The sequence below is a fragment of the Pelodictyon clathratiforme genome (assembly GCF_982375515.1).
In genome coordinates, this window is sequence record NZ_OZ455102.1 from 2725610 (window position 1) to 2840952 (window position 115343).

Genomic DNA, 115343 nt, shown 5'->3' on the forward strand with positions numbered 1-115343 from the left:
TGTCGGCGCTGGTGCTCATCGTGCTAGTGGCCAGGGCAATGCTGCCGAAGAAACATTAATCCTGCCATCACGGTTCGATACCACACCTCTCTCGATGGTTCGTATGCAGATATTCAGGTGCATAGGCAAACCATTTGTTAGTGGATGAACGAAAAACTGTTATGATATTATAAAATAATAGTTTATATTGTTATTTCATGGTCAAAGATATTTGACGGACCCTGAGCTAAAGCGTAATAATACCCCATTAGAAGCATTTTTGATAGAGAAAAGGTGTTGCAGGGTGCCCTCAAAGAGAAACAGACTCCAAACTTCGTTTTTTGAAATCCACTATGCGTAGCGTCATCAACCACCAAATGATGTTCGGTCGTACCGATATTTCTGCCATTGTTTTCGATCCGAAATCACGAGATGATATCCCAAAAATCTTGAGGGGCCTTCAGGGCATCTACACCGACGAGGAGTTGCGCAAGCGTGTTTTTGCCATCCTCGAAGAGGTTCGTCCTGAACGGAAAAAAGGAGAAGGAAAAGCTGACCCAAACACAGGGCGTCCCGGTATGGAGCAATGGGCAATTTTGGTACTGGGTGTCGTTCGACTGGGAATCAACGCTGATTACGATCGGCTTCATGAATTGGTCAATCACCACGATACGCTTCGCCAGATGCTTGGTCACAACGATTGGACTGATAAAACATCTTATGAACTCCAGACCATCAAAGATAATGTCCGACTGTTTACCCCCGAATTGCTTGATCGAATCAACCAGGAAATTGTCCGTGCAGGTCATACGTTAGTAAAAAAAAAGAGGAAGAAAATTTCCCTTTAATGGCCCGAGGTGATTCGTTTGTGGTGGAAACCAACGTTCACTTTCCTGCTGATACAAGCCAGTTGTTCGATGCCATTCGCAAAGCCATTGAGGTCTGTGCGAAATGGTCTTTTGATGAAGGATTAAGTCAATGGCGCCAATACGATCATAACATCCGGCATATCAAAAGAATGCGTCGTATTGTGCAACAGCTCAAGCACTCGACATCAAAAAAGCCGGAAAAGAAAGCTCTCAAAGATCAACAAATAAAGCAAGCACTCCTCGATTACCTTGCGGCAGTCGATTATCAGTTACAACGGGCAGTGCGTACCGGCGCAGAACTGGGTGGCTTAAATCCGTTGCGGCTCAGCCAGCTTAACGGCTATATTGCTCATGCTGAGGTACAAATGGGGCAAATTCGTCGTCGGATAAATGACGAGGTTATTCCGCATGCGGAGAAAGTCTTTTCAATTTTTCAGCCACACACCGAGTGGATCAGTAAAGGCAAGGCGGGAGTGCCGGTTGAGTTGGGATTACGGGTCTGTATTATCGAAGATCAGTATCGTTTTATCCTGCATCATCAGGTCATGGAAAAAGTTGTCGATAGCGACATCGCAGTGTCCATTATCGAAGAGACCAAGCAACGTTTTCCAAACTTGCGATCGATCAGCTACGACAAAGGCTTTCATAGCCCGGATAACCAACGCGACCTGAAAGCGCTTCTTGAAAAAGTTGTTATGCCGAAAAAAGGCAAGCTCTCAAAAATCGACAAAGCTCATGAATCCGAGCCGGAATTCAGGAGACTGCGACGGCAGCATTCGGCAGTTGAATCAGCAATCAACGCACTTGAGGTTCACGGCTTGGATATATGCCCTGATGATGGCATCAAAGGATTCAATCGCTATGTTGCCCTTGCAGTGCTGGCTCGCAACATTCATCGTTATGGAGCACTCTTGTACAAGCAGGATGCGAAGCGACATCGAGGGCCCTACAAAAAAGCTGCCTGAGTTCTCTCCCCAAAAAAAGAGTTTTTTACCAATTCGCAGGGAGAGATCCGTTCGTTATGACGCTTCCTGGAGCAAAATTCGGTAGTTTACCCATGGCGTGTCACGATCAGCACAAAAACGCCTTTTGTTGATCATTAAAAATGGTTTTTAATCCGGCGGGAGGTTGTCAAATTTTCAAAAAACAGGGGTTTTCTTTCTGGCACTTGTTAGCAATTTTTTCTATAATCGATAGTTGAAACGATTTGAGAAAATGCTCAAAAAGTCATGATGAACAGAGCTTTATCTTTGCCTGACGGCTACAAATCAAAAAATGGGTCGTTTTGAACTGCTGCCAAACACTGTTCAAGCGACAAGTCTTGATACAATTCTACCCAATCGCCAGTATAGCGCATGAACGCCATATTGAACTGATTATCCCGGATATATTCCAGCCGAACCAACTTGGCTTCAAAGAAAGGTATTTGAGCGTTGGGTCCAGGGACATTATATTTTGCACAAATGTAAAAATAGTGTCGATACCACTTTGTATACATATCGGCGATGTAATTGCGCTGAAATTCATCAGGAGCGGGTGGAGGTTGAATGTGCTTTGGTTTCAGAACCTTTTCCACAAATTCATCCGCCTTTTGCTTGACAATTTCTTTTGTCTTCGTTGGCACTTTTGGTGCCGGTGGTTTAGATGGACTATAGACCCACATTCCCTGACTTTTAGCCATAATGCCTGCTTTATGTTATGAAAAGAAAAGGCCTAACGACAAGACAAGCGGCTCTGTCCGCTTCATCCTCTCATATATTCCCTGATGTCAGAACCTGCTACTGAAAACTAACGTGTGGCTTGACTCCCAAAACAGCTCTGACACGGCGCAGAAAGGCCAGACTGACGTTTCTGTACGTGCCTGATTCCAGGCGGGAAATCGCAGCCTGTGACGTATGTGCCTGACGCGCAAGCTCTTTTTGAGTCATACCGGCAGTTAAGAGGAGAGGAACAATTTTTTTCATTTTTTTGGTTATCTTTTTAACGGGTACACTGCATTTTTTTGCAGAGGTGTAATCTGCACATTAAAGAAACCAACCCACCTAAATAACATGAATTCGACATCCAGGCAGATTACTTTATAATCCTGAAACTGTAACTATCAATGCAATTAACAATTACATTACCTGATATTCTGCCGGATCAACTATCACCGGTTATTAATAAATTGAAAGCTCTCTTTACCAAGGAAGGTATTGCTGTAGAAATAAAGCCAGAGGCGCTGTCATATGATTCCTGGGATAACCTCAATATTGATAAAATTGCAGTTGATACCGGCAGGGACGATTTTGCCGAAAATCACGATCATTACCTCTATGGAATTGCGAAGCGATGACGGAGCATATTTTCGTTGATACATCAGCATTGATTGCCCTGGGTAATAAACGAGATGCTTTTCATTTTCAGGCCATTGGCATCAATGATAAATTGAGCAGGTCAAACATTACATTTGTAACAACAAGTGCAATTTTGCTTGAATTTGGAAATGCTTTCAGTACGGTTACTCTGAAACCTTTTGCAATCAAGTTGATTGATGCAATAAGACAATCAAAAAAATGGACAAGCATCCTTGTTGATGAAAATATTATCAGCAGAAGTTTTGAACTGTATAGACAAATGATGGATAAAGAATGGGGTTTGGTTGATTGTGCAAGTATTCATGTGGCGAAGAATATGGGAATAAAGGATATTTTCAGTACTGATCATCATTTTGAACAGGCAGGGTTCCAGATTTTGTTAAAACGGCCTGCATAGCGACCATACTACTAAAAAAATTTCAGAATACGGAACAGCGTCAACGAGCCTCCATTTTTTCACCTGCCTCTCAGCGACTCACAAGCGTAAAGCGCAGTACAGGTCGTCATGCTCAAAAGCACTCTCCATCCGTTTTATTTCTGCCGGTCGTGCACCAACAGTTTTTGCCCCCTCGCCCCAGGTCTGCGTAACATGGGCAACCTCAAAATCATTCGATCAGCATCAGCCTTCTGCAATCCAAAATAATGGGCGACATCACGAACCAGTCCGGAACTCTTCAAAGCAACAAGGAACCCAAGGGGATGCTCACAACGATGTAAACTTATAGCTCAAGGCGCTTCACAATCCCGTTCACCGCTGCAGTCAAGATCCCGAGCTGACGCGCCGCTCCGGCATAGGTCATCCGAACTCCAGCACATATTTCAAAGTTAGCATTTTCCGTAGCTCCGAACAATCCCGCTTTCGGCTTCCCCCTCTATTGCTTGAACGTTTTGAGCTGTACAGAACGGATAACAGAATAGGGTTTGATTTGGTTTGCACCTTCAAACGATGAGCAATGGGTGTTTTTTTACGCTAACCCTGGGTGATTCTTATTTTCCGATCACACCAGTGTTCCGTTAATGAACTTGTGAATAATACTTGCTACATAAGTCTGGTACGGCAAGCCTTCTTTGATGCCCTTTCTTTGTAACTCAGTGAGCTCTCTTTCAGAAATCCGAATATTCAGCCTCTTATCCTTTTTCAAAGAATTACCAGCGTACTCTGCCAACTCATTTCTTCTTTTTGAAGTGGTAAACTATTACGGAAAGCTGTAAACTACCTTTTTTGAATTCACCGGGTCAAGTGCCCCCTCATCCAACTCAGCACACGCTTAAAAGCAGAAAATTGCATGACCTTGTTCAACAAAGTCTTCGGAAAAAAATCATCCTCAGAGCCACTTGTCAAGATAGGCTCTCAATATGGTGGTGGCATTGTCTTTTATGTTGATCATACCGGACGGCATGGTTTGATTGCCGCCAAATCGGACATGGAGGGCTCCTCTCCGGGCATAGCCGCCATGAAAGGGTTGTCTGAAGGTTTGTTTAACTGGCCTGATGCCATTGCGGCGTGCAGAAATTCTGAAAATGGCGGTTTCCGCGACTGGTTTTTGCCTGACAAGGAACAGTTAAACCACCTTTTTATGCATAAACGGGAAGTCGGCGGTTTTGTGCATGATTCAGCCAACTACTGGAGCTCCTCGGAAAATCCTGATGGAGGGGGCTGGATAAAAGCCGGAATCTGGATAAAGGATTTCAACTCTTTCGGCTGCCAGAGCGCCGAACCCAAAGAGGCCTACAACCGTGTGCGCACCATCCGGGCATTTTGACAGCAACATGCAGAGTTCAGTGAAATTTTGTTTTTGTGGGGTAACAACAACTTGTCGAACAACCGAAATCGTACTCTTATGAAACGCAAGATTCATCTCTCCTATCTCCACGTTGCGTTATTGCTTTCACTCTGGCTGCCAATGTATGGTTGCAGTACGCCTCATGCAGCAACTGAAGACACATCGCAGCAACCAACTGCCGGCATAAGCGGAATGGCGCAGATTGACGGCAACTCCTGGCTCGTCGTTCACGATGCGTTATCGTTTGAAAACGGCCCAAGAATGTCAATCATAACGCTATCGGCATATGCGGCACCGGCTCTCCATCCTGTCACGGTTGACTCCTGGCCGGACGCCGACGGGCGGGCGAGCGATCTTGAGTCACTGTGCCCGCTTCCCTCTCATCCGAACGAATATCTCATGGCTGAATCAGGAACATGGAAGGAAAAAGGCGGACGATTATTTCATCTTCGCCTCAACGCTTCAACAAAACAGGCTGTAATTCTTGGCGTCATGAAACTGCCGGTACTGGCGGATAACAACCCTCAACAGGTTGGCGATCAGTATGAGGCTCTTGCATGCGTACGAGGAGCAGACGGCAGATTGTTGCTCCTGCTTGGCGAAAGAGGGGGATCACAACGATTTCCGGAGGGGGTTATTCGATGGGGCGTTCTTGATATCGAGCGCCATGAGCTTCAGTTCACCGAAAAGGGGCTTGAAGGAGTGAAGGTCAATGCTCCCGGCAAATGGAAAAACGAGCTGACAAACCGGGATATCAGCGATATGTACATCTCTCCCGAAGGTGAAATCTGGGTATCTGCCGCAGAAGACAACGGAGATAACGGAGCGTTCAATTCAGTGATCTACTCTCCGGGCAGAATTTCCGGTAATTTCAGTTTACCTGTTCTTGCCAATCGGCATTCCGGGGTCTGGCGGACTATCGGCTCTCTCAAGATTGAGGCATTAAGCGGAGCTGCCGAATCTGTCGCAGGAAGCCGTATGAGCATCGGCAGCGACGACGAAAATTATGGCGGCATCTGGAGGCCTGTGGAATAATCCGCCTGAAACAGCCTGAATTTCGACGATACGAAAAAGCCTCTCCCTGGCGTGCAATGTCAACATCAGGGTAAAGCAGGGCGGACATCTGAAGGATGAAATCCGTACCGCATTGAAATTTCGTCAGTTGCTCGAACAGTGAATCAATGGAATGCAACAGCTGTTGATCATCTGACATACCCGCCGAAGCTATTTTTTGCATTATACTCGCCTTTTATCCATTCACCATTTTTCATCTTCTCGATACGAACATCCCTGAATCTTACGGATTCCGGATCCTTTGCGATATTTATTACCGCTGTTTTTGCCTCGATAATCGCTTTAGGCTCAACAGCGCCATGCAGGAATAACGGATACATCATCATTATCATTAAAATGATAAAAGATCTTATTTTCATACATGTATGTAGTTTTTTTATAAACATTTCACATCCTGCGTCACGACAGCGCCATTTCTATTTTATCTACTCAACCATTTTCCAATACCGCTCCAATCTCCTGTAATCGCGCCATACAATAAAGCCAAAGCCAGAATCACCAGAATACAGCCGGTTACAACTGAATCATGAGACGAACGCTCCTCTGGTGTCATGGCCGAGTAGTTTCTCTCAAATTCTCTTCTTCTCGCTTGACGCGTTGGAACTCCAACATGAAGATGACAGTAGCCATTTGCTGTCGCTTGATTACGGCATGGCTTGCCTGACTTTGTGAATCCCTGACACTGCATCTATGAAGTCAAAATTTCTTTTATTCTTGAAAAGAATCAACTAGCTAACAAGTCCAGAGCATCACGATTCTGCATCTTGAAGATATTGTTAATATATATTATAAGTTACCAAAAGAAGTACCATTAACTCTATAAACCAACGCCGCAGCCTACCACACCTTGCCATGTCGGTATGGGTGATGTTGCTTTCCCTCTCATCCTACGAGGTCAGCCTGAAAATTGTGGTGATTTCGGAGCTCAATAGGACTCCTGTGTTTTCCCCTGTCAACGCTTCCCCATTCCATTGCTGGCTATCGAGGCATGACTCGGGGTCATGATGGTTGGCTATACCTTTCATGTGAGTAACTTGCATACTCCACTTTCTACCGGTTTTTATCGGCGCTTACTGGATGTCCCCAAGTATTCCATTCTACAGAACACCCAGTGTAGGGTAACAAAACATACGACCTTCGAAATGATGTCCTTCATCATTATTCACTATTTTTCCTGTTTTTTCCCAAGTAAAATAGTCGATTTCATTCCCTTCATCGTCTGATGTTTTAGTAATTATGCACCTCCGATCACGCGGGTTTTCTACAAACGCAATGTGATCAACCCTTACAATCTCTCTATCGACGCGCTGACATAGTCTACCCATATAAACTTCATTTTCTACATGATCACACTCAGAAAATAGGGCATTACATATAGAACATTTGCCTATCGTTTCAACAAAGCTAGGGCTGTTATATTTTTTCCATCCTGGAAAAAGGGATTCTTCGGCGCATTTTAGACGGGCCTCGAGATTTCGAACCCCTTCATAATCACTGACTTTTAAAGCGATAGACGTATATTCCTGTGCATCCACCAAATGGGTCCATGAATTTTCAAAATCATTCTTCTTTAGATCTATCCACATAAAGAGAGATGATTTTAGAGCGTTGATCATGCATTGCATGTGGAAAAACTGATTGGCCGCATACTCGTTGTTTTTTTCAATTACTTGAAGCTTATATTGCTTAATAATCCCAAGATATTTTTCACACTCCGACACCTTCTGATGCTGCATTTCTGTGGATCTAGTATAGAAACTGAATTTCCCACAAGAATCTATAAAATCACAGAACTCTTCGTGAATTTTCTCATATGAAACTCTGTTCTCATTCATTGTCAATGCTCTTGCTTGCAATTTTATTTATTGATTCTTGGAGCTTATATAGACCCTCTATACCACCTTCATAGGATATTTCTGTTAATTTTGATGTTTTCGTTTCCTTGTGGATAACCTTAAGGCGAATATTTGGCCTTTCTTTGCCCTTGAAGAAATCAGTTACGTAATTTGCAATAACGCCACAAGTGATAGAGATTAGCTCAGGGTTGTGTGATAACGCTGAAGACGAGATAAACAAGAGTGGGCCAAACCAATCGCCAGAGCGTTGCTCTACAAGCAATTCAGGTTCAGTTAAATATTTAATATCAAGCTTATACCTAGAGTATTTATAGAATGATATTATTGTCGAATGATACACATGCTTTTCATCTGCTTGGTAATTATGTGGCAGAATAACAATACCTTCAGAGCTCGGATCAAATTGTGGAACATCTATTTCTTTAATCGTAACTTCCATATTACCTCCTTAGGATTGTGCATGGTTTAGCCATAACAATAATTAGATGGATCCGTCTATACCGCAGATTTTTGAGTTACAGTAGATATAAGACGTCATTTCCAAACCATCAAAAATATCACTAACCTATTTTTTATAAATCGCTTAAATCAACTATTTGTTTTTATTTCTGCATCTTAGACGGATCGGCATAACAACATTGACTATAAGTCGAGAACGAGGCTGTAAACCCCTGATGGTGAACGAGTTAGTATCAATAAATAACAGAAGGTCAGACAGTGTTCTACTGCTCTGCTTTACCAACAACCTGCCATTGCGCCTCAATTGTGTCCGCTGACAAATCCACACCACACGCCCATTCGACGAAGTATCCTCCGTTGATAACCTTTATGAATTCACCATGGTCACGAAGCTCTTCAAACGCTTCGTATTCCAGATAAGGAGTGACATCAAAACGACCAACACGGCCATCTTCCGAAACAACTGACAACACCCAATCAGGTTGTGGATGTAGTTCTGCAATTCTCATTGATCAAGTCCCTTTATCGGAAATGGTTTCTTTCCATTTACTGCCAAATTCCAGTCAGCCAATAAATCTTCGTGATGAATCTCGATCCAGGCAACTACCAGCTTGTGTTTGTTCGGTGGCAGTAAACCTGCCAATAACGTTCCTTCAGGGATAGAGAACACTGCAACGTTTCCCTGATAATCTGCATGTATGTGCGGAACATGATGTTTCTCGGCATCCCGAAATAACATCCGAATAAGAACACCGTAAAACATTTAAATCGTAGGCATTATGCTCTAAACTTTCTCTTGTTGAGTTTATGATATACCTAACGGCCGAGCTAAAGCGGCGCGCACGCTTTTGAGCTAAAGGTTAGGCCATTTTCTGGTTTCATAATTGAGCCTACTCCCTTTACCATGTCTGGTAACGATCCCAATCAGCCTTGCGAAATACGAGATCATCCTGAGGAAGGCACAGAGGACTGTGAGTATTTACTATACTATCTACTTTATCCTCGACCAGAAAATAATCACCACCATCATTGTTATCCCAGTATGTAGCACCGCTTACATCATATCTGATGGCAAACTGTAAAGACCTAGCTCCGGTTGTCCAAGCAAGACCAGACCACAACTCAAAATTCGATTCCAATGATCTTATAAATAAGCAGGGACTGATATGCCAATACGAAGAATCGTTAGATCGGCAAGGCCAAATAGTAACGTTCTTTTCGAACGCGAGATTCTTGACAATCACATTACACTTTACTGTCCAATAGCCAAATTTGGCAGGGTTCGCGGACATGTAAGCGTCGTATAAAAAGACTCTTTGTGTTTGGTTGACCATAAGCCATTCCTTAGAAAAAGATTTTACCGCCTGCTGTATAGCGCTGTTGCCTTCCAGTCACTGGTGACTTCGTAGTACATACGGGTCATGGCATCTTCGGATCAAATATTTGTTCTTTGCGTAGCAAGATAAAAAAGTACTGGACACAGCGCGTTACGCATTCTTACTTTTTTAAGCCTAACGCAGAAAATAACCCACCAGCCTCTGTGAAACAGTTTTTTCACAGACCGATATTCAGATGGGGTTGATTGATTTGTTGTGCGCTTTTATTGGTGGTTGTCCTTATTTCCGAATATTGATTCATTATGTATTCTACCGTATCAATAATGTTTTGTTTAAAATATTAGAATTTGAATGTCTCCACTTCGCAACGCATACGATCTGTTTCGATAAATATACTCAATGGAAGTTCCCGTAGACGATAAAATCTTTTTTAGTTCAGGTATTTTTTTTTCTCCTTTGGGTGTATAAATAATCCAAGCTTTATTTGGTTTAAATTGTCGAGCTGCTTCTTTCAATTCGCTTGGAGTTGCTGATGATTTGAAGCCAAGTGACAAAAGCATATTAGATAGCTTAACGGATATATCCCTTTGATATGGTTTATAGAAAACCAAAATGGAATATTCGGAATTGTTCGCGAATAATTTTTCCTTTTGTTCTCTCTCTAAAGTTTTATCTCGAGAGAAAGTGACGCCTGGAACTGCTCGCTTGAGAGTGAGTACGTCTTGGGTTAAATTACTTAATTTAAGCTTTAGCTGTTCAATGCTACCGTTAACCTCTGCTGCTTTAACGCCTATTTCCTCTTTGGTTTCTTGATTATATTTTGCCTTAATGGTTCCATCAGAATTGACTGAAATCTCAAAAGAAGTCCAAATTGAAAGACCAATTAAAAACGAACCAAAGACGATCAGCACAATTCCGCCTACACCGAATATCTGCCGTTTCACATAGACAAAAACTGCGCTCAACAACAAACCGGAACCGAGCAGAAGACCAACAATAAATGCAATAATGTTGATTATTTTCATAAAGTCGACCTTTCTTTAATGAATTGCATAACGACACCGTTCAGCCGCCCGTGCGGGTGAAACCAGACTGAACACGCCAAACGCTGACGCGGGTCGGCTGGAACGGCGGGTTAGGCGGGTGGGCAGAGAGACAATGCCAGGGTTCATGAATTTTGCTCTTTTTATCCATTCGGCGCAATACGCGGAGTACCGTTATTGCGGCTTTAGGCACTGCTTTCATTTCCGTGTTGCCTTAATCATGGCTTTCAGGTTTGATGAAATTATTGATCTTAAATGTTCGCTTGATGAGTAGTATTGAACTCGAAGTGATGCTATATCGAAGTGAAGGGTGCTTCCTTCTTTTGCAATAAGCAATATATCATTTGCTTCATTTCCGACCCCATGAGCATACCCTAATTCGTAATAAACATTAGGGCGCTCATTAGTGAGATCACAAATTATAAATTCACAACGCTCAATTAGGTCGGTGATTTCTCGAATAATAAGGCCAGAACCCGTATTTTCGTCAACACGCTTGACCCGCAATTTAAGTTTTCGGCATTCATCTTTAATTGCCGTATATGCATCTGCCATTTCTTGACCCCGAAAAGGCATGATGACAAAAACTAATCCTAGCTCAAAATTTCCTTGGTCATCGGGATCGTAATCTGGCCTACCGAACTCTTGATCCATAAACGTGTGGTCTCGCCCCATTGATAGCCCTCTTTATTTGTTCCGCCTAACGACAAAGTTCAGGGGCGGAGCGATAGCGGAGTCCCCATTCCTGAATGGTTCGAATATCATATCTGCTTCACAATGAGTGAGCAGCGACCAGCATGTTTACTCGCATCGCAACAACAGCTTACTGAAAGTATAGCAAAATAATGTCCAGCCATCAAAATAATACGGCATAAAACCATCAGCAACTACACTGCAAACCACTGACATTCTGCCTGTGCCCGATGCCTGCCATTCGGTTATCTTCCCTGCTCCCGTTTTTGAAGGTTCCTGAAACAACACTATCTTGATGTTTTGCAATGCGATGTTGTTGTTCAACAGTCGAGCGGGATTGTCATGGGAGATGGCCACAATAAACGGCTCCATGACAGTTCTGCGGAATGGCTTGTCGATACCGCCTGTTGCGTAGGGCTAACCGTTAACCTCCCTGATATGAGCGAGCTTCTCCTTATCAATATTACCGGTCTGGATAAACCGGGTCTGACGTCGAAAATAACGGCGATTCTTGCTGATGCGAGGATACCGGTGCTTGATATCGGGCAGGCGGTGATCCATAACCATCTGAGCCTTGGCATGCTGGTTGAGGTGCCCAAGGAGTCGGCTTCGTCGCCTGTTCTCAAAGATCTGCTCTTCTGCGCTCATACGCTCGGGATACAGATCTCCTTTACACCGGTGCCTGATGAAGAGTACGGCCGTTGGGTCGGAGAACAGGGAAAGCCCCGATACCTGCTGTCGCTGCTGTCGAGGAAAATTTCTGCTGAACAGCTTAAGCGGGTATCGTCGATCATTGCCGAGCATAATCTCAATATTGATACCATCAATCGCCTTTCCGGGCGAATACCGCTCGATAACGGCGACAACCACACCCGCGCATGCGTAGAGTTCTCGCTGAGGGGAACCCTCTCCGATGAAAACCTTTTTCGCGAACAGCTTCTGGCCATTACTGACAGCCTTGGTATTGATATCGCCTTCCAGGAGGATAATATTTTCCGGCGGAACCGGCGGATGGTGGTGTTCGATATGGATTCGACCCTGATCACCTCGGAGGTGATCGACGAGCTTGCAAAGGAGGCCGGGGTCGGCGAGGAGGTTTCAGCCATCACCGAACAGGCTATGCGGGGGGAGCTGGATTTCAACGAGAGCCTGCAGCGGCGGGTGGCGCAGCTCAAGGGGCTTGACGAACATGTGATGGAGAGCATCGCCGCACGGTTGCAGCTTACCGAAGGCGCTGAACGGTTGTTCAGCAACCTGAAACGGCTCGGTTATAAAACCGCGATTCTTTCGGGAGGATTCACCTATTTCGGTCATTATCTGCAGAAAAAGCTCTCGATCGACTATGTCTATGCCAACACCCTTGAAATCGAGAACGGCTGCCTGACGGGAAGGGTGCTCGGCAGGGTTGTGGATGGAGCGAGGAAGGCCGAACTGCTCGAACTGCTTGCCGAAAAGGAGAACATCAGCCTTGAGCAGACCGTTGCCGTAGGTGACGGAGCAAACGACCTGCCGATGCTCGGCAAGGCGGGACTCGGCATCGCTTTCAGGGCGAAGCCTATCGTGCGGGAGCGGGCGAAACAGGCAATTTCAACGCTTGGCCTTGATGGAATCCTCTACCTGATGGGCTTCAGGGATCGGGATGAGTTGCCGGAATAGGGAGCTATACCAATGTTGATTCTGAGCTTGTATGCGTTTGACAATGAAATGACGTGCAGATTTATCGGTAAAACTGCACGGTCACTCTTTCGGATTCGTCAATCGACATATTCGACGAACCGCTCGAAATCCTCTTTACGCGGCAGGGTAATGGCTCCGGAGGGGCAGACGGGCTCGCAGCGGGTGCAGAGCACGATGCAGTTCCAGGGGTTGGCAACGGTCATTTTGGCCCGTTTGACCCCTTCTGGTTCGCCAAGGGCAAATACCCCCGGTTTGCAGAAGCCCTCACAGTCACCGCAACCGTTGCAGGCATCGGTATCAATGACGGGAAACCAGGCGATCTCCTCTCTTGGGGCGAGAAGCCTCTTTTTTTTCTTTGCCGATGAGGCTGAACCGCTCATGATACGCTCCGTTTTATGTTTTCCTTTCGATATTCTCCGGCTGGCTTGCTGTCAGTCCAGATATTCCACGAAGCGCTCGAACTCCTCTTTCGGAGGGAGAGTAATTGCTCCTGAAGTGCAGATGGGCACGCACCTGGTGCAGAGAACCAGGCATTTGTAGGGATGCGCAACAATAAGTTTCGGTCGGCAGATACCCGCAGGATCTGGCGCTCCCAACTCGAAGACACCGGGTTTGCAGAGCACCTTGCAGTCGCCGCAGCCGTTGCAGAGTTCCGGCTTGATCACAGGGTACCAGGCGATCTCCTCTCTCGGAGCGGTCAGCCGCTTCCGTTTTTTTGTGGCATCCTGTTTGTGCGATGTCGTTTTAGCCGGCAGCGTCACCTGTTCGGGCATCTGCGGTGAACAGGCCGTATCGACTTCGAACTCCTCCTCTTTCTGCATCGCGCGCGATTTGAGCGCAAGGCGCAGAGAGCGGACAAGTTTCAGGGCGCATCCTTCGCAGGATGGCTTTTTGCATCGGCCAAAAAAGCAGTCAAGAAGCAGCATAATCGATCAATAGTCGTTCCTTTTTCCCGGCACAGACGGCACAGAGAGCCTTCGCCTGAGCGGCAACATGCTCAGGCGGCATTGCTCTTTTCCCTGCCGGGTATTTCATCTCTTATCGAGAGCTTCGTAGTTTTTTGGCCACCGCCTCGGCCGCCTTGATGAGGGGATAGCCCGTTGGTGGACCGGTGAGCAACGGATGGGTACCGACCTGAAGGGTGAGCACCTCATGGATGGTCATCTTGTTTTCGATAATGAGCCCGATAACATTGATCAGCTCTCCCGCACTGACCCCTCCGACCACCGCTCCGCCAAGCACAAGCCCGGAATCGCGGTTGACGATGAGCTTGACAAACTGGCTGCAGGTATCTGGCAGGGACTTCGGATGCTTGTCGATGCCTTCTGCCGATGCGGATATGACGTCAAACCCTCGATCAAGGGCAAGGTGCTCGGTAACACCGGCCGCAGCGAAAGTTGTACCTCCGATTGCGGTTGAAAATATTGATATGGTGCCGCTGAAGGTTCTCAGCCGCGACAGCCCGTAGAGGTTCATACCGGCAATTCGGGCCTCGGAACAAGCGGTAGAGGCAAGCATCAATCCTTTTACGATACGGGTGATGAAGGAAAACTTTTCGGCACAGTCGCCGACTGCAAAGATATCCTTGTCTTCGGTACGCATGTACTCGTCTACCCTGATGGCTCCGAGCTCATTGATTTTTATGCCGGCTTTTCGGGCAAGCTCCACATTGGGAGCATATCCGGTTGCAAGAATGACCGCGTCGGCGGCAAGGCGCTCTCCGTTTTCAAGAAGCACTTCCGAAACCACACCCTCGCCGATGAGTTCGCTGACTTTCTCACCCGTTCTGAGTATGACGCCATTATCTGTCAGGATTTTTTCGACCTTAACGGAAAGATCGTCATCAAATGCAGCATTCAATACATGGGGCATGACCTCAACCACCGTAATCTTCTTGCCTTTCTTGCGCAGTTCATCGGCAATTTCAACGCCGATAAATCCTCCTCCGATAATGACAATCGTGGTGCACTGTTCCAGTTTAATACGAAGATTCTCCAGATAGTCACGATCCTTGGGAATGGTAAAGACATTGCCAAGAGCTGTACCTTTCAGCCAGGAGGGGACTTTCGGCATGGAACCGGTTGCAAAGACAAGCTTGTCGAAGGTTATTTGTGTACCATCGGCTGTGGTTGCAACTTTGGCTGTGCGGTCAACAGCAACAACTTCATCAATAAAAAGCTCTACTCCGGCCTGTTCGATATGCGCATTGGGAATAATGTTCTGGCTGATACTCTCCAGTGTTCCATAAATGTAGGGTATTCCGCAGGGGACAACGGCTTCGCGCTCCCGACGGACCACAAGAAAACTTTTGGCCGGGTAAAACGCTTTTCCGGTTGAGGCGGCAACAATACCTGCCGCACTTCCACCTATAACAAGGACATCAATATTTTTCTTCATCTGTAGTATTTCTGCATTAATTAGTTATATCGTGCCCGTTTTTTCCCGGATTGCGGCAAGAAAGGTGTCAAATGCCTTCTGTATACCTTCCGGATTTTTACCTCCGGCTGTTGCGAACTCGGGTTTGCCACCGCCGCCGCCATGCACGCATTGTGCAGCCTCGCGGATCAGTTTGCCGGCATCAATACCAAACTCCCGGACAGCTTTGTCGGAAGCAAAACTGACCAGCGCTATTTTTCCATCTTCCACACTGCAAAGCAGCCCTGCAACTGAGGTGGCCTGATCGCGGAGGGCAAGCGCTGCCTGACGAAGGGTGTCGCCGTCTACCTCTTCGAGCACTTTGGTCATGACCCGGCAGCCACTGATATCGGGAGATGCGTCAAGCTCGGCAGTCAAGCTGGTGACAAGCGAGCCTACCCTGCTGCCGCTCAGCTCTTTTTCCAGCTCTTTTTTTGCATCCATCAGGGCGACAATTTTTTCGAGTACGGGTTCATCCCCTTTTGCTTTAAGGAGATGACGCACTTGCTGAAGTTCATGGTACTCTTTCCACAAGAGTTTTTCTGCCGCTTTTCCGGTGAGCGCTTCTATACGTCGAACGCCTGATGCTACCGATGATTCACTGACTATCTTGAAGAGCCCGATACGTCCGATATTGTCTGCATGGGTGCCGCCACAGAGTTCGACGGAGATTCCCGGAATTTCAATAACCCGTACCCGGTCGGCATATTTGTCGCCAAAAAAGGCAAGCGCTCCCATGGCAATGGCGTCATCGTAGAGAACATCGGCATGTTTCTGCACGGGTTCTGCTCGGCGGATATGGTCGTTCACGTCGGCTTCAACGGCCTCAATCTCTGCTTCGGTCATGCGGGAAAAATGGCTGAAATCGAAACGAAGGCGTTCGGCATTGACATATGAGCCCTTCTGCTGGACATGCTGCCCCAGAATCCTGCGGAGCGCACTGTGCATGAGGTGTGTAGCGGTATGGTTGCACTCGGTATCCTGGCGCAAATGACGGTCTACTGAGGCTTCAGCAGAAAGCTCCTTCTCATCGAGCTGGAGATCATCAACACTGATTGGCGTATCCAAAATCTTGTCGAAGGCTTCGGTAACAAGATGAACAATGGCATCGCCATCCTTGATGGTATCGGATACCTGAAGACGATAGGTGGCGCTCTCTATCCAGCCCCGGTCTCCAACCTGGCCGCCACTTTCAGCATAGAAGGGGGTACGGTCGAGTACCAGAAGCAGCTTTCCCTGGAGATGCTTGATGCCGGTAATAAGCACGGGCATCTCAAGCTGGTCGTAGCCTGCAAACTCCGAGCGATGCACGTCGCTGAACCAGAGCCATTGCGATCCGTCATCCTGTACCTGATGTTTTTCCTTGCGGTCGGTTCTTGCTCGGGTTTTCTGCTGCTGCATGCAGTGTTCAAAACCTTCACCGTCAACAGAAAAGCCAACATCGGAGGCCATCAGGCGGGTCAAATCGAAGGGGAAGCCATAGGTGTCGTAGAGTTTGAAGGCATCTTCACCGGTAATGGTTGTGCTGTTGGCTGAGCGGACTTGCTCAATAACTTCGTTGAATATCTCTATACCCCGGTCGAGGGTAACGATGAAACTTTCCTCTTCGGCCCTGATGATTTTACTGACAGTCTCCTGCTGTTTGCGCAGCTCGGGAAAGACATCTCCCATTGAGGCAGCTAATGTACCGACAAGCTGATGCAGAATGGGTTCGTTATAGCCGAGATTTTTGGAGTAGCGGAGTGCCCGGCGGAGTATGCGGCGAAGCACGTAGCCGCGACCTTCGTTGGAGGGCATGGCTCCGTCGGAAAGGGCAAAGGTGAGGGTACGGGCATGGTCGGCTATAACCCTCATGGCTATGTCGAGGGGATCGTCCATGGATGCGCCGTAGCGGACACCGGTAATTTCGGTGATGCGGTCGAAGAGTGGCTGAAAAACGTCGGAGTCGTAGTTTGACCCTTTTCCCTGCAATACGGCGGCAACGCGCTCGAAGCCCATGCCGGTATCGACATGTTTCATGGGAAGCGGTTCAAGGGAGCCGTCACTCTGCCTGTTATATTGGATAAAGACAAGATTCCAGAGTTCGATGACCCGGTAATCGCCGACATTGACAAGGCTGTGGCCGGAACCATCTTCGGTCAGATCGATATGAATCTCGGAACAGGGGCCACAGGGGCCGGTTTCACCCATCTCCCAGAAATTGTCTTTTTCACCGAAACGGATAATGTGATCAGGATTTATATCTGTTGCTGTTTTCCATATCTGAAAGCTTTCATCATCATCCTGATAGACGGTTGCGTAGAGACGCTCTTTCGGCAGCTTCCATACATCGGTCAGCAGTTCCCATGCCCAGGTTATGGCCTCTTGTTTGTAGTAATCTCCAAATGACCAGTTACCGAGCATTTCAAAAAAGGTGTGGTGGTAGGTATCCCTGCCAACATCTTCGAGGTCGTTATGCTTGCCTGATGCCCTGATGCATTTCTGGGTATCGGCTGCCCGTACATAGGGCCTTGATCCTTTTCCCAAAAAAACATCCTTGAACTGGTTCATTCCGGCATTGGTGAAGAGAAGGGTGGGATCATCGGCAGGAATAACCGGAGCTGAACGAACGATGGTGTGAGCTTTTTGAGCGAAATAATCCAAAAAAGATTGTCTGATTTCCCAGGATTTCATAGAGACTTTGGTCTGTGTTACAATGCCTTGCGCGACGCCGCTTCACCAGAAACAGCTTCACGAACGTACTTAAAGTTACTCTTTTTTAGCGCTTGTTGCCAACTTAAAATTTCTTGCTCTCAGGCAAGACTTTCCCTGCGCTGAAAAAGATGCATGGATGCCACAGGTGAAATATTTTCTTTTTTTACAAAAATTATATTGAGTAAGTTAAATGCGGTCTTTTTGGTAGCCGATTTTTTTCATGGTTATAATCAACAGGAGTACACCTATGAGTTGGGGAGTAGAAGATCAGCAACGGCGAAAGGATATCCTTGAACTGATGGATATCTCTGCAAAAATCATGAAGGCGAATCCCAATCATGTCAATGAGGTTTCCAAAAGTGCCACCGGGTGTTGGATGGAGCAGGTTTATGGCATACAACGCTGTGATTTTTGTGATTTATCTCCTGATTGCCCTATTCTGGAAGAACAGGAGTGGCAGGATTACCTGAAGAAGAATAATATCGTCATCGAAAAAAATTCTTAGCTAAAACGACCGAAGATTTGTTTTAACCCATAAAAACCTTTATATTTGCCTCCTGCAGAAGACCGGGGTGTTTTTTTTCTGTCTTCTCTTTACCCACCAATAGTACATTTCACCAGATAGCAACTCAATGACCTCCGTGCGGCGATGATCATTGACACGGGGATTTTTTTGCTGTTTACTAACCTTGAAAAGTAATTAACAGGGACAATGACTGATACAAAAAAGACAACCAGACAGGTCAATGTGACGTCGAAAACCAGTGTCTCCGTGCTTTTTGCTGGAGATTCGGGTGATGGTATGCAGTTGACTGGTACTCAGTTTGCCAATACGGTGGCAACTCATGGGACAGAGCTGAATACATTCCCGAATTTTCCATCCGAAATACGGGCTCCAGCAGGGACTATTGCCGGCGTATCCGGTTTTCAGCTCCAGTTCAGCAGTAAACCGGTCTATACACCGGGCGCCCGGTTCGATGTCATGGTGGCGATGAACTCTGCTGCATTGAAGGCAAATCTGAAAGACCTCCACCGTGGCGGTATTATTATTGCAGGTACTGAAGGGTTCGATGAGAAAAATCTGAGACTCGCAGGCTATCCCGAAGGGGCTGATCCCCTGCATGATGGTTCTCTCGATAACTATATCGTTTTTCCTGTACCGGTACTACAGCTTACCCGTGAAGCGCTGAAAGAGAGTGGACTGAGCAGCAAGGAGGTTGACCGCTGCAAGAATATGTTTGTTTTAGGGTTACTCTACTGGCTCTACACGCTTCCGCTTGAAGGAACGATGGAGACGCTTCAGACGAAGTTTCAGAAAAATGTCTGGATGGCCGAAGCCAATATCAAGGCGATGAAGGCTGGTTATTTCTTTGGCGATGAAACCGAGCTTTTTGCAAACCTTGGCCGTTTCGATATTTCACCGCAAAAACAGCATGGCATCTATCGCAGGGTTACCGGAAATGAGGCCTGTGCTATCGCTCTGACCGCTGCTTCCAAAAAAGCGGGACTTGAGCTCTTTCTTGGTTCGTATCCGATCACTCCGGCCACCGAGATCTTGCAGACTCTGGCCAAAAAGAAAAAGTATGGCGTAAAAACCTTCCAGGCTGAAGATGAAATTGCCGGTATTGTGAGCAGCATCGGTGCCGCCTACGGTGGTGCGCTTGCCGCTACAAATACCTCTGGCCCCGGACTTGCACTGAAAACTGAAGCTCTCGGCCTGGCAGTCATTCTTGAGGTACCTTTGGTTATCATCAATGTTCAGCGGGGCGGCCCGTCAACCGGTCTGCCGACGAAACCGGAACAGTCTGATCTGTTCATGGCTCTTTACGGTCGCCATGGCGAGGCGCCACTTCCGGTGCTTGCTGCACGCTCTCCTGTTGACTGTTTCTATACCACCTATGAAGCTGCTCGAATTGCCGTTGAGCATATGACGCCGGTTATTTGTCTCTCGGACGGTTATCTTGCGCTGAGTTCAGAACCCTGGAAGGTCGAAAGTCCGGAGAATCTTGCTGAAATCACTCCCCGTTTTCAACCGGCAAGAGAGCCGGAAGATGCTCCTTATCTGCCCTACAAACGGGATGATCGTCAGGTTCGCTCCTGGGCTATCCCCGGAACCAGGGGGCTGGAACATCGTATCGGCGGACTTGAAAAGCAGAATGAAACCGGCAACGTCTCCCATGACCCCGAGAATCATGAGCTGATGACAAAAATTCGTGCCGAAAAAATTGCACGGATTGCCGACAGTATTCCGCTTCAGAGCATTGATAATGGTGCGTTGAGTGGTGATTTGCTTGTGCTTGGATGGGGATCGTCATACGGCGCAATCAAAACCGCTGTTGAACAGGCTATCGAAAAGGGGTACAACGTTGCTCATGCACACCTTCGCTATATCTTTCCCTTCCCGAAAAACCTTGGCGAAATTCTCGGAAACTATAAAAAGGTGTTGATTCCCGAACTGAATAACGGACAGCTTATCCATATTATCCGTGATACCTTCCTGATCGCCCCTGAAGGTTTTACCAAGGTGCAGGGAGTACCGTTTAATGAGATGGAAATACTGAATAAAATCACCGACCTTCTAAAGGAGCTTCAATCATGACCGATAACGATACCATAATGAAAGCCTTACCGGTTCTTACCGCAAAGAATTTTGCTTCCGATCAGGAGCCTAAATGGTGTCCTGGTTGCGGTGATCATGCTATACTGCAACAGATAAAAAATGTTTTGCCGGAACTGGGTGTTGCGCCGGAAAACATCGTCTTTGTTTCTGGTATCGGATGCTCCTCGCGTCTCCCCTATTACCTTGCCACATATGGCGTTCACGGCATTCATGGCAGAGCGCTGCCCATGGCAACCGGACTGAAAGTGGCTCGTCCTGATTTGAGTGTATGGGTTGGAACGGGTGATGGTGATGCGCTTTCTATCGGCGGCAACCATTTCATTCATACCCTGAGACGAAATCCTGACCTTAATGTTCTTCTCTTCAACAATGAAATTTATGGTCTGACGAAAGGTCAGTATTCGCCAACATCAAAAATAGGGTTGCGTACCGTTACCTCTCCATCCGGCGTTATTGATCACCCGTTTAATACGGCTGCTTTGACGATTGGTTCCGGCGGCTCTTTCTTTGCGAGAGCTTTTGACCGTGACGGCAAGTTTCTCCGCTCGATTCTTCAGCGCGCTGCACTGCACAGGGGGACTTCGCTGGTTGAGATTTACCAGAATTGTCCCATTTTCAACAATGCTGCGTTCGAAGCATTTGCCACTCCTGAGAATAAGGCCAGTAATACTATCTACGTTGAACAGGACAAGCCTTTTGTTTTCGGAAAGGATAAAAATCGCGGAATCATGCTTGACGGATTCAAGCCTGTTGTTGTTGATCTCGATAAAGATGAGTTCTCCACCAGCGACCTCTGGATTCACGATGAAAAAGATATCAACAAGGCATCTATTCTTGCCCGCTTTGCAGACGATGAGGCTCTTCCAAGACCTTTCGGCGTCTTCTATGCTGAGGAGAGGGTAACCTATGAAGATGCTCTTTCCCAACAGATCAGGGATGCACAGAAGAATGCGTGCGGAACGCTTGAGGAACTGCTCAAGGGAGAAAACTCTTACGAAATCAAGTAGAAATACTACTCGTTCAAATGAAAAAAGCCGGCACTGATGCCGGCTTTTTTCATTTGTTATTCTTCTTCATTCCAGACACCCATGGATGAAAATTTTTCTATCCTCTCATGGACAAGCGTTGCCGGATCTTTCGGCAGCAGCGCTTTCAGCTCTTCAATCAGTATCTCTTTCAATGTGGCAGCCATTACGTCAGGGTCGGTATGGGCTCCCCCTACAGGTTCAGGAATAATCCTGTCAATAATACCTTGCGAAAGAAGATCAACAGCGGTGAGCTGCAAGGCTTCGGCTGCCTGCTCTTTATACTTCCAGCTTCTCCAGAGAATGGAGGAACAGCTTTCAGGTGAAATAACCGAATACCAACTGTTTTCAGCCATAAGAATACGATCACCAACACCGATCCCGATAGCGCCTCCGCTTGCACCTTCACCGATAATCACACAGATGACAGGGACAGTCAGTTTTGCCATTTCATAGAGGTTCCGGGCAATCGCCTCCGCAGTCCCCCGCTCCTCAGCTTCTATTCCAGGAAATGCTCCGGGTGTATCGATGAGTGTAATGACTGGTTTGCGGAATTTTTCGGCAAGTTGCATCAAACGAAGCGCCTTGCGATATCCTTCAGGCTGAGCCATGCCAAAATTGCGGTAGAGATTGGACTTGGTATCGCGGCCTTTCTGATGACCGATGATCATGACTGGCTGCGAAAAACCTGTCGCGCTCTCTTCAATGCGGGCAAAACCGCCAATAATGGCTTTGTCATCGCTGTAACGACGATCTCCCGCGAGTTCAAGAAAATCACGGGTCATCAGGTGAATGTAGTCGAGAGTATAGGGTCTTGCCGGATGACGGGCAAGTTGTACCTTCTGCCAGCGAGTAAGATTTTTATAGATCGAACGTCGCAGGGCGTCAACTTTCAACTCGAGTGTCTCTATATCATGATTGAGCATCTCCGTTTCAGACGGGGATTGCTCCCTCGTGCTGTTCCTGAGACACTGACGCATTTCGTCAAGTTTGGCTTCAAGCTCAAACAGTGGTTTTTCAAAATCAAGGACAACTTTCGTGGCCATAGTGCTGCAACATTAGTGATAAAAAAAGCCCATCAAGCAAAAAGGCTTCTGATGGGCTAAAAGCAGGCAACAATGCGGAATATCGAGGTTCAACCGCAGATTCCGTCCCTCAACGCTTTGCCGGGTTTAAACTTGACAACATTTTTTGCGGCAATGGTAATAGCTTCACCAGTCTGTGGATTCCGCCCCAACCTTTCAGCTCTCTTTCCTACAGCAAATGTTCCGAAGCCGACAAGAGTGACATCATCACCGTCTTTCAATGAATCTATCACAACATTGATAAAGGCATTCACCGCACGCTCCGCGTCAACTTTGGTCAGTTTTGCCTGGTCGGCAATTTTCTCGACTAACTCAGCTTTTGACATATGACATGTTTATTATTGTTATTAAAGTAAAAGAAGCTCTCTGGGCCATCGCCCAACTTTCTCTGAATTTAAACAGTAGGTGACAAACATGCAATCGCTTTTTACCATTATCATTGTTTGGTTTCACGGCACTTTGTATTCGTCCGGCACTGTGTTATATTTAGGTTCGTTTAACGGGGAAAAACCCTGTGATTTGTACAAGACAATTTTTTATCCGGCTTATGATTTCAATCAGTAACGTATCAAAAGGTGCAATTATTCGCTTCAAGGGTGAGCCTCACAGTATCGAAAGCCTTATGCACCGGACTCCGGGTAACCTGCGTGCCTTTTACCAGGCTAACATGAGAAACCTGAAATCAGGCAGAAATGTTGAATACCGTTTCAGCGCTACAGAGTCCGTTGATGTGATCATCACCGAACGGAAACAGTATCAGTATCTTTACCGGGATGGCAGTGATTTTGTCATGATGGACAGTGAAACCTTTGACCAGATTAACGTGCCGGAAATCGCAATCGGATCTGCGTCCCGTTTTGTCAAGGATGGAATCACGGTAACTATTGTGTTCTCGGACGATGCATCGATTCTTGGCGTTGAACTCCCCACTTTTGTTGAAGTTGAGGTAACTGAAACCAGTCCTGCATCCAAGGATGACAGGGCAACCAGCGGAACAAAACCGGCGATGGTTGAAACCGGTACGGAAGTCAGCGTCCCTATGTTCATCCAGACCGGGAGTATTATTCGTGTCGATACCCGAACTGGTGAGTATATTGAAAGAGTCAAAAAGTAATTTTCTGCAGGATTTTTCATGACGAACGTTCACAAACCAAGTTACTATTATCATGGACTTTAACGAAATCAGGCAGCTCATTGACATCATCAATGGCTCAGATCTTCAGGAAGTAATTATCGAAGAGAGTGAATTTAAAATAATCCTGAGGCGTTCTTCCGCCACAGGGACACTTCAACAGGTTCCCGTAACTGCACCGCCTGCCTTGCAAGCCCTTCCCCTGGCTTCGTATGCCCCACCTCCGGCAGTCAAGTCTGAACCCGTCACCGACCTTATCGAGTCCCGCTCGCCAATCGTTGGAACATTCTACCAGTCATCGTCCCCTGATTCTCCTCCCTTTGTTGCCATCAATGACACGGTTAAAAAAGGAGATGTTCTCTGTATTATCGAAGCCATGAAACTGATGAACGAAATTGAAGCTGAGGTTTCTGGAACTATTGTTGAAATTCTTGTTGAAAACGGACAGGCCATCGAGTACGATCAGCCGCTGTTCCGTATTAAACCATAAACATTCATCCAGAAAAAGCCTTGTTCAAGAAAATCCTTGTTGCAAATCGCGGTGAAATTGCCTTGCGTATTATGCAGACCTGCCGCGAAATGGGGATCAGTACCGTTGCTGTATATTCTACAGTTGATGCTGAATCTATCCATGTCAAATACGCCGATGAAGCTGTCTGTATTGGACCAGCTTTGTCAAGAGAGAGTTATCTGAATATTCCCCGCATTATTGCTGCTGCAGAGGTAACCAATGCTGATGCGATTCATCCAGGATATGGATTTCTGGCTGAGAATGCTGATTTCGCTGAAGTGTGCGAATCGGCAAACATCAAGTTTATCGGCCCTACGGCAAAAATGATCAAACAGATGGGTGATAAAAACACCGCGAAAGCAACGATGATTGCTGCCAGTGTTCCCGTGGTCCCCGGAAGTCCCGGACTGGTGACCGATCTGAAGCAGGCCATTGAAACGGCAAAAAAAACGGGTTACCCGGTTATCATCAAACCAACTGCTGGTGGCGGCGGAAAGGGTATGCGGGTAGTCACCGAGGAGAGCCAACTGGATAAGGCTCTGAACACGGCACGCAGCGAAGCCGAGCAGGCTTTTGGCAATAGCGGTGTTTATATTGAGAAATATCTTGAAAACCCTCGCCACGTTGAAATCCAGATCCTCTCCGACCAGCACGGGAACACCATTCATCTGGGGGAACGCGACTGTACGGTGCAGAGAAGACACCAGAAACTTATTGAGGAGACACCTTCCCCTGTTGTTGATGAGGCTCTGAGAAAAAAAATGGGCGATGCAGCAGTAGCCGCCGCCCGTGCGATCAACTATGAAGGAGCTGGCACTATCGAGTTTCTGCTCGACAGGCACCGGGATTTCTACTTCATGGAGATGAATACACGCATCCAGGTTGAGCATCCGGTTACTGAAGAGCGCTACAATGTAGATATCGTCAAGGAGCAGATTCTTGTTGCTGCCGGTGAATCACTCGAGGGCCGCTCCTTTACGCCAAGGGGCCACTCCATTGAGTGTCGCATCAATGCCGAGGATCCGGAACACCTGTTCCGCCCCTCACCAGGACAACTGACCGTTTTCCATACTCCGGGTGGTCATGGTGTCAGGGTTGACTCACATGCCTATGCAAGCTATGTGGTACCATCAAACTACGACTCGATGATAGCAAAGCTTATTGTTACCGCGCACACACGCGACGAAGCCATTGCAAGGATGTCACGCGCACTGGATGAGTTCATTGTTGTGGGGGTAAAAACCACGATCCCGTTCCATAAACAGGTCATGCACTCTCCTGTTTTTCAAAGCGGTGATTTTGATACCGGGTTTCTTGAAACCTTCCGGTTTGAAAAGAAGTAACAAAAAAAAGGGAGACCGCCGAGTCTCCCTTTTTTTTTGCTTCATCTCTCCTGACAGAAAGGGTTATCGCTCATTGGCGAAACCTTCCCTGGTTGCAGGCTCTTCAACCACCCGTTCGGTTGCGTTACTCTCCTGACCTTCACCCGTCAGTTTTATAGCTTTATACCTCTTCAGTCCCGTACCGGCAGGGATCAGCTTGCCGACAATGACGTTTTCTTTCAGTCCTGCCAGATAGTCAACCTTTCCTGCAACAGCCGCGTCGGTCAAGACCTTGGTGGTCTCCTGGAACGATGCTGCGGAAATGACACTCTCTGTCTGAAGAGCTGCGCTTGTTATGCCAAGGAGTACCGGATGCGATGTTGCCTGAAGGGCTGGTTCAAACGCAATCATGTTTTTGCTGTTCTTGCGAAGCTCGCGATTCAGTTTGGTGATGTCACGCACCTTATGGAGCTGACTATCCTGAATCCTTGCAGGAGCATCGCCTTTTTCAGTGATGCGTACCTTTTCGGCTACACTCTGGTTTGACTCAACAAAAGCGCTCCGGTCAATCAGGTCTCCAGGCAGCAGATCGGTATCTCCAGGCTCTTCAACCCGTACTTTCTGAAGCATCTGGCGCACAATAACCTCAAGATGCTTGTCGTTGATCTCCACACCCGCATTGATCTGGTACACTTTCTGAATCTCGTTCACAAGGTACTGCTGGACTGCATTGGGGCCCTGAATACGGAGGATATCCTGTGGTGATACGGCGCCATCCGTCAGCGGATCGCCTGCCTTGACCTCATCACCTTCGTTGGCAAGCACATGCTTTCCAACCTGGACATAGTAGACCTTCTCTTCACCAAAGTCGTTTTTAACCTTGATCTCCTTACTGCTTCTGCGCTGTGAACCGAAACTGACATAGCCGTCAATTTCTGTAACGATTGCAGGATCTGTAGGAATTCGGGCTTCGAACAGCTCGGTAACTTTTGGCAGACCGGCGGTAATATCGCCTCCGACACGGTCGAGGTTTCTTGGTACCTTGGCCATGATGTCGCCAGGCTCAACTTTCTGCCCGTCTTCGACATAAAGATTTGACTTGATTGGAACGGGGTAGGTCTTTCTTACCTCTCCGCTTGCATCAATAATCATCAACCTTGGCTCCCTTGTTTCAGTAGCTCTCAGCTTTGAACGCCAGTTGATGATGGTGTGCTGCGAAAATCCGGTCTGGGGATCAACCTCTTCCTTGTAGGTGATACCTTTTTCAATATCAGCAAACTTGATGATACCCGGAATTTCTGCAATGATCTGTGTGCTGTTGGGCTCACTGCTGAACATCACCTGGTCTTTTTTGACAAGTGAGCCGTTTTTACAGTGCAGATGCGCGCCATGAGGCACAAGATAACGTTTCAGTATCTTTCCGGATTCAGGATCGGCAATATTGATCTTGCCGTTTTTCTGGATAACAATGATCCTCAGATCTGCAACGCCATCCTCATTAATGGCAGTATGCTCAACAGTCTTGATATCCTCAAACTGAATTTGGCCATCATAGAAGGCTTTGGTCTCGGTTTCCGAAATACCACCCTGTGCCGTACCACCCTGGTGGAAGGTACGAAGTGTCAACTGTGTTCCAGGCTCTCCGATCGACTGTGCAGCAATAACACCAACCGCTTCTCCAATTTCAACAAGTTCATGGACCGAAAGGTTTGTTCCATAACATTTTGAACAGATGCCGATTTTGGATTCACAGGTCAGCACTGAACGGATCTCCGCCTCTTCAACACCGGCAGTCTCCTGAATAAGCTCGGCAAGCTCTTCAGTGATAATTTCACCGGAATTTACGATAACATTATTGTTCAGGGTATCGATGATATCGCGGGCAGCGACACGACCCTTGATTTTTTCCCGGAACTTGATCTGGCCGCTGGTCTCTTCCTCAATATTGCGGTGTACATAGAGTCCACGAGTTGTTCCGCAGTCATCAATAGTTACAATGACGTCCTGCGCCACATCATGAAGTCGTCTGGTCAGGTAACCTGCATCAGCCGTCTTCAGTGACGTATCGGAAAGACCTTTCCGCGCACCGTGTGTTGAAATGAAGTACTCAAGAACGGTCAGTCCCTCCTTGAGGTTCGAGATAATCGGGTTTTCAATAATTTCACCCGGCTGTCCCGACATGGATTTCTGAGGACGAGCAATAAGACCTCGCATACCGGTCAACTGACGAACCTGCTCCCTGGAGCCACGGGCTCCGGAATCAAGCATCATATAGAGCGGATTGAAACCATCACGATCTTTTTTCAGCTTCTGGTATGACTCTTCTGCAACGATATTGGAGGTTTTCTGCCAGACGTCAACAATCTGGTTGTAACGTTCATTGTCTGTCAGTGTTCCGCGATTGTACTCCTTGACAACTTTTGTGCTGTCCCGCTGCGCACTCTTGATATGGCGTGCCTTGGTTTCAGGCACAATGGCATCGGACAGACCAACTGAAAGTCCGCCTTTCATCGCATAGTGGAAACCGACCTCCTTGATATTGTCAAGGAATTTGGCTGTTTCAACATTACCAACCTCACTGCTCAGTCGCCCGATCAGCTCCTTTGCAACCTTTTTGTCAATAACACGGTTGATAAAGCCTATTTCTTTTGGCACATTCTGGTTGAAAATCACCCGGCCAACCGTCGTCAGCAAAATGCATTTCTTCTCTATCTGCGCTTTGAGCCAGGCAGACTTTTCTGCCGTCAGATCCGTCATTGTATCAAGGACACGCAGCGAATCGAATTTCTGATCAATCTCGCCATCATACTGGACGAAAATCTGGGCATGAAGACCCACACGCTCTTCGTTATATGCTATAAGAACATCCTGAGGGCTGTAGAATATCTGCCCCTCGCCAAGATCTCTGGAGCGTGACTTTGTCAGGTAGTACATACCGAGTACCATGTCCTGTGAAGGAACCGTAACTGGCTTGCCAGACTGCGGCAAAATCAGATTATGAGACGACAGCATGAGGAGTGATGCTTCAAGCTGCGCTTCCTGCGACAATGGGATGTGTACAGCCATCTGGTCACCATCAAAGTCAGCGTTGAACGCTGTACAGACCAGAGGGTGAATCTGAATGGCCTTGCCTTCAATCAGCAGGGGCTGGAATGCCTGGATACCGAGTCGATGAAGAGTCGGCGCCCTGTTCAGCAGAACCGGCCTGCCGTCAATAACCTTTTCAAGGACGTCCCAGACAATCGGATCTTTTTTATCAATAAGCTTCTTGGCCGATTTGACCGATTTTGCAATACCGCGATCAACAAGACGACGAATCACAAAGGGCTGAAAAAGCTCAATAGCCATACTTTTCGGCAGACCGCACTCATGCAGTTTTAATTCCGGTCCGACAACGATAACCGAACGGCCTGAATAATCGACCCTTTTACCAAGAAGGTTCTGGCGGAATCGACCCTGCTTGCCCTTCAGGGCATCTGAAAGTGATTTCAGCGGCCTGTTTGACTCTCCGGTCTTGACTGCATTGGCTTTGCGAGAGTTATCAAACAGGGCATCAACCGCTTCCTGGAGCATTCTCTTCTCGTTTCGAAGAATAACCTCAGGAGCACGGATATCGATCAGTTTTTTCAGCCGGTTGTTGCGAATAATTACCCGGCGATACAGATCATTCAGATCTGAGGTAGCGAACCGGCCACCTTCAAGGGGAACAAGTGGACGCAGTTCCGGAGGAATGACCGGAACGACTTCCATCACCATATATTCCGGCTTGTTGCCTTCATAGACGTAGGGCTCGGGAAGCTCATCTTCAGGGAAAAGACCCTGAGGCTTTTTCCTGGTTTTTTTGTGCGGCTCATAACTCTTTCTGAAGGCCTCAACAACTTTCAGCCGTTTCAGCGCATCGGCTCTTTTCTGCTCTGAATTGCTCTCTTTGAGCACTTTACGCAGATGTATCGCTGATGCGTCAAGGTCTATGTTCTTGAGAAGCATATGAATGGCTTCGCCACCCATTTTCGCCACAAACTTGTCAGGGTCTGAATCCTCAAGATCCTGATTATCCTCATACTCGGTGATAATCTGGAAATATTGCTCTTCAGTCAGACGATCGAGTTTCTTGATCCCCTGCTTTTCACCAGGTTCACCGGGATTGATGACAACATAGACTTCATAATAGATGATCCTTTCAAGCTCTTTGGTCGAAAGGTCAAGCAGTGCACCGATCTTGCTTGGAACCGAACGGAAAAACCAGGTATGCACCACAGGAACAGCGAGGGCGATATGGCCCATACGCTCCCTGCGGACACTCTTGGTCGTAACCTCTACGCCGCAACGGTCGCAGATAATCCCTTTATAGCGTACACGCTTGTATTTACCGCAATAACACTCCCAATCCTTTGTCGGGCCAAATATTTTTTCGCACATCAAACCGTCACGTTCCGGTTTGAACGTACGGTAGTTTATCGTCTCCGGCTTCAGTACCTCTCCCCGTGAATGAGCAAGAATGCTTTCAGGTGATGCAATACTAAACTTTATTCGTGAAAATTCACCTTTTAAGGGCGATGCTCCCTGTGAAAAAATCATAGTCAATATCCCTTTTTAAACGACTCTTTTGAACGTCCGTTAATGATGTACACGCCAATTAACACATTACTAAGGAACCTTGTCGTCAATACGTATCTCAAGACCTAATCCTTGCAGCTCCCTGACAAGAACATTGAAGGATTCAGGTATTCCTGGCTCTGGCAGGTTCTGTCCTTTAACAATGGCCTCATAGGTTTTGTTCCGCCCTATCACATCATCTGATTTGACCGTCAGCATCTCCCGAAGGATATTGGCCGCGCCATAAGCTTCAAGTGCCCAAACCTCCATTTCACCAAACCTCTGACCACCAAACTGCGCTTTACCACCAAGCGGCTGCTGGGTTATGAGCGAGTATGGGCCAGTGGAACGGGCATGAATCTTGTCATCGACAAGGTGACTGAGTTTGAGCATGTAAATATACCCAATTGTCACTTCGTCATCAAAGCGCTCGCCGGTACGACCATCGAAAAGACTTACTTTTCCATGAGCCGGAAGACCAGCTCTTTCAAGTTCAGCCTGTACTTCCTCATAGGTAGCGCCATTGAAAATCGGTGTCTTGAACTTGACACCAAGCTTCTTTGCTGCCCAGCCGAGCGATGTTTCATAGAGCTGGCCAATATTCATACGGCTCGGCACACCAAGCGGGTTGAGAACAATGTCAACCGGGGTACCATCAGCCATGAAAGGCATATCCTCAATCGAGAGAATTTTACCGACAACACCCTTGTTTCCGTGCCGACCGGCCATCTTGTCGCCGACCTGAATCTTTCTTTTCTGGGCAATGTAGACTTTGGCCAGCTCCTCGATTCCTGGAGGAAGTTCATCGCCAACATTGATTTTATATTTTTCGTTGTCACGCTCATCAGCCAGATCCTTGAGCATGAAACGGAACTCTTTGACAAGGCGTATGACATTGTCATTTACTTTTTTGGAATCGGTCAACCCTTTTGTAAAGTCGATGGACTCGAGGAAAGGCATTGCGCTGAACTTCGCAAGAAGGATTTCATCGTACACCGAACCCTCGGCAATGAGCTGTTTGCCTTTATCATTGTATACACCAACCGAGCTTTTGCCTCCAAGAAGCTGTTTGATCCATTTTGCAAACCGCTTTCGCAAATCATACTCTTTGGAATCAAATCTCTTGTCGACAACCTCAAGCTTTTCCTTTACATCCATACCAACCTTTTTCTTGCGGCTGAAGAGCTTTGTCTTGATAACAATACCCTTCATTCCGGCTGGCACATGCATTGAAGCATCCTTGACATCACTCGATTTATCACCGAAAATCGCCCTGAGCAGCTTCTCTTCCGGTGTTGGATCGCTCTCTCCTTTTGGCGTTATTTTTCCGACAAGAATATCCCGCTCCTTGACTTCCGCACCGATGCGCACAATACCATTCTCGTCAAGGTTTCTGAGCGCTTCATCACTGACATTGTAGATGTCACGGGTAAACTGCTCTTCGCCACGCTTGGTATCCCGGACATTGGCCTCGAATTCATGAATATGGATTGAGGTAAAGACATCGTCATAGACCAGCCTTTCACTGAGAATGATAGCATCTTCAAAATTATAGCCACGCCAGGGCATGAAGGCGACCAGAACGTTTTTTCCAAGTGCCAGTTCACCATTATCGGTCGATGAGCTATCTGCAAGAACGGTTCCTTTTTCGACACGCTGACCAATGTGAACAAGAGGTTTCTGTGAAATACAGGTGTCCTGGTTGGATCGCTTGAACTTGATTAATTTATAGGTTTTCAGCCCTTCATCAGGATCAAGCATCGAGAGGCGAACATCATTGTCAGGATTGAGATCATAACGCACCTGGATATATTCTGCCGTAACATCTTCGAGCACTCCGGCCCCTTCGGCAACAATGACTGAACGGGAATCCCGAGCCACCTTTGCTTCCATACCGGTACCGACAACAGGAGCTTCCGAGGTTAAGAGCGGAACCGCCTGGCGTTGCATGTTTGCACCCATCAGTGCGCGGTTACCGTCATCGTGCTCAAGGAAGGGAATCAGCGCTGCTGCAGCACTAACAATCTGTACGGGAGAGACATCCATATAGTTGACATCCTCAGCCGCAACAACCGGATAATCTCCTTTTGTCCTGGCCTGAACCGTCTCCATGGCAATCTTTCGGTTTTCGTCAAGGGGAACACTGACTGGTACCGTTATCTTGTTTTCTTCATCTTCAGCCGAAAGCATCAGAACGGTATCCGTCACCTGACCTTTATCAACCACACGATAAGGTGTCTGGATAAAACCTTTATCGTTAATCTCGGCATAGACTGAAAGCGAGGAGATCAGACCGATATTGGGACCTTCAGGTGTTTCAATCGGACAGAGCCTGCCATAGTGTGTATAGTGAACGTCACGAACCTCAAAACCTGCCCGCTCTCTGGTAAGACCACCTGGTCCAAGGGCAGAAACCCTTCTCTTGTTGGTCATTTCAGCCAGAGGATTGGTCTGGTCCATGAACTGTGACAACTGGCTTGTTGCAAAGAAACTTGATACAACGCTCGATACGGTACGTGCGTTGATCAGGTCTGCAGGAGCTATTTTATCCGAGTCTCTGGAGTTGAGCTTCTCGCGAACATTTTTTCCCATCCTGGCCAGTCCAATAACAAACTGGGCTGCAAGCTGTTCTCCGACCGAACGCACGCGGCGGTTTGCCAGATGATCGACATCGTCAACATCGGCAAGACCGTTGACCAGCTTGATGAGATAATAGATGACTGAAATGATATCATAATGCGTCAGCACCAGAATATCCTCACCTGTCGGCTCATCAGAGAACGATTGTATCGTCTGGAGAATTTTCTCGTAAATGGTATCCGACAACTGCTTCAACTCAGGCTTTTCAGCGAGATAGGCAGTCAGATCATCAAATTCTTTAGCGAGCTTTTTCTTGATCCTGTAACGGCCAACCTCTCCGAGATCATATTTTTTCTGATTAAAGAAAGTTCTCTCCAGAAAACTCCTTGCAGCATCAATATCGGGAGCTTCATTGGCCCTCAACTCTTCATAGACAATCTCAAGCGCCTCTTCTTCGGTCGCTGAATTGTCATTGAGAATGGTATTGATGATGATCGATTTGTCTACGCCCTTGTCGCCGCCTGCAAAGGTCTTCATCACCTTGACACTTTTATAGCCGGCAGCAAGAATCTGCTCAAAAATATCCTCCGTTATCGCTGTCCTCGCACTCACCACCTCTCCGGTCTGCATGTCAACAATGTCGGAAGCAAGATACTGCCCGACAAGCTGCTCTTTTTTGCTTGACTTCAGAGGAAGCTCTTCAACAAGATCAAAGAGTCCGAGAATATCTTCGTCTCTGGCAAAACCTATGGCACGCAAAAGCGCACTGACGAGAAAGTTTTTTTTCTGGTCGATATAGACAAATATCTGATTATTGATATCGGTCTGAAACTCAATCCATGAACCTCTGGTCGGTACAATTTTTGCCGAATACATTTTCTTGCCATTCGGATGGACTGCCTCACTGAAAACAACACCGGGCGAGCGGTGAAGCTGAGCGACCACAACACGTTCAGCGCCGTTGACAATAAAGGTGCCGCGGTTGGTCATGTAAGGAATCCTGCCAAGGTAAACCTCCTGCTGTATGGTCTCCTTCCAGTCTGTCTCATCAGCCTCATCTTTATAGGAGAGTTTTAGCTTGACTTTAAGGGAGACATCGTAGGTCAGGCCGCGCTCAATACAATCCTCTATGGTATACTTTGGTTTATCAAAGCTGTATGAAATATACTCAAGCAGGTAGAGACCCCGGGTATCAGTAATGGGGAATGCTCCGCGAAGCACCCTCTCAAGACCCTGATCTTTTCTTTTGGCGAGAGGTACGCTATCCTGTATAAAATTATGGAATGAATCTAACTGGACTTTTAAGAGGTCGGGGGGCTCTATAATACTTTGGATTTTTGAAAAGTCAATACAGGGTGTTGTTGTTGCATCAGCCACTTTCACATGCACCTCACTTTTATCAATTGCATGAATTACTAACAGATTAAGTCATCACAAATATCCATAAAAACATAACCGGACTACAGATAACAATCGGCTTAACCTTAATCGTATCATCACGGGAACTACCTCACAATACTGTTCTTATACAAACAGACAAAGCTCCGTCTCATATCGAAACGGAGCTTGGCTTTAGTAATGACTCTTTTCAAAGATCATTTAACCTCTACTGATGCACCTGCGTCCTTCAGCTCTTTGGCAATCTTTTCTGCTTCATCCTTGGAAATTGCTTCTTTAACCGTCTTCGGAGCGCCATCGACAAGATCCTTTGCCTCTTTCAGACCAAGACCTGTAATAGCACGAACTGCCTTGATCACATTGATTTTGCTTTCGCCTGCGGCTGTCAGCACAACGTCAAACTCGGTCTGTTCTTCCACAACTGGCGCATCACCTGCGGCTGCGGCTGCCACTCCGGCAACTGCAACAGGGGCAGCACTGACGCCAAACTTCTCTTCAAGAGCCTTCACCAACTCTGAAGCTTCTGTAAGAGTCAACTTACCAATTTCCTCTACAAGTGTTTCGATAGACATTATTCCCCTCTCTTGTTTAATTTAAAATGTATAATAATTTCTTGAGTGCGTAATAGTATTGTGTAATTTATTGCTTCTGCTTGGCGATCTGATCGAGAGCACAGACCAGGTTTCTCATAACCGCATTGACCACCATCGGAACAGAACTGACCACACCGTTGATCAGACCAGCAGCACGACCAATATTTTCCGTCTTGGTAAGCATCTCGGAAAGAAGCGGGAGCTGATCAGGACCAAAAACAACACCATCAATCGACGCCATCTTGAACTTCAGCGCATCATTGGTTTTGCTGAACTTCCTGATAACCTTTGCCGGAGCAACGGGATCATCAAATCCAAATGCAACTGCTGTTGTACTTTTGAGACCCGGAGCCAGCTTGTCTGCACCAGCAAGGTCTTTCAATGCCTGTTTGATCAGGGTGTTTTTAACAACGCGATACTCAACGCCGACCTTGCGGAACTCACGGCGAAGCTCAGACATTTTTGCGACGCTCAACCCCTGAAATTCCGTCAGATATATACCCTGTGACCTGTTGATCTTTTCAGCTACTTCCTGAACGATCTCCTCTTTTCTATCTCGCTTCATCGTATAAACCGTTTTTATTAGGCGACAAATTTTTCCATTTTAACCTTCACGCTCGGGGACATCGTGCTTGAAAGCGCAATTCCCTGCACATACTGACCCTTGGCTGCTGATGGCTTGAGACGAACAACCTCCTTGAGGAAGCTGGTAATATTGGCAACCAACTGATCAGGCTGAAACGAAACCTTGCCGACAGGGGCATGTACATTTCCGGCTTTATCTACTCTGAACTCGATTTTACCGGCCTTGACCTCTTTGACAGCCTTGGCCACATCCATCGTCACGGTTCCCGACTTCGGGTTTGGCATTAAACCGCGAGGTCCAAGAATCTTGGCAACTTTACCAAGTTGTCCCATAACATCAGGAGTCGCTATAATAACATCAACACCGGTCCATCCTTCCTGAATCTTCTCGATATACTCCTCAAAACCTACCATGTCTGCTCCTGCAGCACGAGCTTCTTCAGCTTTTGCCTCTTTGCAGACGACCAGCACAGAAACCGTTTTACCGGTACCATGCGGCAACATCACCGTGCCACGAACTACCTGATCAGCATGTCGAGGATCAACACCAAGCTTTACGGCAATATCAACTGTCGCATCAAATTTAACTTCGGTAATTTCCCTCACCTTCACCACAGCATCCACCAGATCGTACTCATGAAAGCGTTCGATCTTCGATGCGGCATCTCTGTATTTTTTTCCAGCCATTGTTACAATCTTATATAAGTGGTAAAAAAAAGCGGCTTTTCAGCCTCCCACAGCCCAAAACAGAAGAGAACTGTTCTCAGCCCTCAACAACAATTCCCATACTTCTCGCCGTACCCATGATCATCTCTTCAGCCCCTTCGCTGTTGACTGCATTGAGATCCGGCATTTTCAGTTCAGCAATCTTGCGAACCTGGTCACGGGTAACCGTCCCGACCTTATTGCGATTTGGTTCACCTGAACCTTTCTTCAAACTCGCCTCTTTGAGGAGAAGAACGGCTGCAGGAGGGGTCTTGGTAATAAACGTAAAGGACTTGTCAGAGTATACCGTAATAACTACAGGGATAATCATCCCCGCTTCAGACTGGGTTTTCGCATTGAACTGCTTGCAAAACTCCATGATATTGACACCCTTCTGTCCAAGGGCGGGACCGACAGGAGGAGCAGGGTTCGCTGCACCAGCCGGGATCTGAAGCTTGATAAAACCGAGTACCTTTTTTGCCATAAACTATCTCTATTCAGAAGCTTAAATTACTTAAGCAACTATTATTGGGAAACTGACTTAACCTGTGAAAAATCAAGCTCTGTCGGCGTACTGCGACCAAAAAAGCTTATCATGACCTTGACCTTCATCCTTTCGGTGCACACCTCATGAACAACACCGGTCAGTGAACTGAACGGGCCGTCAATCACCTTTACCGAATCACCAATCCTGAAGGGAGCCTCAACAACAGAGCGATGTTCAATAGTGCTCTCCGGCTCAAGTATCTTCTCTACCTCTTCCGGTCTCAACGGGGTAGGGACATCATCTACACCAAGAAAACCCATAACAGAGGGTATATCAAGGATCAAATTCCTCGTCTGCTTGTCAAGTACTGCCTCAATAAGGACATAACCAGGAAAAGCATTTTTTGTCAAACTTCTTTTTTTGCCGTTTTTTACCTCGACAAAACGCTCATAAGGGACATAAATCTGTAATATCTTGTCGGCAAGGCCACAGCGAATCACATCCGCATCAATAGCCTCCTTAACCTTGCGCTCATGGCCTGAATAAATCCTGAGCGCATACCAGCGGGCAACCGGAACACCCTGATCTTCAACGTCCTTTTTTCTTGCGCTCATCAATTCAACCTTAACACTTTTTCTTACAATAACTTTCCCATAACGAAATTTATAACCCAATCGACAAGAAATGTAAACAATGCAAGAATACCCGAAACCGTCAACACTACTATCGTCAAATCCTTGATCTCTTCCTTGCTCGGCCAGATAACCTTCCGCATCTCACTGATTACATCACGATAATACTGACCTGCCTTGCCGATATATTTATTCATGAATACAAGTGCAAAATAAACTACAGTGAAAATTTTTTCTGCGTGCACGTCAGGAGGGAATCGAACCCCCAACCTGCGGTTTTGGAGACCGCTGCTCTACCAATTAAGCTACTGACGTATACTATCAATACCCCAAAAACCGGAGCTGATGATCGGATTCGAACCGATGACCTCTTCCTTACCAAGGAAGTGCTCTACCGACTGAGCTACATCAGCCTGACAAGATAAACTGTGGGTAGGGGAGGATTCGAACCTCCGAAGACAGAGTCGACAGATTTACAGTCTGTTGCGTTTAACCACTTCGCTACCTACCCATTTCATTCAGAGCTGGTGATGGGACTCGAACCCGCAACCTGCTGATTACAAATCAGCTGCTCTACCAATTGAGCTACACCAGCAGCTCTCTCACTCAAAAAACAGGGCTGGTAATATAGTGACTGATTATGGATATACAAAGAAAAAAGAAATAATTTATCAACAATCCTTTACTGCTGCAATAAAACCGGCAATGCGTATAACAATTTTCCTCGAAACCGCTCTTTGTGAAAAGACCAGAACCGTATCAATCAGGGTGGGAAATACCCGTACCCTGTTTTTTTTCAGACCTTTGATTGCTGCTTTAACAACCACGCCAGTCCCATACACCGGAAGACGGAGGTTTGCTCTGTTATGACCTGCATGTTCAAAAAAGTCTGTGTTGATGAAACCGGGACAGACCGCAACCACTTTTACCCCCGTTCCTTTCAGCTCTCCGTGAAGCGCTTCGCTGAGCGTTAAAACAAATGCTTTTGTGGCCGAATAGAGACCAAGGCCAGGAACTCCCTGAAGAGCACCAAGAGAGGCGACATTAATAATGCTCCCGACTCTTTTTGTGACCATATCCGGCAAAAAAAGACGCGTAAGACGGGCCATTGCCATCATATTGACCATCATCATCTCTTCGAGCTTTCCAAACGGAATCTCCTGAAAATCGCCAGCATACGATAACCCTGCGCAATTAACAAGAAGATCAACCCCGATATGCTGCCTCCGACAGCATGCATAAATCCGGGCCGGGCTTTCGGCATCACTCAGATCTTCAACACAAACCGTCACTGCAACCCCACTTTCCCGCCGAAGCTCCTCTGCCAGAGTCTGCAAGAGAGCATGCGAGCGGGCAACCAGTACAAGATTATGACCTTGACGGGCATACTCCCGGGCAAAGGCTGCACCAATACCCATGGATGCTCCTGTTATCAAGGCATGCTGCATGGCGGATCAACCCATTTCCCACGCTCTCTGATAAGATCGATGAGCCGGTCAACGGCATCAAGTTCCGAAATATTTTCCTCAACACACTCCTTTCCAACATAGAGGCTGATGCGATTTTTTCCGGCGCCAACATAACCAAAATCGGCATCGGCCATCTCACCAGGACCGTTGACGATACAGCCCATGATGCCAATCTTCAGCCCTTTGAGATGAACCGTTCTCTGTTTAATGGCTGCTGTAGCCTTTTCCAGTTCGAAATAGGTTCTGCCACAGCCTGGACAGGAGATAAATTCCGTTTTTGACATTCTGACTCTTGCGCCCTGAAGTATGTTGAATGCCAGTTGCACCTCATCATCCCAGGAGAGGCTGGTATGAAACGCGAGCATGTCTCCAATACCATCACAAAATAGAGTTCCTGCCTGTACTGAACTGTCGATCAACGTTTCAAGTCGGTCAGAAGACTCTTTTTTGAAGCGAACGATGAGAGGATAATCGAGAGCGTAACGGTTAAATACCTCCACAAGACGACGATACACAAAAACAGAATCGGTTGAGAGAATCGAAAAAATGAGTCGCTGCACACCCTGGCTGCGAATCTTTTTTGCGAAATGGGCAAGCACCTCTGCAGGCGCTCTGTTCCCTGCCGTTTCATGGATAAAGCAGAGTTCAACGACTGCCTGGCACTCATGATCAAAAAGATGTAAAAAATCTTCTCCAAGCCGCTCCCCTTCAACGATATCAAACCTGACTTTTGAGACTTTATCGAGCAATTGGGCAAAAATGGCCAGATCATTTGTCGAGGCAACCAAAAAGGGGGCATAATCGCCAAGCTTGCCGATCAGTCGATCAAGTGACTCAAGATCAGCCTTGTCGTTGACGCGAACAGAAACAAACTCGGAGCGAATAGCATCCTGAGGCTTTTCTGGTGCAAGCCTTTGCATGACCTCTTCAAAAACGGCCTGACTCTCTGAAAGTGGAGCCACTGCTTCCGTTTCAACTCTCGGCAGATTGTCACCACCTATGGCCATGCCACCCAGCAGAGTCTGACGAGACTCCCGGCGCTGATAGCTGAATGGATTGAAAGGAAGAGGTTCCTGAGAATCGAGCGCTGGCTGGTATGCCTTCCTGTTTTGACTTTCAAGAACATGTTTCAGAGGAAGAGAGCCTTTATCCCCTTTTACCAGATGGAAGTCGTTATACTTTTTGACCAGAGCAAAACCAACAGGAACCTCGTTGACAGGATCCTCAGTCAAAGAGACCCTTATGGTATCACCAAGACCATCCTCAAGAAGCGCTCCGATGCCCATCGCCGATTTAACACGTCCCTCATCGCCATCGCCAGCCTCGGTTACCCCAAGATGGAGCGGATAGGCATAGCGAAGCTCGGCATCTGCTTTTTCGACAAGCAGGCGATAAGCCTGGATCATGACGCGGACATTGGACGATTTCATGGAAAAAAGGATATCGAAATAGCCCATCTCTTCACTGATACGGGCAAATTCAAGAGCAGCTTCAACCATACCTTCCGCCGAATTGCCGTAGCGACTGACTACGCGGTCGGACAAAGAACCATGATTGGTGCCAATTCTCATGGAAACACCGAGTTGACGCGCTTTCTCAACCAGAGGAGCAAATTCAAGCCGAACATGATCAAGCTCTTTCAGATACTCCTCTTCCGAATAATCACTGTTTAAAAACTTCTGGCTGGTGGCATAATTGCCAGGATTGATGCGGATGTTTTCAACAAATTCAACCGCCTTGAGCGCTGCACGCACGGAAAAATGGATGTCAGCGACAAGCGGGGTATCAATTCCATCCCGACGGAGCTGATCTCTGATATTCCGTAAATTTTCAGCGTCTCTCTCGGTAGGAACGGTGAGACGGATAATTTCGCAACCGGCATCATACAACCTTCTGCACTGCTCAACGGTTGCTGCAGTATCCAGTGTATGGGTATTGGTCATGGACTCTACCCGTATTGGCTGGTAGCCCCCCAATGCTCTATTTCCAAAAACTACTTCACGAGTTAATCGACGACGATACTGATACATGGGAATAGGAGAACGATTAGACAAAAAATTACTGCGCCCTGATGATAAACAGGGTTTCACCAGGTTTTCGGAAATTATATCTTTCCCTTGCCGCCTTCTCTATGCTATCGGGTTTCATGGCGTAGGTGATTCGCAGTTCATTATCAATAATTTTCTTCTGCTCGACCTTCAGGCGATCAAGAAGCGCGCGGTGCTCAGCCTCCATACGGATCCGTTTCATGATACCATAATCATCAAACAGCATCCAGAAGACAAACATGGCCAACAACACCCTGAAAAATAAATTTTTGGGGTTGAAGCGAACATATTCCCAGATTCTCTTGCCCATCTTTTCCACGATACCAAAACGCTTAAGTTTGCCATGCACTGCCGGGAGTCACAAAGGCGGGAGAAACGCAAAGGGAACCCATTTTGTGACGGATTCCCTGTGCGGAGTTCTTTATACCCGGAAAGCCTTTCTTCCGGGGTAGCGAGCCTGATCACCAAGCTCCTCTTCAATGCGAAGCAGTTCATTATACTTTGCCATACGGTCGGAACGCGACAGACTGCCGGTCTTGATCTGACCAGCATTTGTTGCCACAGCAATCTGGGCAATCGTGCTATCCTCGGTTTCACCGCTGCGATGGCTGATAACTGAAGTGTATCCGTTTCTTTTTGCAAGATCAATTGCATCGAGCGTTTCAGTCAACGTGCCGATCTGGTTGACTTTGACAAGTATGGAGTTGGCAACACCCCGCTCAATGCCTTCTGCAAGTCTTTTACTGTTGGTTACAAAGAGATCATCACCAACAAGCTGTACGCGCGAACCGATTTTCTCGGTCAGCACTTTCCATCCTTCCCAGTCATCTTCGGCCATACCATCCTCGATTGAAATAATCGGATAGTCACTGGCCCATTTTTCCCAGTATTCGGCCATCTCAAGAGAGGTCAGCTCGCGTTTCGATGATTTTTTGAACACATAGCGTTTTTTGGCAGAATCATAGAACTCGGAGCTTGCAGGATCAAGGGCAATCATGACCTGCGCATCACCCAAACCACCTTTATCCGTCGGTGAACCAACCTTGTAACCAGCTTTGCCAATGGCCTCGATTACCAGTTCAATTGCCTCTTCGTTTGAGCTTAAATTCGGAGCAAAACCACCCTCATCACCAACAGCCGTGCTCAACCCTTTGCTTTTCAGAAGAGCCTTGAGTGCATGAAATATTTCAGCCCCACAGCGAAGAGCATCAGAGAAGGTGTCAAATCCGGCAGGCATGATCATGAATTCCTGAAAATCAACGGTGTTGTCCGCATGGGCTCCGCCATTAAGAACATTCATCATCGGAACCGGAAGCGTGCTGGCCATGGTGCCGCCGATATAGCGGTAGAGCGGAAGGCCGGAATATTCAGCACCTGCTTTTGCACAAGCCATCGAAACACCAAGAAGCGCATTGGCGCCAAGCTTCGATTTGTTCGGTGTTCCATCAAGATCAAGCAACGCCTGATCGATCTCTTCCTGCTCCGTAACCAGCATCCCGGTCAGAGCATCATTAATGACCGTATTGACATTCTCGACAGCCTTGAGCACGCCTTTGCCAAGATAGACGGCTGCATCACCATCCCTCAGTTCCACAGCTTCATGAACACCTGTCGAGGCTCCGCTGGGTACAGCCGCACGCCCGAATGAACTTTCCGTATAGACATCGACTTCGACCGTTGGATTTCCCCTTGAATCAAGGATCTGACGTGCAAGAATCTGAGTGATAATAGGCATAACAAAATATTTTTTATGGTTGTTACCTGCTTTATATACACAAGAAGGCCTGGCAAGCAATTTGCCGCTGTACATAATCGAAAATATATCTTTTTTTCCCGACCATTTCCTTGTCCCTGCAACAGCAAATCAGACTTTTTTTTGTTTATTATTTATCGAGCTGCTTTTTCAAAACAGACGCTGCCGCTTACTATTTCGTTATCAGTCAAAAAAAGGAGTCCTGCTATGCAAGCCGTACAACCGGATCAATTGCGAAACATTGTCATTACAGGCCATGCCGGAAGCGGCAAGACCATCCTCGCTGAATCACTTGCCCTGACGATGGGTGTCATAAACCGCCTTGGCACGATTGATGAAGGAAACACCCTTTCCGACTACTCTCTTGATGAGATCCAAAGAAAACACAGCCTCAACACCAGCCTTATCAATGGGTTCTGGAATGACTGTAAAATCAATATTATCGACACTCCCGGCCTGCTCGACTTTCACGGAGATGTCAAATCTGCAATGCGGGTGGCTGATACCGTCTTCATTACCGTCAATACCGCATCAGGTGTTGAGGTCGGCACGGACACCATCTGGGAGTATACCAAAGAGTACTACAAGCCGACCCTCTTTATTCTGACCAAGCTCGATGCCGACCGAACCAACTTCAACACCACCATACAGGGACTCCAGGATCATTTCGGTCATCTTGTTACCCCGATACAGTTTCCCGCCGATGAGGGCCTTGGGCACCATACCCTTATTGATGTTTTGCTGATGAAACAGCTTGAGTTCAATCCTGACAAAACCGGAGGTATGACCATCTCCGACATTCCGGAGCACCATCTCAAGCGTGCGGAAGAGCTCCACCAGCAACTGGTCGAGACCATTGCCGAGACTGATGAAGCGCTTATGGATCGCTTTTTCGAGATTGGAACGCTGACGGAGGATGAGCTGAGGACAGGAATCAAATCGGCGCTGGTTACCAGAACATTTTTCCCGGTTTTCTGTACATCGCCACTTCACCTGATCGGATCAGAGAGGTTGCTGAATGTCATTGTCAATCTCTGTCCCTCTCCCATTGAGCGCGGTCCGGAACATGCGATCTGCACGATTGATGAAACCAAAAGCCTTATTCAACCCAACCCGGATGGACCGACAATTGCTTTTATTTTTAAAACAATGTCTGAACCCCGAGTCGGTGAGATTTCCTATCTCAGAGTCTATTCCGGCCACATTGAGACCGGCCATGAGCTGATTGATGTCCAGACTGAACAGCTTGAAAAACTGGGCCAGGTCTATACCATTCTCGGTCAGAAAAAAAGCCCCGTGGACAAGCTCCTTGCCGGAGATATTGGTATGGTTGTGAAGCTGAAAGATGCACATACAAATGATACTCTGGCAGACAAAGGAACCAGTTGCCGGATAAGCCCTATCATTTTTCCGCTACCCGTGCTGGCGACAGCTATTATTCCCATCACCCAGGGTGATGAAGAAAAAATTTCTGCCGGCCTGCATCACTTGCACGAAGAAGATCCAAGTTTTGCCATAGAGCATGATGTTGAGTTCAACCAGACCATCCTGAAAACCCTTGGCGAAACGCATCTTGATACCATTATCACCCGACTTCAGGCAAAGTTCAATGTAAAGGTTGATATAGCTCCCATCAAAATCCCTTACCGTGAAACGATCCGAGTAGCGGCATCTGCCCAGGGCAAGTATAAAAAACAGTCCGGTGGGAAAGGACAGTATGGCGATGTATGGGTAAAGCTTGAACCTCTCGCAAGAGACACCGGATTTGAGTTCGCAAGCGAGGTTGTAGGAGGCGTTGTTCCAACAAGGTATCTGCCCGCAGTAGAAAAGGGACTTCGAGAGGCCATTACAAACGGTATTCTCGCTGGGTATCCCGTTATCGATCTCAAAGCAATTGCCTACGATGGGTCATTCCACCCGGTCGACAGCTCGGAATTTGCCTTTAAAATCGCGGCAAGCATGGCATTCAAAAATGCATTCGAACATGCAAAACCCTTTCTGCTTGAACCTGTTTTTGCTTTGCATGTCTATGCTCCGGAACAGTATACCGGAGAAATCGTGGGTGATATTTCAAGCAAGCGGGGTAAAATTCTTGGAATGGACTCTGACGTAAGGCTGCAGATCATCCATGCACTCATACCCCAGTCCTCGCTGACGACCTTCCATCATGCCTTGACACGACTGACCCAAAGCCGGGCACGATACTCTTATAATTTCAGCCATTACGAAGAAGCGCCCCCGGATGTTGCCCAGCAGCTCATTGCTGAACATAATAAACCATAAGGCGACGACGAAGATTGAAAAGCCCTGCGCATCATCGCGGGGCTTTTTTTTTGTGACCGGCAAACCCGATTTAGCCAACATCGAAGGTTGCTCCTACAGGAGACCAATAATTGACTTTATTTTAAGCCACCACACAATCCAGATCGCCTCACGAATATTCTGCCTGGTCATTTTTGACTTCCCCACTGTCCGATCAACAAAAACAATTGGAATCTCCTTAATAGCAAACCCCTTTTTCCACACTCTGAAATTCATCTCAATCTGAAATGAATAGCCCTGTGAGTTGATCTTCTCAAGGTCAAGTGATCGCAATACTTCTGCGCTGAAACATTTATAACCGCTCGTTGGATCAGCCACTGGCATTCCGGTTACCAGACGGGTATAGAGGCTTGCCATTTTTGAAAGAATTAACCTGCCAAGCGGCCAATTGACAACATTAACCGTATTGTTCAGATAACGCGACCCGATCACCAGATGCGCATCGCTCATGGCATCAAAAAAGCGCTGAAGCACTGCCGGATCATGCGAAAAATCAGCGTCCATCTCTGCAATGTAGCGGTACCCCTTTTGAAGACCGTAGAGGAAACCGGTAATATATGCCGTACCAAGACCCATCTTTCGCGGCCGTGTAATCAGGTGGATTCCGTCCATCACAAGCTGCATGGAGCGCACAAGGTCAGCCGTTCCGTCAGGAGAGTTATCATCAATGACAAGAATATCTACCGCAGTGGGATAGAGTTTTCTCAACTCACCGAGCAAGCGGCCAATATTATCAGCTTCGTTGAAGGTTGGAATAATGACAAGGGCCGGGTGCGCATGCAGGGTTTCATTACCCATGGAGAGGATCTGCTTTTTCGAATTACCGTTGTTTTGTTCCAACATGAGCGTTAAGGATCTTCAAAAAAAAAGCATTGCCTCCGAAAAAGCAATGCTTTGGTGAAACTCTTGACAGAAAAAGATTTCCTTACCGCGCTTCGCGGTGAAATCTGTGCAGAAAGCGTAAATCGAAATCCAGTCTTTCGGGTGGAGTATAGGTAAAATCAAGCACTTCACCGTCAGGAAGAACTTCAAGCAAGGCCCCTGAGGGGCACTCATCGGTGGAGAAACAGGCCGAGCAGGAAATACAGGCATCCTGATCGATATAACACCTGAATCCGCCTTCCTGAACATCCCCATAGAACTTGTAGCCAATGGCCTGCACTTTCGGCGGACACTTGTCGAGGCAGAGACCACAGCCCACACAAAGATTTTCAAGAATAAAGTAATGCTTTTTCACTCTCGGTGCAGCCTTTTTCAATACAGGCTGAGGAGCAGCTTCTCCAGGCGCCGCTTTCGCCGCTGGAGCACCCTTGGCTGCCGGAGCTGCCGGTTTGGCACCTGCTGCAGGTTTCGCGCCTGGTGCAGGCTTGGCCCCCGGAGCCGGTTTTGCTGCTGCTTTCTTGACGGGAAAAGCTGACTCCTGAGGAAGCCCGCTTCTTCCAAGATTGACATTTAGCGACTCCATCCTGAGCTTGCCATTCTGCTTTGCAGGAAGCTCACTCGGTTTTGCCTTTGCCGGTTTAGCAGCGGCCGGTGCTGAAGCTTTTGGTGCAGCAGGCTTGGCTTTTGCGACAGGTGGTGATGATATATCTGGCTTTTGTACAGGATCGGCCATAAAAACCCTCCTCTTTAATTACGTGATAAACTTTAAACGCAAAAAGATCATTGCCGGAGAGCCGTCAACGGCTCTCCGGCAATGATAACGAAATCAAGCAATCAGCTTCATCAGATAGTCAACAACCTGTGTCAGCATAACCTGACCTGATACCGACGCATCACCAACCTGTGGTGGCAAAGGAGAATCAGTCTGATAAAACCCGTTTCCGATGAAAAGGAAGACCAGCATGAATACACCGCTGAAGTAGAGGAATGTACCTGCCATCTTCGAATCGGAAATCGTCAGTACAGGGAAACGGAACGTAACATCCCTGTTGAGGAACTTCTTGCCAAGCCAGCGGATGGTTCTTGTCTGAATGTCAGCACCTTCAAGACGGGATCCACGATCTTCAAACCAGACAGCAAAGCTGATAAACCAGACAAGGTGGCCAATCATCAGAATGGTTGAAAGATGCGAGCTTGAGAAAATCGTCACCGTCTCTGTCCAGAAATAGTAGAAGATACCAGACGTATAGTGGTGCTGCAAACCAGCAACAGAATCCCATGCCTTTGCATCGGCAGCAGGAACACCATACATCATGGAAGCAATCCATGCACCATCGATATACCAGCAGACTGCAGAAAGACCCTTGATTCCCCAGAGCATGGCAAACCAGAGCTGATCCTGAATCGAGACACCGCAGGTACCACCATAAACAGGGCCGAGGCAAGGGAAGGAGTAGGAATTCTTCTTGAGTCCAAGATCATCCCAGAGTGGTGAGGTATGCGCAAAGAAAGCAATACGGACAAGAGCAATCAGAGAGAAAAGTGAACCGGCAACAATAACGTGAACCATAACCCAGTCATTGATACTCGGATCGGTGAACATCCACTGGAACATCGGAAGTGGTTTCAGCCAGTAGAATGACATCAGAATGTTCGTACCAAAAATATTCAGCTCACAGATGGTATTCCATACGATAACAGCATAGACGGAGAGCATGGTAGCAAAGCAGAGCGCCATGACTGAACCGAGAATCTTGACCTGGACTTCCTGATCACGTCCCTTGGTAATGAAAATGGACTTGATCTGGCTGTAAAGACCGTTAAGCTGAATTTTGAGGAGATACTGGCCACCATGATAAACACCTGCAAAAACATACAGAACACCACAGATGATATGGTTAAAGACAATAAGGTTGATCACTGTCCTTGCCATGCCAAACGAGGCGCCGTTCTTTGGAAGAATTGCAAATGCCTCAAAATCGGCAAACTCTTTTGAACCAGAGATAATGCGTCCACCTTCCTGGACAAAATTATAACTGACGCGGTTGAAAGGTTCACCGTAAAGATAAAAGACCAGTTTATCGAGTTCCTTGTAATAGGCAGCAAACGATGGCTGCTGGAACGCAACAAAAGCAATACAGCCAAGAGCAATATTGATATAGCCAATCGCTGTCAGGTGGACAGAGAAAGCGGCTTTCATATCGTCATTCAGGTGAGTGGCTGCATTCGGAGGGTTGTTCCACCAGTAAATACCCATGGCAAAGAAAATAACAGCGAAGACAAACGACATGAATGTCTCGGAGTAGATCGTCTGGAAATCAGGAATCGGTGCAAAACCGAGCACAAGCCACATGACGAGACCCCAGCCAAGAAAAAGCAGCGACATATAGATAGCATGTGGTCCAAGCGCATCCTTGTAACTCTTTGCACTTGTTCCGCTGAATACGACATCGCCGAACTTGCCAAGAAACCTGAAGTCACGGAAATTGCCGGTTCGTCCGGTAAAGGGGTTGGTAAGATTGTGTGTCCAGTGACGCCATCCTCCAAAAAGAAGAATTGAACCGGAAAGCACATGAAACAACGCCCATCCGAGAAGCTTCGTCGCCGCAAACTCAAGATCCTCTGTTTTCGTACTGTAAGTGTCAATACCAAGAGAGACCATTCTTGGCTTGATGGTCAGATAAAACCAGTTGTCATGAAAGCCTGGTGTTCCCCAGGGAAACACCTGAATGCCAGAGATGTAGTAGATCGCCATCAGAAAGCCGAGCACACCAAGCAAGGCAAGATGACCGCCCACTACCTGCTCGTCATCAACTTTGTCAGTATCAAAAATCTGATACCACTTCGTTGATCGGGTTTCCGTTCGCTGGAACAGAAATCTTCTCATTTTGGCAGCATCCTGCTCCTTGATAACAGAGGGGGCACCCGAGGCGCCGTTTCCCTTGGGAGAAGGAGCGTTCCCCTTGGGTGGTGGGACAGTGCCCTTTGGCTTTACTCCTACCGGATTCACTTGTTCAGCCATTGTATTCTCTCCTTTTTTTGGACATAATTCAGGTTGAAGAAACCGAAAAGAAAACTGTTGCGCTCTAACTTGATATACAATAAGGCGGTAGCACCTTGACTGTAAAATACTGCGCGTGAACCTGTAAGCTTATTCCGTGGATCAAAACACACTCCACACGACCACCAGGTTCAAAATCTATAAATAAACGGATAATAATCAGCTTGAATAAGAACAATTCTCCAAACAAATCACCTGAGGCATTAGGCAGCAAAATACGAAAAATTATTTAATAATAAATTATTTTACTTCTTGATTGATGCGCTATTGTTTGATTATACAGTATGAAAGCCCTTTTTTCAATCCCTGGTGTACGCCATCAGCCTGCTCCGGAAAGAGCGTTATTACTCATTCAATCACGAACACATTCACCCGTATGAAGATCACATTCACCAAACTCTCCGGAGCAGGCAATGACTTTATTGTTATCGACAACAGAGCGCTCGCCATCCATCTTACCCCTTTGCAGATCAATAAACTCTGCACCAGAAGAACAGGAATCGGAGCTGATGGGCTGATTCTCATTGAGCCATCAGCAACATTTTCCTTCAGCATGAAGTACCACAATGCAGACGGTTTCCTTGGCTCAATGTGCGGAAATGGCGGCCGGTGTGCCGTCTATTTCGCCTTCACCATCGGGATTCCGGCAGCTTCCGGCAACGCTTATACCTTTGAAGCCAACGGGAACCGTTACGATGCATGGGTGCTCGGAGAAGAAAACGTCAAACTGAAAATGCTTGCCCCACAAGGGTTCAAAGAGAATCTTGATCTTGAAGGAGAGCAATGCTTTGCCCTCAATACCGGATCACCTCATGCCATTATTTATATATCCGATCTTGACGCCGTCGATGTCAACAAAAAAGGAAGCGCCATCCGCCACAGAACCGACTTTTTCCCGGATGGAACCAACGTCAACTTTATCGAAATCACCTCCCCCAACTCTCTTGCTCTTCGTACCTTTGAGCGCGGCGTCGAAGAGGAGACCCTTGCCTGCGGAACAGGCGCAGTCGCCGCAGCACTGATGAGCCATAAACTCGGTAAAATCAGCTCGACCACCGTACAGGTAACGGTTAAAAGTGGTGACACTCTTGAAGTAGAGTTCAATGAGAGCATGGACGAGGTTTTCCTTAGCGGACCGGCAAAAATCATCTACGAAGGGAGCTTCACTATTGAGGGTTTCTGACCTGCTCTGCAATGGTGGCGGCGTCACCGTCTCCTGGTTCGAAATGGTACACCACAAGATGCAAAATCGTATGGCTGCATACCTTGTAGCCATACAACGTGTTGCCGAGGCCATGACACTGCGGGGGTGGTTCTGAACTATACATGCGATAGCGGTATTGTTCATCTCGGAAAAAATCGCAAAATGCACTTTGAAGGATAAGGTATTCGCCATCACTCTGAGTTCCCGCTCAAACCCCGCGCCCTCGCTGCGAGTGTGGGGGCAAAGAGCATGAAGAGCACGCCGAAAACCATCAGCCCGCCTTCCGCGCTGTAGAGCAAACCACCTTAAGCTACAAGGTGCATAGCCGCGTGGCAGCATACATCGTTGCCACAAAATGCCTCTTCGAGACCATAAAGCTACGGGGGATAAGTATACGCCAGGCGAATGCATCCAAAAATTTTACAAAATTATGAACTCTTAAGCGATACTTACCGTTCTAATACTCCTTTATTGTACATTTGGACAACTCTTGCTGAAACTGACTTACAATATCTAAATTTAAGGAGGTTTTGATGTTGACTTCTTTCAAAGTAAAACGTTTGTCGGGGATTATTGGAGCTCTGCTCTTTCTCTTGACAGTAGTTATGCCTTCACGCTCATTTGCCTGGGAAGAAGGAGGTTTTGTATGCCGGGAAGAGAGTGGCGCAGTAGACGAAACATGGAATTTTCTTAAACATTTTTCCTATGAACAATATTACTGGGCAGTACCGGAGGTGTTTACCTCGTCCGACAGTTACTATGTAGACAATATGGATACCGCATTTTTCAGCGGTCATGGAGGTAATTTTTCAATCACCACCCTGCGAAATTGCTGTGATCCTGTTAATTTTGCAAGTGGAGCAGTCTCTCTCGGTGACGTTGATCTCGAATTTTTAACCATTGACGCATGCAGTGTTGCACCTTCGCCAATTGAACGAGCCGATTGGGCCAGTGGCTGGTGGGGGGTATTTCACAGACTGCATCAATTGTTGAGTTTCCGCACAACCGGCTGGTATGATGGCAGAGTTGAAGACCAGTACGCTATCAACTTATTGTCCGGTCAGAAGTATATCGATGCCTGGTTCAATGCAGCCAACTCTGTTCGTTCAGGTGTATATCCCGGATATTGCGCCGTCATCTGGGCATACCCGCAGAGTGGACATCCTGGAACCTCCAATGATACCTATTTTTCCCAGGTATCCGATCCACCATCAAATTTGAATATCCTTGCTATTACCTATCAATACTAAAACCGAAACGGAGAGATTATACTATGAAAAATAATAATCAATTCGGATTTATTCTGAAATGGGTGGCCATAGGTTGTCTGATGGCTTGGAGCCGTTCTTCATACGCTGCCGAAGTAGTCATCAATGCAAAAATTGCACCACCGAAAGCTGGATGCACGGTCTACAAGATGGAAACTCCTCTCATGACGAAGGAACGTCTTGTAGATCGTTGTGCAAAGATCCTTGAAATATCGGGTTTTAAATCCTTTTCCCGAGAGATGATGAAACCTGTTGAAGACCGAATGGTCATATCGGGCCAAGAGATTGAAGTCAGTATGAATAATAATGGTACTGAATTTTTTTATTCCAATTTCCCTGCACTGAAGTTGACAGAAAAAACCGGACGACTCCTTCCGGATGAGCAAGCAATCAAACTCGCCCGTAATTATCTGATCAATACAGGCTTGATACCCCGTAATCAAAATGAGTTAAAAATCGATCATGTCGGCGGCATCATGCAGATGCTGAGCAATGCCAGAGTACCGGAGAAAAAAGCCGTTGTGGTCTATTTTAATCGCGAACTGGATGGTCTGAAAGTCAGAAATTTCGGTTCATCCATTACGGTGACTCTTGCTGAATCGGAAATACCTGTTGGTGTCCAATATCATTGGCGTGAAGTTGCATCACGTGAAAAGGTAGGCTCCCGGAGCCTTTTGGGTACTGAAAAGGTAATGAGTCTGATCCGCGAAGATGTCAATCGCGTCTTTGCAAAAGAGGCCAAAGTCATTATTGATAAAATTGAACTGGTACTTTATGACAACGGCGGCAACTATATTCAGCCTGCGTATTGTTATCAGGGCGTTCGCAAATCGGAAGGAAAGGGTTTTGCCGATATGCCTGTGCTGGGTTATGTCCCGGTCATGGAAAAAGCGTATGAACCAGTTACCCATCCAGCCTATTCGCCGTTAATGAAATCTCCGACCATCAGAATTGAAAAGCCTGTGCATGATCAGGATGAATGACGGCTCATCCCCCCATCCATCTTTTGGGTGGGGGGATTAAAGACTGCGCTGCAGGCTATACCTATCTGACGAAACAGTCCGGGTAATGACAAAACGAAAGATCACCTTCCTGACCACCATGAAAACGCTAACAAGTTACATCGTTGAGCTTCGGTAACTGTCTCCGGACAACAGTAATGGAGCGGTTTACGGTGCGGTACCGAAACATACCGAAAAAAGCGGTAATCACACCAAACGGTATGCATGCAACTCCTATAGCCTGAAACCACCCCTCCTGGGAAAAGTGCATCATGGAAACTCCTGCAATGACCAGTGAAACCCCTGAGCGCAGGTAGGCAAGGAGGGTTCTTTCATTTGCCAGGATTGTTCTGTCAATGGCCAGTTCATCCCTAAGAATCAATTCACAGTTATCAAATTTCGAATAGGGCATTTTTGTCTATACCTGGGTTATCATTTGCTTCTTTTTAAAAGGTGACGCGTGAACTTTTAACCGGTCATCTCGCTTTGTTACTTCCATCAAGACAACGTGTTGTGCGTAAAAAGCTATGTATTATAACTCTTTAACCTAAAACGGAAAATCATCAATGGAAAAATGGATCTGTATACCTTGTGGCTATGTCTATGATCCCGAAGTCGGCGATCCTGACGGTGGCGTAGAACCTGGAACAGCGTTCGAAGATATTCCCGATGACTGGGTATGCCCGGTCTGCGGTGTTGACAAATCATTGTTTGAAATGCAGTAAACCATTCTGGACGAGTAACGTACGGTGCGCTCCTGATGCCACAGAGCATCAGGGCGTGCTGTTGTTTCCGCTTTCTGCAGGCACTTCTGTCGTACTTTCTCCTTTCTCCGCTGGCTGAACTCCATCCCCTTCAGAAACCTTCCCGGTGGTACTGTCTGATGAAAGCGACTGATCCATCAGATTCTCCGGAATACCGATCACAACCGAATCAACAACTGCTGTGGTATCAGGCGTTAAGGCCATAACCTCCCTGTAGTCAGGCACAACAACTCCCCTCTTGCGCATGATGGCATAGATGATGCTTGAACGGTTACGAACATAGCGTGATGAACCTTTGGGAGAATAAAGAATAGGGTTCGGCAGTATTGCTGCAAGTCTTGACGCCTGTCGTGCTGTTAACCTGGCCGCACTGACACCATAATAGTGGCGGGCTGCCTGGCCGATACCGAAAATACCATCTCCCCATTCTGCAACATTGACATAAAGTTCAAGTATACGACGTTTGGAGAGCGTTTTTTCAAGTCGCCAGGTAAGGATGGCCTCCTTGATTTTGCGTATCGGATTTTTTGACGGAGAGAGGTAGAGGTTTTTGGCAAGCTGCTGGCTGATTGTGCTGCCACCCATCTTGAATTTCTTTGCGAGAATATTTTTTTCTATCGCTCTCTCAATCGCCTGATAATCAAACCCCTCATGCTGCCAGAACTTGTCATCCTCAGCAATCAGAACTGCCTTGACAAGATTCTGGGAAACATGATCAAGCGACACCCATTTCTGATCTATTTTTTTATCGATGAGCCCGTCGCGCCGCCACTCGGCTTCACGGCTCTCCATAAAAGCTGTTTTTGCTGGATTCTCATCTACCAGCCGTCCAACATCGGGAACAACAAAATAACGCGCTATATCGGCAACAAGGAGCAGCAACAGAATGGCTGAAAGAATCCTGACAAGCTTCATACTTTTGGCTGGACAGCGTTAACTTCGAGTAAAATATAAAGAGAAGAGACGTTACAATGGGTGGAGCTTGAAGAAAAGTGCCCTCGGGCAGACTCGAACCGCCGACCTACAGTTTAGGAAACTGTTGCTCTATCCACTGAGCTACAAGGGCATGGTGAAGAATTTAGCACTTTTAAACAAACTTGCAACAACCTCTCTTATTTTCTTCCGAACATCTTGTCGAGCTGGTCGAGTGAGAGCTTGATAATAACCGGTCTTCCGTGTGGACATGAGTAAGGCTCCCGGGTAGCAAACAGGTTGTCGATCAAGGAGCGCATCTCTTCAAGAGAGAGCTTCTGACCGGCCATGATTGCATTCCGACACGAGTAGGATTTGGCAAGGTTGTCACGTTTGTCGAGCTTGAGTTTTGAGGCATTATCCTGATATTCGGCAATCATATCCTGCAAAATCGTCACTTCGCTGCCCGGCTTTACATCCTGGGGAACTCCCTCAATCATGATGGTTTTGTTGCCAAAAAGCCTCAAATTAAACCCAAGCCGATAAAGATCCTCACGAATCTCTTCAAATATTTCATACTCCCATGGGCGAAACTCCACCTTCTGGGGAAAGAGCAACTGCTGGGAATTTGGAACGTTCTGGTTCATGACGTCTACGGCACGCTCATACAGTACCCGTTCATGCGCCACATGCTGATCGATAATCATCAGCCCGGTCTTGATCTGGCATATCAGGTACTTGTTATGCAGTTGCCAGATTTTTGGCTCCACCTCTTTCGGGTTTGGCACCACATCATCATCATAGAGAGGAGCAAGCAGAATGGATGAGAGCCCCTCATCCCCTTCCCGCAAACCGCTTCCCGCCAAAGCGTAGTCGGCACTTGAGTGGCGCGGAAACATTTCGCCCTGATGCGCTGAAGCAACTCGCGATATTGCTGGCTCATCAACGGCCCCTTCACGATAATTCCGGTAGAGGTCGCCCGTTGTGATGGAACGATGGGGGATATCCGGAAAAGAAAATTTTCGGAATGCCGAATTCTGCGGCTGAAGGGAAGAGAGCTGGTCACATTCTGTGCTCACCAGGTCAGGAGAGAAATCGTGTAACTGTATGGCCCGCTTGATAACCGGATAGAACATGTTGCGCACATTGCGCTCATCGTCAAAGCGGATTTCCATCTTTGCCGGATGCACATTTACATCAATGCGGGAGGGATCAATCGTAAGAAAAAGCAGCACAAAAGGGGTCTGCCGCTCAACAAGCAGATCACCGTATGCCTGCTGTACCGCCTGCGAGAGCATCCGGTTCTGGACAACCCGGCGATTGACAAAAAAATATTGATCAAGTTTCCGGCGTTTCTGCATGGCAGGCTTGCCAAGATATCCCTTGATGGAGAGGTAATCATTTTCCTCGGAAAGCTCAATCATACTGGCAGCAAAATCATCACCATAAAAAACATTGAGCCGTTCGAGAATATCCGGCCGTTTCACATGAAAAAGCTCCTCATCATCACTGTACATACGCCACTCGATTTCCGGGTATGCAAGCGCAAACGACTTGACGATCTCAAAAATATGGTTGTACTCGGTCGCGTTGGATTTCAGAAACTTCCGTCGGGCAGGAACATTATAAAAGAGATTTCTGACGCTGATGGTTGTCCCCTGCTCTCCCTGCACCCCCGACTCTTCAACGAGGACTCCTCCCTCGTAGCGGAGCCGCAAACCAAGCGTCGCTTTCGCCGTTCGGGTTTTGAGTTCGAAATGCGAAACAGAAGAGATACTGGCCAATGCCTCTCCCCTGAAACCAAGGCTTTGCAAAGAATCAAGATCATCGACCCCGGTAATTTTGCTTGTTGCAAATCGTTCAACACACAAAAGGGCATCTTCGCGCAACATTCCTGCACCATTGTCGACAATCCGGATCAGCTCTTTTCCGGCATCCTTGATGGCTACCGTTATCTTGTCGGCACCGGCATCAATAGCATTTTCAAGAAGTTCCTTGACAACTGAAGCAGGGCGTTGAACAACTTCACCGGCAGAAATTTTGTTCGCAACTATATCGGGTAATCTTGCAATTCTTGCCATACGCTATCAGGAGAACGATTTTCTTTGCACAAAAGGGCTGAAAAATTTTATCAGTGTTGCAAGTTATCGATAAAAGAACTCCCTTTTTATAAAAAAATGATAATACCTCTTGCCATCGGTAAACTCCAGTCAAGAGAGTCGTGGTTATCGCTGTCGCAAACATTCCCAAAGTTCACGGAGAACTGCTTCGCTGAATCGGAGTTTGTTGCGTTCTCGATCACCCTGCATAACAAGCGTTCTGGAGAGCAGAATACCCGAATGTTTTGTTGCCATGGCCAGACAGAGCGTGCCAACAGGTTTTTCAGGTGAGCCTCCCGAAGGACCGGCAATACCCGTTGTTGAAAGAGCAAAATCGGCCCCGCTTTTTTCAAGGCAGCCAATGGCCATTGCCCGGGCGACCTCTTCACTCACAGCCCCATACCTGTCGATGAGCTCCCCCGGTACTCCAAGACTCTTCTCTTTTGCCTGGTTGCTGTAGACCACAAATCCCTGAAGAAACCAGGCTGATGAACCCGGAACATCCGTCAACCGGCTTGCCACAAGACCTCCGGTGCAGGACTCAGCAACAGCGACCGTCAGCCCTCTGGTGGCAAGCATTGCGCCAATCGTCGCTTCAAGCGAGACCTCGCTGGTTGCATAGATAAACTTGCCGGTACTGTTGACAATGGCATCAACAACGCTGCGATTATCGCGCTCAACCTCTTCCTGCACATGACCGATCGTGCTTATCATAAGGGTAACGCCTGCAGCATGAGGCAAATAGGCGAGGGTCGTTCCCTCAGGCAGGGTATCTTCGATATCGACAATCATCCCGGCAAGCATTGACTCGCCAATACCAAGCGTTTTTATTGGTGTATGACGAATGACTGTATCAGAGAGTGCAGCAAACCAGGATAGAACCGTAAGCTCCATCATGGCTATCATTTCTGAAGGCACACCAGGCATCAGCACAAGATGGTGGTTCTGAAACTGCTCGCCGCACTCAATAATCATCCCGGCAGCCGTTCCCTTCGTATTCTCAATAACATGAGATCCTTCAATGACCATTGCCTGGTCACGAAGTGCATCCAACAGCTCCACTCCGCTCTGTTTTAGCCGCTCAGCAAGATTTGCAAAAGCCTCCTGACTCAGTTCAAGCCCTCTTCCAAGCATACGCTGGACAGCTTGTTTGGTACGGTCATCCCTTGTCGGCCCTAACCCTCCCGTAACAAGCACAATATCTGCCCTTTCAAGCGATTCGGACAATACTGCAATAATCTCCTCTTCACGGTCAGAGCAGGCAATAACCCTGCCAACCGGCACTCCTATACCACCAAGCGCTTCGGCCATAAAGGCTGCATTGGTATTGACCCTTTGGCCTTTAAGCAGTTCATCTCCAACAGAAACAATTTCTGCACGCATAGCATCTACTCCTCAAACAAGATAACTTGCAACCCGCAATATATCGGCAAAAACACCGCCGGCCGTAACCTCTCCTCCCGCACCGGGACCCCGAACAACAAGTGGAGTTGCCCGATATCGCTCCGTCGTATAAACTACCATATTTTCTGATCCGCTGAGGCCCGCAATCGGACTTGCAAGAGGAACCTTTTTTACACCGATAGTTGCTTTTCCATCCCTGATTTCACCAGCATAGGCAATCGTCATCTCCTCTCTGGCAGCATCTTCTATTAATTTGGCATACCATCCATCAACACCCGACAAACGGTCAAGAAACTCTGTAACCGACATCTCACCACGATACTCTTCGGGAACAAGACTCTCACAGACCACATCACTGTACTCCAGCGTAAAGCCGAGTTCACGACCCAGAATGAGAAACTTTCGGGCAAAATCAGCACCGGAAAGGTCATCACGTGGATCAGGTTCCGTATAACCGGCCACCTTGGCGCGACGAACAATCTCGCTGAAGCGGCCACCTTTGCGGAGTTCATTGAAAATAAAACTCAACGTACCGGAAAGAACGCCCTCAATACTGAAAATCTTGTCTCCGCTGTTTTTCAGATCATTCAGCGTATTGATGATTGGCAATCCAGCGCCTACATTGGTTTCATAAAGAAAACGGGCATTACTTCTCCGCTGGGCATCCCTTATCCTCCGATAAAGAGGCCAGGAACCTGCCATGCCAAGTTTGTTTGCTGTCACCACCGAAATATTGGCGAGAAGCAGATCGGGATACATCTCTGCAACCATCGCGCTCGCGGTACAATCAACAAAAATGGTGTTGTGCAGGTTTTTTTCCCTGATGAGCTGCAAATACCCCTCAATTCCCTGATACTCATCTCTCGGCAAGAGAGCTGATTCCCAATTCTGAAGGTCAATACCGTTATTATCAAAGAGAATCTGACGGGTATTTGCCATCCCGCAAACAACAACATCAAGGTCATTATCCTGCTGCAGGTTAAGACGATGGGCGCTGATCTGGCCAATCAGGCTTTTTGCAATCGTTCCTGTCCCCGCAATAAAGAGATGTACCTTGCGCTGCGAAAGAAAAAATGATTCATGGATACAGTTCAGCGCCTTATCCTCATCATGAGCATCAATGACAAGAGAGATATTCATCTCATTGGCCCCCTGGGCAACAGCAATGACGTTAATGCCATTTTTGCCAAGGGTTTCAAACAACTGCGCAGAGACTCCAGGATGACCGGACATATTGTTACCAACGACAGCGATCATGGCCAGATTTCGACGGGTCACAAGAGGATCGATCTGACGCGCTTCAATCTCCACGCGAAACACCTCCTCCAGTATTTTTTTTGCTTTTGCGGCCTGGGAAGGGGTGATGGCAAGAGTAATCGACTGCTCCGATGATGCTTGTGATATAAAGATAATATTGATCCGGTGACGTGCCAGACAAGTGAAAAGACGTGATGCTATACCCGGAACACCAACCATACCACTTCCCGACATGTTCAGCAGGACAACCTTGTTGATCGATGAGAGCCCTGTTACCGGCAGGGTACGGTTGAAATCTAAGGGAGTGACACCTTCAATTCGTGTACCTTTTGCTGCGGGATTGAAAGAATTTTTGATCAGTAAAGGAATGCCTGCTTTCATGGCAGGCTGAACGGCAAGAGGATGCAGAACTCTCGCTCCTGCATGAGAGAGTTCCATTGCCTCAGAATAACTGATATAGGGTAAAATCCGGGCATCCCGAACCCGTTTGGGATCTGCGCTGAAAAAGCCATCAACATCTGTCCAGATCCAGATTTCCAGGGCATCAAGTGCCGCACCAAGAATGGATGCCGTATAATCGGAACCACCCCGACCAAGCGTCGTCGAAGAACCATCCGGAGCCGCAGCAATAAATCCAGTCACAACAGGCACACCTTCTAAAGAGAGAAGACGTTTTCTGATCTGTTGTCCTGATGCATGAGTATCGACCCTTGCATCAGCATAATTCGTGTCGGTAACAATCAGCTCGCGTGCATCGAGATAGAACGCTGCAATATCGCGCTCCTGAAGATAGCTGCTGACCATCCGGGCAGAAAGACGTTCGCCGAAACCAAGCACAAAGGCAAGGCTTTTTTCAGAGAGCTCCCTGAGCAAAAAGACACCCTGCACGATGTCATTCAGCTCTGAAAGTTCAGCACGTATTGAGGCAGTAACATCGTCAAGGAGAGATCCGGAAAAAAGCTCGTCTGCAATGGAAATATGCAGATGATCAAGCTCATTGAGTGTGCTGCGATACCCACTGTCGCCGCTGCATGCCTGGGTGGCTGATTCAAACAGCAGATCAGTAACGCGATGAATGGCCGAAACCACAATAACGAGCTCATCCTGATGCAATGCACCAGCAATGATATCGGCAACTTTTTTAATCCGACTGGCTGACCCCAGTGAAGTACCTCCAAACTTGTATATCTTCATGTTCCCGCCCATGCCTTACTTGAAATATGAAAAGAGACTGAACAATCAATTATCAGCTTATAATATAAATCATTTCCCCATTGAGTTGCATAAGAGTGATGCCTGTTGCAGCAACGAGCAGACAAAAAAAAGCGCCCTCGCGGGCGCTTTACGTCATAAGCATCGGTAACCAATCGATCAGTTTGTCAAGGCATCTGCGCCGGAAACGATTTCACTCAGCTCCGTCGTGATTGCAGCCTGCCGTGCACGGTTGTAACTGATGTTGAGCGTCCGCATAAGCTCTTTTGCGTTTTCAGTTGCAGAATCCATCGCCGACATACGGGCCGCCTGTTCCGCGGCACTCGACTCAAGCATCATCCTCCATATCTGTGTATTGAGATGCTTGGGCACCAGCTCATCGATAATAGCCGAAGGTGAGGGCTCATAGATGTAATCACTGCTGCTCTCGGTACCAGGAATTTCAGGTGCGATAGGAAGAATCACCTCCTCCCGCAGATTCGGCGCAAGCACCGACTTGAATTCGTTGTATGCAACCAGCACCCTGTCAACCTCGCCACGCAGATACATCCCCGACGCGATATCAGCAATCTCTTTTGCCGTCGAGAAATCAAGATGCTGAAAAACAGCCGAATAACCCTTGACGATATTGTACTCACGTTTCCTGAAAAAATCAAATCCACGGGAACCGGCGCAGATCAGGCTGACTCCGCCTTTGCTGTGAATAGCCGGATAATCCTCATGAATGATTTTGCTCGCAAGCTTGATGGCATTGGTGTTAAATGCACCACACAAACCCCTGTCGGCCGTGACAAGAATCACCAGTACCTTGTTAACCTCTGAACGGCCCGAAAGCATGGGGTTGCGCGAGGTATCTACCTTTGCAGAGAGGGAACCAAGCATCTCCTTCAGTTTCTTGGCATAAGGCCGGGCCATGACTGCCCGCTCCTGGGCCCTTCTCAGCTTCGCAGCGGCCACCATCTTCATCGCCTTGGTGACCTGCTGTGTAGACTTTACCCCTTTGATTCGTACACGTATATCCTTTAATGTAGGCATGTATTACGGGACTGTTAATAAATTGCTTGAAAACAAATCGGCACTCTCTTACGCCTTGTTCTTTTCTTTGAAGACCGTCACAAACTTGACTGCGATATCCTTGAGTTTGGCAGCAGTATCAGCCTCCAGTGCACCACTCGAGGCAATTTTTGCAAGCAGGTCATTGTGCTTGATTTCAAGCAAACTGAGGAACTCCTCCTCAAACTTGCGGATAAAGCGCAAATCAACCGTGTCAAGCAATCCCTGGGTACCAAGGAAAATAATGGCTACCTGTTTTTCAACCGGCATCGGAATATACTGTCCCTGCTTGAGGATTTCAACCAGCCTTGCACCCCTGTCGAGCTGTGCCTTGGTGGTTTTATCAAGGTCGGAACCGAATTTCGAGAAGGCTTCAAGCTCGCGGAACTGTGCCAAATCAAGACGCAGGGTACCGGCAACCTTCTTCATAGCTTTGATCTGTGCGCTTCCGCCAACACGGGAAACCGAGATACCAACGTTGATTGCAGGTCTCTGGCCAGAGTTGAAAAGGTTCGATTCAAGGAAGATCTGACCGTCAGTGATCGAAATCACGTTAGTCGGAATATAGGCCGAAACGTCACCAGCCTGGGTTTCAATAACCGGCAGTGCGGTAAGACTTCCGCCGCCCTTGACCAGCGACTTGAGAGCATCAGGAAGATCGTTCATTTTCCTTGCAACCTCAATATCATCGGTAATTTTTGCAGCTCTTTCAAGCAGACGGGAGTGCAAGTAAAACACATCACCAGGATAAGCCTCACGTCCCGGCGGACGACGAAGAAGCAGGGAGACCTGACGATAGGCAACAGCCTGTTTGGAAAGATCATCATAGACAACAAGGGCATGACGACCCGTGTCGCGGAAATATTCACCAAGGGTAGCACCAGCAAACGGAGCAATAAACTGCAACGGCGCAGGATCGGATGCTGTAGCAGAAATAACGGTGGTATACTCCATCGCGTCATATTTCTCCAGAGTATTGACAACCTGTGCGACGGTAGAGCCCTTCAGTCCGATAGCAACATAAATACAAAAAACGCCCTTGCCTTTCTGATTGATAATGGTATCGATCGCTACAGCAGTCTTTCCGGTCTGACGGTCACCGATGATAAGTTCGCGCTGTCCACGGCCGATAGGAATCATCGAATCAATAGCCTTGAGACCGGTCTGCAATGGTTCATGAACTGATTTGCGGTAAATGACTCCGGGAGCCCGGCGTTCGAGAGGCAAACGGATCTGTGTGTCAATGGTGCCCTTACCATCAATTGGCTCACCGAGAGGATTGATGACACGGCCAAGCATGGCTTCACCGACCGGGATTGAGGCCAAAATACTGGTTCTTTTAACCGTATCACCCTCTTTCACCAGATTTGATTCACCAAACAATACAGCGCCGACATTGTCCTCTTCAAGGTTTAAAGCCATACCCATCACATTGTTGGGAAACTCAAGAAGTTCGCCTGCGGCAACCTTCGATAAACCATACACACGAGCAATACCGTCACCAACCTGCAGCACTGTTCCCACATCATACACTTCTGCTTCAGACTCAAAACCGGCAAGCTGCTTGCGAAGTATTGATGAAACCTCATCAGGCCTGACTGTTGTAGACATATCTTATTCCGCTTTGTTATTTGTTTAAGAAAAGAGAAAGATTCTGCTTACCTTCTTTTTAAGTCCAACTCGGGCTGTTTTCCATTCCAAAAGATAAAACCTAAATTTAATGAAAAGCTTTTAGTTATTCAAATTCTCTCTCTCATTTGAGTAGCTTCCTTTGAAATTGAATTTTAAATCCAACACCTACACCTACAGGAATTTTGCCCGAAGAAAACAGTATGAAAACGGTCAAGGGATTCGCTTCAGCAACTGTCGGAAATGTTGCCTGCGGCTTTGATGTATTGGGATTTGCCATCACCGAACCTGGTGATGAAGTAATTCTGACGCTTTCCGACAGAGCACACACCGACTCTCCGGTTTCCATTTCCGCCATCACTGGTGACGGTGGTGCACTTCCGCTTGATCCAAAAAAAAACACGTCAAGTTTTGTTGTCCTGAAATTTCTCGAATATATCCGCGCCCACAAGCAGATCGATTTTACCGGCCATATCTCCCTTGAGCTGAGAAAACACCTGCCACTGAGCAGCGGAATGGGCAGCAGTGCAGCAAGCGCAGCAGCAGCATTGATAGCGGCTAACGAACTGATGGGACTTCCCTGTTCAAAAATGGAGCTGGTGCACTTCGCCATTGAAGGAGAACGGGTTGCCTGCGGGTCAGCTCATGCCGACAACGCCGCGCCCGCAATTCTTGGCAATTTCGTTCTGATCCGGAGCTATACACCGCTTGATCTCATCACGATCCCATCACCCGAACACCTTTACTGCTCCCTGGTACATCCCCATACGGAACTGCGTACCGCTTATGCCCGTTCGGTACTGCCCCAGGAAATTTCACTTAAAACAGCGACCCAGCAATGGGGCAATGTCGGAGCTCTTGTTACCGGCTTGCTCACCTCCGACTATGACCTTATCGGGCGTTCTCTGGTTGACGTTATCGCTGAACCAAAACGCGCTCCGCTCATCCCCGGTTTTTTTGAAGTCAAGCAGGCTGCTCTTGACAGCGGCGCCCTCGGATGCAGTATTGCAGGCTCAGGCCCCTCTATTTTTGCCTTTTCTTCCTCCGAAAAAACCGCCCTTGCCGTCGGCAATGCCATGAAAGAGGCATTCCTGCACTCCAAAGCTCACCTTCAATCAGATATGTGGGTATCACCTATCTGTAAAGAAGGGGCAAGAATACTGTAACAGAACCAATAGAGAACAGCACGACTCATGATCTATTTCAGCACCAATAAATCATCAATACCCGTCTCCATTAAAAAGGCTACGCTTGAAGGGCTTGCTCCCGATGGTGGCCTCTATATCCCTGCTGAAATTCCCCGCTTTTCGCCAGAGGAGATAACACTTCTCGATGGGGCCAGTTTTAACAATATCGCTTTTGCCATTGCAAACAAGTTTATCGGAGGCGCTATCCCCCCCGACCAGCTTAGCGACATCATTGACAATTGCTATACCTTTGACACTCCGATTGTCCAGCTCGACCGAAATACCTTTGTTGAGGAGCTTTTCTGCGGACCAACACTTGCCTTCAAGGATTACGGTGCACGTTTTCTCGCCCGATTGACCGGCTATTTTGCTGCAGAAGAGCAGAAGCTTATTACCGTCCTTGTTGCAACATCTGGAGATACGGGAAGTGCAGTGGCATATGGATTTCAGGGCATTGCAAACACACGGGTCGTGCTGCTCTACCCTTCAGGAAAAGTGAGCCGCCTTCAGGAGCAGCAACTCACCACTGCAGGAGGCAATGTTCATGCGCTTGAAGTACAGGGCGATTTTGACGATTGCCAGCGAATGGTTAAACAGGCATTTGTTGATCCCGACCTGAATAAATCGCTGACACTCACCTCGGCCAACTCCATCAATATATCACGACTGATTCCCCAGTCATTCTATTATGCCTGGGCAACCCTGCAGCTCAAGGAACGGTACGACTGCCATGACCCTCTCTTTTCCGTCCCGAGCGGCAACTACGGAAACCTCACCGCAGGTGTGCTTGCAAAACGGATGGGCTTTCCCATAGGCCACTTTATTGCAGCATCAAACGCCAATGACAGCGTAACCCGCTATATCGATGAGGGACGCTACGACCCGCACCCGACCATCACAACCCTGTCGACGGCAATGGACGTCGGCAACCCGAGCAACTTTGCACGACTCAGATATTTCTACCATAACGACCACACATCCATGGGGCAGGATATCACGGGTATTGCCATTTCGGATGAAGAGACTGTTGCCGCAATCCGATCGGCCCATGAGCGCTTCGGCTATATCATGGATCCGCATACCGCCGTCGCGTTCCGTGCTCTTGAACGCTTCAGAAGCTCGGCAATCCATGGTGAAAAACCCGGCATCCTCCTCTCAACCGCTCATCCAGCAAAATTTCTTGAAGCAATAGAGAGTGCCCTGGGTAAAGAGATCGGTATCCCCTCGAATCTTCAGGAGCTGATGGGAAAAAAGAAATGTGCCACCTTGATCAGTTCAGAGTATAAAGAGCTTGCCTCTTTTCTCAACGGACTCGACCAGTAACCCTTTACTGAGTGCCGAATGAACATCAGAACGCTTCTATTCCTTTTTATCCTGATACCGATTATGTTTTTCGGGATACTCCTTGTCATGCTGATCAATCTTTTCGACCACTCTGGTAATGCCTTCCATAAAATAGCCGCCTGGTGGGGCCGATTCAGCGCAAGTCTATTCGGCATTTCAATAGAGGTAATCGGTCGGGAAAACTACAGCACGGAAGAGAACTACCTGGTGATAAGCAATCATGCCGGTATGGCCGATATTCCTCTGCTCCTCGGTACCATGAACCTCAACCTTCGGTTTCTGGCAAAAGAGGAGCTGGGAAAAATACCGCTGTTTGGCCGAGCACTCAGAGAGGCTGGCTATGTCATGATCAAGCGGGGACAAAACAGGGATGCTCTGAAAAGTCTGTTGGCGGCAACAAAGGTTCTAAAAAGTGGCCATTCCGTCCACATCTTCCCTGAAGGCACACGATCAGCAACCGGTGAACTTCTCCCCTTCAAACGCGGTGCGTTTCGTGTAGCCCAGGCAGGAGGGGCTCCTGTTCTGCCCGTCACCATCATCGGAAGCCATCTGATTACCCCCAAAAAAAGCCTTAAAATCAATAAAGGAAAGATCAGGGTCATCATCGACAAGCCCATTCAACCCTCATCGTTCGACAGTGTTGAAGAACTTATGGCCGCCTGCTCCGAAGCTATCACAGCCAACTTCAACCGATACCGCAACAACTAAATCTGGCGGTAAAGATTCACCATCTCAATAGCCGTCATGGCAGCATCAAAACCCTTGTTGCCCGCTTTGGTTCCTGCCCGCTCTATCGCCTGTTCAATGTTTTCCGTGGTCAAAACGCCAAACGCTATCGGAACCATGGTGTCAAGGGCAACCTGGGCAATCCCCTTGGTGGCCTCGGCAGCAAGAACATCAAAATGGGGAGTGGAACCCCTGATAATGACTCCGAGAGTAATAATCGCATCATACTTGCCACTGAGGGCTACCTTTTTGGCAACCATCGGCAGCTCAAAGGCACCAGGACAACGGTACATTGCAATACACTCCTCCGACCCGCCATGGCGGCAGATACAATCAATTGCACCTTCGACAAGCTTCTGCCCAATAAAATCATTAAAGCGTCCGACAACAAGCGCAAAGCGGATATCCTTTGCGTTTAATACACCCTCAATCTGTTTCACCTGCATGACAATCTTCTTTTTGAGTTAGTTCTATAAACGGCAATAGCCGAGCATACGCTCCACAAGATCAATAAGAACATGACCAATCGTAATATGGCACTCCTGTACCCGATCAGCAGAACCTGAATGAGGTACAATAAGCTCAAGATCCGCCAGCCCCTTCATCAAGCCGCCATTCCCCCCAAGCAAGGCAAGTGTCTTCATCCCCTGCTGCCGTGCAAAATCCAGCGCATTGATAACACTCTGGCTGTTCCCGCTGGTTGAAAGGCCAAGCAAAATATCCCCTTCCCTACCATAAGCCTCCACAAGACGGGCAAAAACCGCATCATAACCGAGATCATTGGCACCAGCCGTCAGGGCCGAAGTATCGGTGGAGAGCGCTATGGCCGGAAGCGCCGGTCGTTCCACACTGCTACGATAGCGGATAGTCAGCTCGGTTGCCAGATGCTGTGCATCCGCCGCACTGCCGCCATTACCACAAAGCAGCACCTTTCCGCCATCCTCAAAAGTACCGGCAATCATACGTGCCATGGCAACAATCACTGCGCTGTTTTGCCGCGCAACCCTCTCCTTGAGCTGTGCGCTGTAAAGCATGGTATCGAGAACAACCTCCTCATAACGGGTACGGTCGGTGAGCCCGTCAGAACAGCCACATCCCTTGATCATAACGACAATTTTTTAAACCTGTAACGAAGTAAAACAGGTCAATATACAGGAAAATGCAGAAAGCTGGTGGAACAGATTGCAACAACAGGGGGAATTGTTTGTACTTGAGGAGTCAACCCCCTCTACAAATTCACTGGCTTGTTCTGCTGAAAAAATGATTGCGGATCAACAATCGGCATCGGTATCTTTTCAAGGAAAGTACCCGCACCCTTGACCATCAATGCGCCTCTTGAGGTTGAAATTGCCAAAGAGATCACGGTAAAGAGAAGATCTTCCGGGAGATTGATATTGCCACCCTTGTCGGCAACCTGATCCAGCCCTTTAGCCAAAAAAAGCGACTCAGTCTCTGCTTTGGCATACGTTACGCCATCACTCTTCCGGTTCACCAGAATCATCAATCCAACAACAATCCTCTCTTTTGCCGTTCTTATCGCCATGGAAGTTTCAAAATTGAACGACTCGTTTTTCCCAACCCCTCCAGGTTCCCTGAAAGAAAAACTCTTAAACCGAAACCCTGAATACTGAATACCAATTGGAGATCTCTTTTCCATGACGGTCAACCAACCATTGAATGTCCCGCACTGTTTATGAAATAAATTTTTGTACCAATACAAAGGGCAGGCATACTGGTGCTCTTCACCCCTTCACCCAACTCCCACACGCTATCATCACCAATAACGGTGCTCCCCTCGCTTTTATGCTGACAGGGAATCTCAATGACATTCTGGCCAAGTGCAACCTCAAATTCAACAATAGTTTTCAGTGTCGGATTGGCCCATCCGGCAACTATCCGGCTGATGTACGACTCGTTTTTACCAAGCTTTTCGGCAAGTTGACGCTGAGTTATACCGCTCACTTTCATGATTTCAGTAACCCTTACCGCAAACGCACCCTGACGCTCAACAAACCTCCTTGTAGTGGGCGATACCGCCGCTGCCGCTTTTCTGAGCAATGATGTCATGATCTTATAACGAGTCAGATGTAAAAGTTAAGATTACCCGCCATCATACCAGTGGTTGCATCAATAATGATGTCACGGGACTTCTGACGGGCCTGAATCAGCTCATCAATCCTTTGCAGTTTTTCGGCAGCATCACGAAGCACCCCGTCATCCTGATAGGTACGGGTTCTTTTGATCCCCCCTGAACCGGCAATCAGCAGTACACTTGACCATCGCAGACAAAAAAGCCTCAGAGGGCCATTATCATAATGAAACGCTGCCAGAGAATCCCTGATTGAGCCCTCCCTGATTTTGAAAAAGTGCTCCTTGAAACCAAAAGAATCAACCATGTCTTCAAGACGTGAAACAAGAGAGTCAAAATCTTTGGAAGCCTGTATCCTCCTGTCTTCCAAAAACTTGTCAAGCTCGCTCTTCTCTTCACCCTCAAAACGAACAGAATAGAGTGCCCCACCAAGCCCATGCTCCTGATAGACGATCTCAAAGCCGCGCTTCACTTATAAGTTAAGTTTTTCTTCATGGAAAACAAAAAATCACTTCTTCCGCCAAATTTACCAATCATCACGGCTCCAACAAATGGCTGCGACTTCGATCATCTGCCTGACCATCACGGTGCTTATGGTGCTTGAGTTCATAAGTTCCTGAAAAAACGGGTTTACAAACGACAGTAATAATAAAAAACTCCGCCTCGTGCAGAACACAGGGCGGAGTTAAAATGGGGAAAAAGAGCAGTAACCCTTAGTGGTACTGTGCGCTCTCTTCCTTGACAAACTCAACAAGCAGTTTCAGATTTTCCGGATCCATATCGGGCAGAATGCCATGACCGAGGTTGAAAACGTGGCCTGAATGTTCGGTATGCTGGCCAAAAGACTTCAAAATTTTGGAGGCTTCAGCTTTGATTCTGTCGGGTGTACCGTAGAGTACCGTTGGATCAAGGTTACCCTGCAGAGCTACACGGTCGCCAAGTTCAGCGCGTGCCTTGCCGATATCAATACCCCAGCCGAGACCCATGGCCTCACAACCGGTATCAGCGATATCAGAAAGAATGGTGTTGCAATCCTTTGAGAAGACGATGACCGGAGTGTCAGGATATTTTGCCTTGATGGCCTGAACGGTATCCTTGATGTAGGGAAGGGCGTATTCACGATAGTCGTCCTCGGAGAGTGCGCTTGCCCATGAGTCGAATATCTGGATGGCATCGGCGCCAGCTTCGATCTGCTTGAGCACGTAGGCCGTGATAACACCGGAAATCTTGCCAAGCAGCGCATGGGCCATTGCCGGCTCACGGTACATCATCTTTTTGGCATAGGCATAGTTTTTCGATCCACCGCCTTCAACTGCATAGGTAAAGAGCGTCCATGCCGCGCCGGTAAAGCCGATGAGGGGAACACGGTTGTCGAGTTCTCTCTTGGTCATGCGAAGTGCATCAAGCACATAGCCAAGCTTTTCATCGATATCAGGAACAATCAGCTTGTCGATATCGGCCTGTGAACGGATCGGCGGTGTGAGTTTGATCCCTTTGGACTCGATAATTTCGACATTCATGCCCATGGCTTCATTAACCACAAGAATATCAGAAAAAATAATAGCCGCATCCACACCCATCAGTTCAACAGGCTGAATGGTAACCTCGGTTGCCAGTTCCGGAGTTTTACAGAGGGTTAAAAAATCGGTTTTTTCTCTCACAGCACGGTACTCCGGCAAATAACGACCTGCCTGACGCATCACCCAGATGGGGGTTCTGGAACATGGCTGGCGTTTTAGTGCCCGGAGAAAAAGATCATTTTTGAGCATGCAACGCAATAATTTGATGGGTTAACAAAACAAGGGCCCGTCAGATCGTCCGGTAATTCCCCGGCTGAGAGCAAAGTAAAAACGCAAAGCTACACTTTTTTAGCCTTTTTTTAAAACTTTCCGGAAGATGAGTAGATGCATCTTCAGCACACAATGTGACGTTTGATGCCAAGTTGTTTGGCACTGTAGCCAAGAGCAAGACCAATCATTTCGGAAATATGAAAAACAGGAATAGAACTCTCAACGCCGGCATGTTTGAGCGCCTTGGCCTGATAGCCGTCAAGCGACGTATGGCAGAGCGGACAGGGTGTTACAATGAAATCAGCTTTTGAGTCAATAGCCTCTTTAAGCGCCTCTGCCGCCACACTGAGCGACTCTTGCTCAGCAACCAGCAGGGTATGGAATCCACAGCAGCGATTTTTATGTTTATAGGGAATGGTTTGTCCACCCAAAGCCTCAATCAACTGATCAAGTGAGGTTGGATCAAGCGGATTATCATGACCAAGAACCGTGGATGGCCGAAGGATATGGCAGCCATAAAATGGAGCTATCCGATAATTTTTCAGCGGAACCTTCACCTTCTGACGAATGGTATCGAGCCCGACATCATCAACCAGTACCCAAAGAAGATGGCGCACCTCAGCAGTACCACGATATTCAAGCCCCTCTTTTTTGAGGATATCGTTAATCTCTTTTTTCAGTTCCGGCGACTCATCAAGCTTTTTCTTTGCTGTACGGATCGTCATAAGGCAGGTATTGCAGGAGACAATAAGATCAAGCCCCATCTTTTCGGCAAATGCAATATTGCGTCCATTGACCAGCGCAAAATGTTTCGGGCTGACATAGTCAAGATTGCTTCCCCCGCAACAGGTGCCTTCGTGCAGTTTGACAAACTCAATTCCAAGATCTTTCTGCCAAAGCTCAATCGAACGGTCTACCTCCTTGGTCATAGACTCATTGATGCAGCTCAGGTAATATGCATATCGCTTCATCCAGCAGTTCTCCCCTGTTATTTTTTATGAGCTTTATGATCCTGCTTCACATGTTCGGTCATCTCCCTGAACATTACGCGGAAGATCTTGATCCCCTTGGCTGATTTTACCAGCGGCGGTGGTGGTGGAGTCCGGCGTTTCATGATCATCTTCATGGCCATCGGCAGAAGGTTCTGCATTGTCCAGAAGACTCCATTGGTACGGATCGGAAGAGTAGCTTCGACCAGCTTGCCTTTCTTTTCAATGTCGGACATAAAGGCTTCAGCATGTTTGGAACCACTCGTATCCTTCATTCCCCGGCTCTCAATGGCATCTTCACGTATTCCATGAATGGCATCCATGATCGGAATGCTTTTGACGCAACTCTCCTGACAGCGGTAGCAGTGTGTACAGTCCCAAACGCCATGATCCTTGACCAGCTCGGCGAGACGCCGCTCATGGAGGGAATCCCGACTGTCAACATTCATGCGGTACGATTTCAGCAGCACGGCAGGCGAAACGTACTCCTTGTTCGCTCTCAAAATGCTGCATTCAGAGACACATGAAGCGCAAAGAATACAGTCTGTCGCCTTATCATAGCGAAGGAACTCATCCTCAGAGATCAGGAACTCTTTCTTGCCCATCTGGGCCTCGGGCATCGTTGAGTCAACCCAGTTTGAGTAGTGTGTCATTTTATCAACAACCGGGTCCATATCAACAATAAGATCCTTGATAAGCGGCAGGTTGCGCAACGGCTCAACCTTTATGACACCAGGCTCGCGGCTTTTGGCAAGCACATCCCATACCTGAGTCGTGCAGGCAAGCTGGGAGAGCCCATTGATTCTCATGCCGCACGAGCCACAGATTCCTGCCTGACAAAAAGCCCTGAAGCTGACCGATCCATCAATATGCTCTTTGATATAATTCAACGACCTGAGCACCGTAATACCTCTCTCAACCGGAATGGTATAATCGTCAAAATAGGATTTACTGTCAACCTGCGGATTGAAGCGGAAAACCCGGAAGGTTACATCTTTTTTCCCTTCTTTATGCTGTTCTATTGGCGCCGTCATAAGCAAAATAGTTAATAAGTTCTTTCCTTAAGTTCATAACGTCCCATAGTCACCGGCTTTTCACCAAGGACCACTTTGCCATCGACCAGGGTTGCCAATGTATGCTTGTGCCAGTTCTCGTCATCGCGAACAGGAAAATCAATCCGGGTATGAGAGCCCCGGCTTTCCTGGCGGGCATAAGCGCCGACTGCAACGGTTTCGGCCAGATCGAGCATATTTTTCAGTTCAAGCACCTGCATGAGATTGGTGTTGAAAACATCACTGGTGTCAAAGATACGGACTTTTTTAAAGCGTTCTTTAAGCTCCGCAATATCCTGGATACCCTTCTGTATCAGAGAGGATTCCCTGAAAATACCAACGTTACTCGCCAATGTATGACCAAGATCTTCCCGCAAAGCGCCATACCGTTCATAGTGACCGGATGCATGCATGCCTCCCCGGATCTCTTCATACTGCTCCTTGAGTTCGACTTCCGGTATCGTTCCCGGATCAAATTTGCCAGCCTCTTCAGCCGCTGTATGGCCAGCAATACGACCGAACACAAGAATATCAAGCAGAGAATTTCCTCCAAGACGATTTGCACCATGAACCGATACGCAACCACACTCGCCAGCCGCATAAACGCCCTGCATAACTGTTCGGCCAAAATTATCAGTGTCGATTCCTCCCATCGAATAATGAGCGGTCGGTCTGATCGGAATTGGCTCCTCTATGGGGTCAACGCCTTCAAATTGCATGGACATCTCTCGTATCTGGGGCAACCGCGACTTGATAAGGTCAGCCCCCAAATGGGTAAGGTCAAGATGGATATAGGTTCCTGCAGGGCTGTCAAATCCCCTCCCTTCATTGATCTCGGTTTCAATTGAGCGCGACACAAGATCCCGCGGGCCAAGTTCCATCTTCTCTTTCGCATATCTGGCCATGAAACGCTCTCCATCCTTGTTGACAAGGTAGCCACCTTCACCCCTCGCCCCTTCAGTGATGAGCAAGCCACTCTTTCTCAGTCCGGTGGGATGAAACTGGACAAACTCCATATCTTTGAGAGGAATACCTGAGCGGAAAGCAATGGCCTGGCCATCGCCGGTATTGCCTGCAGCATTACTTGAGCGATTCCAGTACATTTTGGCATATCCGCCAGTAGCAAAAATTACCGTCCTTGCCGGAAAAGCCTCAACTTTGCCACTCTTCATATTCATGGCAATAAGCCCTCTCGAACGACTCCCGTTAACCGAAAGGCTCAGCGCAAAATACTCATTGAAAAAAATCACCCCTTTTTTCAAACACTGTTCGTAGAGTGTCTGCAGAATCGTGTGACCTGTTTTGTCGGAACAGTAACAACACCTTGGAAGAGTTGCTCCGCCGAATGGCCGCTGTGCTATGGTCTTGTCATCCATTCTTGACCACGGCGTCCCCATATTTTCAAGCTCACGAATAATTTTAGGCGCTTCAGAACAAAGCACATCAACCGCATCCTGATCGGCAAGATAATCGCTGCCCTTGATGGTGTCGAAAATATGCATCTCAACCGTATCATTCTTTGCCTTGTTGGCAAGCGCAGCATTAGCGCCACCCTGAGCCGCAGAGGTATGCGACCGATTGGGATAGACTTTGGTAAGAACGGCAATATTGAGTGCCGGATTCGTTTTCATTGCCTCCATGGCGGCATAAAGTCCGGCACCCCCACCACCAACAATGACAATATCAAATGGTTTCATACGCTCAAATCTCCTTGTGAAGCTGTAAAGAGAACCTCACTGATTAAATGAACGGGCACGGCAAAAGCAAGTGCCCCGTTCACTGAAATTGGTCTTTCTGGTATTATTGAGGAAAGCTGTGCAACGTACCCCGATGGCTAAAGGGCTACATGATCATCATGAACAGGAAGTTCCTCAACAGCATGAAGCACATCTGTCATATTTAGGATACCTATAATCTTATTGTTTTCCATAACAGTAAGGCGTCTGACATTACTCCTTTTCATCAGACGAAGAGCGTACTTGACCCTGAGACCGGGATTAACACTGATAACCGGCTTGCTCATAATCTGAAACACAGGCGTATTCCATGGATCACGATAAACATCCTCTCCCGGATCAATCACTTTTTCAAGAATATCTTTTTCAGTCACAATACCATAACAATCATCCTCGTTACGAGGCTCAACAATAAGACCACTCTCCCGGCTTCTTTTCATAATCTGCAGAGCTTCGGCAACCGTACAGCTTCCTTTGATTATCTGAAAATCTTTCTGCATAAGGGCAGATACTGCAAGCGTACGCAATGTTATAAGCTGATCCATAGTCATCAGGTTACTTATTATTAAAAAAACAGATAACGCCCATTTTTACCGTTCAGCAGAGTAAATGACAGGCCACCGATTTTATTGTCAAGAAAGCAGAAAAAGGGAGGATTGCCAGATTTATGAACACAACCGGCAACGTAAACGTAATTTATAAAAAAAAACAACATAAATGCAAAAACTGACCGCTCAAAACGAGGAATTATGCAATTCCATGCCTCTTTTTATATGCTGCCCAGTTCTGTTTAAGAGCAAGAAATGCATTGAAATCACCCTGCAGCAAAAAAGGATTGGAAGCACGCTCCCTGCTGATTGATGAAATCGGCGACAGGCCGTAATCGTGACCGGGGTAGACTGTTGTCTCTGCCGGCAGCAACATGAGTTTATCCTGCAACGAATGGTATTCAGCAAACGCCTGCTCTTCTGTGCCGGTACCGCCCACCTTCCCTGTAAAAAGGGTGTCACCAGTAAAAAGAGCATCACCAACATGAATACAAATGGAATCCGCCGTATGTCCTGGTGTATGAAGAATACGAGCCTCAAGAGAACCAAGAGGAAAGAGCGCTCCATCCTCAACGGTAATACCTGTCCTCGGACAGGTATCACCGAAAAGCAGGGGAGAAAGAGCTGTCATCACACCAATAGCCTCATTCCCATTGGTATGATCGTCATGACCGTGAGTTGAAAAAACAAAACGGATCACAAATCCCTGTTCGGCAGCAAACTGCACAATAATGGCGGGATTGAAAGAAGCGTCAATGACTATGGCCTCTTTTGAAACTTCATCAGCAACGAGGTAACCAAAATTTCTGTCGCCACCTGTCCGAAACTGTTTGACAATCATGGAGTTTCCCTTGATCAGGCTGTTTTTTCAACGTTCATCAGAAAGGCCCTTGCCGGAAAATCCTTATCCTCGGCTATAGGATTCTTTTCAAGTTCAACCATGATCGCCTCTGCCTTGTCGTCATCAAGAATGGCAAAACAGAGCGATGAATAGGTTGCCGACACCTCATCTGAAGGCCACCAAGACTGCTGCTGCAGCTTTTTCCGGTCACAGTTGCAGCCCCGGATTGCAACATTGCTGAACATGTGTACCTGATACTTCTGGAAGAGAGCCCGCACTTGCGGACGGGTCTCCTCGTGCCCCATAATAGCAAGAAATTTCATGTGATGGCCTCTTCTACTTTTTTGCTGATTTCTTCTCTACAATATAATAGACAATCGGTACAACCACGAGGGTCAGAATGGTTGAAAGAATACCTCCCCAGATCAGCGATATGGCCAGTCCCTGGAAAATAGGATCAAACAACATAACAATAGAACCAATGACTACTGCTCCTGAAGTCAGAATAATCGGCCGTGTACGAACAGCCGCTGACTCAATGACCGCCTGTTTAAGATCAACACCTTCAGCCCTGCGAATCTGGATAAAGTCAATGAGCAGTACGGAGTTACGAACCATGATACCTGCAAGTGCAATCATACCGATCATACTGGTTGCGGTAAAAAAAGCTCCGTGCAGCATATGGCCAGGAATAATCCCCACAAGGCTCAGAGGAATGGCAATCATCATGATCAGCGGAGTCTTGAAAGACTGGAACCAGCCGATAATCAACAGATAGATAATGACAAGAACAACGGCAAAGGCCGTGCCAAGATCTCTGAAAACCTCAAAGGTAATCTGCCACTCCCCATCCCATTTCATCGCCAGCTTATCCTCCGATGTCGGATTGGCGGTATAAAGAGGACTCACACTGTACCCTCCAGGAACCTTAAGCTTCTCGATCTTTTTATCCATATCAAGCATGGCATAGACCGGGCTCTCCGTTGCACCAGCCACATCCGCCGTCACATAGACCACCCGGCGAAGATCTTTGCGATAAATGCTCTTGTCCTGGATTTTTTCTTCAACGGTCACCAGCTCCGACAGCGGAATCATCTCGCCGGCGCGCAGACGGGTTGTCAGGCTTCCCATACCCTGCGATTGCACAAAAATACCTGACAGATCCTGCAATGATGTTCTGTCAGACTGAGGCAGACGTACCTGAATCGATACGGGTTCAAGTTCCTTGTCCGTATGCAGCACACCAACATCCATACCTGCAAGCGACATGCGCAGTGTCTGGGCTATCTGCTCGGCACTTACTCCGCGGAAAGCAGCACGCTCTTTGTTGACAACAAGATTGAATACTTTTTGGTCATCCTCAACAAGCCAGTCAACATCAACGACACCCGGAGTCTCTTCAAAGACCTTTTTTACCTGGCGGGCAAGCGCAATCTGCTCCACCTGCGAAGGACCGTAAATTTCAGCAACAAGAGTTGAGAGCACTGGAGGGCCCGGAGGAATCTCAACAATCTTTGCGTTTGCATTATAACGTTTTGCAATCTGCTGCACACCGGCTCTCACCTTTTTGGCAATATCATGGCTCTGCACCTTGCGCTCATCCTTGGGAACAAGGTTGACCTGGATGTCACCCATGTTCTTGGCCTGACGAAGGTAATAGTGGCGGACAAGACCATTGAAGTTGATGGGCGCATTGGTACCCACATAATACTGGTAGCTGCGAACCTCAGGCACCGTTTTCAGATAGGCTGCAATCTCCTTGGTCACTCTTGCCGTCTGCTCAAGAGCGGTTCCTTCCGGCATATCAATAATTACCTGAAACTCATTCTTGTTATCAAACGGAAGCATCTTCATCTGGACAGCCTTCAACGGCACCAGTGCAATAGCGCCAATGAGCATCAATCCAACCACACCAAAAGCGATCCATCTCTTGAAACTGCTCTCGATAAAAGGAGAGAGAATGGTATTGAAGAGCTTGTAATAACCCGTTTTGGTAATATCATACTCTTCATGATGTCCCGTCTCGGTTTTCAGAAGACGAAAGGCCAGCCAGGGTGTTGCTATCAATGCAACGAGAAGGGAGAATATCATTGCCAGCGAAGCTCCGATCGGCATCGGGCTCATGTAGGGACCCATCAAACCGGAAACGAAAACCATCGGCAGTACGGCGGCGATAACAGTGAAGGTTGCCAGAATGGTCGGATTGCCCACCTCATTGATAGCCGTAATTGCAGCCTGCAGTTTGGGCTGCCGCTTCATTGCAAAATGACGATGAATATTCTCGGCAATGATAATGGAATCATCAACGACAATACCCGTCACAAAAATCAAGGCAAAAAGAGTAACCCTGTTGAGTGAATAATCGAGCAGATAGTAGATGAGCAGGGTGAGTGCGAAGGTGATCGGTACCGAAGCAAAAACCACAAGCGCGCCCCTCCATCCAAGGAAAAAGCCCACGACAATCGTTACGGCTACGACAGCCATCAGCAGATGCTCAAGCAGGGTAAATACTTTGTCTGTTGCCGTTGCGCCATAGTTCCTTGTTTCACTGACCGTCACATCAGCAGGAATCAGGTTCTTTTTGAGATCATCAACCTTTGCAATCACCTTGTCGGCAAGTTTGGAGGCATCACTTCCCTGCCGTTTGGCCACCGTCAGTGTCACTGCCGGATACTCCCCTGTAGCGGAACCTGTCCGGGCAGCAGCAGCCCAGCCAAAAAAGTTGTAGTTATTGACCTCTTCAGGCCCGTCAACAACACTGGCAACATCTCGGAGATAAACCGGTGATGCGCCATAGATACCAACAACAATATTGGCAACTTCGCCGGCACTCTCAAAAAAGCTTCCCGAGCGGACAATGATTTCCTCATTCATCTGCTTGAAATCTCCGGCAGTCATCTGACTGTTTGCCAATTGTACCTGACGGGCAATCTGCAAAGGGCTCACATTGAACTGCCGGAGTTTTTCCTTGTTCAGCACAATTTTTACCTGGCGTTTCAATCCTCCCTTTATTTCGACGTCACCGATATTCTTGATTTTTTTCAGTTCATCGGCTACCTCAACGGCTGTTTTACGGAGCTGATAGGGATCCTTCGTCTTGCTCCAGAAGGTGAGATTAAGGGCTGGAACATCGTCAATAGAGACCTTTTTCATCAGAGGAAACTGGACACCTGATGGCATTTTGTCCATGTTTTTCATCAAGGTCGACCACAACTTGACCATACTTTTCTCAGAATCTTCACCGACCTTAAAACGTACGGTCACTAACGCCAAATCGGGCATGGAGGTGGAATAGACATAATCGACTCCCGGAATTTCTGTCAAGGAACGCTCTACCGTCTTGGCGACCCGTGACTCTACCTCTGCCGGAGTGGCTCCCGGATAGGGGATATACAGATCAACCATCGGTACCACAATCTGCGGCTCTTCCTCTCTGGGGGTCATGAACGTCGCCATAATACCCACAAGGAGAGAGGCCACCATCAGAAGCGGCGTAATCTTCGAATTGATAAACTGTTTTGCGAGTTTACCGGCAATACCTTCATTCATTGGTTTGATCCTCCACAGTCACACGTTTTTTTACCGTTACACCTTCAACAAGCGCTGGACTATAAACCCCAACCACAAGCTCTCCTTTATCCAAACCACCAAGAACAACAAGGTCATTATTCATGGAGCGCCCTGTACTGATCCAACGTACCGAGAGGCGGTTATCAGCCCCGACAACAAAAACTCCGGTAAGTTCTCCTTTATGAAAAATTGCCGATACCGGCACCAGCAAGCGCTCTCCGCTCTCGGTTGAATTGAGCGCGCGAACAGGAACGATCGCACCGACCTCAACTGAAGGTGACTGGATCGGGCTCTTTTTCGGCTCTTCACGATTGCCACACCCCGCAACAAAGAGTGGAATGGCCACCAGAAGAAGACATCTCTTTTTTATATCCATGCTCATTGCATTATTCTGCTTCAGTTAGGAAAGCTTCTCAGTTGCCACGGTAATATTCAAGCTCACTTCTTGATACACAATAATCATATGTGGCCTGATTCAACCTCATTTTAGCATAGGTATAAGCCTGCTCCCTCATCAGGAGTTCGAAGGTCATCGCCATACCAGTCTTGAACTGTGTGCTTATATAATCAAGACTTACCCTTGCCTCCTCCAATGATTTCCTTGCAACGGCAATTCTTGCCTTGGCGGTTTTCAGCGACCGGAACGATTTGCTCACCTCCACAAGACTATTGCTCTTTGCAGCTTCATAATTGTACATTGCCTCACGCGCCTGGGCTTTGGATTCCTGGATACGTCCCACTGAAGACATACCGTCGAAAATATTCCACTGCATGTTCATCCCGAGCGCCCAGCTTGAACCCCCGCCAAAAATATTGTTACTGTGCAGATTTGTCTGCAGAAAAGCGTTCAAACGTGGACGCCTTGAAGCCTGAACCATCTCTTCCTGCAGGGCTGCAACCTGCCGATAGGTTTCGAGCGCTTTTAGATCGGCCCGCTCCTCAGGCCTGTTTTTCTCATTTCCCTCAGGCAGCACAGCATCGACAACAAAATCACCCGTAGGTATAATGGAAACACCCCGATCAAGGTTCAACATCACCACAAGCGACTCTGTTGCGTTTTTTATCTCATCATGCAACAACATTTTCTGCTCCTGAAGTTCAGCAAGTCTGACATCCGTTGACAGCTTGTCAGACTTCGGCAGTAACCCGGCACGATAACCTTTGGCGGCATCGTTACTGTGTGCCTGCATGGTTGTTATCGACTTCTCAACAGCCTCTATATTCTTGCGTGCAAGAATCAACCCATAATAGACTTTGCTTACCTGGAGCCCGATAGTCTCCTCACTGCGAAGAGCCATATGCTCCTGTGCCTTCTTGGCCGTTATCGCCATATTCCGTCCTACGGCAGCATCAGCGTTGTAAACCGGCTGCATGACCTGAATGGAGGTATTGAAATCATTGATAATATCAGCATTATTCAACTTTGCCGGATCAAAATCAGATGCCTCTATCGTGTTCTGCTGCAATTTAAAAACCAATGCCGCCCCAGGGTCATTGGTCAAGACAAGCGTCTCCGACAACGTAACTTTCGGCAGGAATGACTGACGGGTCTGGACAATTTTTGCCTCAGCCTGATCAACCCGGCTTCGTGCAGCCTTTACGGTATAGTTGTTTTGACGGGCCATGGCGATGGCATCGGAAAGAGAGAGCTTCATGGTCTCGCCAGCATTTGCCTGGAGAGGAACGGCCAAAGCGCCCACCATGCAAAAGCCGATTAACGCCTTATATATCTTCATGTTCATCTACTGTTTAGATATGAGTTTTAAAATCTTTTCCGCACTTTTTGAGTCACCATTATTCATACACTCCTTAAGATTGCGGTGAAGTACCAACGAAAAAGTGTTATCCAAAGCGGCTTTTGCCGCCTGAAACTGTGTAATAACCTGGGAACACTCCTCCTCCCTTTCAATCATTCTGATAAGTCCCTCAACCTGACCACCTACCCGTTTCAGTCTGAGAATCACGTCATTCATAAAACTTTCTGGTTTTAACGGCAATAATAAGATACCCGTACCCCGTACCGGTATAAAGGTATAAAAAAAAATATTCCCCGCAAGCACTTTCATTGCAAGCGGGGAAAAAGGCGGGACTACATCACGAAAAATCCCTTACTTTTTACCTCCTTCTACAGCAAGTTCAGCCGCAGTACAGCAAATATCTGACTGTACCTGACAGAGCATACTTTCCGTTGCCTGCTGCATGATCTGTGACATGACCGCTTCGCTCATGAACTTGAGTATACCCTCCGGCATGAGGTTTAAGGGAAAAGAGAGATCAAAATCAAGCGCAATATTGGTGTCAAAATAAACTGATGTACGGCCATCATGCTGATGCAGCAGGCAAATTTCGGAACTTGCCTTGCCGACAAAGGTATGAGGAGCAACCGCGTCAAACTGAGGATAATCATGAACAGCCTCCATGCGAATCCGCTTTCCATTCCCATTGAGATGGGCCATATCTTTCACCCTGGCAGCCAATTGCTGACCATAACTGTCTTCAAACGAAAACGCCTCTTCAACTTGGCGGACAAAAAAAACCGCCGTGATCGGATTGTTTCGGGGATCAGCAACCTGAAAAACCCATTGAAACATATCGAGTTCTATTAAATGCTTGACGTTACTGCAATAAGGATTACAGTTCATCAGCTTTGTATGATCTGAGAAATAGAGGACCGATTCATGTAAACATGAGTCAAGAACAACATGCGCTTTGCTTTTACCAACAACTTCCATGGCAATATTAAAAAAGATTAAAAATCCCAATAAAGAGTTTTATTTTTTTAAAACGCTTGTCGTCGGTTGAGAGTTCCACCCATAAATTGTCAACACTGTTCAGCCTTTTGCTGCATCACCTGTCCTAAATTTTCAGCAAACTTTTCAACAACCTTGTCTGCAACTTTTCCAGCCAATAACCCTCCAAGTCCTGCAAGCAGGATCCGTGGAACTCCATGAACAAAAAAAGGAATCCCGAAAGGAGATAAAAGAAATGCACCGCCGACAATCGTTGCTACAGGCTTGATCAGCCCTTCCGGTGAAAGGCGCTGTTGATGGTTGTCCATAAAAACTTTTTTTTTAGCATAAGACCGGGACCTGATAACTCATCATCAACCCTGAATCGGAAAACCTGAACGAAGCCGCCTACTCTTTTGCTTTTGCTCCATTCACAATTTTATTGAGTGAATTTGAAAACATACTGAGCGCCATCTCTATAACCTTCAATTGCGAGTTGGTAATATCAACCAGAGCAATACATAAGACATTGAAAGCCTCAACAGTATCAATAGGAGATTCTGATGATGCTGGAGCCGCAGCCACGGGCGCGACAGGTTGCGCAGCGGTCGCCAAAGAGCTCTTGGTTTCAGGTTTCGTCACGACGTTGCGGCTTTGCTGTTGAACTGCCGGAGGCGTTGAAGGCTTGATGCTGGGCGCCTCCTGATCAGAAGCTGCTTTTTTTTTGAATCGGGAAAAAAATCCGCCTTTTTGTTCATCATTTGCCATTATCGTTATGCATTTGAATGTTTAAAATAATAACCGGTTAATTGCACACTCTTCAGCCTTAATCAAAAAAGCAGAAGCTCCCTTAGCATCTTGGTATTACCATGTCAATGGGTAATGTAACCAAAAAGAGGCGCAACAGGAGATCATCCATTATGAAAAAGTTTTTCAAGCATACAGAATTTTGTAATTTTTGCACATGAAGTGCACTGGTACTCATAATATAGTGGACCCCGAATTTTAGACAGTGGTTTAAGTTGTTAACTTGCCCCAAAAAGGAGCAGGTAATGACAAAAAGGACACGAAAAAATTTCAGCAGTGGCTTTAAGGCCAAGGTGGCACTTGAGGCTATTCAAGGGGTCAAGACGCTGAATGAAATCGGTCAGGAATTTGGAGTACACCCCGTTCAGGTCGGTAAGTGGAAGAAAGAGTTGCAGGAACAGGCATCAAGCTTGTTTGAAGCCAAACGGGGTCCAAAACCAGTTGAACCGGCTGCAGATCCTGAAAAGCTTTATACGGAAATCGGGCGGTTAAAGGTCGAGCTGGATTGGCTTAAAAAAAAGTCCGGACTGTCCCTATGAGTGTGCGCAGATGGTGGGTCAGCGACAAAGAGCCATTGCCGGTGGCAAAGCAATGCGTCCTTGTGTCCGTTAATCGTTCGACGATATATTTGCCGTCTATCGTGTTGTTTCCTGATGCAGAAGACTTGCAGTTGCTTGAACTGATTGACAAGGAGTACACCAAGCATCCATTTTATGGTAGTCGTAAAATCATGCACTATCTTCGTAGCGAGGGTTACCAGATCAACCGGAAACGGGTTCAGCGGCTTATGCGAAGGTTGGGTCTGGCCGGTATGGCACCGGGCCCCAACACCAGCAAACCGCATCCGGAGCACAAGATCTACCCCTATCTCTTGCGGGGAGTTGATGTCACAAAACCCAACCAAGTCTGGTCGACTGACATCACCTATATTCTCCTTCCAAAGGGCTTTATGTATCTGGTGGCAGTCATCGACTGGTATTCCCGGAAAGTACTCTCCTGGCGATTATCGAACTCGATGGAAAGCACCTTTTGCGTTGACTGTCTGCAAGAAGCGTTACGAAAATACGGGACACCCGATATCTTCAACACCGATCAAGGCACCCAGTTTACGAGTGCCGCCTTTGTCGGAGCGCTCACGGAGCACCCATCCATCAGTATTAGCATGGATGGACGTGGCCGAGCACTGGACAACATCTTTGTCGAACGACTCTGGAGGAGTGTCAAATATGAGGATATATATCTCAAAGGTTACTCCACCGCAGCAGAATTACAGTGCGGATTAAAGGAATATTTTGTATTGTTCAACGTTGAAAGGCAGCATCAGTCGTTGGGCTACAGTACGCCAGATAAGGTTTACCGGACAGCCGTTGGAGGTGGTGCAAGAATAGTTGACAAGTATAACAAGAACAAGCAGACAGAAGAGTTAAAGGTAAAAGAGGGGCAGCGCCTTTCCGCTGCATGAACAGGTCAGGTTACCAACTTAAACTCAGCCACTTTTTGTCCACCGGTTGGGGTCCACTTCATAACATAGCCTTTTCGTTTCAATAGAACCTCCGGAAACAGCTTGATACGTTCGAACGCCATCACAACATTTGAAAATATAAGCCACCAAACCACCAATAAAACCAGCTATGCAAAACAGCAGTCGTAAAATCATGCACTATCTGAAGTTCTGTGGTTTTCGATTTTTAATCAACCATATTTTTAATATCTTTATTTTCTATTTTTCGCAGAACTACGCGAAGAACAGCGGATTTACTTTTGATGCACTTTAACATATCGCGAAATAAACAGGCATTCTTGATAAATCAATTTATCCTTAGGCAAGTAATATGACGAATCCTGTCACTCAAAAAAAGTCACTCAAACTGCTGTTTATTGCTCCAAAAGGGAAAAAAGACTCAAAGACAAACCAGAAGCCCTTATTCCATATGGCCATAGGTGTTCTCGTCAGCCTTACTCCCAAAGAGCACCATATTGAAATCGCCGATGAACATTTTGAAGACTCCATCAACTATGACGGTGACTACGATCTAGTAGGCATTACCTCTCGAACTATCGACGCAACAAGAGCCTATGAGATAGCTGACAAGTTCCGTGAAAAAGGCAAAAAAGTCATCCTGGGCGGCCTTCATGTATCCTTTAATGCTGAAGAAGCCATGGCTCATGCCGACTGCATCGTGTGCGGAGAAGCAGAAAATTTATGGGCTACCGTTCTTGAAGATGTAAGTCTTGGCTGTTTAAAACCAACATACAACGCAAAAGATTTCCCACCTGTAACAAAAATCGTTCCGTTAGATTACGAAAGAATTGCCCAGGCTTCCAAAAGGGAAAAAGTTGACGGGTCAAAATCCATACCGATCTATGTAACACGCGGTTGCCCTTATGAGTGCTCATTTTGTGTTACACCTAATTTCACCGGGAAGTTATATCGATCACAGAAACCGGAAGACCTGAAACGCCAGATTGAAACTGCTAAAAAAGTATTTTTCAAAGCAAAATCGAAGTCATCAAAACCTTGGTTCATGCTTTGCGACGAGAACCTCGGTGTTAGCAAAAAAAGGCTATGGGAAACACTGGATCTTTTAAAAGGATGCAATATCAACTACAGCGTCTTTTTCAGCATGAACTTCCTTGAAGACAAAGAGACGATAAAAAAACTGGTTGAGTCGGGCTGCAATATGGTACTGGTTGGATTTGAGTCTATTAAGCAGAGCACCCTTGAAGCGTATAATAAAGGCCATATAAACTCAGCCGAAAAATTTTCCCAGGTCATTGAAGAGTGCAGACAAGCCGGACTGAATGTCCAGGGAAACTTCCTTGTCAACCCGGATCTTGACTCCTTTAAGGATATGGACGATCTGGTTCGTTTTGTGGGCAAGAATAATATCTTTATGCCGATTTTTCAAATCATCACTCCCTATCCGGGTACGAAAATGTACTGGGAATACAAGGAGAAGGGGCTTATCACCGATTATGATTGGGAAAAATACAATGCCATAAATCTAGTAATTCACTCAGAACACTACGACCCGATAGCCTTTCAGCATAAGTTCATGACCAGCTATTACAAAACATACTCATGGATAAATATCGCCAATAGAGTCAAGCATAACCCCTATAAATTGCTCAACCTTATCACAAGTCTTGCATTTAAAAGAAATCTTAAGGAGCAGCTCAATACCTTTGAAGTTAACCATAACATCAGAACAACAAGATCCATTAAATAACAGACGTGCAGAATTTTATAGACTATACCACACTTGTCGCACCCGTAGTTTTTTACCTGTCCGGTATTATTATAGTTGTGATGCTAAACATGTTTATCGGAAAAAAGGCCGCCCCGAAATAATCCAGCTTTAAGAATTAAGGCAAGGAGTAACCTCGGGCAGCCGCCTTTAACAACTGGATTTTGCTGTTTATTCCTTCCGGCAATGCGTTGTTGACTTTATGCTCCAGCCCCTTGGAGGTAGGGTCGTTAAACCACGGCGCGCCGTTTTCCGGCACCTGGCTTACCTGACTGCTTCGCCCCAAAGCTTCTTAGGGTGTCCATTATTATTGTTGCACGTTCAGAGCCCCAATAATGGTTAAAATATCAACCATTTGAATCATCATCCAAATCATCTGTGATCGGAAAACAAGAATAGGCCAAAAACGGAAAATAAGAATCACCCAGGGTTAGCGTAAAAAACACCCATAGCTCGTAGTTTGAAGGTGCGAACCAAATCAAACCCCAGAGCTATGAGGACACAGCTAAAAAAGCTAACCATGTACAATAAAGTTAAGGAACTTTCCCGAGAAGGCTTAAGCATTCGCCAAATCAGCCGAAATACCGGCTTGGACCGAGTGACTGTCCGCAAGTACCTCCGCATGACCGATGAGGAATTCAGTGATTTCCTTGCTCAACAAAAGCGGCGCTACCGAAAATTGCAGCCCTATGAACAGTTCATCAAGAACAGGGTTGCCGACTATCCTGACTGTAGTGCTGCACAAGTAGAAGATTGGCTGAAGGAGCATCACCCTGAATTCCCTGAGATAACAACTCGAACGATCTACTCCTTTGTTCAGTGGATCCGAAAATCCCATGATATTCCGAAACCGAAAGGAACCCCTCGGCACTATTATCCCGTCGAGCAACTTCCTTATGGAGAGCAGGCACAGGTGGATTTCGGCGAGTACTGGATGCTCAGTGCTGATGAGAACAAAGTGAAGGTTTACTTCATGATTATGCTGCTCTCCCGAAGCCGCCGAAAGTTTGTCAGCTTCAGCCAGCAGCCGATCACCACCCGTTTCGTGCTTGAGGCTCATGAACAGGCATTCACCTTTTTTGAAGGCATACCGCACACACTGGTCTATGATCAAGATTCAACGATAGTTACCAACGAAAACCGTGGTGCGATCCTCTATACTGAGGCGTTCAATAAATATCTGTTACACCGCAGTCTCAAAATCCATCTCTGCCGGAAAAGCGATCCGGAAAGTAAAGGGAAAATTTAGGCTGGCGTCAAGTATGTGAAACACAACTTCCTGCCGGGACGACGATTTGTCAATCTCGATGTACTGAACCAGGAGGTGTTACTCTGGCTTGAACGAACGGCCAATGCCAAGGAACATACGACAACACATCTGGTTCCTGATGCAGAATGGCAGGTCGAAAAACAGCATCTTCGCCCTTATGAACCGTTACCCTATCCGATTTCCGGTACTATCGGTAAAGACTACCATGTACGCAAAGACAACACGATTTCATATCGAGGAAATTTTTATACCCTGCCGGTCGGAACCTATGCTGGACCAGGAACACAGGTTGTGCTGGAAGCCAGAGAAAACAACCTTTTTCTGTACGCCCAAGACGGCAAGTTGCTGGCTGGTCACCTGATCGAAAGCGGTAAAGGTATTGTGGTGATCAACAATCACCACCGTCGTGATATCTCTACAAAAATTAGAGAATTGCAGGATTCACTCATGCAGCAGTTCACCAATCAGGAACAGGCTGGACTGTTCCTTGAAAGTATCCATAACCGTTATCCGAGGTACATTCGAGACCAGTTTCTGCATGTACGCGATACCATCAACGGATGCGAGCAAAGGCTGGTTGACGATGCCCTTGCCTCTTGTGTCGATCATCATCTCTTTTCAAGCGGCGAGTTCCATGACATCCTGCAACATCACCGGAAGCAGAAGGACAAACAGAGTCATCATGCGGTATTTAAGGCATTCCGTCCGAAAACACTCCAGAGTGACTTGAACAAAATTCTGTCGTTTGTGCCAGAGAGTAGTACTATAACCACTTATGAAAAAATTCTTTGCTAATCACCATGGAAAGAACCATTACCACCATACAGGAGCATGCCAGGGAACTCAACCTTACGGGGCTGGCAGTGAGCGTTGACGTCCTGCTCGAAGAAGCACGCAAAAGCGAGCCATCCTACAGCGATTTTGCACTTGCTCTGCTTGAGAGAGAACTCTCCTGTCGGCGACATGCTCATCTTGAACGGTGCAGGAAAGTAGCTAACCTGCCGTTCCTCCATGATCTTGATCATTATGACTCTGGAGTTCAGAACGGAATCAGCCAAGTCCAGCTCCAGCAGTTGCGACAACTGCTCTGGCTTGACCAGAACTACAACTTGATCCTGATCGGGCCAAGCGGTACTGGCAAGAGCTATCTTGCTGACGGGCTCTGCAATGAAGCCATTTAACTCGGTTATCACGCGCTGTTCCGGACTATGGACAACCTCATCCAAACCATCAGGTTCAAAGAAATTACCACTGCAGCGGCAAGAGAGTACAAGCGATTGTTGAATGCACACCTGCTGGTTATCGACGATATTATGATGTTCCCGCTTGAGAAGTCGGTTGCCGTCGGTCTGTTCCAGCTTGTCAACCAGCTTCATGAACAGACATCATTCATCATTACGACAAACAAAAGCCCGAAAGAGTGGACGGAGATGCTCGGCGATGAGGTACTTGCAACAGCGTTGCTTGATCGGCTGCTCTACAAATGCGAGGTCATCAAACTTACCGGTAAGAGCTACCGGCTCGAACACCGTAAAACCATCTTCAATCAACTGCAACCGGTGGAAGGAGGCCCCAATCTTGGCAAGAAACAACTACCGAGTCAAAAAGTAGTTGCAAATCATTTTGAAATGACGTAATCTCAAGCCTCTCCCTGGGTGATTGCTAATTTCCGAAATTGGCTGATTTTTAATTTCCGACTACAACAAGGGATTCGGGATGCCGGTTGCAGATTTCCGTCGCGATCATACCTCCCATCGAGTGGCCGACAATATGCAGCTTTCTGGAGCCGAGAAGGCCAAGACTGACAAGCAATTCCGACGCCTCATCGGCAAACCTCTCGACGGAAAAAGAAAGACACGAATGGCTGCATACGGTTCGGCCCGTTCCGCTTTGATCGAAGGAAAGACAACGGTACTGCGAAGATAGCCGATCTATTACTGGTATCCAGTATCTCGCAGAAATTGACCAGCCGTTGAAAAACAAAACGACTTCCCGATTGTCGCCAACACTCCATCCGGTGTCTTCATAATATATCTTCCCTCTTGTTGTATCAGCAAAACTCATAGTTTTTCGTGCTGGTTAAAAAAGATTTGCCGAACCATCTTCCTGGGGGCCGGCAAAAAAGCCCCCGTACGCGTCATATACGCCCGGTATTCGTCTCCGAAAAAACCGATGAGCATTTTCTCCTCATTTAAAGCCCATTTGACAGTCAAAACAGTGGCAATCAGGCTAAACACAGTAACGGCTGCATTCGCTGTAATAAGGATAAAAGCTATAAAAAGCAACATCATGGCGGTATACATGGGGTGCCTGATAAAACGATAGGGTCCTGTGATTACAAGCTTGTGCCCTTCCATCAATCTTGGAAAAGGACTCCAGTATCTTCCGAGTGTTTTCATGGTCAGAAAAAGAAACAGAAAAGATACTGCGGCAGCAATAGCGCCCCCGTAACGGAGCCATGTGGGAAAAGGAAAATGCAAAGCCTCAACCCATGGTGGATACCATGTGTAACTCGCCACGATAGCTATCCATAAAAAAAACATTACTTTCTGGAAAATAACCCTGAAACGGCTTATTTCCCCTGCATTTCCCGCTTCAGGTATTATCGGTTTTTCTTGCGGTTTCATGCGCTGTATGAACAAGCCTCTCATCAAGAAACCGGCGACGTAGATCCCGGCAAAAATAATCCTGAACGGCAACTCATCATGCATGGCCATACATTGTTTTACTGGTTTTTCAAGCTCACATCGGAGGAAAGTTAATGCTCTCTGAAAATATAATGAAAAGGGTCGGTGAAGTCAGGTTAATAGTTGTTTGCAATACTGGCAAGAACGGTTACATTTTAAGGGCATATTCGAATCTTCAGGCAAGGAACTGTTGGGCGAGTAAACCTGTTTATCATGAACACTCAGTCAGCAAATGTCCGTTCATCCTGAGCTGAATCGGGCTCCCACTGAAAAAAAACGAATTACAGGGCCTGATCAGAGTGAAAAAAGAGCATGCAACAATATCAGGGAGAAAGAAACGTTTTTGTGTAATCATGGAAGTTGTAGGAAAAAGCAAAGCATTGGTCGTTCTTGAGTCATGCCTGCAGGAATCGACTGTTTATTTCTCAAATCACGAGAAAATCCTGAAATGCAATCCGTACTGCAGATATGTACGCTATATACCGGATTTCGATGTTTTTCAATGGACCTTCGAGGTTGACGATCCTCGAAATAACCCGATCGTAGCAATCTTTTTTGTCAGACAGACCGAAGAGCATATACCGACAGACAGTGCAGTTTTCAGGCGCTACGTCGGTGAAAGCCGGGCTCCCATCGATACAGAGACCCCCGGGAAAAAAATTATCTGGGAAACCGTCGAGTCGGCCCCGGAACTGCTTTTTAACAACGACCATACCTTCATCGGCAAAACTTTTTCTGAAATTTTCCTTCTTCACCAGACAGACAATCGGACGACCGTTCATTTCGAAACAAATATATCGCTGGATTTCAAACTGTCATTTCCGCTCAATCTCATGCCGGAACCGGCACTGAAATTCATGAGCGATATGATTATGTCGAAAATCATGCAGCAGGCAACCGAAAGCATGCTTTGTCAGGTTCAGTCGGATATCTGCTGCTCTATGCCTGAAATTGCCACCGAAGGTGGAAAGAAATAGACAGAAAAGATGGCAAGACAGGGTTTGTCTGACCGCAGTATGATTATCAGCATAAGTTATCATGTACCGAGCACAAAGCCCCCTTGAAATAAAGGCTTGATGCATGCCTCTTGATCACTCAAAACAAAATGCCTATTTTAATGCAACATTCTGTTGTGTCGTTGAAAACTTCATCTCTTCCCATGACTAAACCATCAAAAATACAGACGCCTCGCTTCGACGAACCATTGTGCAGCAAATGCGGTCTATGCATGGGCAATGCCTGGCCGGTGAAGGAGAGCCTGGAAAGCTGTGTTTTTCGTTGCGGATGGGTAGAAAATCATGAAAAAAGGATTTTCGGAAGAGTAAGGAACCCTGATGACAGCGATGAACTGCGTTTCGGTATCAGTCTCAAACGATTCAACGCAACATTGAAAAAACCTGTCAATGGAGCGCAATGGAGCGGCATCATTACCCGAATATCGACAATGGCCCTGCAAACAAACCTTGTGGATGCGGTGCTAACGCTTCATGGAGAGCCTCTGCAACCAAAAGCAGTGCTTGCTAAAACCGCTCAGGATATTCATGAGGCCCGCGGCAATAAACCAGTGTTGTCTCCTGTACTTCAGGCATTGCATACGGCTTATCGGGAAAAAACAAGAAGGCTCCTGGTTGTCGGAGCTGCCTGCCATGTACATATGGTGAGGGATTTTACAAGAAAAAGCCCCTATTTTGCCGATTTGGACCTGTATATCGTAGGTATCCCTTGTACCGATAATCTGGAGCCATCCCATCTTCAATGGGTTTTCCGGAATATCAGCAAAAATCCGGAAACGGTTATCAATTTCGAATTCATGCAGGATTACAGGGTACATATTCTTCACAAAGCCGGAAAAGTCGAGAAAATCCCATTTTTCTGCCTTCCATCAGCGGTTATGAAAGTCGGAGTATTTCCGAACTCCTGCCTGAGTTGCTTTGATTACATCAACAGCCTTTCAGATATTACTGTCGGTTATTTAGGTGCGCCATACAGCAAAAACAGAAAAACGCAATGGATTATTGTCAGAACGGAAAGAGGAGAAAAGCTGCTGGATCTTATCAATGATGAAATAGAAACGTCACCTGAGGTTTTTTTTGGCGATAGTCATAGTGCGGTACAAGCAGCACTTCAGCCGACTCTCATGCCGATTCTTCAACCGGAGAAGCTTGATGACCGGAAAGCGATGCCTAAATGGCTTGGCATCTATCTGAGCCGAAAAAAAGCGAAATCCGGTCCGGGAGGTACTGAGTTTGCAAAATACTCAATAGATATTCATGCTATAAGGAACTTCTATTTCCTTAAAATGTACCGTCCGGACGATATAGGCATTGTGCCGACCCATATCTATGACCTTCTTTCTCAATATGACCTTTCATCGATACAAAGAATAATCGAGGCCCGGATTTAACAGCAAAAACTGATATAAACATGAAAAACATCGTTATCACAGGAAGCAGCAGAGGAATTGGCCTGGGTCTTGCTCATGCATTTCTCTCAAAAGGCTGCCGTGTCATGATCAGCAGCAGCAACAGCAGCAACCTTGACAAAGCACTGAATGAGCTGGCCGAGCAGCATGGCTCCGAACATATCTCGGCAAAAACATGTGATGTTGCCAATTACCAGGAGGTTCAGGATCTTTGGGACCATGCGCAAAAATCGATAGGCCAGGTAGATATCTGGATAAACAACGCCGGTATTGCCCACCCTTTGCTTCCGTTCTGGAAGCTTGATATGACACAGATCGGGCATACCCTTGATGTCAATCTTGCCGGAACAATAAATGGATCGCATGTGGCTATCAGAGGAATGATCGAACAGGGGTCGGGATACCTGTACAATCTTGAAGGCCAGGGTGCCGACGGGGGAATAATTCACGGAATGGGTGTTTTTGGAACGTCCAAGGCGGCTGTACACTATTTCTCGAAATCCCTTATCGAAGAAACCCGGTCTTTGAAGATAAAGGTAGGTACAATCATACCGGGAATCATACGTACGGAGCTGCAAGCTAAAACCTCACAACAAACCGATGCTGGCAGGCTTTTTCTTTCGTTGCTTGGCGAAAATGTTCGGGAAGCAACGGAAGACCTTGCAAAAAGAATTCTTGCAAACAATACACATGGGGTCTGCATCAACCGCATGACGCCACCCGACATGATCGGAAAAATCGCAACATTACCTATCAATTTTTTGTTAGGCAGGTGACCTGACAGCGATGGAAATAGCAATCGGATAAGGGCAGGCAATCACAAGATAAAAGCCTGATAATTCCGGTTCCTGGCTTCAAGTCACCTAAACGCGTGCGTCAACGTCAATAAATCAAGTCAGGCAACTACGTCTGATCATGCGTGAGCACTCCTGCTCTACGGAGGATATTGCTAATCATCTTCAGGCTGAGGCGGCAATATCTGACCAATGTTCTCAATAACCTTTTCAGCAACCGCTCCGGCAAGAAATCCACCTGCACCGGCAAGCAGAACTCTTGGAATCCCTCTGATAAAAGGTGGAATACCAAGTGGTGAGAGTAAAAAAGCCCCGCTCACAATTGCCGCTGCAGGCTTTGTCAATTCCTCCGGTATAATATTCTGTGGTAGTTGCGGCATTTCTTTCCCTTTTAATCGGTTTTAAAAAAAACATCCACTTATTTCGTTTGCTGCCCATCGGTAATTTTAGCAATGGAATTTGACAGCATAGTCAGCACCATTTCAACGGTTTTTACCTGCGATAAGCCCAGGTCACCAAAAGCCTTCCAGCAAGCACTAAAAGCCGCTGTCGTATCGATCGCCTCGAAAACAACAGGTTTTTCCTGTTGTTCCGCAGTGGCTGCTGGCTTTACGTTTGCTACGGGCTTCGGCGTCATCTCACGGGAAACCGATACTGCCGGCTTTTCAGAAGAAGCTGCCTTTGTTTCTGATTGTTGCGATGTAATAGCCGATTTGTTTGCTACGGATTTCTCCTCTTTTCTGAATACGGAAAAAAAACCGCCTTTTCGTGATTCGTTTGCCATGTCAGAATCTGTTTATGATGGATAAAGATTTTAATTTGAAGCTTTTGATGACATTGCCCAGCCGATCATATTTTTCATCATCCCAAGTGATCCCTCCAGACCGAGTTTGGTTGCTGTCGCCATCAAGACACCGGGATATTTCCATGCTACGTTCAAACCAATGAGGAGCAGATCGGATAGCTCCAGAGTATCCTTGAACATTGCTTCCCTGTACCTGGGCGGCAGGCCGTCCAGAACTATCATCACTTCATTCATCAGTTCGTTGACAAAATTCGGATGATCGGTATACTTATTATAACACATAAATTTCATAAGGTTCGCCATTGCGGCAACATTTGGTTCATAGGCGCTTATCTGTTCGAGATTCTTCTTTTCAAAGCTGTTACAGGCCAAGGCTTTTTCGAGCCCCTCTGTCAATGATTTGAGATTGCGAACAAATGAACCAAAACCGCAAAAAGTAAGTGGTGAACCAAGTGCAGCGGCATCTCCAAGCATCAGGATATTATTATCGGCAACTTGACGGGTACGCTCAAACCCATCATGATAATAAGCCGGTATAACGCCATACACAGGGCGATGGACGACAAAATCCTTTCCTGGTTTTTTATAGGAAGGTAATTTCAGGAAATATGTTTCAAAGAGACCAAGCAGAGATTTATCATTATCGGAGCTCCGGGAATCATAAAAGAAAAGATAGGTGGTATAGCGATCGCCACCGGCAGGAAAGCCCTCCCATATTAGTTGACGTCCTCTTCCTGAGCTGGTATCGGCCGGCTCAGTACTTACAAGAATTTCGCCTATATCTGGATCAACATTTTCAAGGCCGCTGGAAACAGTCCCGACTGTAGGACAGAGATGTGTAAAGGATGCCCCGTCATTCAACTGCATGGCAACCGGAGAATGTACTCCCATCGCATCAACAAATACCTTGGCTCTGAAATAAACCCGCTCATGCATATTGTTCTCAACCTCTATCACCACACTCTCAGGAAACTGAAAACACCGCATGAAAGTCATCTTGTCAACGATCCTGTTGCATTCATCAGCAAGAATTTTCTGTCTGGCAATGGAAAGAAGTTGGTCGCTCTCAACAGCACAGTCAAGCACATTATCGATATACAGCCGCTTTTTCCGACCATTTTCCACGTAAAACTCAGCCCACCCTGTTTTATACCTGCAAGCAATACTCGCGTTGATCTCTTCATATGAGAAAAGACCGACTTGTTCAAGCTTTTCAAGTTCATTCCAGGAAATATTCCAGTCACGGCTTGGTTTTCCACTCATATGGCGGTCAAAAACAAGTACTTTTCTTGCGTATTTCGAAGCCATGACCGACGCATGCAACAATCCCAATGAGCCCCCGGCATAAACTAGATCATATTCGTCGGAAACACATGCATCTGCAGGCATTTCGCTTCCCTGAAGGACAACCTTGCGGCATGGGGAGTGCTCGAAATTTTTCCAAAAGCTATCCACCTCCAGAATATGCTCCAGATATCTGTTTCCGTTTCTGATTTTACCAAAATACTCGGATACCCTTGGGTAGAGCGTTTGAACTTTATCTGCTATCATTACAAATGACGTTATTGCTTATGATGATGCCGACTATACATATAAAATAACAACCCTAAGAACCATGTTCCAAACGGTAAGCCCCTCGAACCCGCCGCCCCGGATATTTTTCTTTTCTTGTTCCGGACTTATTGGTTAAATTTGTGACCTTACCATCGATTTTCAATTAAAAAAAGGAGACTTCGCCGTATGTCACAGGATTCCGCAAAGTTGTTTCTTGCGCAAATGAAGCAGGACAAAGAGTTATCGGATAAAATACACAATGCTGCAACAAAAGAAGATCGCTGGACAATCATCCGGCAGGAAGGCTTCGATTTCACGAGAGAAGAGCTTGATCATGCAACGGTAACTGAACTGAATCACTTTGAAAGATGGAACTGGGAAGCGAAGTTACTTGCCGACTGGCTCTAAACCATTCTGCCAGATGCTTTTCTGCGCCTATCCTTCCCTCCTGATGCTCTGGAAATACTCGTACGCTTCGGCGGGAGGCATGTTCTCATGAACGACCTTCCCGACCGTTTTCATCATGGCGAGCGGAGCATCACTCTGGAAAATGTTTCGGCCCATATCCACACCGGCCGCGCCTTCCTGGATTGCCTGATAGGACATAGTGACCGCCTCGAGTTCGGAAATCTTCTTGCCTCCGGCCATCACGATCGGCACCGGGCAGGAAGCCACAACCGTTTCGAAATCTTCGGGAACATAGTAGGTTTTTACGATCTGCGCCCCGAGTTCGGCTGCAATCCGGCAGGCAAGCCTGAAGTATTTGGCGTCACGCACCATATCCTTGCCGACGGCGGTGACCGCCATGGTTGGAATGCCGTAACGCAGACCCATATCGATCAGCCTGGTCATGTTGTGGATGGAACGGGTTTCGAACTCGCCGCCGATAAAAATCTGCAGGGTGATTGCCGCCACGTTCATGCGGATGGCGTCCTCGATATCAACGGCAAGCTCTTCGTCGGAGAGCTCCTTGAGAATGCTCGGGCCTCCGCTGCAGCGCATGACAACTGCCCTGGTGAGTGAAGGCGGAACCGTCGTGCGCAGCATGCCTCTTGTGAGCATGATGGCGTCGGCATGCGACATGAGTGGCACGATGTTGACGTCAGGACGCTCAAGGCCGGTGGTTGGCCCCTGAAAATAGCCGTGGTCGATGGCGAACATGACCGTCCTGCCCGTATCGGGCCTGAATATCCTCGACAGGCGGTTTTTCATGCCCCAGTCAAGCGAGTGTGCCCCCTTGAGAAAAAAACCGTGTTTCTCAACAGGAACGTCTGTGTAATACTCTTTTGCCTGCTTGTCCTTGTCGTATTCAGCCATGATGGTCTTCTCCTCTTTCGGTTAAAGTTTGATTGTAACAATCTTTTTTTCAGGAACTTCCCTCTCAGCGCAGAGCGGCGGCAATGTTGCCGCCGTCAACCGTGACGATCGAGCCGGTCGTCTTCGTTTCGAGCGCCTGGTGCACGAATGCCTCGGCGACATCCTCGGCCGTGACCTCGACCTGCAGAAGGTTGCCGGCCATATACTCCCGCTCGCTCAGCCCCCGCGCTTTCGAACGGGTTTTGATCATTTCGTCGGTCAGAAGGCCGGTGCGGATCCTGTCAGCATTGATGCCGTTTGCCCTGATGCCGTCGCGACCGTGATCGAGCGCATACTGGCGCACGAGAAACATGGTCGCCGCCTTGGGCAGGCCGTACGGCCCGAAATCGGGACCCGGATTGACCGCCTGCTTGGAAACGTTGAAGAGCAGGACTCCTCCGGTTCCCTGCAGTCGCATGATCCTGACCGCATCCTGGGCTATGGACTGATGCGAAAAAAAGTTGAGTTCGAAGCTCCGGCGAAGCACCTCGTCCGGAACGTCGCCTATGCGGCCCTGCAGGGCGACGCCTACATTTGAGACTACGATATCCAGCCCTCCGTAACGGCGGCACACCTTGTCGAAGGCCCGCCTGACGGAAGCGCGGTCGGTAACGTCGCACGCAATCGGAAGCACTCCCCCGCCGAGCTCTTCGGCCGCATGCTGAAGCGCCTCAGGGTTCAGGTCCAGAATGACCAGCTCGGCGCCGCGCTGACGGAACGCCCTTGCCGTCGCCAGTCCGATGCCGCTTGCCGCACCGGTTACCAGGGCAACCTTGCCGGCAAACACGTCGTGGCGGACCTTCGTCATCTTGGCCTGTTCCATCTCCCAGTACTCGATATCGAAAACCTCCTGTTCGGTAATCGACTCGAAGCGTCCTGCCGATTCCGCGTCGAGAATGGCCGATGCCGTGCTTTCGGCGATATCCGCGTTGACTGCAGCCTCCCGGGCGGTCCGACCGAGACCGAACAGACCGAGACCGGGCACAAGCACCACCCTGGGCAGCGGGTCGAGCATGGAAACCTCGATTCCCGAAGCCAGCCGCCGGCGCAGGAAATAAGCCCTGTACTCCGCTTCGTATTGCTCCACCGCTTCATGAATCGCCGTTTTGAAAGCGTCGAGGTCAGAGGCATCGGGTGCCGGAACGACCAGCGGCCGGTTTTTGGTGCGGATAATGAAATCCGGGGTCATGGCGCCTCTCTGGCTTACATCGGAAAGAGAATCGCTGTTGACATAGGCAAGAATATCGGGTGAAGTACGGAATTCGAGCACGAACTGACGGTAATCGCGGCTTCCGGGCATGATCTCTTCAACGACAGCCCCTCTGATAACCGGCGCGACATCCTCGAGGGATGCGATCCCGGCGGGAAGCGAAACCGAAGGGAACACCTTCCGTCCGGCCCGGGCTATGCGCTCTTCCAGACGATTTGCGCTTTCGATCATGCAATGGTACGCCTCATCCGGAGTATCGGCAAAGGTAACGAGCCCGTGCTTCTGCAGCACAAGGCCTCTGATGGAGGGAGCCGATTCGTAGGCCGCAGCGGCCGAACGGGCAAGCCCGAGACCCGGCTTGATATAGGGCACCATGCCGAACGATTCTCCGAGCACCTCCCGGCAGAGATCCTGGCCGTCGGGCTGGTTGCTGAGCGTCAGAAGCGCCGTGGAGTGCGTATGGAAAATGAACCGGTGGGGCAGAAACACGTGCAGCAGGGTTTCAATCGAAGGTGAAAGCGAATGGTTCACCATGTGCTCGGTCAGGTAGAACAGGTTCAGATAGAGGAAGTTTTTGAACCGTTGCGTCGAGAACTGCTGTATATCCTCCTCGCTGCTGCGCCCGCCGGTAGCGTAGAGATGTTGCAGCTTCTGCAGTGGCTCGATCCGTACCGGCATAAAATCGTGCGCATCCACACCCGCCAGATTGACGCCGCTCCCCTTGATGAAAATGACATTGACCCTGTAGCCGATGATATCGTGCAGCTCGCTTTTGACCGAGGTGTTGCCTCCGCCGTGCATCACCAGCGAACTCTCGCTGCCGAGCAGACGGGAGGCGTAGACAAGTTCGGCAAGTTCAACAGGAATATCGTCGGTGCTGCGCTGCGCGGTTACGGAGCGCTGAAGATCGGCATCTTTCCAGAGGTTTTGCATAAGTAACCCTTTATTTTAAACGGAATTCTCACATAATGCAGAACAAGAAAACATGTAATAACAATAATTGCCGTTTACCATCGAACAAGCATGGTAAACGGCAATTGCAACTATGCTGTTATGACCTGTTAAACAGGATATGCAGCTGGAAGTTCATAACCCTGTTCATACAATCTGCGTGCAATTACATCAGCTGTCAGCATAATATACTGGGAACGTCCCATTCGCGTATAACCGGGCCTGTGGTCCGTAGCAAGGGGCATATCAAAACGATCCTGATACTTGAAATAAAGGTCTGCCAGTTTCTCTGAAGCCTCAACAAGCCAATCGGCGTTTGGCGGAGGCATTCTGAACATATCAGCTCCCGGCACAGGCTGGTAAACCAGCATATTGGGATATACCCCCTTCGACAGGCGCTCTTCAACACCCTCCAGCATACAATTCATAGGTTCAAGACCCATGAGTATAAAGCTTGTGGTCCCCCTGCCTGGCCCGAAAATCTCAACTGAGGCATCCTGGGCGGCATGCCAGTATTCAAGGGGATATGTTGCACATTTCCCCGGGCAGATCGCCTTGAAATAGTCAGGATCGGTAACCTCAAGATCAAACTCTGTTGAATTGATACCGGAAGCCTTCCAGCGCTCCATATCCTTAAAATCATCCGGAGGATACAAATTAGCCGTTATATGCAGTTCATTAAACACTTCCGGACTCAACTGCTCACGCAATGGGGCCATAACAATTTCAACAAGGCCGGAAACTTGTGCACGTCTTTCGGGTGCAACAAGCCCTCCAATAATGACCAAGGTCCCACGCCATCCGTGATCGGTTGCTATTTTTACAGCTTCTGCCTGCTCTTTTGCCAATGCCTCTATCTTGGAAAACGGCATTCTTGCAAGGTCCTCTCCTACCGAAACATGCTGATTAGCAAAGAAAAAACAGAATTTGCATGATTTTCCGGTATTGTTATTGTCACAACTGTAACTGTAATGAATATTGATAATATCCTGGTTCATCCCTATTACCGCAGCATTAACTGGACGACCGTTGCTTAACACTCCGTCACGCCAAGAAAACCACTCCTGCATTCTTCCACTTGCAAGATGTTTTCCGCAGTCATAAAACTCCACATCATCACCATTAACCTGCACTTCAAGACGGCTATACGGCTCTTGACGCACAAGAGTCGCCAAATCGCTTCCATTGAATACCATAGCGCGAAAAGGGTTGTATCCCATTGTCGGCGATTTATTTACAGTCACCTTCGCCCCCTCAGAAAGCAGGCGTGCCTTTAAATGAATGTCCGCCTCTGTAATTACTCTCTTTGTATTCATAGCATAGAAATATTATTACTTGTTAAAAAGATTCTGAATAGCACTTTCCCTTCAAAGGGAGCACCTGATTTCTATCCTTAACAGAACAATCACCGCAACTAGGTTCTGTATGTATCCGTGATTGCATTTAATCTTTATAGATCAATTCCCCGAAGCTTTGCTTCATGAATGAATTCTATAGAAAATTAAATAATACCCCGCAGCTCTGCTGCGATGATGCTTTATAAATACAATATAAAAGCCCGATTTTATTAGCCATTTGCAGCTTTACTGAGAAGCAACTTCTTTTTATGACGAGAGTTAATGAAAATACCAAAAAAATAAGTCACCAAATATCCCAACACCAAGACACCTGCAAACAATAAGTGGTCCGCGACGGTAATAATATAGCATGAATCCCAAACCATACCTATCAAAATTAACCAACCGATACCGATGTATAAAAACGTCTTGTTCCATAAAGCGTTAAAATCCCCTGTCAGCATAAAAAAGTTGTTTAGAGTTTTAATCAACTACCCCATAGCAGGGCATGGGGTTGGAGTTCATGTTTAAGAACTCCTTCACGAAGCCGTGCTTAGTCAAGAATATGTTTTATAGCGATTCAAGCATGACCCTGCATCGAGTGCCTCTCGCCCCTTTTTTCAAGACTTATTCTCACAAGATACTGCACAGAGTTAGCGCAGTAGACGAAGTATGTTATAAAAGCTGCCCAGACAAGGACCTCTTTAGATGCGCCGGTAAAGGCAAGGAAATAATAGGGCACAAAGAATATCCCGGCAATAACACTTCCGATATCTTCCAGCATAAATTCTTTTGAGAAGATCCATTTATCAAAAAGTTCCTTTTCAAAATAGGCTCCGGTATAAAACATAAGAGCAAACATAAATGTTTTAAAAAGAAAAGCAGCGCCCACCCAATAAAAGGGAAATATTCCACTATCTCTATAGTAGAAATAGGTTACCGCAACACCTACAAGAAAAGCAACAAACTGAATCGGGGCCAACATAAGCTGTACAGTCGTCCATATTGAGGCGTTTCTTAGTGCAAGCTGTTCCGGAGTGTAACAAGGCATTTCATTTGGGAATTACGGGTTATCGATAGCTGTTTTAAGTTCGATAATTTAATGAAACTAACGGTATTAACCAAATATTGCATTTCCAATCGGGAGCAGCCCCTAACCTCTTCATCCGCAGACGCATTGTTCGAAGTTCCTTAGCCAAATAAACCTGTAAACTATTGAATCTCTATAAATCGCAGTGCTTTGGCGTGCTTTGCGCCCAGGTAAATCACGTAAAACGATCAATAGTGTCTGGTAAAAAACAAAGGCCATCTCTATTTATTCGAGAATGATATATCTTTATAAAAAGCAATGACTTATATTCATAAAATGAGCACTATATGCCGTGTTTTCAACGAAAGAGCTCCATTTCGCCCTTTATCATGAAAAACATCAATCCGTTAGGCATGTTTGACGAGCATTTTTTTGCCAGAAAAACTCACAAAACTCAAAGGTCCTCTCGTCAAACTTGAAGCGCATATCGACTGGATGACTATTTTGGGTGAAATTGTACAACCGTTTCGGGGCAAGTGTACAACTGTGCATCGATTGAAATGGCAAATAATAATATAAGTTTATTTTTTCTTTCTGAGCGACTTTGCGTCCGGACCGTGCTTTCCAGTTCCGCATTCCTCTTGTTCCCACCCCTTCCCTCCATGGCCCCCCCCTGCTTTGTTCGCCCGCTTTTGTTCGCCTGCTTCTCCGGTAGTATGGGCAGGTCTGACTTCTCCGTACCGTACATCATCGGCTTTGACTATTAGTCTTCCCGATGCGACCCGCCAACGACGACAGGTGGTATCGGAGATCTTCCGTTCCCGTGCAGGAGACTTACGTACATGCCAGGGGCTCCGACGACGTGGCGACAAACCTGGGCGCTCGCATTAACGCACAGGCTCATATTACCTTCAGCCAACTTGAGAGCATGGGCTCAGGCGACCAACTTAAATTTTGCCACTTTTTGTCTACCGGTTGGGGGCCACTACACAATTGAATTTATTTGATTTATAATTGGACGGTAGTGGGATTTTTTCTAAATTATTTAACAAAAAGGTTGCGTCAGTTATTGTACCTATAGCACTCTGGACAAAGTGAATCGATCAGAGTGACATGGTGGTTTGACTGCAAAAATACTATACAGAAACTTAGTACACAGACCGAACTGTGGTGAATAACGGGGAAATTTGATAAGTATATTGGGAAGGGCCTGCTTTGGATGGTTAGTTTATTTTCAAATAGCTACAATGTGGACTCATTCAAATTCGTGCAAGTAACTATCAATTTAAAATTTCTTTAACTATTTAGCAATACTTCTATTATGAGCGTCAACGAGTTACTGAAGCAAAATCACAGAGCCACTGAACTTATTTTTAAAGGTCTTGTGGAAAGTGGCTGCTTGAAAGCAGCTCTTGAACTTGACCTTTTTACTCACCTTGCTAACGAAGCAAAAGAGATCGAAACATTGGCAGCCAATGTTGGCGCGATTCCGCAAAGACTCATCATGTTGCTCGAGACCCTGCGGCAAATGGGGATTACTGCCGAAGAGAATGGAAAGTGGAGCCTCACCCCGTTTACGATTAATATGTTTCTGCCAAACAATGAGCTTCCGAACCTTTATATGATTCCAGTGGCGAAGGCCATGGCTAGCCTTTCGGAAAATTTTTACATGAAAATAGCAGATGCCGTCAAAGGTAACCTGAATTTCAAGGCCGAGGTCGCCTATCCTCCTGTTACGCGAGAAGACAACTGGTATTTTGAAGAAATTCACCGTAGCAACGCCCATTTTGCCATCATGCTTCTGCTTGAAGAGGCTGACCTGTCGGCTGCAAAAACCCTCGTAGATGTCGGTGGTGGAATCGGTGATATCTCTGCCGCCCTTTTAAAAAAGTTTCCTCAGCTTGATTCCACCATTCTGAATCTTCCCGGTGCGGTTGAACTGGTAAATGAAAATGCTATCGAAAAAGGAGTTGGAGCTCGTTTGAGAGGCGTAGCCGTAGATATATACAAGGACGTATACCCTAAAGCGGATGCCGTCATGTTCTGCAGAATCCTTTATTCAGCAAATGAGCAATTAACCAAAATGCTCTGCCAAAAAGCCTATGACGCTCTTCCATCAGGCGGGAAAGTGCTCATCCTCGACATGATTATCGATGATCAGGAAAACCCGAACTTTGACTATCTGAGCCACTATGTCCTTGGTGCAGGTATGCCGTTTTCGGTACTCGGCTTCAAGGAGCAGAGCGCCTACAAGGAAATTCTTGAATCAATCGGCTTCAGCAATGTTCGCACAGTCAGGAAGTACGGCCACTTGTTGTGTGAGGCGGTAAAAGCGGTTTGATCAGTACGGAAATTTTTGTACTGTGCAAATTAGATCATATTTATAAGTTTGCTCATATTTGAAAATATTTTAAATTGAGGAAAATAACCTCTTGGAATAACTAGAGTGTTTTAACATATAATTACGCCAACAACATTTAATAATATATACCATGGCAAACGAAACCAACAATGATTTTTCTGCATCCATCAGCAATATTATGGATACATTAACTAAACTTGGACAGCAGCAGGCTGAAATACTGAACAACACAATCCCAGCGATTGAGCCTTTAGTTAAGACCTGCACAGAACTTATCAGCAATGTACTTGGCAGTGCTAATCAGGCTCTACAGAGCTTCTCTGCCTCTATTGCACCAAAAAAGTAAGTTGTCTTTTTTTCAAAAAAGCACCTTATACGTTGCCGTATAGGGTGCTTTTTTTTTGCTTTCTTCAATGGCAAAATATACCGTCGAACGATTAACGAACGCAAGTACGCATTGCTTTGCCATCGGCAATGGCTCGTTGTCGCTAACCCACAGTCTGCAAGTATACTCATAGGGATAGACCGGATTTTTAAGCCAGTCCAACTCGACCTTTAACCAGCTCAAGTAATAGCCGTTACGGAGCGCCAAAGCTGCCCTTCGCTTCTTCAAGCACAGCCAGGGTAATCTCCTTATATCCCATATCTTCGGCATACTCTTCAGCCATTGTCCTGAACTTTTCGTGGACAAAAGAGGGCATGGACTGATAACACTCCTGGGCCTCTTCGGTCCACTTCGCCGACAAAGCTTTGGATTTCGGGCCTCTATTGTACTCATAAAGCAAATCCTCAACAAACGAATCAATAAGATCCCCATCTGAAAAAGCATCGGGTGCAAAAATTTTTTCAACAAGAATTTTATTGCGGATAAGATGGATTTTTAACTGTGGCAGATAAAAAAGCGTCGCTGTGGACTGCGAGCTTCCGCAGGTGAGAAAGAGCGCAATCTTTTTCCTTTTAAGATTTATCTTCAGATTGCCTTGGATCAATGCGCCCAAAAGCTGTGAGGCAACGATAAAGTTGTAGACTGGTGCGCCAAGAATGACCAGATCAAAATCCTTGACGAAGCTGTAATCCGCAGTCGCTTTACATTTTGCTTTTTCTACATAGAAACCCGACTCAGCCAGACTCAATCCAATGGAATCAATAATCGACTCGGTAGAACCTGCTGAAGATCTACTGTCGTATAAAATAAGAGCCTTCATATATTAATTTTCATGTATTATGAACGCCGTAACTCAACTGTTCATCTCCGTTCCTCACCATCATTCCCGTTGAGCCACACCGTTAATTGAGAAAAAACGCAAATTAAAATTTACGTCAATCCATTAATCAACCAATAGAACAAGGGCACACAAAAAGCCCGAATCTGCCTCTCTCTACTTTGGCTGTTTACCTGGCCCAGGCTCTCCGACTCCTTTGAAGCAGCGCCACAATCAGGCAAACACCGCTGGTTCAAGAAGTCCAACCATCGAATGGTTGCAAAAAACAAAAGCAACAAAGACCCACAACCCCACATTTCGACAGAAGTGCGGAGAGCTGCCAGAATGTCAAACAAGGAATAAACTGGCAACAGCTATAACCAGAAATAGTTGAATGTATTCTGAAACGGTCGCCAGCACGTATTACTCGTCACCCTTCCCTTCTACCGACCCTGTCGGCTCAGAATGCGGAATCAGGTTACTGACAGCACCAGTCACTTGTTTCAAAACTGCATCTGCGACAAAAAGCCCTGCGCCTCCCACAACAGCACCGGCAACCCCGTGAAGCAAAATCGGCATCCCGATAGGCGAAAATAGCAAAGCACCTCCAACCACCCCACCAGCCTCTTTCAACATGGAACTCCTCCCGCTGTTTACATGTCAGTATACATTAACCATATAAATATAATTTCAATATAAAGGTCTCCCCATTTTTCAGCAAGAGCTTTCTCCTTTACCTCCTCTACGAAATTCAGTTATACTCTACGCAAAACACAATCTCGTAGAGGATAACTGATTCCCGTAGAGGATAGGCCCCTGTTTTATGTAAAAAAAAGCTTAGATTGGGGGTCAATGAGAAAAGGTTTTTTTGTCTATAACGTATAAATTTCTTTCGGGTTACAGTCAGTGTTATCCCAACGTTCCGGCATGAACACCCGAGCCACTGCTGACCGTTGAGAATACATTTGTTTAAACAAGAAGCATTTTTGGCATATTCAGCTCCGACTTTCTTCGTCGTACCCAGGCTGGTGTTGCTGAAGAGATGTGTTCGCAGGTAATTATGCTGGACTGCCCATCTGCTTTTATGATATTTTCGCTGTATTTCCTCCATTTCAAACGGTCTATTGATGCGTATTCTCACTTTTACAGGTAAAGGCGGGGTAGGCAAAACCAGTGTTTCTGCGGCTACGGCTGTCCGTTTGTCGCAACTGGGCTATCGTACCCTTGTCCTCTCAACCGATCCTGCACATAGTCTTTCAGATTCCTTCAACCTGCCTCTTGGCGCTGAACCAACAAAGATCAAGGAGAATCTTCATGCCATTGAGGTCAATCCTTATGTTGACCTGAAACAGAACTGGAACTCCGTACAGAAGTTTTATTCAAAAATCTTTATGGCTCAGGGTGTTTCAGGTGTCATGGCCGATGAGATGACCATTCTGCCCGGCATGGAGGAGCTTTTTTCTCTTTTGAGAATAAAGCGCTATAAAGCTTCCGGTCTCTATGATGTGCTTGTGCTTGATACAGCCCCGACAGGAGAAACCCTGCGGCTCCTCTCCCTTCCTGATACCCTTTCCTGGGGCATGAAGGCAGTAAAAAACGTTACCAAATATATTGTCAAGCCGCTCAGCAAGCCCCTGTCAAAAATGTCTGATAAAATCGCTTTTTATATTCCTCCTGCGGATGCCATTGATTCCGTTGATCAGGTTTTTGATGAACTTGCCGATATCCGCGAAATTTTGACGGACAATAAAAAATCAACGGTGCGTCTGGTCATGAATGCTGAAAAAATGTCGATCAAGGAGACCATGCGTGCCTTGACCTATCTGAACCTCTACGGCTTCAAGGTTGATATGATACTTGTCAACAGACTGCTTGACACAAAAGAGAAGAGCGGATATCTGGAGAACTGGAAAACCATTCAGCAGAAATACCTTGGAGAAATCGAAGAGAGTTTTGCACCCCTCCCGATCAAAAAACTGAGGATGTATGAACAAGAGATTGTCGGTCTCACCTCACTGGAACTTTTCGCCAAAGATATGTATGGCGACAGCGATCCATCCGAAATGATGTTTGACGAACCACCAATCAAGTTTGTCCGAAACGGCAATATCTATGAGGTGCAATTGAAGCTTATGTTTGCCAACCCTGTCGATATTGACGTCTGGGTAACCGGAGATGAGCTCTATATACACATCGGCAATCAGCGTAAAATTATCACCCTTCCGATCAGCCTGACCGGGCTTGAACCGGGAGATGCCGTATTCAAGGACAGATGGCTGCATATTCCCTTTGACCTTAATATTCATGGGCAAGGCCACGCACAAAAGGAGTACAACAAGGTTCTCAATTGAATCAAGGTTAACAAACGGACGGTAACAGCGCAAACCCTTCATAACAAGAACTCAAGCATGAGCAAACCTGAACATCAACACATTAAGGCACTCAAGTTTCTTCTCATAGCCCCGAAAGGGAAAAAAGATTCTAAATCAAACCAGAAGCCATTATTCAATATGGCGATAGGGGTACTTGTAAGTATTACGCCTCCGCAACACAATATTGAAATTGTTGATGAGCATTTTGGCGATCCGATCAATTATGACGGTGATTACGATTTTGTCGGCATAACATCACGAACCATTGATGCAACAAGAGGCTATGAAATTGCCGATACGTTTCGAAAAAAAGGAACAAAAGTTATCCTTGGCGGCCTGCATGTTTCGTTCAATATAGAAGAGGCAAAAGTCCATGCCGACACCCTCGTCTGCGGCGAAGCCGAAAATCTCTGGCTGACTCTCCTTGAAGATATTGCACTCAACCGCTTAAAACCTCTCTACGATTCCAAAGACTTTGCACCGGTAAAAGAGGTACTGGCGCTTGACTATGAAAAAATTGCCAAAGCATCAAAACGTGAAAAAGTAGACGGTACAAAATCTATCCCGATTTATGTTACCCGCGGCTGTCCCTATGAGTGTTCATTCTGCGTCACCCCTAATTTTACCGGAAAGCTTTACCGGATGCAGAAACCCGACGAGCTTAAAAAACAGTTTGAAACTGCCAAAAAAGTTTTTTTTAACGCAAACGGGAAATCATCGAAACCATGGTTCATGCTTTGTGATGAAAACCTGGGCGTCAGCAAAAAAAAGCTCTGGGAATCTCTCGACCTCATTAAAGAGTGTAATATCAACTTCAGCGTTTTCTTCAGCCTCCCCCTCCTTGAAGACAAGGAAACGGTAAAAAAGCTTGTAGAAGCAGGGTGCATCATGGTGCTGGTTGGATTCGAATCCATCAAACAGAGTACCCTTGAAGCCTATAATAAAGGTCACGTCAATTCAGCGGAGAAATATTCCCGTCTGATTGAAGAGTGCCGCCAGGCAGGCCTGAATGTCCAGGGAAATTTCCTGATTAATCCGGAGCTCGACAGTTTCGAAAACATGGATGACCTTGTTCGGTTTGTCGGTAAAAACAATGTTTTCATGCCGATTTTCCAGATTATTACTCCCTACCCAGGCACAACAATGTACTGGGAGTACAAGAAAAATGGATGGATAACTGATGAAAATTGGGAGAAATACAATGCGATGAATCTTGTCATCCGCTCTGATAGATACGACCCCATAAAGTTCCAGCACAAATTCATGACAAGCTATTACAAGGTCTATTCGTTGAAAAACATTGCCAACCGAGTGAGGCGAAACCCCTACAAACTGTTAAACCTTGTCACCAGTCTGGCTTTTAGAAAAAACATCCGTGAGCAACTCGATACATTCGAAAAGGAACATAACATCAGAAGCAAATAACACATTGATCAGAAGTCTCATTTCGTAAAAAAACAAGCTGTTGATTTTCAACTTGTTGTACGATAAACGCAAAAATTCATCACCATTAAACGGCTTAAACCGTTCCTGTTGCAGCAAATGAAGACCGGGCAGGTTCTCTGCCACTGAAACAGCTTTTTCATTCCAGTAACGTGTAAATTTTCTTAACTACATAGCATTTTATTATGGACGCCAACGAGTTGCTGAAGCAAAACCACAGAGCCAACGAACTTATTTTTAAAGGTCTTGTAGAGTTCGGCTGTTTTAAGGCGGCTCTTGAACTTGATCTTTTTACTCTACTTGCTGATGAGGCAAAAAATGTAGAAACACTTGCAGCCAGCGCTGGTGCAATTCCTCAACGCCTCATCATGCTACTTGAGGCACTACGACAGATCGGAGTTACCGCAGAAACGGGTGGCAAATGGAGCCTCACCCCTTTTGCTCAAAAAATGTTTCTCCCGAACCACGAAAACCAGAACCTGTACATGATCCCTGTGGCCAAAGCCATGGCAAACCTTTCAGAAAATTTTTATCTGCAGATAGCTGATGCCGTCAGAGGAAACATGAATTTCAAGGGCGAAGTTGCCTACCCTCCTGTAACACGGGAAGACAATTTATATTTTGAGGAAATTCATCGCAGTAATGCCTATTTCGCCATCATGCTGCTGCTCGAAGAGGCTGATCTGGAAACAGCAAAAAAACTTGTAGATGTTGGTGGTGGTATTGGTGATATTTCAGCAGCACTTCTGAAAAAGTTCCCTCAGCTCCATTCTACCATTCTTAACCTGCCTGGCGCAGTGGAATTGGTGAATGAAAATGCTGTTGAAAAAGGAGTTGACAATCGCCTGAAAGGTGCAGCCGTTGATATTTACAAAGACGCTTATCCGGAAGCAGATGCAATCATGTTCTGCAGAATCCTTTATTCTGCAAATGAACAGTTAACCACGATGCTCTGCAAAAAAGCTTATGACGCTCTTACTCCTGGCGGAAAGGTACTCATCCTCGACATGATCATTGATGATCCGGAAAATCCGAACTTTGACTATCTGAGCCACTATATCCTTGGCGCCGGCATGCCGTTTTCAGTACTCGGCTTCAAGCAGCAAAGTGCCTACAAGGAGATTCTTGAATCACTCGGTTTCCGCGATATCCGCACGGTCAGAAAGTATGGCCACCTCTTGTGCGAAGCAGTAAAAGCATTGTAAAAGTCACCAGGCGGCCAATCTCTGGAGAGAGGCCGCTTTCTTTACTATGCAGCGCAAACCACCTCACTTCATCTCTCTCTCCAAAGAATCCCTATACTTTTTCTGTGATGCAGATCGTTCCTTTCCAACACCTCTTTTTCTATTTGCTCTGCAATTGAAAATATTTTAACTTGTTGAAAACGCACGACAAGTGCATGGTCAATATTTATTCAACAACTTTTTTTTCAATAACCTCAAAACAAAACACACCATGTCAAACGGAACAAACATTGACGTATCAGGCGCTATCAACAGCATTGTTGATACAGCAGGAAAAATCGTTCAGCTCCAGATGAATTTCATGAACGACAGCCTTAAAGTTCATGCGGATGCTATTGGGCCTCTTGCAAAAAGCGCAACTGATCTGATCGGCAGCGTTGCAAATACTGCTACACAGGTCTTGCAGAGTGTTTCATCTGCTATTGCCCCGAAAAAGTAAGAACTCTTTTTTTTGAAAAAGCACCTTATACCTTTGGTACAAGGTGCTTTTTTGCTTTCCGCAAAGGACTTTTCGAAACTGCTGTATGACCATCCAGAAAAATATTGCAACTCTTTTCAGTACCTGCTGCAGCAAGCCTCTTTCCATCACAAAAATACAGGGTGATGCTTCAAGCCGTCAGTATTTCAGGGTTACCGGCACCACTGAATCTTCTGTCGCCTGTTACGATCCTGCACTGAACCCATCATCAGCCGATACCTACCCTTTTCTGGTACTGCACGCTCTGTTAGCCCGACACGCAATTCCTGTTCCGGCTATAATGGCCATCAATGCCGAAACAAACATCATGCTTCTTGAGGACTGCGGCGACTTTCTCTTGCAAAATCTTTTCAATAGCTCATTACAACACACACTACCTGACCGGTACAGGGATATTATCGATATTCTGATACAACTTCAGTCAATAAGAGGCCACAACAACCAGATCCCCTTCAGCATCTGTTTTGATAAAAAAAAACTCATGCTTGAATTTGATTTCTTTATCCAGTATGGCCTGCTGGACTATTTTGCAGCAATATTCGATCAGCAGTTAATCGGAAGATTACGATATGAATTTGAAGCCATCGCGGAACTCCTTGTCAAGCCACAGCACTTCGTTCTTAACCACCGGGATTTTCACAGCCGGAATATTCTTATTCATCAGAATAAACCGATTATTATTGACTTTCAGGACGCCCGCATGGGTCTGCCACAGTATGACGCCGTTTCCCTGATAAAAGACTCCTATGTACAGCTCTCACCCTCATTGACAGAAGAATTGAAAGCCTATCACTATCATGCACTCTGCAACAATGAACTGACCACTATGAGCTTCGATGAATACCTTTTTTATTTCGATATTATGGCCTTTCAACGGAACATCAAGGCTACAGGTACCTTTTGTTATCAAACAAGAACAGGAAAAAGCGGCCTGTTTGAACACTCCATAGAACCGACATTGGCCTATCTGCATGAATATATTGAAGCAAGAACTGAATTGAAACGAGCAGGAGAACTCCTGCAGACTATCCTGAAAGGTACAACCCGATGAAAGCCTTCGTTCTGGCCGCAGGACTCGGTACTCGCCTGAGTCCCCTGACCGATCATACCCCGAAACCACTAATCCCCATTCTCAATATTCCCAGCCTTTTTTATTCTGTTTATCTCCTGAAACAGGCGGGAATCAGAGAGATTATTTGCAATATCCACCATCATGGCGATACTGTCAGGCAGTTTATTGAATCAAGCAATTTGACTGGACTGAACATCACGTTTTCAGAAGAGCCAATCATTCTCGGGACAGGGGGCGGCCTGAAAAAATGTGAAAAGCTCCTTGATGATGGTGATTTTATTCTGGTCAACAGCGATATTATTTCTGATATTGATTTCAGTGCACTCATCAAACAGCATCAGGTAATGGGACGTGCAGGCACCCTTACCCTGTTTGAGACACCGGAAGCCATTGCGATAGGATATGTGGGTGTTGAAGGAGGGCTTGTTAAAGACTTCAGGAACCTGCGTAAAACAGCTCTTCTCTCCTCGTTCATCTACACTGGAGTTGCAATTCTCAGTCCAGCAATTTTTCGCTATCTGAAAGCGGAATTTTCAGGGATTGTCGATACAGGGTTTACAGGACTTATTGATAACGGAGGATTAAGCTATTACCAGCACAAGGGTCTCTGGATGGATATTGGAACCATGCATAGCTACTGGCTCGCAAATATTAACCGAAACTTGATCATGAACAATCTGGCTCTGCCAATGAAGCAGACAATTGGCATCGCTCCACATGCGATCGCTCCGGATGCGATCATCAGCCCGGAAGCCAGCATCTCATGCTCAATTGTCGGCAAGGGATGCTCCATCGGCGCAGGGTGCACCATTACAAATTCGGTACTCCTGCCAGGAGTAGCCATCAAACCCGGAAAGACCATTATCAATACCATTGCTGACCCTTACAGCAGCATAATCATGGAAAATCCAACACAAACCAGAAAAAAAAGATGGTAGCAACAGGACTGGAGATCCTGCTCAGAAAAAGTGAGCATTTTCAAAACAGAAACATTGGACTTATCGTCAATCAGAGCTCTGTAACCCCTGATTTGAAATACTCATGGAATGCATTGAGGGAGAGGGGTATTCATGTCAGAAAAATTTTTTCTCCTGAACACGGACTCTTCGCTACCGAGCAGGATCAGATAGCCGTAACCTGCCAGCCGGAAATTGGATGTGAGGTGATCAGCCTCTACAGAGATACTGCAGCATCACTTCTTCCCGATAAACGAGTACTCGACAATCTTGACCTTATCCTTTTCGACATTCAGGACGTCGGTTCCCGTTACTACACGTATATCAACACCCTTGCACTATTCATGGAAGCCGTATCCGGCATGGATCTTGAGATCATTGTACTCGACCGTCCAAATCCCCTTGGGGGATCCCTTGTTGAAGGACCTCTGCTCGACCCCTCATTCCGATCATTTGTCGGCATTTTTCCAATACCGGTTCGGCATGGCATGACTGTCGGCGAACTGGCTCTTCTTTACCGTGATATCAAGAAACTTGACATCAATCTGCACGTCATCAAAATGGATGGGTGGCAACGCTCCATGCTTTTCCCGGAAACGGGTCTGCCCTGGATTCCTCCTTCACCGAACATGCCCACTTTTGCAACAGCCGAGGTTTATCCCGGCATGTGCCTGCTTGAGGGAATGAACATTTCTGAAGGAAGAGGAACAACAACCCCCTTTCAGCTTTTCGGTGCGCCCTTTATAAAACCGGACGACCTCGCTGAACGCTGCCGAAAGTTCGGGCTCGAAGGAGTTATCTTTCACCCGGTATGGTTCAAACCGACTTTTCACAAGTTCTCTGGAGAGGTCATCGGCGGCATCTGGCTGCATGTGACCGATCATGGCCGCTTCCGCTCCTTCGCCACCGGAGTTGCCATAACTGCTGCGCTCCAGGAACTCTATCCTGAACACCTGCAATTTTTGAAAGGCGTATATGAATTCAACAACACCATACCAGCCTTCGATCTTCTGGCTGGAAACTCCAGCATCCGGACGTCCATACTGAGTGGCAGTGACATCAACATCACTCTTGCGTCATGGCTGAAAAACGAAACTGCATTTTCAGAACTGAAATCAAGCTTTCATCTCTACGAGCCATGACCGAAAACAACCCTTCAGCACCAAACGCACTGAAACAACTTACAAACCGGTCTACTACTATCGAATTTTATGCAGTTGCTTGACATTGCCATCGTCGTCATCTTTCTGGCTGGTAATATCCTTTTCGGACTCCTGCAAGGAAAAGGGAACAAAAATACCAGCGACTATTTTCTCGGAGGCCACAAACTGCCCTGGATTGTCGCCATGCTTTCGATTGTCGCAACAGAAACCTCTGTACTTACCTTTGTCAGTGTACCAGGACTTGCCTATCGGGGTGACTGGTCCTTTCTGCAGTTACCCCTTGGCTATATCGTCGGAAGAATCCTTGTAAGCTCCCTGCTCCTGCCAATATATTTCAAAGAGGGCGTCACCTCCATTTATGAAATAATCGGTTCAAGATTTGGTTCTGGCATGCAAAAACTGGCATCAGTCGTTTTCCTGGTAACGAGAATCCTCGGTGATGGAGTCAGGTTTCTGGCAACAGGAGTCGTCGTGCAAGCGGTAACGGGTTGGTCTTTACCCCTCTCCATTATCATTATTGGAGCGGTAACTCTGATCTATACCATTTCAGGCGGACTGAAAACGGTCGTCTGGCTCGACAGCGTCCAATTCGGTCTCTATTTTTTAGGTGGTGTCATTACCATTGTCTTCATTCTGCTTCGCCTTGATGAACCACTTCTGCATATTTTTTCAACACTCGCCGATGCCGGAAAACTGCATATTTTCAATATGAGCAACGACATGCTTGTCAATCCCATGGCTTTCGGCAGTGCATTTTTCGGCGGCATTTTTCTCTCACTTGCCTCCCATGGGGTCGATTTCATGATGGTACAGCGAGTCCTTGGTTGCAGTAATCTGGGTGAAGCAAAAAAAGCACTGATCGGAAGCGGCATTTTCGTCTTTATCCAGTTTACCATTTTCCTGCTGGCTGGCTCACTCATCTACCTCTTCATGGAGGGCATTACCATTGAAAAAGACCGTGAATTCGCATCCTTTATTGTCAACTACCTGCCATCTGGCCTGAAAGGACTTCTGCTTGCGGGAATCCTTTCAGCCGCAATGTCGACCATTGCCTCCTCAATAAACTCCCTTGCAGCATCGACCGTTACCGATATCCTCGGAGGAAGAATCTCACTGAAGGGATCGCGCCTTATCAGCCTCGGATGGGCTGCCGTGCTGATCGGTATAGCTCTTCTTTTCGATGAAAGCGACAAATCGATCATCCTTGTTGGCCTTGAAATCGCATCCTTTACCTACGGCGGACTGCTGGGACTTTTTCTGTTATCAAAAAGCAAACGGGACTTTCATCCTGCAAGCCTTGGCATTGGTCTCGTTGCCAGTATGAGCATTGTTTTTCTCCTGAAATATCTGGGACTCGCATGGACCTGGTACATCACGGTTTCCGTTTTGGTAAATTTACTGGTCACAACAGGAATCGATATGACCATTTTCAAAAACAAGCTGAACGAAAAGCAAAAAACAGGATAGAAACAAGATACATGAGGATTCTGAGCGGCGCGTGACGCTGCAATCGGATCTCGTAACAAAGAAATAAAAAGCCCATTAGCAAGAAAAACAGCTATCTTTGACAGTGAAAAGAGGGAACTTGAGTACCCGCAACGGAAAAACAACAACAGATCACGCAAGCATTCCTCACTCGTGAGAATTCTTCAGGATGCCTTGCCTGTTAACCGACCGATGGCGATATCAGTCAGCAACAGCAATGATTGATATCGACCGTGAAATGAACCCAATCCTCCAAGAGGGCTGGAAATGCAACACACCATGGAAAAAGAGAGACCAGAATTGGACATCGATCGGGAGCAACTGCGAAGAGAGAATGCCGAACTCAGAAAAAAGCTTCACGACCTTGAAGAGAGAGCCACCTCCCTTGACACATCAAACCGCACACTCCAGATGGTGGTGGAAGGGACAAAAGCTGGATACTGGGACTGGAATATCAAAACAGGAGAGCTCGAAATCAATGCGGAGTGGGCCTCTCTGATTGGCTACAGCCTCGATGAGCTGCAACCGATATCGATCAACACCTGGATGCGACTCTGTCATCCGGATGATCAGCCTCTTTCCCGGCAACGACTTGAAGAACATTTTTCCGGAAAAACAACGGTTTATGAAATAGAGCTCCGGATGCGT

113 protein-coding genes, 5 tRNA genes and 1 pseudogene (2 of these 119 running past the window's edge) are annotated in these 115343 nt (G+C 47.0%); 42 read left to right on the forward strand and 77 right to left on the reverse strand.

The annotated features are described in order from the left end of the window. On the forward strand, positions 1–59 hold the 3' portion of the coding sequence (locus AC56AD_RS13340) for a hypothetical protein (protein ID WP_190274002.1). The gene continues 130 nt to the left of window position 1, outside the view; only the last 59 of its 189 coding nucleotides appear in the window; its start codon lies beyond the left edge, outside the window; it ends in the stop codon at positions 57–59. Between the two features lie 273 nt (positions 60–332). Then, positions 333–1813, forward strand: a protein-coding gene (locus AC56AD_RS13345) for an ISNCY-like element ISPph5 family transposase (protein WP_150085532.1) whose coding sequence is annotated in 2 segments (ribosomal slippage) — positions 333–795 and positions 795–1813 — 1482 coding nt in all. Because the reading frame shifts where the segments join, the coding sequence is not laid out codon by codon here. Positions 1814–2109: 296 nt separating this feature from the next. Here the strand turns inward: AC56AD_RS13345 and AC56AD_RS13350 are convergent. Further along, complete coding sequence (locus AC56AD_RS13350) at positions 2110–2529, reverse strand: DUF3024 domain-containing protein (protein ID WP_012509279.1); 420 nt, start codon at positions 2527–2529, stop codon at positions 2110–2112. Positions 2530–2626: 97 nt separating this feature from the next. After that, positions 2627–2812 (reverse strand): helix-turn-helix domain-containing protein, encoded by a 186-nt coding sequence (locus AC56AD_RS13355; RefSeq protein WP_012509280.1) that lies wholly within the window; start codon positions 2810–2812, stop codon positions 2627–2629. 140 nt (positions 2813–2952) lie between these two features. Between AC56AD_RS13355 and AC56AD_RS13360 the strand changes: the two genes are divergently transcribed. The 4 genes from AC56AD_RS13360 to AC56AD_RS13375 all read left to right on the forward strand — a co-directional run bounded on the left by AC56AD_RS13360 (position 2953) and on the right by AC56AD_RS13375 (position 6024). Then, a complete protein-coding gene (locus tag AC56AD_RS13360) occupies positions 2953–3183 on the forward strand; it encodes a hypothetical protein (protein ID WP_012509281.1) in 231 nt (76 codons plus the stop codon). Then, complete coding sequence (locus AC56AD_RS13365) at positions 3180–3602, forward strand: type II toxin-antitoxin system VapC family toxin (protein WP_012509282.1); 423 nt, start codon at positions 3180–3182, stop codon at positions 3600–3602. The genes AC56AD_RS13360 and AC56AD_RS13365 overlap by 4 nt, the downstream gene beginning before the upstream one ends. 889 nt (positions 3603–4491) lie before the next feature. Then, a complete protein-coding gene (locus tag AC56AD_RS13370) occupies positions 4492–4968 on the forward strand; it encodes an Lcl C-terminal domain-containing protein (RefSeq protein WP_012509283.1) in 477 nt (158 codons plus the stop codon). A 78-nt stretch (positions 4969–5046) separates the two neighbouring features. Next, positions 5047–6024: a hypothetical protein gene (locus tag AC56AD_RS13375; RefSeq protein WP_012509284.1), complete on the forward strand. Its 978-nt coding sequence runs from the start codon at positions 5047–5049 to the stop codon at positions 6022–6024. Positions 6025–6191: 167 nt separating this feature from the next. Here AC56AD_RS13375 and AC56AD_RS13380 read toward each other — a convergent pair whose 3' ends face one another. The 9 genes from AC56AD_RS13380 to AC56AD_RS13420 form a co-directional block, all read right to left on the reverse strand. Beyond that, the gene (locus AC56AD_RS13380) at positions 6192–6422 is read right to left on the reverse strand and encodes a hypothetical protein (RefSeq protein ID WP_150085718.1); all 231 of its coding nucleotides are present in this window, start codon (positions 6420–6422) and stop codon (positions 6192–6194) included. Positions 6423–6484: 62 nt separating this feature from the next. Further along, positions 6485–6751 carry a DUF5763 domain-containing protein gene (locus AC56AD_RS13385; protein WP_150085720.1) on the reverse strand — a complete coding sequence of 89 codons (267 nt, stop codon included), beginning with the start codon at positions 6749–6751 and terminating at the stop codon, positions 6485–6487. Between the two features lie 409 nt (positions 6752–7160). Next, complete coding sequence (locus AC56AD_RS13390; RefSeq protein WP_273279121.1) at positions 7161–7898, reverse strand: hypothetical protein; 738 nt, start codon at positions 7896–7898, stop codon at positions 7161–7163. Next, complete coding sequence (locus AC56AD_RS13395) at positions 7891–8358, reverse strand: hypothetical protein (protein ID WP_012509288.1); 468 nt, start codon at positions 8356–8358, stop codon at positions 7891–7893. Before AC56AD_RS13395 ends, AC56AD_RS13390 begins: the two co-directional genes overlap by 8 nt. 283 nt (positions 8359–8641) lie before the next feature. After that, complete coding sequence (locus tag AC56AD_RS13400) at positions 8642–8887, reverse strand: DUF2442 domain-containing protein (RefSeq protein WP_012509289.1); 246 nt, start codon at positions 8885–8887, stop codon at positions 8642–8644. Continuing rightward, a complete protein-coding gene (locus AC56AD_RS13405) occupies positions 8884–9141 on the reverse strand; it encodes a DUF4160 domain-containing protein (protein ID WP_012509290.1) in 258 nt (85 codons plus the stop codon). Before AC56AD_RS13405 ends, AC56AD_RS13400 begins: the two co-directional genes overlap by 4 nt. Positions 9142–9277: 136 nt before the next feature. Beyond that, a complete protein-coding gene (locus AC56AD_RS13410) occupies positions 9278–9712 on the reverse strand; it encodes a phosphatase (RefSeq protein ID WP_012509291.1) in 435 nt (144 codons plus the stop codon). Between the two features lie 335 nt (positions 9713–10047). Continuing rightward, positions 10048–10740: a hypothetical protein gene (locus AC56AD_RS13415; RefSeq protein ID WP_012509292.1), complete on the reverse strand. Its 693-nt coding sequence runs from the start codon at positions 10738–10740 to the stop codon at positions 10048–10050. Positions 10741–10956: 216 nt separating this feature from the next. Next, on the reverse strand, positions 10957–11433 hold the full coding sequence (locus tag AC56AD_RS13420) for a hypothetical protein (protein WP_012509293.1): 477 nt from the start codon (positions 11431–11433) through the stop codon (positions 10957–10959). Between the two features lie 456 nt (positions 11434–11889). On the opposite strand from AC56AD_RS13420, the gene serB reads away from it, so the two are divergent. Next, positions 11890–13107, forward strand: coding sequence for a phosphoserine phosphatase SerB (serB, locus tag AC56AD_RS13425; RefSeq protein ID WP_012509295.1), 1218 nt, complete (start codon positions 11890–11892; stop codon positions 13105–13107). Between the two features lie 98 nt (positions 13108–13205). Here serB and AC56AD_RS13430 read toward each other — a convergent pair whose 3' ends face one another. The 4 genes from AC56AD_RS13430 to alaS all read right to left on the reverse strand — a co-directional run bounded on the left by AC56AD_RS13430 (position 13206) and on the right by alaS (position 18216). Continuing rightward, positions 13206–13508 (reverse strand): 4Fe-4S dicluster domain-containing protein, encoded by a 303-nt coding sequence (locus AC56AD_RS13430; RefSeq protein ID WP_012509296.1) that lies wholly within the window; start codon positions 13506–13508, stop codon positions 13206–13208. A 51-nt stretch (positions 13509–13559) separates the two neighbouring features. Continuing rightward, the gene (locus tag AC56AD_RS13435; protein WP_012509297.1) at positions 13560–14054 is read right to left on the reverse strand and encodes a 4Fe-4S dicluster domain-containing protein; all 495 of its coding nucleotides are present in this window, start codon (positions 14052–14054) and stop codon (positions 13560–13562) included. Between the two features lie 112 nt (positions 14055–14166). Further along, positions 14167–15525, reverse strand: a complete 1359-nt coding sequence (locus AC56AD_RS13440) for an NAD(P)/FAD-dependent oxidoreductase (protein WP_012509298.1) — start codon at positions 15523–15525, stop codon at positions 14167–14169. Between the two features lie 24 nt (positions 15526–15549). Continuing rightward, on the reverse strand, positions 15550–18216 hold the full coding sequence (gene alaS, locus AC56AD_RS13445) for an alanine--tRNA ligase (protein ID WP_012509299.1): 2667 nt from the start codon (positions 18214–18216) through the stop codon (positions 15550–15552). Between the two features lie 268 nt (positions 18217–18484). On the opposite strand from alaS, the gene AC56AD_RS13450 reads away from it, so the two are divergent. The 3 genes from AC56AD_RS13450 (at position 18485) to AC56AD_RS13460 (ending at position 21864) form a co-directional block, all read left to right on the forward strand. Beyond that, positions 18485–18742 (forward strand): hypothetical protein, encoded by a 258-nt coding sequence (locus AC56AD_RS13450; RefSeq protein WP_012509300.1) that lies wholly within the window; start codon positions 18485–18487, stop codon positions 18740–18742. Between the two features lie 207 nt (positions 18743–18949). Beyond that, positions 18950–20836, forward strand: coding sequence for a 2-oxoacid:acceptor oxidoreductase subunit alpha (locus AC56AD_RS13455; protein ID WP_012509301.1), 1887 nt, complete (start codon positions 18950–18952; stop codon positions 20834–20836). Continuing rightward, positions 20833–21864 carry a 2-oxoacid:ferredoxin oxidoreductase subunit beta gene (locus AC56AD_RS13460; protein ID WP_012509302.1) on the forward strand — a complete coding sequence of 344 codons (1032 nt, stop codon included), beginning with the start codon at positions 20833–20835 and terminating at the stop codon, positions 21862–21864. The genes AC56AD_RS13455 and AC56AD_RS13460 overlap by 4 nt, the downstream gene beginning before the upstream one ends. A gap of 56 nt (positions 21865–21920) precedes the next feature. Here the strand turns inward: AC56AD_RS13460 and AC56AD_RS13465 are convergent, their stop codons facing one another. Together AC56AD_RS13465 and AC56AD_RS13470 are read right to left on the reverse strand one after the other, a co-directional pair. Continuing rightward, on the reverse strand, positions 21921–22928 hold the full coding sequence (locus AC56AD_RS13465) for an acetyl-CoA carboxylase carboxyltransferase subunit alpha (protein WP_012509303.1): 1008 nt from the start codon (positions 22926–22928) through the stop codon (positions 21921–21923). A gap of 89 nt (positions 22929–23017) precedes the next feature. Continuing rightward, positions 23018–23293, reverse strand: coding sequence for an HU family DNA-binding protein (locus AC56AD_RS13470; protein WP_012509304.1), 276 nt, complete (start codon positions 23291–23293; stop codon positions 23018–23020). 221 nt (positions 23294–23514) lie between these two features. Here AC56AD_RS13470 and efp point away from each other — a divergent pair, with 221 nt between their 5' ends. From efp to accC, 3 genes are read left to right on the forward strand one after another with little or no spacing between them, the layout of a single operon-like run. Then, on the forward strand, positions 23515–24081 hold the full coding sequence (efp, locus tag AC56AD_RS13475; protein ID WP_012509306.1) for an elongation factor P: 567 nt from the start codon (positions 23515–23517) through the stop codon (positions 24079–24081). A gap of 52 nt (positions 24082–24133) precedes the next feature. Further along, complete coding sequence (gene accB, locus AC56AD_RS13480; protein ID WP_012509307.1) at positions 24134–24589, forward strand: acetyl-CoA carboxylase biotin carboxyl carrier protein; 456 nt, start codon at positions 24134–24136, stop codon at positions 24587–24589. A gap of 20 nt (positions 24590–24609) precedes the next feature. Then, positions 24610–25953 (forward strand): acetyl-CoA carboxylase biotin carboxylase subunit, encoded by a 1344-nt coding sequence (gene accC / locus AC56AD_RS13485; RefSeq protein WP_012509308.1) that lies wholly within the window; start codon positions 24610–24612, stop codon positions 25951–25953. Positions 25954–26016: 63 nt separating this feature from the next. Here accC and rpoC read toward each other — a convergent pair whose 3' ends face one another. The 16 genes from rpoC to eno all read right to left on the reverse strand — a co-directional run bounded on the left by rpoC (position 26017) and on the right by eno (position 42760). Next, entirely contained in the window at positions 26017–30510 is a 4494-nt protein-coding gene (gene rpoC, locus AC56AD_RS13490; RefSeq protein ID WP_012509309.1) for a DNA-directed RNA polymerase subunit beta', read from the reverse strand. Positions 30511–30579: 69 nt separating this feature from the next. Next, the gene (gene rpoB / locus AC56AD_RS13495) at positions 30580–34485 is read right to left on the reverse strand and encodes a DNA-directed RNA polymerase subunit beta (RefSeq protein ID WP_041526912.1); all 3906 of its coding nucleotides are present in this window, start codon (positions 34483–34485) and stop codon (positions 30580–30582) included. A gap of 218 nt (positions 34486–34703) precedes the next feature. Next, entirely contained in the window at positions 34704–35078 is a 375-nt protein-coding gene (rplL, locus tag AC56AD_RS13500; RefSeq protein WP_012509311.1) for a 50S ribosomal protein L7/L12, read from the reverse strand. Between the two features lie 67 nt (positions 35079–35145). Continuing rightward, positions 35146–35664 carry a 50S ribosomal protein L10 gene (gene rplJ, locus AC56AD_RS13505; RefSeq protein WP_012509312.1) on the reverse strand — a complete coding sequence of 173 codons (519 nt, stop codon included), beginning with the start codon at positions 35662–35664 and terminating at the stop codon, positions 35146–35148. 17 nt (positions 35665–35681) lie between these two features. Beyond that, complete coding sequence (rplA, locus tag AC56AD_RS13510) at positions 35682–36371, reverse strand: 50S ribosomal protein L1 (RefSeq protein ID WP_012509313.1); 690 nt, start codon at positions 36369–36371, stop codon at positions 35682–35684. A gap of 76 nt (positions 36372–36447) precedes the next feature. Then, positions 36448–36873: a 50S ribosomal protein L11 gene (gene rplK, locus AC56AD_RS13515; RefSeq protein ID WP_012509314.1), complete on the reverse strand. Its 426-nt coding sequence runs from the start codon at positions 36871–36873 to the stop codon at positions 36448–36450. Between the two features lie 41 nt (positions 36874–36914). Further along, positions 36915–37490 (reverse strand): transcription termination/antitermination protein NusG, encoded by a 576-nt coding sequence (gene nusG / locus AC56AD_RS13520; protein WP_012509315.1) that lies wholly within the window; start codon positions 37488–37490, stop codon positions 36915–36917. A 23-nt stretch (positions 37491–37513) separates the two neighbouring features. Further along, positions 37514–37705, reverse strand: a complete 192-nt coding sequence (gene secE / locus AC56AD_RS13525) for a preprotein translocase subunit SecE (protein WP_012509316.1) — start codon at positions 37703–37705, stop codon at positions 37514–37516. A 45-nt stretch (positions 37706–37750) separates the two neighbouring features. Beyond that, a tRNA-Trp gene (locus AC56AD_RS13530) sits at positions 37751–37823 on the reverse strand. Between the two features lie 25 nt (positions 37824–37848). Then, positions 37849–37921: transfer RNA gene (locus AC56AD_RS13535), tRNA-Thr, on the reverse strand. A gap of 16 nt (positions 37922–37937) precedes the next feature. Further along, positions 37938–38019: transfer RNA gene (locus tag AC56AD_RS13540), tRNA-Tyr, on the reverse strand. Positions 38020–38030: 11 nt separating this feature from the next. Next, a tRNA-Thr gene (locus AC56AD_RS13545) sits at positions 38031–38103 on the reverse strand. 76 nt (positions 38104–38179) lie between these two features. Further along, positions 38180–38956 (reverse strand): SDR family NAD(P)-dependent oxidoreductase, encoded by a 777-nt coding sequence (locus tag AC56AD_RS13550; protein ID WP_012509317.1) that lies wholly within the window; start codon positions 38954–38956, stop codon positions 38180–38182. Further along, positions 38941–41007, reverse strand: coding sequence for a (E)-4-hydroxy-3-methylbut-2-enyl-diphosphate synthase (gene ispG / locus AC56AD_RS13555; RefSeq protein ID WP_012509318.1), 2067 nt, complete (start codon positions 41005–41007; stop codon positions 38941–38943). The genes AC56AD_RS13550 and ispG overlap by 16 nt, the downstream gene beginning before the upstream one ends. Before the next feature lie 28 nt (positions 41008–41035). Beyond that, complete coding sequence (locus AC56AD_RS13560) at positions 41036–41335, reverse strand: FtsB family cell division protein (protein ID WP_041526567.1); 300 nt, start codon at positions 41333–41335, stop codon at positions 41036–41038. Between the two features lie 111 nt (positions 41336–41446). Further along, on the reverse strand, positions 41447–42760 hold the full coding sequence (gene eno, locus AC56AD_RS13565; RefSeq protein WP_012509320.1) for a phosphopyruvate hydratase: 1314 nt from the start codon (positions 42758–42760) through the stop codon (positions 41447–41449). A 225-nt stretch (positions 42761–42985) separates the two neighbouring features. Here eno and AC56AD_RS13570 point away from each other — a divergent pair, with 225 nt between their 5' ends. Further along, positions 42986–45061, forward strand: coding sequence for an elongation factor G (locus AC56AD_RS13570; RefSeq protein ID WP_012509321.1), 2076 nt, complete (start codon positions 42986–42988; stop codon positions 45059–45061). A gap of 93 nt (positions 45062–45154) precedes the next feature. Here AC56AD_RS13570 and AC56AD_RS13575 read toward each other — a convergent pair whose 3' ends face one another. The 3 genes from AC56AD_RS13575 to AC56AD_RS13585 form a co-directional block, all read right to left on the reverse strand. Continuing rightward, positions 45155–45898: a polyprenol monophosphomannose synthase gene (locus AC56AD_RS13575; RefSeq protein ID WP_223293929.1), complete on the reverse strand. Its 744-nt coding sequence runs from the start codon at positions 45896–45898 to the stop codon at positions 45155–45157. Between the two features lie 127 nt (positions 45899–46025). Then, positions 46026–46715: a ferredoxin family protein gene (locus tag AC56AD_RS13580; protein WP_012509323.1), complete on the reverse strand. Its 690-nt coding sequence runs from the start codon at positions 46713–46715 to the stop codon at positions 46026–46028. A 93-nt stretch (positions 46716–46808) separates the two neighbouring features. Then, positions 46809–49004 carry a photosystem I psaA/psaB family protein gene (locus AC56AD_RS13585; protein ID WP_012509324.1) on the reverse strand — a complete coding sequence of 732 codons (2196 nt, stop codon included), beginning with the start codon at positions 49002–49004 and terminating at the stop codon, positions 46809–46811. Between the two features lie 415 nt (positions 49005–49419). Here AC56AD_RS13585 and dapF point away from each other — a divergent pair, with 415 nt between their 5' ends. The 4 genes from dapF (at position 49420) to AC56AD_RS13605 (ending at position 52498) form a co-directional block, all read left to right on the forward strand. Beyond that, complete coding sequence (dapF, locus tag AC56AD_RS13590) at positions 49420–50226, forward strand: diaminopimelate epimerase (RefSeq protein ID WP_012509325.1); 807 nt, start codon at positions 49420–49422, stop codon at positions 50224–50226. Next, a complete protein-coding gene (locus tag AC56AD_RS13595; protein ID WP_190274003.1) occupies positions 50213–50362 on the forward strand; it encodes a hypothetical protein in 150 nt (49 codons plus the stop codon). Before dapF ends, AC56AD_RS13595 begins: the two co-directional genes overlap by 14 nt. A gap of 418 nt (positions 50363–50780) precedes the next feature. Next, entirely contained in the window at positions 50781–51497 is a 717-nt protein-coding gene (locus tag AC56AD_RS13600; RefSeq protein WP_012509326.1) for a DUF6345 domain-containing protein, read from the forward strand. A 23-nt stretch (positions 51498–51520) separates the two neighbouring features. Then, complete coding sequence (locus tag AC56AD_RS13605; protein ID WP_012509327.1) at positions 51521–52498, forward strand: hypothetical protein; 978 nt, start codon at positions 51521–51523, stop codon at positions 52496–52498. Between the two features lie 127 nt (positions 52499–52625). On the opposite strand, the gene AC56AD_RS13610 is transcribed toward AC56AD_RS13605, so the two are convergent. Next, a complete protein-coding gene (locus tag AC56AD_RS13610) occupies positions 52626–52928 on the reverse strand; it encodes a DUF202 domain-containing protein (RefSeq protein ID WP_012509328.1) in 303 nt (100 codons plus the stop codon). 154 nt (positions 52929–53082) lie between these two features. Between AC56AD_RS13610 and rd the strand changes: the two genes are divergently transcribed. After that, on the forward strand, positions 53083–53241 hold the full coding sequence (rd, locus tag AC56AD_RS13615; RefSeq protein WP_012509329.1) for a rubredoxin: 159 nt from the start codon (positions 53083–53085) through the stop codon (positions 53239–53241). Between the two features lie 48 nt (positions 53242–53289). Here the strand turns inward: rd and mtgA are convergent, their stop codons facing one another. The 7 genes from mtgA to atpA form a co-directional block, all read right to left on the reverse strand. Further along, positions 53290–54195, reverse strand: coding sequence for a monofunctional biosynthetic peptidoglycan transglycosylase (gene mtgA / locus AC56AD_RS13620; protein WP_012509330.1), 906 nt, complete (start codon positions 54193–54195; stop codon positions 53290–53292). Positions 54196–54273: 78 nt separating this feature from the next. Continuing rightward, positions 54274–54346: transfer RNA gene (locus AC56AD_RS13625), tRNA-Arg, on the reverse strand. 46 nt (positions 54347–54392) lie between these two features. Then, positions 54393–56273 (reverse strand): DNA mismatch repair endonuclease MutL, encoded by a 1881-nt coding sequence (mutL, locus tag AC56AD_RS13630; RefSeq protein ID WP_012509331.1) that lies wholly within the window; start codon positions 56271–56273, stop codon positions 54393–54395. 144 nt (positions 56274–56417) lie between these two features. Next, positions 56418–57674: a competence/damage-inducible protein A gene (locus AC56AD_RS13635; RefSeq protein ID WP_012509332.1), complete on the reverse strand. Its 1257-nt coding sequence runs from the start codon at positions 57672–57674 to the stop codon at positions 56418–56420. Positions 57675–57686: 12 nt separating this feature from the next. Beyond that, positions 57687–60146, reverse strand: a complete 2460-nt coding sequence (gene thrA, locus AC56AD_RS13640) for a bifunctional aspartate kinase/homoserine dehydrogenase I (protein WP_041526913.1) — start codon at positions 60144–60146, stop codon at positions 57687–57689. Between the two features lie 177 nt (positions 60147–60323). Continuing rightward, on the reverse strand, positions 60324–61199 hold the full coding sequence (locus AC56AD_RS13645; RefSeq protein WP_012509334.1) for a F0F1 ATP synthase subunit gamma: 876 nt from the start codon (positions 61197–61199) through the stop codon (positions 60324–60326). Between the two features lie 48 nt (positions 61200–61247). Next, positions 61248–62828, reverse strand: coding sequence for a F0F1 ATP synthase subunit alpha (gene atpA, locus AC56AD_RS13650; RefSeq protein ID WP_012509335.1), 1581 nt, complete (start codon positions 62826–62828; stop codon positions 61248–61250). A 221-nt stretch (positions 62829–63049) separates the two neighbouring features. Between atpA and AC56AD_RS13655 the strand changes: the two genes are divergently transcribed. Genes AC56AD_RS13655 through AC56AD_RS13665 form a run of 3 tightly spaced genes read left to right on the forward strand, consistent with a single transcriptional unit; the run spans position 63050 to position 66085 of the window. Beyond that, positions 63050–64012: a homoserine kinase gene (locus AC56AD_RS13655; RefSeq protein WP_012509336.1), complete on the forward strand. Its 963-nt coding sequence runs from the start codon at positions 63050–63052 to the stop codon at positions 64010–64012. 27 nt (positions 64013–64039) lie between these two features. Beyond that, the gene (gene thrC / locus AC56AD_RS13660) at positions 64040–65356 is read left to right on the forward strand and encodes a threonine synthase (RefSeq protein ID WP_012509337.1); all 1317 of its coding nucleotides are present in this window, start codon (positions 64040–64042) and stop codon (positions 65354–65356) included. An 18-nt stretch (positions 65357–65374) separates the two neighbouring features. Then, positions 65375–66085, forward strand: coding sequence for a lysophospholipid acyltransferase family protein (locus tag AC56AD_RS13665; protein ID WP_012509338.1), 711 nt, complete (start codon positions 65375–65377; stop codon positions 66083–66085). Here the strand turns inward: AC56AD_RS13665 and ribH are convergent. The 19 genes from ribH to AC56AD_RS13760 all read right to left on the reverse strand — a co-directional run bounded on the left by ribH (position 66082) and on the right by AC56AD_RS13760 (position 82215). Then, complete coding sequence (ribH, locus tag AC56AD_RS13670) at positions 66082–66549, reverse strand: 6,7-dimethyl-8-ribityllumazine synthase (RefSeq protein WP_012509339.1); 468 nt, start codon at positions 66547–66549, stop codon at positions 66082–66084. The two genes, AC56AD_RS13665 and ribH, sit on opposite strands and share 4 nt — an antisense overlap. A 24-nt stretch (positions 66550–66573) precedes the next feature. After that, positions 66574–67209, reverse strand: a complete 636-nt coding sequence (gmhA, locus tag AC56AD_RS13675) for a D-sedoheptulose 7-phosphate isomerase (RefSeq protein ID WP_012509340.1) — start codon at positions 67207–67209, stop codon at positions 66574–66576. Between the two features lie 122 nt (positions 67210–67331). Continuing rightward, a complete protein-coding gene (locus tag AC56AD_RS13680; RefSeq protein WP_223293930.1) occupies positions 67332–67646 on the reverse strand; it encodes a hypothetical protein in 315 nt (104 codons plus the stop codon). A 119-nt stretch (positions 67647–67765) separates the two neighbouring features. Next, positions 67766–68170 (reverse strand): helix-turn-helix domain-containing protein, encoded by a 405-nt coding sequence (locus AC56AD_RS13685; protein ID WP_012509342.1) that lies wholly within the window; start codon positions 68168–68170, stop codon positions 67766–67768. Between the two features lie 14 nt (positions 68171–68184). After that, positions 68185–68664 (reverse strand): hypothetical protein, encoded by a 480-nt coding sequence (locus AC56AD_RS13690; RefSeq protein WP_012509343.1) that lies wholly within the window; start codon positions 68662–68664, stop codon positions 68185–68187. Positions 68665–68905: 241 nt separating this feature from the next. Continuing rightward, positions 68906–69961 carry a uroporphyrinogen decarboxylase gene (gene hemE / locus AC56AD_RS13695; RefSeq protein ID WP_012509344.1) on the reverse strand — a complete coding sequence of 352 codons (1056 nt, stop codon included), beginning with the start codon at positions 69959–69961 and terminating at the stop codon, positions 68906–68908. A 143-nt stretch (positions 69962–70104) separates the two neighbouring features. After that, positions 70105–70953 (reverse strand): CoB--CoM heterodisulfide reductase iron-sulfur subunit B family protein, encoded by an 849-nt coding sequence (locus tag AC56AD_RS13700; protein ID WP_012509345.1) that lies wholly within the window; start codon positions 70951–70953, stop codon positions 70105–70107. A gap of 17 nt (positions 70954–70970) precedes the next feature. Further along, positions 70971–72005, reverse strand: a complete 1035-nt coding sequence (locus AC56AD_RS13705; protein WP_012509346.1) for a succinate dehydrogenase/fumarate reductase iron-sulfur subunit — start codon at positions 72003–72005, stop codon at positions 70971–70973. Positions 72006–72016: 11 nt separating this feature from the next. Continuing rightward, positions 72017–73720 carry an FAD-dependent oxidoreductase gene (locus tag AC56AD_RS13710; RefSeq protein ID WP_012509347.1) on the reverse strand — a complete coding sequence of 568 codons (1704 nt, stop codon included), beginning with the start codon at positions 73718–73720 and terminating at the stop codon, positions 72017–72019. Positions 73721–73857: 137 nt separating this feature from the next. Beyond that, on the reverse strand, positions 73858–74304 hold the full coding sequence (locus AC56AD_RS13715) for a CBS domain-containing protein (protein WP_041526568.1): 447 nt from the start codon (positions 74302–74304) through the stop codon (positions 73858–73860). 202 nt (positions 74305–74506) lie between these two features. Beyond that, positions 74507–75148, reverse strand: a complete 642-nt coding sequence (locus AC56AD_RS13720; RefSeq protein ID WP_012509350.1) for a hydroxyacylglutathione hydrolase family protein — start codon at positions 75146–75148, stop codon at positions 74507–74509. Between the two features lie 14 nt (positions 75149–75162). Next, complete coding sequence (locus AC56AD_RS13725) at positions 75163–75471, reverse strand: hypothetical protein (RefSeq protein WP_012509351.1); 309 nt, start codon at positions 75469–75471, stop codon at positions 75163–75165. Between the two features lie 13 nt (positions 75472–75484). Beyond that, positions 75485–78697, reverse strand: a complete 3213-nt coding sequence (locus AC56AD_RS13730; RefSeq protein ID WP_012509352.1) for an efflux RND transporter permease subunit — start codon at positions 78695–78697, stop codon at positions 75485–75487. Beyond that, on the reverse strand, positions 78690–79100 hold the full coding sequence (locus AC56AD_RS13735; RefSeq protein ID WP_012509353.1) for an efflux RND transporter periplasmic adaptor subunit: 411 nt from the start codon (positions 79098–79100) through the stop codon (positions 78690–78692). Before AC56AD_RS13735 ends, AC56AD_RS13730 begins: the two co-directional genes overlap by 8 nt. A gap of 31 nt (positions 79101–79131) precedes the next feature. After that, positions 79132–80454 (reverse strand): TolC family protein, encoded by a 1323-nt coding sequence (locus AC56AD_RS13740; RefSeq protein ID WP_012509354.1) that lies wholly within the window; start codon positions 80452–80454, stop codon positions 79132–79134. A 6-nt stretch (positions 80455–80460) separates the two neighbouring features. Then, on the reverse strand, positions 80461–80691 hold the full coding sequence (locus tag AC56AD_RS13745) for a metal-sensitive transcriptional regulator (protein ID WP_012509355.1): 231 nt from the start codon (positions 80689–80691) through the stop codon (positions 80461–80463). Between the two features lie 135 nt (positions 80692–80826). After that, positions 80827–81450: a DUF1997 domain-containing protein gene (locus AC56AD_RS13750; protein WP_012509356.1), complete on the reverse strand. Its 624-nt coding sequence runs from the start codon at positions 81448–81450 to the stop codon at positions 80827–80829. Between the two features lie 89 nt (positions 81451–81539). Further along, positions 81540–81776 carry a hypothetical protein gene (locus AC56AD_RS13755; RefSeq protein WP_012509357.1) on the reverse strand — a complete coding sequence of 79 codons (237 nt, stop codon included), beginning with the start codon at positions 81774–81776 and terminating at the stop codon, positions 81540–81542. A 79-nt stretch (positions 81777–81855) separates the two neighbouring features. Continuing rightward, entirely contained in the window at positions 81856–82215 is a 360-nt protein-coding gene (locus tag AC56AD_RS13760) for a hypothetical protein (protein WP_012509358.1), read from the reverse strand. A 284-nt stretch (positions 82216–82499) separates the two neighbouring features. Here AC56AD_RS13760 and AC56AD_RS13765 point away from each other — a divergent pair. Beyond that, positions 82500–83716 (forward strand): IS3 family transposase gene (locus tag AC56AD_RS13765; RefSeq protein WP_498983794.1). Its coding sequence is split into 2 segments (ribosomal slippage): positions 82500–82776 and positions 82776–83716, totalling 1218 coding nucleotides; the frame shifts between segments, so codons are not numbered across the junction. Positions 83717–84086: 370 nt separating this feature from the next. Next, the gene (locus tag AC56AD_RS13770) at positions 84087–85484 is read left to right on the forward strand and encodes a B12-binding domain-containing radical SAM protein (RefSeq protein WP_012509361.1); all 1398 of its coding nucleotides are present in this window, start codon (positions 84087–84089) and stop codon (positions 85482–85484) included. 136 nt (positions 85485–85620) lie between these two features. On the opposite strand, the gene AC56AD_RS13775 is transcribed toward AC56AD_RS13770, so the two are convergent. Further along, positions 85621–85761: a transposase gene (locus tag AC56AD_RS13775; protein ID WP_223294050.1), complete on the reverse strand. Its 141-nt coding sequence runs from the start codon at positions 85759–85761 to the stop codon at positions 85621–85623. A 261-nt stretch (positions 85762–86022) separates the two neighbouring features. Between AC56AD_RS13775 and AC56AD_RS13780 the strand changes: the two genes are divergently transcribed. The 3 genes and pseudogenes from AC56AD_RS13780 to istB all read left to right on the forward strand — a co-directional run bounded on the left by AC56AD_RS13780 (position 86023) and on the right by istB (position 88409). Beyond that, on the forward strand, positions 86023–86751 hold the full coding sequence (locus AC56AD_RS13780) for a DDE-type integrase/transposase/recombinase (RefSeq protein ID WP_223293931.1): 729 nt from the start codon (positions 86023–86025) through the stop codon (positions 86749–86751). 15 nt (positions 86752–86766) lie between these two features. Continuing rightward, positions 86767–87567, forward strand: coding sequence for a hypothetical protein (locus AC56AD_RS13785; protein ID WP_223293932.1), 801 nt, complete (start codon positions 86767–86769; stop codon positions 87565–87567). 5 nt (positions 87568–87572) lie between these two features. Beyond that, a pseudogene (gene istB, locus AC56AD_RS13790) lies at positions 87573–88409 on the forward strand (IS21-like element helper ATPase IstB). A gap of 49 nt (positions 88410–88458) precedes the next feature. Here the strand turns inward: istB and AC56AD_RS13795 are convergent. Both AC56AD_RS13795 and AC56AD_RS13800 read right to left on the reverse strand, forming a co-directional pair. Continuing rightward, positions 88459–88836 (reverse strand): alpha/beta fold hydrolase, encoded by a 378-nt coding sequence (locus AC56AD_RS13795; protein WP_012509362.1) that lies wholly within the window; start codon positions 88834–88836, stop codon positions 88459–88461. Then, a complete protein-coding gene (locus tag AC56AD_RS13800; protein WP_012509363.1) occupies positions 88833–89489 on the reverse strand; it encodes a methyltransferase family protein in 657 nt (218 codons plus the stop codon). Before AC56AD_RS13800 ends, AC56AD_RS13795 begins: the two co-directional genes overlap by 4 nt. Positions 89490–89812: 323 nt before the next feature. Here AC56AD_RS13800 and AC56AD_RS13805 point away from each other — a divergent pair, with 323 nt between their 5' ends. The 3 genes from AC56AD_RS13805 (at position 89813) to AC56AD_RS13815 (ending at position 92657) form a co-directional block, all read left to right on the forward strand. Continuing rightward, a complete protein-coding gene (locus AC56AD_RS13805; protein ID WP_012509364.1) occupies positions 89813–90436 on the forward strand; it encodes a DUF1997 domain-containing protein in 624 nt (207 codons plus the stop codon). Positions 90437–90618: 182 nt separating this feature from the next. After that, positions 90619–91863: a Coenzyme F420 hydrogenase/dehydrogenase, beta subunit C-terminal domain gene (locus AC56AD_RS13810; protein WP_150081043.1), complete on the forward strand. Its 1245-nt coding sequence runs from the start codon at positions 90619–90621 to the stop codon at positions 91861–91863. 20 nt (positions 91864–91883) lie between these two features. Further along, complete coding sequence (locus AC56AD_RS13815) at positions 91884–92657, forward strand: SDR family NAD(P)-dependent oxidoreductase (protein WP_012509366.1); 774 nt, start codon at positions 91884–91886, stop codon at positions 92655–92657. 173 nt (positions 92658–92830) lie between these two features. Here AC56AD_RS13815 and AC56AD_RS13820 read toward each other — a convergent pair whose 3' ends face one another. The 3 genes from AC56AD_RS13820 to cruB are packed head-to-tail and all read right to left on the reverse strand — an operon-like array spanning position 92831 to position 95031. Further along, entirely contained in the window at positions 92831–93055 is a 225-nt protein-coding gene (locus AC56AD_RS13820; protein ID WP_011744097.1) for a hypothetical protein, read from the reverse strand. A gap of 38 nt (positions 93056–93093) precedes the next feature. After that, on the reverse strand, positions 93094–93459 hold the full coding sequence (locus AC56AD_RS13825; protein WP_012509367.1) for a hypothetical protein: 366 nt from the start codon (positions 93457–93459) through the stop codon (positions 93094–93096). A 30-nt stretch (positions 93460–93489) separates the two neighbouring features. After that, entirely contained in the window at positions 93490–95031 is a 1542-nt protein-coding gene (gene cruB / locus AC56AD_RS13830) for a gamma-carotene beta-monocyclase CruB (RefSeq protein ID WP_011744099.1), read from the reverse strand. 189 nt (positions 95032–95220) lie between these two features. On the opposite strand from cruB, the gene AC56AD_RS13835 reads away from it, so the two are divergent. Further along, entirely contained in the window at positions 95221–95442 is a 222-nt protein-coding gene (locus AC56AD_RS13835) for a Nif11-like leader peptide family natural product precursor (RefSeq protein WP_011744100.1), read from the forward strand. A gap of 27 nt (positions 95443–95469) precedes the next feature. Here the strand turns inward: AC56AD_RS13835 and lsrF are convergent, their stop codons facing one another. The 5 genes from lsrF to bchF form a co-directional block, all read right to left on the reverse strand. Beyond that, entirely contained in the window at positions 95470–96351 is an 882-nt protein-coding gene (gene lsrF / locus AC56AD_RS13840; RefSeq protein WP_011744101.1) for a 3-hydroxy-5-phosphonooxypentane-2,4-dione thiolase, read from the reverse strand. Positions 96352–96415: 64 nt separating this feature from the next. Then, complete coding sequence (locus AC56AD_RS13845; RefSeq protein ID WP_012509368.1) at positions 96416–98533, reverse strand: bifunctional aldolase/short-chain dehydrogenase; 2118 nt, start codon at positions 98531–98533, stop codon at positions 96416–96418. A gap of 128 nt (positions 98534–98661) precedes the next feature. Further along, complete coding sequence (gene bciD / locus AC56AD_RS13850; RefSeq protein WP_012509369.1) at positions 98662–99867, reverse strand: 7-methyl bacteriochlorophyllide c oxygenase; 1206 nt, start codon at positions 99865–99867, stop codon at positions 98662–98664. Positions 99868–100118: 251 nt separating this feature from the next. Continuing rightward, positions 100119–100352: a hypothetical protein gene (locus tag AC56AD_RS13855; protein ID WP_012509370.1), complete on the reverse strand. Its 234-nt coding sequence runs from the start codon at positions 100350–100352 to the stop codon at positions 100119–100121. Positions 100353–100468: 116 nt separating this feature from the next. After that, a complete protein-coding gene (gene bchF / locus AC56AD_RS13860) occupies positions 100469–100939 on the reverse strand; it encodes a 2-vinyl bacteriochlorophyllide hydratase (RefSeq protein ID WP_012509371.1) in 471 nt (156 codons plus the stop codon). Between the two features lie 1300 nt (positions 100940–102239). Here bchF and bchU (AC56AD_RS13865) point away from each other — a divergent pair. Both bchU (AC56AD_RS13865) and AC56AD_RS13870 read left to right on the forward strand, forming a co-directional pair. Beyond that, positions 102240–103259 carry a bacteriochlorophyllide d C-20 methyltransferase BchU gene (gene bchU, locus AC56AD_RS13865; protein WP_012509372.1) on the forward strand — a complete coding sequence of 340 codons (1020 nt, stop codon included), beginning with the start codon at positions 102240–102242 and terminating at the stop codon, positions 103257–103259. 151 nt (positions 103260–103410) lie between these two features. Next, entirely contained in the window at positions 103411–103626 is a 216-nt protein-coding gene (locus tag AC56AD_RS13870; protein ID WP_012509373.1) for a hypothetical protein, read from the forward strand. 12 nt (positions 103627–103638) lie between these two features. Here AC56AD_RS13870 and AC56AD_RS13875 read toward each other — a convergent pair whose 3' ends face one another. The 3 genes from AC56AD_RS13875 to AC56AD_RS13885 all read right to left on the reverse strand — a co-directional run bounded on the left by AC56AD_RS13875 (position 103639) and on the right by AC56AD_RS13885 (position 105118). Continuing rightward, positions 103639–103893 (reverse strand): hypothetical protein, encoded by a 255-nt coding sequence (locus AC56AD_RS13875; RefSeq protein ID WP_150085726.1) that lies wholly within the window; start codon positions 103891–103893, stop codon positions 103639–103641. Beyond that, the gene (locus AC56AD_RS13880; RefSeq protein WP_012509374.1) at positions 103859–104485 is read right to left on the reverse strand and encodes a flavodoxin domain-containing protein; all 627 of its coding nucleotides are present in this window, start codon (positions 104483–104485) and stop codon (positions 103859–103861) included. Before AC56AD_RS13880 ends, AC56AD_RS13875 begins: the two co-directional genes overlap by 35 nt. A gap of 420 nt (positions 104486–104905) precedes the next feature. Next, on the reverse strand, positions 104906–105118 hold the full coding sequence (locus AC56AD_RS13885) for a hypothetical protein (RefSeq protein ID WP_012509375.1): 213 nt from the start codon (positions 105116–105118) through the stop codon (positions 104906–104908). 491 nt (positions 105119–105609) lie between these two features. Between AC56AD_RS13885 and AC56AD_RS13890 the strand changes: the two genes are divergently transcribed. From AC56AD_RS13890 to AC56AD_RS13930, 9 genes are all read left to right on the forward strand, one after another. After that, positions 105610–106833 carry a TRC40/GET3/ArsA family transport-energizing ATPase gene (locus tag AC56AD_RS13890; protein ID WP_012509376.1) on the forward strand — a complete coding sequence of 408 codons (1224 nt, stop codon included), beginning with the start codon at positions 105610–105612 and terminating at the stop codon, positions 106831–106833. A gap of 57 nt (positions 106834–106890) precedes the next feature. After that, on the forward strand, positions 106891–108279 hold the full coding sequence (locus AC56AD_RS13895; RefSeq protein WP_012509377.1) for a B12-binding domain-containing radical SAM protein: 1389 nt from the start codon (positions 106891–106893) through the stop codon (positions 108277–108279). Between the two features lie 203 nt (positions 108280–108482). Continuing rightward, complete coding sequence (gene bchU, locus AC56AD_RS13900) at positions 108483–109502, forward strand: bacteriochlorophyllide d C-20 methyltransferase BchU (RefSeq protein WP_012509378.1); 1020 nt, start codon at positions 108483–108485, stop codon at positions 109500–109502. Positions 109503–109752: 250 nt separating this feature from the next. Next, positions 109753–109980 carry a hypothetical protein gene (locus AC56AD_RS13905; protein WP_012509379.1) on the forward strand — a complete coding sequence of 76 codons (228 nt, stop codon included), beginning with the start codon at positions 109753–109755 and terminating at the stop codon, positions 109978–109980. 85 nt (positions 109981–110065) lie between these two features. Then, the gene (locus AC56AD_RS13910; RefSeq protein ID WP_012509380.1) at positions 110066–111070 is read left to right on the forward strand and encodes an aminoglycoside phosphotransferase family protein; all 1005 of its coding nucleotides are present in this window, start codon (positions 110066–110068) and stop codon (positions 111068–111070) included. After that, positions 111067–112029, forward strand: coding sequence for a sugar phosphate nucleotidyltransferase (locus AC56AD_RS13915; protein ID WP_012509381.1), 963 nt, complete (start codon positions 111067–111069; stop codon positions 112027–112029). The genes AC56AD_RS13910 and AC56AD_RS13915 overlap by 4 nt, the downstream gene beginning before the upstream one ends. Next, complete coding sequence (locus AC56AD_RS13920; RefSeq protein ID WP_012509382.1) at positions 112023–113189, forward strand: exo-beta-N-acetylmuramidase NamZ family protein; 1167 nt, start codon at positions 112023–112025, stop codon at positions 113187–113189. The genes AC56AD_RS13915 and AC56AD_RS13920 overlap by 7 nt, the downstream gene beginning before the upstream one ends. Positions 113190–113258: 69 nt before the next feature. Next, entirely contained in the window at positions 113259–114677 is a 1419-nt protein-coding gene (locus AC56AD_RS13925; protein ID WP_012509383.1) for a sodium:solute symporter, read from the forward strand. Between the two features lie 285 nt (positions 114678–114962). Next, a protein-coding gene (locus tag AC56AD_RS13930; RefSeq protein WP_012509384.1) for a PAS domain S-box protein crosses the window boundary here: on the forward strand, positions 114963–115343 show its 5' portion. It continues 3447 nt past the right edge of the window; the window shows 381 of its 3828 coding nt (coding positions 1–381); the start codon lies at positions 114963–114965; the stop codon falls past the right edge of the window.

Coding starts and splice junctions, on each gene's coding strand:
- AC56AD_RS13760 (WP_012509358.1), bottom strand. CDS start 82,215: ATGGCAAATGATGAACAAAAAGGCGGATTTTTTTCCCGATTCAAAAAA.
- AC56AD_RS13890 (WP_012509376.1), top strand. CDS start 105,610: ATGCGTATTCTCACTTTTACAGGTAAAGGCGGGGTAGGCAAAACCAGT.
- AC56AD_RS13380 (WP_150085718.1), bottom strand. CDS start 6,422: ATGAAAATAAGATCTTTTATCATTTTAATGATAATGATGATGTATCCG.
- rplK (WP_012509314.1), bottom strand. CDS start 36,873: ATGGCAAAAAAGGTACTCGGTTTTATCAAGCTTCAGATCCCGGCTGGT.
- AC56AD_RS13700 (WP_012509345.1), bottom strand. CDS start 70,953: ATGAAGCGATATGCATATTACCTGAGCTGCATCAATGAGTCTATGACC.
- thrC (WP_012509337.1), top strand. CDS start 64,040: ATGATCTATTTCAGCACCAATAAATCATCAATACCCGTCTCCATTAAA.
- bchU (WP_012509378.1), top strand. CDS start 108,483: ATGGACGCCAACGAGTTGCTGAAGCAAAACCACAGAGCCAACGAACTT.
- mtgA (WP_012509330.1), bottom strand. CDS start 54,195: ATGAAGCTTGTCAGGATTCTTTCAGCCATTCTGTTGCTGCTCCTTGTT.
- AC56AD_RS13845 (WP_012509368.1), bottom strand. CDS start 98,533: ATGCAAAACCTCTGGAAAGATGCCGATCTTCAGCGCTCCGTAACCGCG.
- bciD (WP_012509369.1), bottom strand. CDS start 99,867: ATGAATACAAAGAGAGTAATTACAGAGGCGGACATTCATTTAAAGGCA.
- AC56AD_RS13405 (WP_012509290.1), bottom strand. CDS start 9,141: ATGTTTTACGGTGTTCTTATTCGGATGTTATTTCGGGATGCCGAGAAA.
- atpA (WP_012509335.1), bottom strand. CDS start 62,828: ATGTCTACAACAGTCAGGCCTGATGAGGTTTCATCAATACTTCGCAAG.
- AC56AD_RS13755 (WP_012509357.1), bottom strand. CDS start 81,776: ATGGACAACCATCAACAGCGCCTTTCACCGGAAGGGCTGATCAAGCCT.
- AC56AD_RS13715 (WP_041526568.1), bottom strand. CDS start 74,304: ATGGATCAGCTTATAACATTGCGTACGCTTGCAGTATCTGCCCTTATG.
- AC56AD_RS13350 (WP_012509279.1), bottom strand. CDS start 2,529: ATGGCTAAAAGTCAGGGAATGTGGGTCTATAGTCCATCTAAACCACCG.
- AC56AD_RS13735 (WP_012509353.1), bottom strand. CDS start 79,100: ATGAGCATGGATATAAAAAAGAGATGTCTTCTTCTGGTGGCCATTCCA.
- AC56AD_RS13550 (WP_012509317.1), bottom strand. CDS start 38,956: ATGCAGCATGCCTTGATAACAGGAGCATCCATGGGTATTGGTGCAGCC.
- AC56AD_RS13575 (WP_223293929.1), bottom strand. CDS start 45,898: ATGGGTAATGAAACCCTGCATGCGCACCCGGCCCTTGTCATTATTCCA.
- AC56AD_RS13570 (WP_012509321.1), top strand. CDS start 42,986: ATGCAAGCCGTACAACCGGATCAATTGCGAAACATTGTCATTACAGGC.
- AC56AD_RS13925 (WP_012509383.1), top strand. CDS start 113,259: ATGCAGTTGCTTGACATTGCCATCGTCGTCATCTTTCTGGCTGGTAAT.
- AC56AD_RS13415 (WP_012509292.1), bottom strand. CDS start 10,740: ATGAAAATAATCAACATTATTGCATTTATTGTTGGTCTTCTGCTCGGT.
- AC56AD_RS13710 (WP_012509347.1), bottom strand. CDS start 73,720: ATGAAACCATTTGATATTGTCATTGTTGGTGGTGGGGGTGCCGGACTT.
- AC56AD_RS13370 (WP_012509283.1), top strand. CDS start 4,492: ATGACCTTGTTCAACAAAGTCTTCGGAAAAAAATCATCCTCAGAGCCA.
- serB (WP_012509295.1), top strand. CDS start 11,890: ATGAGCGAGCTTCTCCTTATCAATATTACCGGTCTGGATAAACCGGGT.
- gmhA (WP_012509340.1), bottom strand. CDS start 67,209: ATGATCAAGGGATGTGGCTGTTCTGACGGGCTCACCGACCGTACCCGT.
- AC56AD_RS13390 (WP_273279121.1), bottom strand. CDS start 7,898: ATGAATGAGAACAGAGTTTCATATGAGAAAATTCACGAAGAGTTCTGT.
- bchU (WP_012509372.1), top strand. CDS start 102,240: ATGAGCGTCAACGAGTTACTGAAGCAAAATCACAGAGCCACTGAACTT.
- AC56AD_RS13450 (WP_012509300.1), top strand. CDS start 18,485: ATGAGTTGGGGAGTAGAAGATCAGCAACGGCGAAAGGATATCCTTGAA.
- AC56AD_RS13585 (WP_012509324.1), bottom strand. CDS start 49,004: ATGGCTGAACAAGTGAATCCGGTAGGAGTAAAGCCAAAGGGCACTGTC.
- cruB (WP_011744099.1), bottom strand. CDS start 95,031: ATGATAGCAGATAAAGTTCAAACGCTCTACCCAAGGGTATCCGAGTAT.
- eno (WP_012509320.1), bottom strand. CDS start 42,760: ATGCCTATTATCACTCAGATTCTTGCACGTCAGATCCTTGATTCAAGG.
- thrA (WP_041526913.1), bottom strand. CDS start 60,146: ATGAAGATATACAAGTTTGGAGGTACTTCACTGGGGTCAGCCAGTCGG.
- rplL (WP_012509311.1), bottom strand. CDS start 35,078: ATGTCTATCGAAACACTTGTAGAGGAAATTGGTAAGTTGACTCTTACA.
- AC56AD_RS13375 (WP_012509284.1), top strand. CDS start 5,047: ATGAAACGCAAGATTCATCTCTCCTATCTCCACGTTGCGTTATTGCTT.
- AC56AD_RS13810 (WP_150081043.1), top strand. CDS start 90,619: ATGACTAAACCATCAAAAATACAGACGCCTCGCTTCGACGAACCATTG.
- accB (WP_012509307.1), top strand. CDS start 24,134: ATGGACTTTAACGAAATCAGGCAGCTCATTGACATCATCAATGGCTCA.
- AC56AD_RS13455 (WP_012509301.1), top strand. CDS start 18,950: ATGACTGATACAAAAAAGACAACCAGACAGGTCAATGTGACGTCGAAA.
- AC56AD_RS13420 (WP_012509293.1), bottom strand. CDS start 11,433: ATGGGGCGAGACCACACGTTTATGGATCAAGAGTTCGGTAGGCCAGAT.
- AC56AD_RS13580 (WP_012509323.1), bottom strand. CDS start 46,715: ATGGCCGATCCTGTACAAAAGCCAGATATATCATCACCACCTGTCGCA.
- rd (WP_012509329.1), top strand. CDS start 53,083: ATGGAAAAATGGATCTGTATACCTTGTGGCTATGTCTATGATCCCGAA.
- AC56AD_RS13645 (WP_012509334.1), bottom strand. CDS start 61,199: ATGCCTACATTAAAGGATATACGTGTACGAATCAAAGGGGTAAAGTCT.
- AC56AD_RS13745 (WP_012509355.1), bottom strand. CDS start 80,691: ATGAATGACGTGATTCTCAGACTGAAACGGGTAGGTGGTCAGGTTGAG.
- AC56AD_RS13725 (WP_012509351.1), bottom strand. CDS start 75,471: ATGAAATTTCTTGCTATTATGGGGCACGAGGAGACCCGTCCGCAAGTG.
- AC56AD_RS13720 (WP_012509350.1), bottom strand. CDS start 75,148: ATGATTGTCAAACAGTTTCGGACAGGTGGCGACAGAAATTTTGGTTAC.
- AC56AD_RS13470 (WP_012509304.1), bottom strand. CDS start 23,293: ATGTCAAAAGCTGAGTTAGTCGAGAAAATTGCCGACCAGGCAAAACTG.
- AC56AD_RS13705 (WP_012509346.1), bottom strand. CDS start 72,005: ATGACGGCGCCAATAGAACAGCATAAAGAAGGGAAAAAAGATGTAACC.
- secE (WP_012509316.1), bottom strand. CDS start 37,705: ATGAATAAATATATCGGCAAGGCAGGTCAGTATTATCGTGATGTAATC.
- AC56AD_RS13770 (WP_012509361.1), top strand. CDS start 84,087: ATGACGAATCCTGTCACTCAAAAAAAGTCACTCAAACTGCTGTTTATT.
- AC56AD_RS13795 (WP_012509362.1), bottom strand. CDS start 88,836: ATGAGTTTTGCTGATACAACAAGAGGGAAGATATATTATGAAGACACC.
- AC56AD_RS13780 (WP_223293931.1), top strand. CDS start 86,023: ATGTACAATAAAGTTAAGGAACTTTCCCGAGAAGGCTTAAGCATTCGC.
- AC56AD_RS13825 (WP_012509367.1), bottom strand. CDS start 93,459: ATGGCAAACGAATCACGAAAAGGCGGTTTTTTTTCCGTATTCAGAAAA.
- hemE (WP_012509344.1), bottom strand. CDS start 69,961: ATGCTCAAAAATGATCTTTTTCTCCGGGCACTAAAACGCCAGCCATGT.
- AC56AD_RS13440 (WP_012509298.1), bottom strand. CDS start 15,525: ATGAAGAAAAATATTGATGTCCTTGTTATAGGTGGAAGTGCGGCAGGT.
- rpoC (WP_012509309.1), bottom strand. CDS start 30,510: ATGATTTTTTCACAGGGAGCATCGCCCTTAAAAGGTGAATTTTCACGA.
- AC56AD_RS13680 (WP_223293930.1), bottom strand. CDS start 67,646: ATGGCGATAAGAACGGCAAAAGAGAGGATTGTTGTTGGATTGATGATT.
- AC56AD_RS13560 (WP_041526567.1), bottom strand. CDS start 41,335: ATGGGCAAGAGAATCTGGGAATATGTTCGCTTCAACCCCAAAAATTTA.
- AC56AD_RS13905 (WP_012509379.1), top strand. CDS start 109,753: ATGTCAAACGGAACAAACATTGACGTATCAGGCGCTATCAACAGCATT.
- AC56AD_RS13835 (WP_011744100.1), top strand. CDS start 95,221: ATGTCACAGGATTCCGCAAAGTTGTTTCTTGCGCAAATGAAGCAGGAC.
- AC56AD_RS13465 (WP_012509303.1), bottom strand. CDS start 22,928: ATGGCCACGAAAGTTGTCCTTGATTTTGAAAAACCACTGTTTGAGCTT.
- AC56AD_RS13400 (WP_012509289.1), bottom strand. CDS start 8,887: ATGAGAATTGCAGAACTACATCCACAACCTGATTGGGTGTTGTCAGTT.
- ispG (WP_012509318.1), bottom strand. CDS start 41,007: ATGTATCAGTATCGTCGTCGATTAACTCGTGAAGTAGTTTTTGGAAAT.
- AC56AD_RS13800 (WP_012509363.1), bottom strand. CDS start 89,489: ATGGCCATGCATGATGAGTTGCCGTTCAGGATTATTTTTGCCGGGATC.
- AC56AD_RS13855 (WP_012509370.1), bottom strand. CDS start 100,352: ATGCTGACAGGGGATTTTAACGCTTTATGGAACAAGACGTTTTTATAC.
- nusG (WP_012509315.1), bottom strand. CDS start 37,490: ATGAGCGCAAGAAAAAAGGACGTTGAAGATCAGGGTGTTCCGGTTGCC.
- AC56AD_RS13655 (WP_012509336.1), top strand. CDS start 63,050: ATGAAAACGGTCAAGGGATTCGCTTCAGCAACTGTCGGAAATGTTGCC.
- AC56AD_RS13730 (WP_012509352.1), bottom strand. CDS start 78,697: ATGAATGAAGGTATTGCCGGTAAACTCGCAAAACAGTTTATCAATTCG.
- AC56AD_RS13870 (WP_012509373.1), top strand. CDS start 103,411: ATGGCAAACGAAACCAACAATGATTTTTCTGCATCCATCAGCAATATT.
- AC56AD_RS13685 (WP_012509342.1), bottom strand. CDS start 68,170: ATGACATCATTGCTCAGAAAAGCGGCAGCGGCGGTATCGCCCACTACA.
- lsrF (WP_011744101.1), bottom strand. CDS start 96,351: ATGGCTGAATACGACAAGGACAAGCAGGCAAAAGAGTATTACACAGAC.
- bchF (WP_012509371.1), bottom strand. CDS start 100,939: ATGCCTTGTTACACTCCGGAACAGCTTGCACTAAGAAACGCCTCAATA.
- AC56AD_RS13815 (WP_012509366.1), top strand. CDS start 91,884: ATGAAAAACATCGTTATCACAGGAAGCAGCAGAGGAATTGGCCTGGGT.
- AC56AD_RS13920 (WP_012509382.1), top strand. CDS start 112,023: ATGGTAGCAACAGGACTGGAGATCCTGCTCAGAAAAAGTGAGCATTTT.
- AC56AD_RS13635 (WP_012509332.1), bottom strand. CDS start 57,674: ATGCGTGCAGAAATTGTTTCTGTTGGAGATGAACTGCTTAAAGGCCAA.
- AC56AD_RS13805 (WP_012509364.1), top strand. CDS start 89,813: ATGGAAGTTGTAGGAAAAAGCAAAGCATTGGTCGTTCTTGAGTCATGC.
- AC56AD_RS13895 (WP_012509377.1), top strand. CDS start 106,891: ATGAGCAAACCTGAACATCAACACATTAAGGCACTCAAGTTTCTTCTC.
- AC56AD_RS13365 (WP_012509282.1), top strand. CDS start 3,180: ATGACGGAGCATATTTTCGTTGATACATCAGCATTGATTGCCCTGGGT.
- dapF (WP_012509325.1), top strand. CDS start 49,420: ATGAAGATCACATTCACCAAACTCTCCGGAGCAGGCAATGACTTTATT.
- AC56AD_RS13750 (WP_012509356.1), bottom strand. CDS start 81,450: ATGGAAGTTGTTGGTAAAAGCAAAGCGCATGTTGTTCTTGACTCATGT.
- mutL (WP_012509331.1), bottom strand. CDS start 56,273: ATGGCAAGAATTGCAAGATTACCCGATATAGTTGCGAACAAAATTTCT.
- AC56AD_RS13435 (WP_012509297.1), bottom strand. CDS start 14,054: ATGCTGCTTCTTGACTGCTTTTTTGGCCGATGCAAAAAGCCATCCTGC.
- AC56AD_RS13885 (WP_012509375.1), bottom strand. CDS start 105,118: ATGTTGAAAGAGGCTGGTGGGGTGGTTGGAGGTGCTTTGCTATTTTCG.
- AC56AD_RS13910 (WP_012509380.1), top strand. CDS start 110,066: ATGACCATCCAGAAAAATATTGCAACTCTTTTCAGTACCTGCTGCAGC.
- efp (WP_012509306.1), top strand. CDS start 23,515: ATGATTTCAATCAGTAACGTATCAAAAGGTGCAATTATTCGCTTCAAG.
- AC56AD_RS13460 (WP_012509302.1), top strand. CDS start 20,833: ATGACCGATAACGATACCATAATGAAAGCCTTACCGGTTCTTACCGCA.
- AC56AD_RS13880 (WP_012509374.1), bottom strand. CDS start 104,485: ATGAAGGCTCTTATTTTATACGACAGTAGATCTTCAGCAGGTTCTACC.
- AC56AD_RS13355 (WP_012509280.1), bottom strand. CDS start 2,812: ATGAAAAAAATTGTTCCTCTCCTCTTAACTGCCGGTATGACTCAAAAA.
- alaS (WP_012509299.1), bottom strand. CDS start 18,216: ATGAAATCCTGGGAAATCAGACAATCTTTTTTGGATTATTTCGCTCAA.
- ribH (WP_012509339.1), bottom strand. CDS start 66,549: ATGCAGGTGAAACAGATTGAGGGTGTATTAAACGCAAAGGATATCCGC.
- AC56AD_RS13665 (WP_012509338.1), top strand. CDS start 65,375: ATGAACATCAGAACGCTTCTATTCCTTTTTATCCTGATACCGATTATG.
- AC56AD_RS13610 (WP_012509328.1), bottom strand. CDS start 52,928: ATGCCCTATTCGAAATTTGATAACTGTGAATTGATTCTTAGGGATGAA.
- AC56AD_RS13385 (WP_150085720.1), bottom strand. CDS start 6,751: ATGCAGTGTCAGGGATTCACAAAGTCAGGCAAGCCATGCCGTAATCAA.
- rplA (WP_012509313.1), bottom strand. CDS start 36,371: ATGGCTGGAAAAAAATACAGAGATGCCGCATCGAAGATCGAACGCTTT.
- AC56AD_RS13600 (WP_012509326.1), top strand. CDS start 50,781: ATGTTGACTTCTTTCAAAGTAAAACGTTTGTCGGGGATTATTGGAGCT.
- AC56AD_RS13430 (WP_012509296.1), bottom strand. CDS start 13,508: ATGAGCGGTTCAGCCTCATCGGCAAAGAAAAAAAAGAGGCTTCTCGCC.
- AC56AD_RS13820 (WP_011744097.1), bottom strand. CDS start 93,055: ATGCCGCAACTACCACAGAATATTATACCGGAGGAATTGACAAAGCCT.
- AC56AD_RS13740 (WP_012509354.1), bottom strand. CDS start 80,454: ATGAAGATATATAAGGCGTTAATCGGCTTTTGCATGGTGGGCGCTTTG.
- AC56AD_RS13360 (WP_012509281.1), top strand. CDS start 2,953: ATGCAATTAACAATTACATTACCTGATATTCTGCCGGATCAACTATCA.
- rplJ (WP_012509312.1), bottom strand. CDS start 35,664: ATGAAGCGAGATAGAAAAGAGGAGATCGTTCAGGAAGTAGCTGAAAAG.
- AC56AD_RS13915 (WP_012509381.1), top strand. CDS start 111,067: ATGAAAGCCTTCGTTCTGGCCGCAGGACTCGGTACTCGCCTGAGTCCC.
- AC56AD_RS13410 (WP_012509291.1), bottom strand. CDS start 9,712: ATGGTCAACCAAACACAAAGAGTCTTTTTATACGACGCTTACATGTCC.
- AC56AD_RS13605 (WP_012509327.1), top strand. CDS start 51,521: ATGAAAAATAATAATCAATTCGGATTTATTCTGAAATGGGTGGCCATA.
- AC56AD_RS13395 (WP_012509288.1), bottom strand. CDS start 8,358: ATGGAAGTTACGATTAAAGAAATAGATGTTCCACAATTTGATCCGAGC.